This window comes from Curtobacterium sp. PhB190, assembly GCF_004365385.1.
Taxonomy (GTDB): domain Bacteria; phylum Actinomycetota; class Actinomycetes; order Actinomycetales; family Microbacteriaceae; genus Curtobacterium.
In genome coordinates this window covers 1-111,145 of the sequence record NZ_SODN01000002.1, presented here as the reverse complement: position 1 = coordinate 111,145, position 111,145 = coordinate 1, and the positions used below count along the sequence as shown (strand labels likewise).

Annotated in this window: 118 protein-coding genes, 5 tRNA genes and 1 riboswitch (1 of these 124 cut by a window edge); of the genes, 78 read left to right on the top strand and 45 right to left on the bottom strand. The window is 71.3% G+C overall.

Features of this window, described 5'->3' with window-relative positions:
* Nucleotides 1–114: the 5' end (the start) of a hypothetical protein gene (locus EDF47_RS03270; RefSeq protein ID WP_133937891.1), read on the bottom strand. 1,128 nt of this gene lie to the left of the window's left edge; 114 of the gene's 1,242 nt are visible here — the first part of the coding sequence; the start codon lies at nt 112–114; the stop codon falls past the left edge of the window.
* A gap of 226 nt (nt 115–340) precedes the next feature.
* Here EDF47_RS03270 and EDF47_RS20135 point away from each other — a divergent pair, with 226 nt between their 5' ends.
* Nucleotides 341–742, top strand: a complete 402-nt coding sequence (locus EDF47_RS20135; protein ID WP_235035960.1) for a Rid family hydrolase — start codon at nt 341–343, stop codon at nt 740–742.
* 101 nt (nt 743–843) lie between these two features.
* On the opposite strand, the gene EDF47_RS03260 is transcribed toward EDF47_RS20135, so the two are convergent.
* From EDF47_RS03260 to EDF47_RS03240, 5 genes are read right to left on the bottom strand one after another with little or no spacing between them, the layout of a single operon-like run.
* Nucleotides 844–2,517 carry an amidohydrolase family protein gene (locus EDF47_RS03260; protein WP_243833994.1) on the bottom strand — a complete coding sequence of 558 codons (1,674 nt, stop codon included), beginning with the start codon at nt 2,515–2,517 and terminating at the stop codon, nt 844–846.
* Nucleotides 2,514–3,173: a bifunctional 4-hydroxy-2-oxoglutarate aldolase/2-dehydro-3-deoxy-phosphogluconate aldolase gene (locus EDF47_RS03255; protein WP_133937889.1), complete on the bottom strand. Its 660-nt coding sequence runs from the start codon at nt 3,171–3,173 to the stop codon at nt 2,514–2,516. The genes EDF47_RS03260 and EDF47_RS03255 overlap by 4 nt, the downstream gene beginning before the upstream one ends.
* 55 nt (nt 3,174–3,228) lie before the next feature.
* Nucleotides 3,229–4,206, bottom strand: a complete 978-nt coding sequence (locus EDF47_RS03250) for a sugar kinase (RefSeq protein ID WP_131879382.1) — start codon at nt 4,204–4,206, stop codon at nt 3,229–3,231.
* A complete protein-coding gene (locus tag EDF47_RS03245) occupies nt 4,203–5,048 on the bottom strand; it encodes an IclR family transcriptional regulator (protein WP_131879380.1) in 846 nt (281 codons plus the stop codon). Before EDF47_RS03245 ends, EDF47_RS03250 begins: the two co-directional genes overlap by 4 nt.
* The gene (locus EDF47_RS03240) at nt 5,048–6,268 is read right to left on the bottom strand and encodes an alanine racemase (protein ID WP_166673178.1); all 1,221 of its coding nucleotides are present in this window, start codon (nt 6,266–6,268) and stop codon (nt 5,048–5,050) included. Before EDF47_RS03240 ends, EDF47_RS03245 begins: the two co-directional genes overlap by 1 nt.
* 171 nt (nt 6,269–6,439) lie before the next feature.
* Between EDF47_RS03240 and EDF47_RS03235 the strand changes: the two genes are divergently transcribed.
* Nucleotides 6,440–7,837: an MFS transporter gene (locus tag EDF47_RS03235; RefSeq protein ID WP_123938771.1), complete on the top strand. Its 1,398-nt coding sequence runs from the start codon at nt 6,440–6,442 to the stop codon at nt 7,835–7,837.
* A gap of 164 nt (nt 7,838–8,001) precedes the next feature.
* Nucleotides 8,002–8,778 (top strand): endonuclease/exonuclease/phosphatase family protein, encoded by a 777-nt coding sequence (locus EDF47_RS03230; protein WP_111084345.1) that lies wholly within the window; start codon nt 8,002–8,004, stop codon nt 8,776–8,778.
* A 326-nt stretch (nt 8,779–9,104) separates the two neighbouring features.
* Here the strand turns inward: EDF47_RS03230 and EDF47_RS03225 are convergent, their stop codons facing one another.
* Genes EDF47_RS03225 through EDF47_RS03215 form a run of 3 tightly spaced genes read right to left on the bottom strand, consistent with a single transcriptional unit; the run spans nt 9,105 to nt 11,808 of the window.
* Nucleotides 9,105–9,722 (bottom strand): ABC transporter permease subunit, encoded by a 618-nt coding sequence (locus EDF47_RS03225; RefSeq protein WP_111084480.1) that lies wholly within the window; start codon nt 9,720–9,722, stop codon nt 9,105–9,107.
* A 50-nt stretch (nt 9,723–9,772) separates the two neighbouring features.
* A complete protein-coding gene (locus EDF47_RS03220) occupies nt 9,773–10,855 on the bottom strand; it encodes a methionine ABC transporter ATP-binding protein (protein ID WP_133937885.1) in 1,083 nt (360 codons plus the stop codon).
* Complete coding sequence (locus EDF47_RS03215; protein WP_123672400.1) at nt 10,855–11,808, bottom strand: MetQ/NlpA family ABC transporter substrate-binding protein; 954 nt, start codon at nt 11,806–11,808, stop codon at nt 10,855–10,857. The genes EDF47_RS03220 and EDF47_RS03215 overlap by 1 nt, the downstream gene beginning before the upstream one ends.
* A gap of 146 nt (nt 11,809–11,954) precedes the next feature.
* Between EDF47_RS03215 and EDF47_RS03210 the strand changes: the two genes are divergently transcribed.
* Nucleotides 11,955–12,449, top strand: a complete 495-nt coding sequence (locus EDF47_RS03210; protein ID WP_133937883.1) for a 2'-5' RNA ligase family protein — start codon at nt 11,955–11,957, stop codon at nt 12,447–12,449.
* Between the two features lie 198 nt (nt 12,450–12,647).
* Here EDF47_RS03210 and EDF47_RS03205 read toward each other — a convergent pair whose 3' ends face one another.
* The 3 genes from EDF47_RS03205 to EDF47_RS03195 all read right to left on the bottom strand — a co-directional run bounded on the left by EDF47_RS03205 (nt 12,648) and on the right by EDF47_RS03195 (nt 15,832).
* A complete protein-coding gene (locus EDF47_RS03205) occupies nt 12,648–13,895 on the bottom strand; it encodes an FAD-binding protein (protein WP_131879369.1) in 1,248 nt (415 codons plus the stop codon).
* A 41-nt stretch (nt 13,896–13,936) separates the two neighbouring features.
* Nucleotides 13,937–15,418: an MDR family MFS transporter gene (locus EDF47_RS03200; RefSeq protein ID WP_131879367.1), complete on the bottom strand. Its 1,482-nt coding sequence runs from the start codon at nt 15,416–15,418 to the stop codon at nt 13,937–13,939.
* A gap of 132 nt (nt 15,419–15,550) precedes the next feature.
* Nucleotides 15,551–15,832, bottom strand: coding sequence for an acylphosphatase (locus EDF47_RS03195; RefSeq protein ID WP_228504877.1), 282 nt, complete (start codon nt 15,830–15,832; stop codon nt 15,551–15,553).
* Between the two features lie 166 nt (nt 15,833–15,998).
* Between EDF47_RS03195 and EDF47_RS03190 the strand changes: the two genes are divergently transcribed.
* The 7 genes from EDF47_RS03190 (at nt 15,999) to EDF47_RS19705 (ending at nt 22,494) form a co-directional block, all read left to right on the top strand.
* The gene (locus tag EDF47_RS03190; RefSeq protein ID WP_111084339.1) at nt 15,999–16,697 is read left to right on the top strand and encodes an NUDIX domain-containing protein; all 699 of its coding nucleotides are present in this window, start codon (nt 15,999–16,001) and stop codon (nt 16,695–16,697) included.
* Between the two features lie 8 nt (nt 16,698–16,705).
* A complete protein-coding gene (nadA, locus tag EDF47_RS03185) occupies nt 16,706–17,977 on the top strand; it encodes a quinolinate synthase NadA (RefSeq protein WP_131879365.1) in 1,272 nt (423 codons plus the stop codon).
* A gap of 68 nt (nt 17,978–18,045) precedes the next feature.
* Complete coding sequence (gene nadB / locus EDF47_RS03180) at nt 18,046–19,677, top strand: L-aspartate oxidase (RefSeq protein WP_133937881.1); 1,632 nt, start codon at nt 18,046–18,048, stop codon at nt 19,675–19,677.
* Nucleotides 19,674–20,552: a carboxylating nicotinate-nucleotide diphosphorylase gene (gene nadC, locus EDF47_RS03175; RefSeq protein WP_133937879.1), complete on the top strand. Its 879-nt coding sequence runs from the start codon at nt 19,674–19,676 to the stop codon at nt 20,550–20,552. Before nadB ends, nadC begins: the two co-directional genes overlap by 4 nt.
* Nucleotides 20,553–20,554: 2 nt before the next feature.
* Nucleotides 20,555–21,730, top strand: a complete 1,176-nt coding sequence (locus EDF47_RS03170; RefSeq protein ID WP_131879359.1) for a cysteine desulfurase family protein — start codon at nt 20,555–20,557, stop codon at nt 21,728–21,730.
* A 93-nt stretch (nt 21,731–21,823) separates the two neighbouring features.
* On the top strand, nt 21,824–22,090 hold the full coding sequence (locus EDF47_RS03165) for a hypothetical protein (RefSeq protein WP_123938580.1): 267 nt from the start codon (nt 21,824–21,826) through the stop codon (nt 22,088–22,090).
* Between the two features lie 322 nt (nt 22,091–22,412).
* A tRNA-Ser gene (locus tag EDF47_RS19705) sits at nt 22,413–22,494 on the top strand.
* Nucleotides 22,495–22,563: 69 nt separating this feature from the next.
* Here the strand turns inward: EDF47_RS19705 and EDF47_RS03155 are convergent.
* A complete protein-coding gene (locus EDF47_RS03155; RefSeq protein WP_133937877.1) occupies nt 22,564–23,076 on the bottom strand; it encodes an MSMEG_6728 family protein in 513 nt (170 codons plus the stop codon).
* Between the two features lie 91 nt (nt 23,077–23,167).
* Between EDF47_RS03155 and EDF47_RS03150 the strand changes: the two genes are divergently transcribed.
* On the top strand, nt 23,168–23,764 hold the full coding sequence (locus EDF47_RS03150; protein ID WP_165901113.1) for an NAD(P)H-dependent oxidoreductase: 597 nt from the start codon (nt 23,168–23,170) through the stop codon (nt 23,762–23,764).
* A 116-nt stretch (nt 23,765–23,880) separates the two neighbouring features.
* On the opposite strand, the gene EDF47_RS03145 is transcribed toward EDF47_RS03150, so the two are convergent.
* Both EDF47_RS03145 and aroQ read right to left on the bottom strand, forming a co-directional pair.
* On the bottom strand, nt 23,881–24,933 hold the full coding sequence (locus EDF47_RS03145) for a Gfo/Idh/MocA family oxidoreductase (RefSeq protein WP_133937875.1): 1,053 nt from the start codon (nt 24,931–24,933) through the stop codon (nt 23,881–23,883).
* Nucleotides 24,934–25,215: 282 nt separating this feature from the next.
* The gene (gene aroQ, locus EDF47_RS03140) at nt 25,216–25,659 is read right to left on the bottom strand and encodes a type II 3-dehydroquinate dehydratase (RefSeq protein WP_111084329.1); all 444 of its coding nucleotides are present in this window, start codon (nt 25,657–25,659) and stop codon (nt 25,216–25,218) included.
* 142 nt (nt 25,660–25,801) lie between these two features.
* On the opposite strand from aroQ, the gene EDF47_RS03135 reads away from it, so the two are divergent.
* From EDF47_RS03135 to EDF47_RS03110, 6 genes are all read left to right on the top strand, one after another.
* Nucleotides 25,802–27,472 (top strand): sodium:solute symporter family protein, encoded by a 1,671-nt coding sequence (locus EDF47_RS03135; RefSeq protein ID WP_123292052.1) that lies wholly within the window; start codon nt 25,802–25,804, stop codon nt 27,470–27,472.
* Nucleotides 27,473–27,494: 22 nt separating this feature from the next.
* Nucleotides 27,495–27,830 carry a hypothetical protein gene (locus EDF47_RS03130; RefSeq protein WP_111084327.1) on the top strand — a complete coding sequence of 112 codons (336 nt, stop codon included), beginning with the start codon at nt 27,495–27,497 and terminating at the stop codon, nt 27,828–27,830.
* 266 nt (nt 27,831–28,096) lie between these two features.
* Complete coding sequence (locus EDF47_RS03125) at nt 28,097–28,312, top strand: hypothetical protein (protein WP_131879353.1); 216 nt, start codon at nt 28,097–28,099, stop codon at nt 28,310–28,312.
* 140 nt (nt 28,313–28,452) lie between these two features.
* On the top strand, nt 28,453–28,869 hold the full coding sequence (locus EDF47_RS03120; RefSeq protein WP_131845730.1) for a VOC family protein: 417 nt from the start codon (nt 28,453–28,455) through the stop codon (nt 28,867–28,869).
* Nucleotides 28,870–28,918: 49 nt separating this feature from the next.
* On the top strand, nt 28,919–29,545 hold the full coding sequence (locus tag EDF47_RS03115; RefSeq protein WP_131879351.1) for a DNA-3-methyladenine glycosylase I: 627 nt from the start codon (nt 28,919–28,921) through the stop codon (nt 29,543–29,545).
* Between the two features lie 50 nt (nt 29,546–29,595).
* Nucleotides 29,596–30,408 carry a DJ-1/PfpI family protein gene (locus EDF47_RS03110; RefSeq protein WP_207906677.1) on the top strand — a complete coding sequence of 271 codons (813 nt, stop codon included), beginning with the start codon at nt 29,596–29,598 and terminating at the stop codon, nt 30,406–30,408.
* Nucleotides 30,409–30,471: 63 nt separating this feature from the next.
* On the opposite strand, the gene EDF47_RS03105 is transcribed toward EDF47_RS03110, so the two are convergent.
* The gene (locus tag EDF47_RS03105) at nt 30,472–30,942 is read right to left on the bottom strand and encodes a GNAT family N-acetyltransferase (protein WP_131879349.1); all 471 of its coding nucleotides are present in this window, start codon (nt 30,940–30,942) and stop codon (nt 30,472–30,474) included.
* Nucleotides 30,939–31,760: a LysR family transcriptional regulator substrate-binding protein gene (locus tag EDF47_RS03100; protein ID WP_159573285.1), complete on the bottom strand. Its 822-nt coding sequence runs from the start codon at nt 31,758–31,760 to the stop codon at nt 30,939–30,941. Before EDF47_RS03100 ends, EDF47_RS03105 begins: the two co-directional genes overlap by 4 nt.
* A gap of 33 nt (nt 31,761–31,793) precedes the next feature.
* On the opposite strand from EDF47_RS03100, the gene EDF47_RS03095 reads away from it, so the two are divergent.
* A complete protein-coding gene (locus tag EDF47_RS03095) occupies nt 31,794–32,183 on the top strand; it encodes a DUF5997 family protein (RefSeq protein WP_123292059.1) in 390 nt (129 codons plus the stop codon).
* A 38-nt stretch (nt 32,184–32,221) separates the two neighbouring features.
* Complete coding sequence (locus EDF47_RS03090; protein ID WP_123292060.1) at nt 32,222–32,728, top strand: hypothetical protein; 507 nt, start codon at nt 32,222–32,224, stop codon at nt 32,726–32,728.
* Nucleotides 32,729–32,748: 20 nt separating this feature from the next.
* Here the strand turns inward: EDF47_RS03090 and EDF47_RS03085 are convergent, their stop codons facing one another.
* A complete protein-coding gene (locus tag EDF47_RS03085) occupies nt 32,749–33,189 on the bottom strand; it encodes a phage holin family protein (RefSeq protein ID WP_131845725.1) in 441 nt (146 codons plus the stop codon).
* Between the two features lie 197 nt (nt 33,190–33,386).
* Nucleotides 33,387–34,862, bottom strand: a complete 1,476-nt coding sequence (locus EDF47_RS03080; protein WP_123292062.1) for an MFS transporter — start codon at nt 34,860–34,862, stop codon at nt 33,387–33,389.
* A 113-nt stretch (nt 34,863–34,975) separates the two neighbouring features.
* Between EDF47_RS03080 and EDF47_RS20295 the strand changes: the two genes are divergently transcribed.
* Both EDF47_RS20295 and EDF47_RS03070 read left to right on the top strand, forming a co-directional pair.
* Nucleotides 34,976–35,542 carry a TetR/AcrR family transcriptional regulator gene (locus EDF47_RS20295; protein ID WP_132100035.1) on the top strand — a complete coding sequence of 189 codons (567 nt, stop codon included), beginning with the start codon at nt 34,976–34,978 and terminating at the stop codon, nt 35,540–35,542.
* Nucleotides 35,543–35,551: 9 nt separating this feature from the next.
* Nucleotides 35,552–36,079 (top strand): Lrp/AsnC family transcriptional regulator, encoded by a 528-nt coding sequence (locus EDF47_RS03070; RefSeq protein WP_123292064.1) that lies wholly within the window; start codon nt 35,552–35,554, stop codon nt 36,077–36,079.
* Between the two features lie 40 nt (nt 36,080–36,119).
* Here EDF47_RS03070 and EDF47_RS03065 read toward each other — a convergent pair whose 3' ends face one another.
* The gene (locus tag EDF47_RS03065) at nt 36,120–36,551 is read right to left on the bottom strand and encodes a GNAT family N-acetyltransferase (protein WP_111084314.1); all 432 of its coding nucleotides are present in this window, start codon (nt 36,549–36,551) and stop codon (nt 36,120–36,122) included.
* A gap of 111 nt (nt 36,552–36,662) precedes the next feature.
* Here EDF47_RS03065 and EDF47_RS19700 point away from each other — a divergent pair, with 111 nt between their 5' ends.
* From EDF47_RS19700 to ribH, 6 genes are all read left to right on the top strand, one after another.
* A complete protein-coding gene (locus EDF47_RS19700; RefSeq protein ID WP_131879343.1) occupies nt 36,663–37,982 on the top strand; it encodes a hypothetical protein in 1,320 nt (439 codons plus the stop codon).
* Nucleotides 37,983–38,071: 89 nt separating this feature from the next.
* Nucleotides 38,072–39,793 (top strand): hypothetical protein, encoded by a 1,722-nt coding sequence (locus tag EDF47_RS03055; protein WP_133937873.1) that lies wholly within the window; start codon nt 38,072–38,074, stop codon nt 39,791–39,793.
* A 91-nt stretch (nt 39,794–39,884) separates the two neighbouring features.
* Nucleotides 39,885–42,278, top strand: a complete 2,394-nt coding sequence (locus tag EDF47_RS03050) for a DUF2156 domain-containing protein (RefSeq protein ID WP_123938591.1) — start codon at nt 39,885–39,887, stop codon at nt 42,276–42,278.
* A gap of 165 nt (nt 42,279–42,443) precedes the next feature.
* Nucleotides 42,444–42,578: riboswitch (FMN riboswitch) on the top strand.
* 90 nt (nt 42,579–42,668) lie between these two features.
* Nucleotides 42,669–43,394, top strand: coding sequence for a riboflavin synthase (locus tag EDF47_RS03045; RefSeq protein ID WP_243833993.1), 726 nt, complete (start codon nt 42,669–42,671; stop codon nt 43,392–43,394).
* Nucleotides 43,394–44,074 carry a 3,4-dihydroxy-2-butanone-4-phosphate synthase gene (gene ribB / locus EDF47_RS03040; protein ID WP_123292069.1) on the top strand — a complete coding sequence of 227 codons (681 nt, stop codon included), beginning with the start codon at nt 43,394–43,396 and terminating at the stop codon, nt 44,072–44,074. The genes EDF47_RS03045 and ribB overlap by 1 nt, the downstream gene beginning before the upstream one ends.
* The gene (gene ribH, locus EDF47_RS03035; RefSeq protein WP_123292070.1) at nt 44,071–44,550 is read left to right on the top strand and encodes a 6,7-dimethyl-8-ribityllumazine synthase; all 480 of its coding nucleotides are present in this window, start codon (nt 44,071–44,073) and stop codon (nt 44,548–44,550) included. The genes ribB and ribH overlap by 4 nt, the downstream gene beginning before the upstream one ends.
* Nucleotides 44,551–44,632: 82 nt before the next feature.
* Here ribH and EDF47_RS19695 read toward each other — a convergent pair whose 3' ends face one another.
* The 5 genes from EDF47_RS19695 to EDF47_RS03015 form a co-directional block, all read right to left on the bottom strand.
* A complete protein-coding gene (locus EDF47_RS19695; protein WP_159574085.1) occupies nt 44,633–44,803 on the bottom strand; it encodes a hypothetical protein in 171 nt (56 codons plus the stop codon).
* A gap of 66 nt (nt 44,804–44,869) precedes the next feature.
* Nucleotides 44,870–45,418: a TetR/AcrR family transcriptional regulator gene (locus tag EDF47_RS03030; protein ID WP_123292071.1), complete on the bottom strand. Its 549-nt coding sequence runs from the start codon at nt 45,416–45,418 to the stop codon at nt 44,870–44,872.
* Between the two features lie 95 nt (nt 45,419–45,513).
* Nucleotides 45,514–46,428 carry a carbohydrate ABC transporter permease gene (locus EDF47_RS03025; protein WP_123292072.1) on the bottom strand — a complete coding sequence of 305 codons (915 nt, stop codon included), beginning with the start codon at nt 46,426–46,428 and terminating at the stop codon, nt 45,514–45,516.
* A complete protein-coding gene (locus EDF47_RS03020; protein WP_132100037.1) occupies nt 46,425–47,459 on the bottom strand; it encodes a sugar ABC transporter permease in 1,035 nt (344 codons plus the stop codon). The genes EDF47_RS03025 and EDF47_RS03020 overlap by 4 nt, the downstream gene beginning before the upstream one ends.
* Nucleotides 47,456–48,766, bottom strand: a complete 1,311-nt coding sequence (locus EDF47_RS03015) for an ABC transporter substrate-binding protein (RefSeq protein WP_243833992.1) — start codon at nt 48,764–48,766, stop codon at nt 47,456–47,458. Before EDF47_RS03015 ends, EDF47_RS03020 begins: the two co-directional genes overlap by 4 nt.
* 202 nt (nt 48,767–48,968) lie before the next feature.
* On the opposite strand from EDF47_RS03015, the gene EDF47_RS03010 reads away from it, so the two are divergent.
* From EDF47_RS03010 to EDF47_RS02990, 5 genes are all read left to right on the top strand, one after another.
* The gene (locus EDF47_RS03010) at nt 48,969–51,005 is read left to right on the top strand and encodes an aldo/keto reductase (protein WP_123292074.1); all 2,037 of its coding nucleotides are present in this window, start codon (nt 48,969–48,971) and stop codon (nt 51,003–51,005) included.
* On the top strand, nt 50,984–52,015 hold the full coding sequence (locus tag EDF47_RS03005; protein WP_123672380.1) for a LacI family DNA-binding transcriptional regulator: 1,032 nt from the start codon (nt 50,984–50,986) through the stop codon (nt 52,013–52,015). The genes EDF47_RS03010 and EDF47_RS03005 overlap by 22 nt, the downstream gene beginning before the upstream one ends.
* Before the next feature lie 457 nt (nt 52,016–52,472).
* Entirely contained in the window at nt 52,473–53,996 is a 1,524-nt protein-coding gene (locus EDF47_RS03000; RefSeq protein ID WP_132100038.1) for an MFS transporter, read from the top strand.
* A gap of 224 nt (nt 53,997–54,220) precedes the next feature.
* Nucleotides 54,221–54,730 (top strand): flavin reductase family protein, encoded by a 510-nt coding sequence (locus EDF47_RS02995; RefSeq protein WP_111084301.1) that lies wholly within the window; start codon nt 54,221–54,223, stop codon nt 54,728–54,730.
* Between the two features lie 44 nt (nt 54,731–54,774).
* Entirely contained in the window at nt 54,775–55,389 is a 615-nt protein-coding gene (locus tag EDF47_RS02990; RefSeq protein WP_111084300.1) for a superoxide dismutase, read from the top strand.
* An 84-nt stretch (nt 55,390–55,473) separates the two neighbouring features.
* On the opposite strand, the gene EDF47_RS02985 is transcribed toward EDF47_RS02990, so the two are convergent.
* Nucleotides 55,474–56,049: a hypothetical protein gene (locus EDF47_RS02985; RefSeq protein WP_132100039.1), complete on the bottom strand. Its 576-nt coding sequence runs from the start codon at nt 56,047–56,049 to the stop codon at nt 55,474–55,476.
* A 154-nt stretch (nt 56,050–56,203) separates the two neighbouring features.
* Here EDF47_RS02985 and EDF47_RS02980 point away from each other — a divergent pair, with 154 nt between their 5' ends.
* Nucleotides 56,204–57,175 carry a PfkB family carbohydrate kinase gene (locus EDF47_RS02980; protein WP_165901360.1) on the top strand — a complete coding sequence of 324 codons (972 nt, stop codon included), beginning with the start codon at nt 56,204–56,206 and terminating at the stop codon, nt 57,173–57,175.
* A 63-nt stretch (nt 57,176–57,238) separates the two neighbouring features.
* Here the strand turns inward: EDF47_RS02980 and EDF47_RS02975 are convergent, their stop codons facing one another.
* The 5 genes from EDF47_RS02975 to upp all read right to left on the bottom strand — a co-directional run bounded on the left by EDF47_RS02975 (nt 57,239) and on the right by upp (nt 62,733).
* A complete protein-coding gene (locus tag EDF47_RS02975; RefSeq protein WP_132100041.1) occupies nt 57,239–58,696 on the bottom strand; it encodes a serine hydrolase domain-containing protein in 1,458 nt (485 codons plus the stop codon).
* A complete protein-coding gene (locus EDF47_RS02970) occupies nt 58,693–60,042 on the bottom strand; it encodes a deoxyribodipyrimidine photo-lyase (protein WP_131879322.1) in 1,350 nt (449 codons plus the stop codon). The genes EDF47_RS02975 and EDF47_RS02970 overlap by 4 nt, the downstream gene beginning before the upstream one ends.
* The gene (locus EDF47_RS02965) at nt 60,039–60,551 is read right to left on the bottom strand and encodes a MarR family winged helix-turn-helix transcriptional regulator (RefSeq protein ID WP_123338832.1); all 513 of its coding nucleotides are present in this window, start codon (nt 60,549–60,551) and stop codon (nt 60,039–60,041) included. The genes EDF47_RS02970 and EDF47_RS02965 overlap by 4 nt, the downstream gene beginning before the upstream one ends.
* 278 nt (nt 60,552–60,829) lie before the next feature.
* On the bottom strand, nt 60,830–61,600 hold the full coding sequence (locus EDF47_RS02960) for a winged helix-turn-helix domain-containing protein (protein ID WP_123292081.1): 771 nt from the start codon (nt 61,598–61,600) through the stop codon (nt 60,830–60,832).
* A gap of 497 nt (nt 61,601–62,097) precedes the next feature.
* Nucleotides 62,098–62,733 carry a uracil phosphoribosyltransferase gene (gene upp / locus EDF47_RS02955; protein WP_111084293.1) on the bottom strand — a complete coding sequence of 212 codons (636 nt, stop codon included), beginning with the start codon at nt 62,731–62,733 and terminating at the stop codon, nt 62,098–62,100.
* Nucleotides 62,734–62,809: 76 nt separating this feature from the next.
* Here upp and EDF47_RS02950 point away from each other — a divergent pair, with 76 nt between their 5' ends.
* Nucleotides 62,810–63,244 (top strand): nucleoside deaminase, encoded by a 435-nt coding sequence (locus EDF47_RS02950; RefSeq protein ID WP_123938773.1) that lies wholly within the window; start codon nt 62,810–62,812, stop codon nt 63,242–63,244.
* Here the strand turns inward: EDF47_RS02950 and EDF47_RS02945 are convergent.
* Nucleotides 63,225–64,181, bottom strand: coding sequence for a cation diffusion facilitator family transporter (locus EDF47_RS02945; RefSeq protein ID WP_123292082.1), 957 nt, complete (start codon nt 64,179–64,181; stop codon nt 63,225–63,227). The two genes, EDF47_RS02950 and EDF47_RS02945, sit on opposite strands and share 20 nt — an antisense overlap.
* Before the next feature lie 64 nt (nt 64,182–64,245).
* Between EDF47_RS02945 and proC the strand changes: the two genes are divergently transcribed.
* Entirely contained in the window at nt 64,246–65,076 is an 831-nt protein-coding gene (proC, locus tag EDF47_RS02940) for a pyrroline-5-carboxylate reductase (RefSeq protein WP_123292083.1), read from the top strand.
* Nucleotides 65,077–65,088: 12 nt separating this feature from the next.
* Here the strand turns inward: proC and EDF47_RS02935 are convergent, their stop codons facing one another.
* Nucleotides 65,089–65,754, bottom strand: a complete 666-nt coding sequence (locus tag EDF47_RS02935; RefSeq protein ID WP_111084290.1) for a TrkA family potassium uptake protein — start codon at nt 65,752–65,754, stop codon at nt 65,089–65,091.
* A 22-nt stretch (nt 65,755–65,776) separates the two neighbouring features.
* The gene (locus EDF47_RS02930; RefSeq protein WP_123938603.1) at nt 65,777–67,210 is read right to left on the bottom strand and encodes a potassium transporter TrkG; all 1,434 of its coding nucleotides are present in this window, start codon (nt 67,208–67,210) and stop codon (nt 65,777–65,779) included.
* 74 nt (nt 67,211–67,284) lie between these two features.
* On the opposite strand from EDF47_RS02930, the gene EDF47_RS02925 reads away from it, so the two are divergent.
* The 5 genes from EDF47_RS02925 (at nt 67,285) to EDF47_RS02905 (ending at nt 68,951) form a co-directional block, all read left to right on the top strand.
* Nucleotides 67,285–67,800 carry a metalloregulator ArsR/SmtB family transcription factor gene (locus EDF47_RS02925; RefSeq protein ID WP_123292085.1) on the top strand — a complete coding sequence of 172 codons (516 nt, stop codon included), beginning with the start codon at nt 67,285–67,287 and terminating at the stop codon, nt 67,798–67,800.
* Nucleotides 67,801–67,900: 100 nt separating this feature from the next.
* Entirely contained in the window at nt 67,901–68,095 is a 195-nt protein-coding gene (locus EDF47_RS02920) for a helix-turn-helix domain-containing protein (RefSeq protein WP_022902482.1), read from the top strand.
* Between the two features lie 128 nt (nt 68,096–68,223).
* The gene (locus EDF47_RS02915) at nt 68,224–68,322 is read left to right on the top strand and encodes an AURKAIP1/COX24 domain-containing protein (RefSeq protein WP_003792170.1); all 99 of its coding nucleotides are present in this window, start codon (nt 68,224–68,226) and stop codon (nt 68,320–68,322) included.
* An 84-nt stretch (nt 68,323–68,406) separates the two neighbouring features.
* Nucleotides 68,407–68,661: a glutaredoxin family protein gene (locus EDF47_RS02910; protein WP_123338836.1), complete on the top strand. Its 255-nt coding sequence runs from the start codon at nt 68,407–68,409 to the stop codon at nt 68,659–68,661.
* On the top strand, nt 68,658–68,951 hold the full coding sequence (locus tag EDF47_RS02905; protein ID WP_123292087.1) for a Dabb family protein: 294 nt from the start codon (nt 68,658–68,660) through the stop codon (nt 68,949–68,951). Before EDF47_RS02910 ends, EDF47_RS02905 begins: the two co-directional genes overlap by 4 nt.
* A 160-nt stretch (nt 68,952–69,111) precedes the next feature.
* Here EDF47_RS02905 and aspS read toward each other — a convergent pair whose 3' ends face one another.
* Entirely contained in the window at nt 69,112–70,452 is a 1,341-nt protein-coding gene (gene aspS, locus EDF47_RS02900; RefSeq protein ID WP_132100042.1) for an aspartate--tRNA(Asn) ligase, read from the bottom strand.
* A gap of 141 nt (nt 70,453–70,593) precedes the next feature.
* Here aspS and EDF47_RS02895 point away from each other — a divergent pair, with 141 nt between their 5' ends.
* Both EDF47_RS02895 and EDF47_RS02890 read left to right on the top strand, forming a co-directional pair.
* A complete protein-coding gene (locus tag EDF47_RS02895; protein ID WP_132100043.1) occupies nt 70,594–70,980 on the top strand; it encodes a hypothetical protein in 387 nt (128 codons plus the stop codon).
* The gene (locus EDF47_RS02890; protein ID WP_132100044.1) at nt 70,970–71,173 is read left to right on the top strand and encodes a hypothetical protein; all 204 of its coding nucleotides are present in this window, start codon (nt 70,970–70,972) and stop codon (nt 71,171–71,173) included. The genes EDF47_RS02895 and EDF47_RS02890 overlap by 11 nt, the downstream gene beginning before the upstream one ends.
* Here EDF47_RS02890 and EDF47_RS02885 read toward each other — a convergent pair.
* The gene (locus EDF47_RS02885) at nt 71,150–71,524 is read right to left on the bottom strand and encodes a MerR family transcriptional regulator (RefSeq protein WP_111084475.1); all 375 of its coding nucleotides are present in this window, start codon (nt 71,522–71,524) and stop codon (nt 71,150–71,152) included. The two genes, EDF47_RS02890 and EDF47_RS02885, sit on opposite strands and share 24 nt — an antisense overlap.
* 69 nt (nt 71,525–71,593) lie before the next feature.
* On the opposite strand from EDF47_RS02885, the gene EDF47_RS02880 reads away from it, so the two are divergent.
* From EDF47_RS02880 to ccsB, 6 genes are all read left to right on the top strand, one after another.
* A complete protein-coding gene (locus EDF47_RS02880) occupies nt 71,594–73,084 on the top strand; it encodes a SulP family inorganic anion transporter (protein WP_132100045.1) in 1,491 nt (496 codons plus the stop codon).
* 68 nt (nt 73,085–73,152) lie between these two features.
* A complete protein-coding gene (locus EDF47_RS02875) occupies nt 73,153–73,809 on the top strand; it encodes a histidine phosphatase family protein (protein WP_123292091.1) in 657 nt (218 codons plus the stop codon).
* A complete protein-coding gene (locus EDF47_RS02870) occupies nt 73,806–74,426 on the top strand; it encodes a TlpA disulfide reductase family protein (RefSeq protein ID WP_123339052.1) in 621 nt (206 codons plus the stop codon). Before EDF47_RS02875 ends, EDF47_RS02870 begins: the two co-directional genes overlap by 4 nt.
* A 45-nt stretch (nt 74,427–74,471) precedes the next feature.
* On the top strand, nt 74,472–75,170 hold the full coding sequence (locus tag EDF47_RS02865) for a cytochrome c biogenesis protein CcdA (protein ID WP_123292336.1): 699 nt from the start codon (nt 74,472–74,474) through the stop codon (nt 75,168–75,170).
* Nucleotides 75,154–76,863 (top strand): cytochrome c biogenesis protein ResB, encoded by a 1,710-nt coding sequence (locus EDF47_RS02860; protein ID WP_216834452.1) that lies wholly within the window; start codon nt 75,154–75,156, stop codon nt 76,861–76,863. Before EDF47_RS02865 ends, EDF47_RS02860 begins: the two co-directional genes overlap by 17 nt.
* 5 nt (nt 76,864–76,868) lie before the next feature.
* Nucleotides 76,869–77,897, top strand: a complete 1,029-nt coding sequence (gene ccsB / locus EDF47_RS02855) for a c-type cytochrome biogenesis protein CcsB (protein ID WP_123938775.1) — start codon at nt 76,869–76,871, stop codon at nt 77,895–77,897.
* Nucleotides 77,898–78,016: 119 nt separating this feature from the next.
* Here the strand turns inward: ccsB and EDF47_RS02850 are convergent, their stop codons facing one another.
* Complete coding sequence (locus EDF47_RS02850; protein ID WP_133937869.1) at nt 78,017–79,006, bottom strand: o-succinylbenzoate synthase; 990 nt, start codon at nt 79,004–79,006, stop codon at nt 78,017–78,019.
* Between the two features lie 133 nt (nt 79,007–79,139).
* Here EDF47_RS02850 and EDF47_RS02845 point away from each other — a divergent pair, with 133 nt between their 5' ends.
* From EDF47_RS02845 to EDF47_RS02830, 4 genes are read left to right on the top strand one after another with little or no spacing between them, the layout of a single operon-like run.
* Nucleotides 79,140–79,550, top strand: coding sequence for a hypothetical protein (locus EDF47_RS02845; protein ID WP_123292094.1), 411 nt, complete (start codon nt 79,140–79,142; stop codon nt 79,548–79,550).
* Nucleotides 79,551–79,571: 21 nt separating this feature from the next.
* Nucleotides 79,572–80,501: a 1,4-dihydroxy-2-naphthoyl-CoA synthase gene (locus EDF47_RS02840; protein WP_111084280.1), complete on the top strand. Its 930-nt coding sequence runs from the start codon at nt 79,572–79,574 to the stop codon at nt 80,499–80,501.
* Between the two features lie 16 nt (nt 80,502–80,517).
* Nucleotides 80,518–81,648 carry an AMP-binding protein gene (locus EDF47_RS02835; RefSeq protein WP_123938610.1) on the top strand — a complete coding sequence of 377 codons (1,131 nt, stop codon included), beginning with the start codon at nt 80,518–80,520 and terminating at the stop codon, nt 81,646–81,648.
* Between the two features lie 50 nt (nt 81,649–81,698).
* Entirely contained in the window at nt 81,699–82,700 is a 1,002-nt protein-coding gene (locus tag EDF47_RS02830) for a 1,4-dihydroxy-2-naphthoate polyprenyltransferase (protein WP_131879304.1), read from the top strand.
* 12 nt (nt 82,701–82,712) lie between these two features.
* Here the strand turns inward: EDF47_RS02830 and EDF47_RS02825 are convergent, their stop codons facing one another.
* A complete protein-coding gene (locus EDF47_RS02825) occupies nt 82,713–83,048 on the bottom strand; it encodes a DUF4229 domain-containing protein (RefSeq protein ID WP_123292098.1) in 336 nt (111 codons plus the stop codon).
* 64 nt (nt 83,049–83,112) lie between these two features.
* On the opposite strand from EDF47_RS02825, the gene EDF47_RS02820 reads away from it, so the two are divergent.
* Both EDF47_RS02820 and menD read left to right on the top strand, forming a co-directional pair.
* Entirely contained in the window at nt 83,113–83,469 is a 357-nt protein-coding gene (locus EDF47_RS02820; protein WP_131921755.1) for a PLD nuclease N-terminal domain-containing protein, read from the top strand.
* On the top strand, nt 83,462–85,267 hold the full coding sequence (menD, locus tag EDF47_RS02815; protein ID WP_133937996.1) for a 2-succinyl-5-enolpyruvyl-6-hydroxy-3-cyclohexene-1-carboxylic-acid synthase: 1,806 nt from the start codon (nt 83,462–83,464) through the stop codon (nt 85,265–85,267). The genes EDF47_RS02820 and menD overlap by 8 nt, the downstream gene beginning before the upstream one ends.
* 8 nt (nt 85,268–85,275) lie before the next feature.
* On the opposite strand, the gene EDF47_RS02810 is transcribed toward menD, so the two are convergent.
* Nucleotides 85,276–86,535 (bottom strand): isochorismate synthase, encoded by a 1,260-nt coding sequence (locus EDF47_RS02810; RefSeq protein ID WP_131879301.1) that lies wholly within the window; start codon nt 86,533–86,535, stop codon nt 85,276–85,278.
* 108 nt (nt 86,536–86,643) lie between these two features.
* Here EDF47_RS02810 and EDF47_RS02805 point away from each other — a divergent pair, with 108 nt between their 5' ends.
* The 4 genes from EDF47_RS02805 to EDF47_RS02790 all read left to right on the top strand — a co-directional run bounded on the left by EDF47_RS02805 (nt 86,644) and on the right by EDF47_RS02790 (nt 91,125).
* Nucleotides 86,644–87,435, top strand: coding sequence for a demethylmenaquinone methyltransferase (locus EDF47_RS02805; RefSeq protein ID WP_111084274.1), 792 nt, complete (start codon nt 86,644–86,646; stop codon nt 87,433–87,435).
* 32 nt (nt 87,436–87,467) lie between these two features.
* The gene (locus EDF47_RS02800) at nt 87,468–88,544 is read left to right on the top strand and encodes a polyprenyl synthetase family protein (protein WP_111084273.1); all 1,077 of its coding nucleotides are present in this window, start codon (nt 87,468–87,470) and stop codon (nt 88,542–88,544) included.
* Nucleotides 88,545–88,630: 86 nt separating this feature from the next.
* A complete protein-coding gene (locus EDF47_RS02795) occupies nt 88,631–90,004 on the top strand; it encodes an FAD-dependent oxidoreductase (RefSeq protein ID WP_133937867.1) in 1,374 nt (457 codons plus the stop codon).
* 5 nt (nt 90,005–90,009) lie between these two features.
* The gene (locus EDF47_RS02790; protein WP_133937865.1) at nt 90,010–91,125 is read left to right on the top strand and encodes a heparan-alpha-glucosaminide N-acetyltransferase domain-containing protein; all 1,116 of its coding nucleotides are present in this window, start codon (nt 90,010–90,012) and stop codon (nt 91,123–91,125) included.
* A 40-nt stretch (nt 91,126–91,165) separates the two neighbouring features.
* Here EDF47_RS02790 and cls read toward each other — a convergent pair whose 3' ends face one another.
* Both cls and EDF47_RS02780 read right to left on the bottom strand, forming a co-directional pair.
* Entirely contained in the window at nt 91,166–92,626 is a 1,461-nt protein-coding gene (cls, locus tag EDF47_RS02785; protein WP_123338849.1) for a cardiolipin synthase, read from the bottom strand.
* 5 nt (nt 92,627–92,631) lie between these two features.
* Nucleotides 92,632–93,120, bottom strand: coding sequence for a YajQ family cyclic di-GMP-binding protein (locus EDF47_RS02780; RefSeq protein WP_111084269.1), 489 nt, complete (start codon nt 93,118–93,120; stop codon nt 92,632–92,634).
* 136 nt (nt 93,121–93,256) lie between these two features.
* Here EDF47_RS02780 and EDF47_RS02775 point away from each other — a divergent pair.
* From EDF47_RS02775 to EDF47_RS02755, 5 genes are all read left to right on the top strand, one after another.
* Nucleotides 93,257–93,341, top strand: a tRNA-Tyr gene (locus EDF47_RS02775).
* 57 nt (nt 93,342–93,398) lie between these two features.
* A complete protein-coding gene (locus EDF47_RS02770; protein WP_131845701.1) occupies nt 93,399–94,220 on the top strand; it encodes an inositol monophosphatase family protein in 822 nt (273 codons plus the stop codon).
* Nucleotides 94,221–94,368: 148 nt separating this feature from the next.
* Nucleotides 94,369–95,592: a M23 family metallopeptidase gene (locus EDF47_RS02765; protein ID WP_133937863.1), complete on the top strand. Its 1,224-nt coding sequence runs from the start codon at nt 94,369–94,371 to the stop codon at nt 95,590–95,592.
* 93 nt (nt 95,593–95,685) lie between these two features.
* Nucleotides 95,686–95,757 (top strand) — tRNA-Thr (locus EDF47_RS02760).
* A gap of 32 nt (nt 95,758–95,789) precedes the next feature.
* Nucleotides 95,790–95,863 (top strand) — tRNA-Met (locus EDF47_RS02755).
* Nucleotides 95,864–96,049: 186 nt separating this feature from the next.
* Here the strand turns inward: EDF47_RS02755 and EDF47_RS02750 are convergent.
* Nucleotides 96,050–96,448 (bottom strand): hypothetical protein, encoded by a 399-nt coding sequence (locus tag EDF47_RS02750; RefSeq protein ID WP_131845699.1) that lies wholly within the window; start codon nt 96,446–96,448, stop codon nt 96,050–96,052.
* Nucleotides 96,449–96,577: 129 nt separating this feature from the next.
* Between EDF47_RS02750 and EDF47_RS02745 the strand changes: the two genes are divergently transcribed.
* The 3 genes from EDF47_RS02745 to EDF47_RS02735 are packed head-to-tail and all read left to right on the top strand — an operon-like array spanning nt 96,578 to nt 98,480.
* A complete protein-coding gene (locus EDF47_RS02745) occupies nt 96,578–97,027 on the top strand; it encodes a MaoC family dehydratase N-terminal domain-containing protein (RefSeq protein ID WP_123292106.1) in 450 nt (149 codons plus the stop codon).
* Nucleotides 97,024–97,449: a MaoC/PaaZ C-terminal domain-containing protein gene (locus EDF47_RS02740; RefSeq protein ID WP_131921749.1), complete on the top strand. Its 426-nt coding sequence runs from the start codon at nt 97,024–97,026 to the stop codon at nt 97,447–97,449. Before EDF47_RS02745 ends, EDF47_RS02740 begins: the two co-directional genes overlap by 4 nt.
* A gap of 14 nt (nt 97,450–97,463) precedes the next feature.
* Nucleotides 97,464–98,480, top strand: a complete 1,017-nt coding sequence (locus tag EDF47_RS02735) for a UDP-N-acetylmuramate dehydrogenase (RefSeq protein WP_243692435.1) — start codon at nt 97,464–97,466, stop codon at nt 98,478–98,480.
* A 109-nt stretch (nt 98,481–98,589) separates the two neighbouring features.
* Here EDF47_RS02735 and EDF47_RS02730 read toward each other — a convergent pair whose 3' ends face one another.
* A complete protein-coding gene (locus EDF47_RS02730; RefSeq protein ID WP_133937994.1) occupies nt 98,590–99,771 on the bottom strand; it encodes a pyridoxal phosphate-dependent aminotransferase in 1,182 nt (393 codons plus the stop codon).
* Between the two features lie 180 nt (nt 99,772–99,951).
* On the opposite strand from EDF47_RS02730, the gene EDF47_RS02725 reads away from it, so the two are divergent.
* The 6 genes from EDF47_RS02725 to EDF47_RS02700 all read left to right on the top strand — a co-directional run bounded on the left by EDF47_RS02725 (nt 99,952) and on the right by EDF47_RS02700 (nt 103,507).
* Nucleotides 99,952–100,024, top strand: a tRNA-Trp gene (locus tag EDF47_RS02725).
* A gap of 20 nt (nt 100,025–100,044) precedes the next feature.
* Nucleotides 100,045–100,323 (top strand): preprotein translocase subunit SecE, encoded by a 279-nt coding sequence (secE, locus tag EDF47_RS02720; protein WP_111084262.1) that lies wholly within the window; start codon nt 100,045–100,047, stop codon nt 100,321–100,323.
* Between the two features lie 119 nt (nt 100,324–100,442).
* Complete coding sequence (gene nusG, locus EDF47_RS02715) at nt 100,443–101,456, top strand: transcription termination/antitermination protein NusG (protein WP_111084261.1); 1,014 nt, start codon at nt 100,443–100,445, stop codon at nt 101,454–101,456.
* A 144-nt stretch (nt 101,457–101,600) separates the two neighbouring features.
* Nucleotides 101,601–102,032, top strand: a complete 432-nt coding sequence (rplK, locus tag EDF47_RS02710; RefSeq protein ID WP_022906459.1) for a 50S ribosomal protein L11 — start codon at nt 101,601–101,603, stop codon at nt 102,030–102,032.
* Nucleotides 102,033–102,122: 90 nt separating this feature from the next.
* Nucleotides 102,123–102,812, top strand: coding sequence for a 50S ribosomal protein L1 (gene rplA / locus EDF47_RS02705; protein WP_123292110.1), 690 nt, complete (start codon nt 102,123–102,125; stop codon nt 102,810–102,812).
* 86 nt (nt 102,813–102,898) lie between these two features.
* Complete coding sequence (locus EDF47_RS02700; RefSeq protein WP_123938622.1) at nt 102,899–103,507, top strand: Pr6Pr family membrane protein; 609 nt, start codon at nt 102,899–102,901, stop codon at nt 103,505–103,507.
* Between the two features lie 9 nt (nt 103,508–103,516).
* Here EDF47_RS02700 and EDF47_RS02695 read toward each other — a convergent pair whose 3' ends face one another.
* Entirely contained in the window at nt 103,517–104,200 is a 684-nt protein-coding gene (locus EDF47_RS02695; RefSeq protein WP_123938623.1) for a YqaJ viral recombinase family protein, read from the bottom strand.
* A gap of 67 nt (nt 104,201–104,267) precedes the next feature.
* Nucleotides 104,268–105,479, bottom strand: coding sequence for an ROK family protein (locus EDF47_RS02690; protein ID WP_185002799.1), 1,212 nt, complete (start codon nt 105,477–105,479; stop codon nt 104,268–104,270).
* Nucleotides 105,480–105,623: 144 nt separating this feature from the next.
* Between EDF47_RS02690 and EDF47_RS02685 the strand changes: the two genes are divergently transcribed.
* From EDF47_RS02685 to EDF47_RS02665, 5 genes are all read left to right on the top strand, one after another.
* Entirely contained in the window at nt 105,624–106,370 is a 747-nt protein-coding gene (locus EDF47_RS02685; RefSeq protein WP_123292112.1) for a sugar phosphate isomerase/epimerase, read from the top strand.
* Nucleotides 106,367–107,512, top strand: a complete 1,146-nt coding sequence (locus tag EDF47_RS02680) for a Gfo/Idh/MocA family oxidoreductase (RefSeq protein ID WP_133937861.1) — start codon at nt 106,367–106,369, stop codon at nt 107,510–107,512. Before EDF47_RS02685 ends, EDF47_RS02680 begins: the two co-directional genes overlap by 4 nt.
* Before the next feature lie 115 nt (nt 107,513–107,627).
* Complete coding sequence (locus EDF47_RS02675; RefSeq protein ID WP_123938625.1) at nt 107,628–108,929, top strand: sugar ABC transporter substrate-binding protein; 1,302 nt, start codon at nt 107,628–107,630, stop codon at nt 108,927–108,929.
* A gap of 225 nt (nt 108,930–109,154) precedes the next feature.
* A complete protein-coding gene (locus EDF47_RS02670; protein WP_111084254.1) occupies nt 109,155–110,150 on the top strand; it encodes a sugar ABC transporter permease in 996 nt (331 codons plus the stop codon).
* Complete coding sequence (locus EDF47_RS02665; RefSeq protein WP_111084253.1) at nt 110,143–110,982, top strand: carbohydrate ABC transporter permease; 840 nt, start codon at nt 110,143–110,145, stop codon at nt 110,980–110,982. The genes EDF47_RS02670 and EDF47_RS02665 overlap by 8 nt, the downstream gene beginning before the upstream one ends.
* Nucleotides 110,983–111,145: the final 163 nt, after the last annotated feature.

Below are 111,145 nucleotides of genomic sequence, written 5' to 3'. Positions count from 1 at the left end.
GCCGGTCCAGACGAGCAGCACGGCCGCCCACGCCGGCAGGGAGGTCACGGTGTCGAGTGCGCGGCGCCGTCCGGTCGCGGCGGTCCCGGTGACCGCGCCGTCGAGCCGGCTCATGCGCGTGCTCGGCGCGAGCCCGTGCGCGCTCGGCGGCGTTCGGGCAGGGAGGACGGCACCCGGCCAGGGTAGTCGCCCTCCACCTGGGTGGTCGGTGCGGCACCCCGGACGGGAGGCCCGCCCTGCGTTCTGCAATACGGAATCGGTCGGGTGCGTGGTCGGCTCTCGAGGCGGCCTTCCGCCTAGCCTGGAGTCCGCCCACGACCGACGAACCACAGGAGCAACCGTGCCGAACCCCACCGCGCCGAAGACCGCCATCGTGACCGACAACGCCCCGAAGCCCGCGGGGCCCTACAGCCAGGGCATCGTCGCCAACGGCTTCATCTACACCGCGGGGTTCGGCCCGCAGGACCCCGCCACGGGTGCGATCGCCGATGACGTGGCCGGACAGACCGCGCAGGTGCTGGCCAACGTCGCAGCGGTCCTGGCCGAGCACGGTGCCACCCTCGACGACGTCGTGAAGTCCACCGTGCACCTCGAGCACTCCGACCGCGACTTCCCGGCCTTCAACGAGGAGTACGCGAAGCACTTCTCGCAGCCGTACCCGGTCCGCACCACCGTGCAGTCGCACCTGGCGAACATCCTGGTCGAGATCGACGTCGTGGCGGTGCTGCCGAGCGCTTCGTGACGTCGGCGCAGGCTGTGTGAAGCCTCACCGAGCCGCGGCACCGTGCTGCGTCGCTGACCGTGCTGCGTCACCGGCGGTGCTGCGTCACCGGCCGTGCTGGGTCACCGACCCCCGGTGCCCGCTGCTCCCTGCCCGTGGTCGATCCGACCCGGGTGGCGACGCAGCCCGGCACCGGGGGTCGCGTGCGTCAGGGCGCCTTCGGCCAGCACGGGGACGCCGGCGACGAGGACGTCGTCGATGCCCTCGGCCAGGCGCATCGGTTCGTCGTAGGACGACCGCGCCGCGACCCGATCGGGATCCACGACCACCAGGTCGGCGACCGCCCCGACGGTGACTGCGCCCCGTCGACCGAGACCGAGTCGCTCGACCGCAGTGGCGGACAGGTGCCGCGAGGCCTCGAGCCACGTCAGGAGCCCCGTGCGGGCGAAGTCCTGCAGGTAGCGTGCGAACGTGCCGTACGCGCGTGGGTGCGGGTGGGTGCCCACGAAGATGCCGTCGGAACCGGCCGTGTGCCCGGGCAGTCGGAAGAGCGGCGTCAGGTCGTCGGCAGTCCGGGGACGGGGCACGCGCATCACGGCGGTGACCTGCAGTGCCGAGTCGACCAGGACGTCGATGGCCAGGTCCACCGGATCCGTCCCGGTCGCCTCGGCGGCGTCGGCGAGGGTGCGGCCCTGCAGCGCGTGGAACTCGGCGGCGGGCACGTGCGACAGCGTGATCTGCTCCGCCCAGCCAGTGCCGAGGTCGGCGCGGGACAGCACGCGGTCGAGCACGGCCGCCCGGGCCGCGGCACGACCCTCGTCGTCGGCGATCGCGTGGGCGAGGTCCTCGGTGCCGGGGCGGGCGAGGGCCGCGGGCAGCAGCAGCATCGACAGGATCGTGCAGCCGCGCGAGTACGGGTAGGCGTCGAACGACATCGGGGCGCCCTCGGCCTCGAGTTCGGCCAGTGCCGTCACCGCGAGGTCGACGGGCGCGTGCAGGTGGGAGACGTGTGCGCGGACGCCCGACGCGCGGACGATGTCGGCGATCTCCTCGAGGCCGGCGCGGGCGTTCCCCTCGTAACCACCGCGCATGTGTGACACGTAGAGGCCGTCGACGGCAGCGACCTCGGTGCAGAGCGCAGCGAGTTCTGCAGTGCCGGCGAACAGGCCGGGGACGTAGTCGAGCCCCGTCGCCAGGCCGACCGCACCGTCCGCGAGGCCGTCGCGCACGAGCTCCCGCATCGCGGCCAGCTGCGCGCTGTCCGCCGGCCCGGGGTCGTAGCCCATGACCTCGTGCCGGACCGTGCCGGCGGGCACGAGCGTCGCGACGTTGATCGGGGTCGTTCCGTCGTAAGTCGTCAGCAGGCCGTCGACCCCGCCACCGCGGTACGTCGGGTGCGGGCCGTCGATGGCGGCGAAGTACGTGTCGGCGTACGAACCGTCACCCGGTGCCGGCCCGACGCCGTCCTGTCCGGTCACGATCGTGGTCACACCTTGGCGCAGGAGCGCGAGCTGCACGCCCTCGTCGAACACGAGCGACCCGGCGTGCGAGTGCGCGTCCACGAAGCCCGGCAGCACCAGTCGTCCGTCGCAGTCGATCACGTGCGCGTCGGCGGGGGTGGCCAGGTCGGGACCGACGGCGCGGATGACAGCGTCGGTGACGAGGACGTCGGCGCGCACCGGGGCCCCGTCCGCGCCGAGGACCGACCCGCCGCGCAGCAGGACGACGCCGCCGGCGGACTGCTCGCCGGTGGGCTGCTCGGAGCCCGTCATGTGCTCGGGATCGCCGGTGGTCATCGGTCGAGCGCCGCGACGAGTCGGCCGGCCCGCTCCCGCAGGGCGTCGAGGTCGCCCGAGGTCAGGGCGTCGCCGACGAGCGGGGACCCGAGTCCGACGGCGACCGCACCGGCGGCCAGGTAGTCCGGGGCGTCGTCGACCCCGATGCCCCCGGTCGGGATGACGTCGACGAAGTCGAGCGGTGCCAGGACCTGCTTCAGGAACGCGGGGCCGCCGAGCTGCGCCGCCGGGAACACCTTCACCGCGCGGGCACCGAGCCGCCACGCGCGGACGATCTCGGTCGGGGTCGCAGCACCGGGGTACCAGCCGAGGCCACGCTCGTGCGCGCGCTCGCCGAGTTCGGCGTCGAGGTGGGGACTGACGGCGAACGAGGCGCCGGCCGCGGCGGCCTCGTCGAGCTGGCGGACGTCGAGCACCGTGCCGACGCCGATGGAGGCCGCGGAACCGTACCGCTCCACCGCCCACGCGATGCCCTCGCGCCAGCGTGGGGTGTTCGTGGTGATCTCGATCGCCGTCACGCCGGACTCGACCAGGGTGGCGATGACGTCCTCGACGTGGTCGCCGGTGCCGCCGCGGAGGATCGCGATCGCCGGTCCGGCCTGGTGGCGGTGCCGTGCGCCGGCGTGCTGCTCGGTGCTCGTGGTGTCGTTCGTCATGGTGCGCTTCCTCGAGTGGTGGTGTTCGGCGGACACGGTGTCGGCGGACGCGGTGTCAGCGGTCGACGTGGTCGTGCACGGTGTGGTCGGTGTCCGACGGGTCCGGGGCGTGGTGCAACGCGGCCGGGTCCGGTCGGCGCCAGTCGCTCTCGACGGTGCAGGCGAGGGCGCCGGCGTCGGCGGCCCGGTCGAGCGCCTCGGCGGCGTCCGCTCCGCCCATGCTCGCCGCGAGCCAGCCCGCGACGAACGCGTCACCGGCACCGACCGGGTCGACGACGCGCACCGGGGTCGCGGGCCGACGGACGAACACGCCGTCGATCGACGCCACGGCGCCGCGGGAGCCGAGCTTCACGACCGCGCGGCCCCGTGCCAGTGCGGCGAGGTCGTGCGCGAGTGACTCCTCGTCATCGTCCTGTTCGTCGCGGTCGAGCACGAGTCGGGCCTCGTCGTCGCCGGCGAACACCACGGCGGACCGTGCTGCGACGGCTCGGTACCGGTCTCGTGCAGCGTCGGCGCCGATGAGCTTCGGCCGGTGGTTGACGTCGAACGACACCGGCACACCGGCGGCGGCAGCCCGGTCGAGCGCTGCGGTCACGGTGTCGTGTGCGGACTCGGAGAGCGCGAGGGTGATCCCGGTGACGTGCACGAGCGCAGCGGTCTCGACGACGCTGCCGGGCAGGTCCGTCGCGGCCAACGCCGAGCCGGCCGAACCACGGCGGTGGTAGGTCACCCGGGTGCGGCCGTCGAGCAGCCGCTCCTTCATCATGATGCCGGTGGATCGCTCGGCGTCGGGGACCGCGAGGACGTCGACGCCCTCCCCACCGATGTCGGCGGCGACCCGGTCGCCGGCGGGGTCCGTGCCGACCCGACCGATCCACGTGGCCGGCACCCCGGCGCGGACCAGGCCGATCGCGACGTTGCTCTCCGCGCCGCCGGTGTCCACCCGCATGTGCTCCAGGTCCGGCACCGCGCCGACGTCGCGCCCGGTCAGGAGCAGCATCGTCTCGCCGAACGTCAGCACCGTGCCGGTCACCGGGCACCCCGCGCGAGGGCGAGCTGCGCCGACGAGGACCCGAGCGCGACGGAGATCTCGTGGGCGGTCCGAACGACGCCGTCGCCGAGTTCGCGGACCGCCGCTGCGGGGAACCGCGAGGCCAGCCCGGAGATGCTCATCGCGCCGACCACCTGGTTCGCGTGGTCGAACACCGGGGCGGCGACGCACCGGATGTCCGGCTCGTTCTCGCGGTCGTCGATGCCGTACCCCCGTCCGTGCGTGCGGTCGACCTCGTGCCGCCAGCGGTCGTCGTCGGTGATGGTGTGCTCCGTCATGACCTGGGCCGGCTCGGCGAGCACCCGGTCGAGCAGCTCCGGTTCACCGAACGCGACGATCGCCTTGCCGGACGCCGTGTTCCGCATCGGCAGGCGGTTCCCGATCCGGGAGCCCATGCGGACGGTGCCGCGGGTCTCGACCTTGTCGACGTAGACGATGTCGGTGCCGTCCGGCACGACGAGGTGGCACGTCAGCCCGGTCTGCTCCGCCGTCCGACGCAGGAACGGTGCGGCGGCGGAGCGCAGGTCGATCCCCTCGAGGTAGCTCTGCCCGAGCAGCAGGGCACCGAGGCCGAGCGTGAACCCGGCGTCCGCGGTGCGGCGCAGCAGGTCGTTCTCGAGCATCGGGGCCGTCAGGCGGAGCACCGTCGACTTCGAGGTGCCGAGCTCGGCGGCCAGCACGGACAGGCTGACGGACACCGCGCCGCTGCGGGTCCGGTCGGCGATGCAGTCGAGCAGGCGGAGCCCGCGACGCAGGGACAGTGCGGCGTTCCGGGCGGGCCCGTCGCCGTCCGTCGGCACCGGGGCCGCGGTGGTCGCGCGCATCAGAACCACGTCGCGATCGTCCGGAGCACGGTGTCGTCGTCGGCGAGGACGTGCACCTGCCGCCACTTGTCGAACACCGTGCAGGGGTGCGAGATGCCGAACACGACGACGTCGCCGGGCGTCAGCTCGGGGGCGCCGTCCGCCAGCGCGAGGTAGCAGTGCTGGTCGTCGAGGCGGGTGACGGTGACCGCCCCGGGCGGCGGGACGACCTGTGGGGCGCCCGCCGGGCCTCCTGGCAGGGTCGGCCGTACCGACCGCACCACCGGCAGCCCTTCGTCGAAGGAGATGTCGCGCTTGCCCACGGCGACGAACGCGAGTCCGGGCTCCGGGCAGGACGTCACGCGTCCCCAGACCTCGATCGCGGCGATGAGCGAGCCCTCGGCCGGGTGCCGGCCGAAGGGCGTGCGCTCGGCGTAGAAGCCGTCGTCGTGGGTCAGGTACGCACCCGACCGCAGCAGCACGTCGAGGTCGTCGGTGCGGTGCGCCACGGCGTCCACGACGGCGTCGAACCAGGCGCTGCCGCCCATGCTGAGGAGCCCGCGACCGTCGACGAGCCCGCGGACGTCCTCGGCGACGTCGAGCACGCCGGCGACGTACTCGCGGGCAGCGTCGACGCCGGGCAGCCCGCCCTCGTACCCGGAGACACCGCGGAGCACGAGCCCGGCGTCGTGGGCGAGCAGCGCGAGGGCACGCGCGTCGTCGGGGGAGCGGACCCCGGTGCGCCCGCCCGGGAACCCGAGCTCGACCAGGACGTGCAGCTCGCCGGCGACGGTGCCCTGCGCGGCGACGGCGGCGGTGACGCCCGCGGCGGAGTCGACGTAGCAGAGGACGTCGGCGTCCGGGTCGACCGTGCGCCGGGACGCGAGCCAGGCGAGGCCGGCGGGGTCGAGGACCTCGTTCGCGACCAGGATCCGGTGCACGCCGTGCTCCCACGCGACCATCGCCTGCTGGACCGACGCGACCGTGACTCCCCACGCCCCGGCGTCGATCTGCCGTGCGGCGAGGTCGGGTGCCATGTGCGTCTTCATGTGCGGCGCGAACAGCAGCCCGTGGCGGTCGACGTAGTCCTGCATGACGGCGGTGTTGTTCGCCAGGGCGGACTCGCGCAGCGTCATCACGGGCAGGTGGGCGTGGTCGAGGACGTGGTGCGGAGTGCCCGCTGCCGGGTCCCAGGCGCCCTTCGTGGTCACGGTCCGGGTCGTCGTGTCGGCGTCGGTCATCGGTGAGCCTCCTGTCGTCGCGCAGCCTCCACGCTCCCGCTCGGCGGACCCGCAGGGCAACGCACTGGTGCGCATCATTCTGCAATGCATAACACGATCGCGGAACCTCCTGACACGATCCCCCCGCGACCCGGCACCGGGCATAGCCTTTGACGCGACATGGCGACGACGATGACGACACCCAGACGGCGGACGGGCAGCACGGCGGTCGCCGTGCTCGTGGCGGGGACCTTCTTCATGGAGCTCCTCGACGGCACGATCCTGGCGACCGCAGCGCCCGCGATGGGACGCGACCTCGGCGTCGACTCGGCCGCGGTGGGCGTCGCGATCACCGCGTACCTGGTCACCCTGGCGGTGTTCATCCCCGTCTCGGGCTGGCTCACCGACCGGATCGGGTCCCGCACCGTCTTCGCTGGCGCGATCGCGCTCTTCACGATCGCATCGGCGCTCTGCGCGATGTCGACCGGCCTCGTCGACCTGACGCTCTGGCGCATCCTGCAAGGGCTCGGCGGTGCGCTGATGGTGCCCGTCGGCCGGCTCGTGGTGCTCCGGAGCGCCGGTCGCGAGCAGCTCGTCACGGCCATCGCGATCCTCACCTGGCCCGCCCTCGCCGCGCCGATCATCGCCCCGTTCATCGGCGGCGTGCTCGTCGACACCCTGACGTGGCACTGGATCTTCCTGATCAACATCCCGCTCGGCGTCATCGCGTTCGTCGCCGCGCTCGTGCTCGTCCCGCAGGAGCGCGCCGCGCAGCGTGTGCCGTTCGACTGGTTCGGGTCGCTGCTCGCGTGCTTCGGCCTCGGGTCGCTCGTCGTGATGGCGTCGCTGCTCGCCCTCGACGTCATCCCGGTCCTGGCCGTCGTGGTGTCCGGTGTCGTCGGCGCCGTCTGCTGCTGGTTCGCGATCCGGCACTTCCGCCGGGCACCGCACCCGATCATGGGGCTCGAGGCGTTCCGGCTCGAGACGTTCCGGGTGTCGCACGCCGGCGGCAGCCTGTTCCGCCTCGCGGTCTCCGCGGTGCCGTTCGTGCTCCCACTGCTGTTCCAGGACGCCTGGGGCTGGAGCGCCGTGCTCGCCGGGTCCGCCGTGCTGTGGGTCTTCGTCGGCAACCTCGGCATCAAGCCGATGACGACGCCGTTCCTGCGCTGGTTCGGCTACCGCCCGGTGATCATCGTGTCGAGTGCGATCGCGGCGCTGACCGTCGTCGCGATGGCGTTCATGACCGAGGACACCCCGTTCTGGCTGCTCGCGGTCCTGCTCGTCGTCAGCGGCGCCGCCCGCTCCGTCGGCTTCACGGCGTACAACACCATCGCCTTCGCCGACGTCGAGCAGGCCGACATGACCCCGGCCAACACGCTCTCGTCGACGCTGCAGCAGACCGCCGCCGGGTTCGGCGTCGCCGTCGCCGCGGTCGTGATCCGCGCGGCCGGCGGGCTCGGTGGCGACGGCCCGTACTCCGTCGCGTTCTGGGTCATCGCGGCGCTGCTCGCCGTCGCGTGCGTCGAGGGCATCCTGATGAGCCGCACAGCGGGGGACACCGTCCGACCCGCCCGCCGGGTCCGCGCCTGACCCGGGCGGTTCCACGCAGCCCTGCGCGCGGCCCGCGACTGTCCGTTTCCGTCACGGTCACACGCGCGAAACCCGACAGGCGTTACAGTCTCAGCATCCGTTTGCGAACGCCGAGTACGGTTGCCGCGGCAGGGTGACCCGGACCACCCGGACAGGAAGGCAGCATGGCCGCGCCAGAACAGCAGAGCACGATCGCCACCGACGCAGGCGTGCCGCCCACTGCCCTCCGGGTCGTCAGCTACAACCTCCGGGAGCACACCGCGAACGGTGAACTCGCCGCCCTGGCCGAGGCCTCCGACGCCGACGTCCTCTGCGTGCAGGAGTGCGACAGCAACGACCTGGCCCCGTCGATCGGTGGGCTCTCGCTCGCCGCGTCGACCCGCACGAACCGCCTCGGGCTCGCCATCTACAAGCGCGACGACCGCTTCGAGGTGCAGGACTTCAGCATCCACTCGCTGCAGAAGTCCCTGCACGACCGGGTCCTCGCACCCGCGCACGAACGGCTCATCGCGATGCACCTGCGCGACACCGAGGCCGACGCCGAGGTCGTCGTCGCCTCGTTCCACGCCTCACCGCTGACCGCGACGAACTCCCTGCGCCGCAAGCAGATCGAGGCGGCGCACCAGTTCCTCCGCGAGCTCGCGAAGGACGTCCCCGCGGTCATGGTCGGCGACTTCAACTACCCCTGGTTCCAGACGAACCTGCGTCGGAAGATCGAGCAGGGCGGGTTCGCACTGTCGCTGTCCGACCAGCCGACGTACCTGCGGTACCGCAAGTTCACGGGCCACTTCGACTTCGCGACGAGCGTCGGGCTGCACATCGCCGGCGTCGAGACCCTGCCGGCGGGCATCTCCGACCACCGTCCGATCCTGGTGCGCGCGCACTACGAGCACCCCGGCGCGACCGGCACGATCGAGACCGTGGAGTCCCCGGCCGCCTGACCCGCGGGCATGTCGTCGACTGGTCAGCAAGTGTCGGCCGGCGGTCCGGCAGACGACACGTCGTGACCACTCCGCGGGCGACGGCGGGAAGTCGTGACTGCTCGGCGGGCGACGTTGGGCGCGCCGGTGGAGCCGGCAACGCACTGGAGGCCCGGTGCCGGTCTCGTGTACCGGCACCGGGCCTCCAGGCGGTTGCGGCCACAGCACGTGGCGAGGCGGCGAAACGCGCCGCGCCCGCCGTCGCGTGGTCACGAACTGTCGGCCAGCGTTCCGCCGAGCGACACGTCGTGACCACTCGGCGGACGTGAGCGGGGAGTCGCGACCCGTCAGCGACGCAGGGTCGCGCGCGCCAGCCGGTTGCCGACGAACTGGCCGAGCTGCACGATGACGACGATCGCCGCGACCGACACGTAGACGATCCACCAGTCGTACCGCTGCGATCCGTAGGTGATCGCGTACTCACCGAGTCCACCGCCACCGATCAACGCTCCCTGCGCCGTCATGTCGACGATGCCGATGTAGATGAACGTGTAGCCGAGGATGAGCGGCCCGAGGCCCTCGGGGATCAGGACGGTCAGCAGGATCGAGATCGGGTGCGCACCCGATGCGCGAGCCGCCTCGACGACGCCGGGGTCGACCGCGAGCAGGTTCTGCTCGACGATGCGCGACACCGCGAAGGCCGCTGCCAACGAGATCGCGAAGGTCACCGCGGGCACGCCGATCGTGGTCTGCACCACGACGCGCGACAGCGGGGCGATCGCGGCGAGGAAGATCACGAACGGGATCGGCCGGACCAGGTTCACGACGACGTTGATGATCGTGTACGCGGTGCGGTTGCCGAGCAGGTTGCCCGGACGGGTCGCGTAGAGCAGCAGCCCGAGGGCGAGCCCGATGACGCCGGCGATCACGAGCGACACGAGCGACATGACGATGGTGTCGCGCATCGCGGCGAGGAAGACGTCGAACGTGTCGATCACGCTCTGGAACGAGTTGTTCACGCTGCTGCCTCCTCGTCGGTCGTGACGCCGTCGGCGCGCAGGGCGGCGACGGCGCGATCGATGGCGTCCGGTGCACCAGCACCAGCACCAGCACCAGCACCGGCGTCGGCGACCCCGCCGGCCGTCAGCTCGTACGTGAGCGAACCGATCCGGCGCTCGCGGATCTCGCCGACCCCGCCGTAGACGAGCTCGGCGGTGACCCCAGCGGAGCGGAACACCGCGTCGATCCGGTTCTGCAGCCCGGCCTCGTCGGTGATCTGCACGGTCAGCAGACGACCGGGGTGGCGTTCGCGCAGGCGAGCGAGCGTGTCGACCGAGGGGCGGTCGTGCAGCGCGGTGCGGACGAACCGCTGCGCAGCGCCCGTCTTCGGCGCGGAGAACACGTCGTAGACGTCCCCGACCTCGACGACGCGTCCCTGCTCCATCACGGCGACGCGGTCGGCGATCTGCCGGACGGCGTCCATCTCGTGCGTGATGACGATGATCGTCACGCCGAGCTCCTTGTTCACCCGGCGGAGCAGCCCGAGCACCTCGGACGTGGTCTCCGGGTCGAGGGCGCTGGTGGCCTCGTCGGCGAGCAGCAGGTCGGGCGACGCCGCGAGGGCCCGCGCGATGCCGACGCGCTGCTTCTGACCGCCGGACAGCTGCTCCGGGTAGGCGTGGGCGCGCTCGAGGAGCCCGACGAAGTCGAGCAGCTCGGCCACGCGACGGTCCCGCTCGTCCTTCGGCACACCGGCGACCTTGAGCGGGTACGCGACGTTGCCGGCGATGGTGCGGGACCGGAACAGGTTGAACTGCTGGAAGATCATCCCGATGTTGCGACGCGCCAGACGGCGATCCCGCTCGGGGATCGCCGTCAGTTCCTTGCCCGCCACGGTGACGGTCCCGGAGCTGGGGAGCTCGAGGGCGTTCACCAGACGGACCAGGGTGGACTTGCCCGCACCGGAGTACCCGATGACGCCGAGGACCTCTCCCTGGTGCACGTCCAGGGAGACGTCCTCGACGGCCACCACGGTCTCGCCGGTGTCGGCGCGGCGGTAGTGCTTCGAGACGCCGCGGAGTTCGACGAGGACCGGCACTACTCCGCTGCCGCCTTCGCGTCGGACTCGACCGTGGTGAGCTCCTTCTGCAGCGAGGCGGCGCTCTCGTCGCTCGGGACGGCGTCCGGGTAGTCCTTCGCGAAGACCTTCTGCACGGCGTCGTCCTGGAACAGCTTCGCCAGGTCGAGGTACGTCTTGTTGGTCTTGTCGGCGTCGCGGACGGCGAAGACGTTCACGTACGGGGCAGCCGAGGCGCTCTTCGGGTCGTCCTGGAAGATCGCGTCCTTGGTGTCGAGCCCGGCCGAGGTGGCGTAGTTCACGTTGACGATCGCGCCCTCGACGGAGCCCTGCTGCAGGGCGTTCGCGGTCTGCGAGGCGTCGAGCGTCTGCACGTCGACCTTGTGCGAGGTGATGTCGGCCGTGGTCGAGAAGGCGTTGCCGCCGTCCTTGAGCTCGAGCAGGTCAGCGGCCTGCAGGACCAGGAGCGCACGGGCCTCGTTGATGGCGTCGTTCGGGATCGCGACCTTCGCACCGTCCTCGAAGTCCGCGACGTCGGAGACCTTCGTCGAGTACAGCGGCAGCGGGTAGACGGCCGTCGCGCCGATCGGCTGCAGGTCGTCGTCCGAGGTGACGTTGTAGTTCGCCAGGTACTGGATGTGCTGGAACTGGTTGATGTCGATCTGCTTGTCCTTGAGCGCAGGGTTCGGCAGCGAGTAGTCCGAGAAGTTCTGGAGCTTCACGGTGACGTTGAGCTGCTCCTTGGCGGCCTTCACGTAGGTGTTCCAGTAGGGCAGCGACTTGTCCGAGACACCGATCGTGACGGTCTTCGGCGCAGCGTCACCGGCGGCAGCGCCACCGCTGTCGCCACCGGAGCGCACGACTCCGACGATGACGGCGACGACGATCGCCACGACGACGATGACGGCGGCGATGATCCAGCCGATCGGGCGCTTGCCCTTCGGCTTCTCGGGCAGTGCGGGGGCTGCGGACATGCTGGTGCTCCTCGTGGGCCGTGCTGTGCGGGGGAGCCGCGGTGGTCCGCGGCGTGGAGTCGAGTGTGACGGGAGCGGGTCCCCGGTGCGAGTTCCGTTCCGCCGTGTTACATCGCCGTCACGGGGTGCGTTGGTTCACTCGGTACGTGCGCAGCATCGAACTCGTCCTCGACGGCCCCTCGGACGCGGCGGTCCGGGCACTCTGGCAGACCCTCGTCGCCGCGGAGCTGCCGAGCCTCGGCCACTCGGGCACGAACGACCCGCACGTCACCCTCGTGGCCGGCGAGGCCGTTCCCGTCCCGCCGGACCTCGACGTCGCGGTGCCCGAGACCCTGCGCGTCGCCGGTGTCCTGCTCTTCCCCGCCGGCCCCGGTCGGCACGTGCTCGGCCTCGGCGTGGTCGTCGACGAGCCACTGGCCTGTTTCCACCGCGCGGTCGACGCCGCCGCTCCGGGCTCGGTCGATTCGTCGCTGCCCGGTCGGTGGGCACCGCACGTCACCCTCGCTCGGCGGATCCGCGACGTCGACCTGCCGGCCGCGCTCCGGGTCCTCGCTGCGGACGGGCCCCTGCCCGAGGTGCTCACCGTGGGCGGTCTCCGGCACTGGGACGGGGGTGCGAAGGTGGTCACCCGCCTGCGCTGACGCGCGCTGCGGACCGGCACCGGGCCTCCCGGACGCGAGGTCGGCACGGTCGGCAAGGTCGGCAAGGGCCCGCGGAACCAGGTTCCGGACACGGAACTGCGCGATCGCGTGGTGCTGTGTCCGGAACCTGGTTCCGGGGCGCAGGTGCGCGGATGCGCGGGTGCGCGGGGCGCGGGGGCGTCGGACTGGAGGCGCGGGTCAGGCCCGCAGCACCCGCTCGCCGAACGCGGATGCGAACGTCCGGTCCGGGTCGGCTCGTGCGATCAGCTCACGGACGTCCGCCACCCTCGGGTACAGCTCCGCGATCGCGTCGCCGTCGAGCGAGCTCATCTTGCCCCAGTGCGGTCGCCCGTCGAACGGAGCGAGCCGCGCCTCGAGGTCGGGCAGCAGCGCGGCGACCGCCTCCGGGTGCTTCTGCCAGGTGAACGCGATGCAGAGCACGTCCTCGCCCTGGGTCGGGCTCAGCCAGAGGTCGTCGGCCGCCATCGTCCGGAGCTCGCACACGTGCAGGTGCGGCTGGATGCGGTCGGCCAGCCCGCGCAGGGCGTCGAGCGCCGCCGCCGCGTGCCGGAGCGGGACGAAGTGCTCGCTCTGCACCTCGGACCCGTGGCTCGGCACGGACTCGATGGGGAAGTGCGGCAGCCGGTCCCACCAGGGGCCCACCGAGCCGTCGCGCGCCGTGTGGTGGCCGTCGCCGGGGGAGCCGGGCAGCCGGGGAGCGCCGAACAGGTCGTCCGGCACGGCGGTGTCGTCGGCGCCGTCGGGCAGCCGGGACTTCACGAGCGCCTCGCTGATCTCGTCGCCGAAGACCGTGTAGGCGCACACCGAGTACCCGGCTGCGTGGACTGCGGCGACGTGGTCGGTGAACGTGCTCCACGGGAACGGCCCGTACGAGTCCTGCCGCATCCGGTACGTGGGTTCGAGGTCGAGCGTGACCCGGGTCACGATGCCGAACAGCCCGAGGTGCAGGACCGTGCCGGGGAACGCCGGGTCGGTGCGGTCGACGGTCCGGAGCGAACCGTCGGGGCCGAGCAGTTCGAGGGACCGGACCGCGGTGGTCAGCGAGCCGAGGGCGGTGCCGGAGCCGTGGGTGCCGGTGGCGACCGCGCCGCCGACGGAGATGTGCGGGAGCGAGCCCATGTTGTGCAGCGCGAACCCGGCGCGGTCGAGGTCGGGAGCGACGACTCCGTAGCGGGTACCGGCTCCCAGGGTCGCCGTCCGCCGCTCGGGGTCGACGACCAGGTCGGTGGGGATCGCGGTCAGGTCGAGCAGGACCCCCGGGGCGTCGGCGGAGTCGTTGAACGAGTGCCGGGTGCCGAGCCCGTGCACCCGCGGGGAGCGTGCGACGACCTCGGCTGCTTCGTCGATCGAGCCCGGTCGGAGCACCTGCTCGGCCGTGTACGTGACCGTGCCGGACCAGTTCAGTTCGCTCGCCGTCGACCGCATGCCGCCCACGATGCCACGTGGACCCGTGGGCGGCACCGCGGTCAGTGCGCGGGCGGGGGCGTCGGCGCGCCCTCGGGCACCGCCGGACGGGTGACGAAGACCGATGCCAGGATGCCGAACAGCGAGATCACCGCGCCGACCATGAACGCGGTCTTCACACCGGAGGCGGTCGCAGCGGCCACGGCGTCCGCACCCGCGCCGGTCGCTGCCGTGGCGGCGCCGATCGTGAGCAGGGTGACGAACAGGGCGGTGCCGGCGGCTCCGGCGAGCTGCTGCGCCGTGCCGAGGACCGCGCTGCCGTGCGAGTAGAGCTTCGGCGGCAGGCCACCGAGCGCCGCCGTGAACAGCGGGGTGAACGTGAGTGCCAGGCCGATGCTCAGCACGACGTGCGCCCCGAGGACGAACCACACGCTGGTGTCCACGCCGACCGTGGAGAGCGCCCAGAGCACCGCGCTGACGATGATCGAGCCGGGGATGAGCAGCACGCGCGGTCCGCGACGGTCGTAGATGCGTCCGACGATGGGGGAGAGGAGCCCCATGAGCAGCCCGCCGGGGAGCAGCAGCAGTCCGACGTTCAGGACCTCGAGCCCGAGGACGCGCTCCAGGTAGATCGGCAGCAGGATGAGCGTGCCGAACATCGCCATGAAGCTCAGCGCCATCGCGACGATCGGGACGGTGAAGCCGCGGGTCTGGAAGGTGCGCAGGTCGAGCAGGGCGCTGTCGGTGCGCTGCAGTCGGGTCTGACGGAGGATGAAGACCGTCAGGGCGACGGCACCGACGACGAGCGCGGTGACCGGGACGAACAGGCCGGTCGTGCCGGCCTCGCCGATGCTGGACAGGCCGTAGACGATCCCACCGAACGCGAACGCGGACAGGATCACCGAGACGACGTCGAGCGGTGCCCGGCGGGGCGTCGAGACGTTGCGGACCTTCACCATGCCGAGGATGAGCGCGGCGATCGCGATCGGCAGGACGAAGCCGAACAGCCAGCGCCACGAGAACGCGTTGAGGATGAGCCCGGAGATCGTCGGGCCGATGGCCGGCGCGACCGAGATGACGATCGAGATGTTGCCCATGATGCGGCCGCGGTGGGCCGGGTCGACGAGGGTGAGCACCGTCGTCATCAGGAGCGGCATCATGATCGCGGTGCCGCTGGCCTGGACGATGCGGCCGACGAGCAGCAGCGTGAACCCGGGTGCGAGCAGGGCGATCAGGGTGCCGGCCGAGAACAGGCCCATCGCCCAGACGAAGACGGGGCGGGTGTTGAACCGCTGCAGCAGGAACCCGGTGATCGGGATGACGACCGCCATGGTGAGCAGGAAGCCCGTGGTCAGCCACTGCCCGGTCGCCGCACTGATGTCGAGGTCGTCCATGAGCCGCGGCAGCGCCACGCCCATGATCGTCTCGTTGAGGATGACGACGAACGCGGAGACGAGCAGCAGCCCGATCACGAGACGGGTCTCGGCAGCGGTCGGTTGCGAGACGCTTCCCGTGCGGGGGGCGGAATCGACGGCCTGGGTCATGCGGGAGCTCCTGGTGGATCACGACTGGTGGAACGAGGTGGCGCAGAACGCGCAGACAGGGCAACCGCCTGAGTGGATTCGATTATTCCGCTCCGCACCGACATCCGCACGTGAACGGTCGGTGCGACCGGGTCAGTGCAGGATCGCGAAGCCGTCGGCGTCGCCGTGCGGCACGACCGGCCGGAACTCGACGTCCGTCACGGTGGCGGACGGTGGCCCGCTCCGCAGGCACTCCATCAGCGTCTCGACCGCGACCGACGGCCCCTCGGCCTCGACCTCGACGGTGCCGTCCCAGAGGTTCCTGGCGTACCCGACGAGGTCGAGCCCGTCGGCCTTCCGTGCCGTCCAGTACCGGAACCCGACCCCCTGGACGGTCCCCGACACCACGGCATGCATCCTCGTCACCGTCGTCATGATCCTCACCGTATCCACGCGGGGCCTCCCGGAGTTTTCGGCCTCGTGACGATCTGTTTCCGGTTCGTGACGACCCGGAGCCGCCTGCGGGCGCAACACACCGCGAAGCGGTGATAGGGTCATCGCAACCCGAACACTTCGAGTCAGAATGACATTAAGGTCCACCATGGACGAAGCAGGCATCCGCGTCGCGGTCTCGACCGTGATCGTCGCGCTGCGCCCGCACCCCGACACCGGGGCGCCGGCGCTGTGGATGCCGCTGGTGCGCCGGGTGGCCGAACCGTTCGAGGGGTCGTGGGCACTGCCCGGCGGTTGGGTCGGCGTCGACGAGGGACTCGAGGACTCCGCCGCGGCGCGCCTGCGCGAGACGACGAACGTGCAGCCCCGCTACCTCGAACAGCTCTACGCGTTCGGCGACGTCGGCCGCTCACCGAGCCGGGTGGTGTCGATCGTGTACTGGGCGCTCGTGCACCCGGACGAGGCGAACGTCGTGCCGGACGACTGGAACGTCCGCTGGTTCCTCGCCGACGAGCACCCGCCGCTCGCCTTCGACCACGACCGGATCGTGGAGTACGCGCTCTGGCGGCTCCGCACCAAGATGTCGTACTCCCGCATCGCCCAGGCCTTCCTGGGGGACCGGTTCACCCTCGCCGAGCTGCGCGGGGTGTACGAGGCGGTGCTCGGGCGTGCGCTCGACCCCGCGAACTTCCGTCGGCAGGTCGAGAAGACCGACGCGATCCTGCCGACCGACGAGACCACGAGCGGGGGCAGGCACCGTCCGGCCCGGCTGTACCGCTCGAACCCCGACCTGGCCTACGCGGACAACGGCCCGCTGCAGCAGGGCACACGACCGCAGAACCGATAGGAACCACCGTGTCCATCGCGACGACCATCGACCTCATCTCGAACGGCAAGGCCGGCGGCAGCACCTGCACGCCCGACCTCGCCATGCCCACGTGGGACTTCGACTCCCGGCCCGGGTACGGCCCGGGCTCGTCGATGACCGACGTCATCCCGACGAGCGCACCGCGGCAGGGCGTGCTGCCGGACGAGTACAAGACCGCGCCGACCGACGAGCTGCACGCGCGCATCGAGCGGGCGAAGGCGACGCTCGGCGACCGGGTCGTCGTCCTCGGGCACTTCTACCAGCGCGACGAGGTCGTCCGGCACGCGGACTTCCTCGGTGACTCGTTCCAGCTCGCCAACGCGGCGCTGACGAAGCCCGACGCCGAGGCCATCGTGTTCTGCGGTGTGCACTTCATGGCCGAGACCGCCGACATCCTGGCCCGCGACGACCAGCGCGTCATCCTGCCGAACCTCGCGGCCGGCTGCTCGATGGCGGACATGGCCGACATCGACAGCGTCGAGGCCGCCTGGGCCGAGCTGACCGCCGTCTACGGCACCGAGCCCGACGCCGACGGCCGGGTGCCCGTCATCCCCGTCACCTACATGAACTCCGCCGCCGACCTCAAGGCGTTCTGCGGGCGCAACGGCGGCATCGTCTGCACCAGCTCGAACGCCGCGACGGTGCTCGAGTGGGCGTTCGAGCGCGGGCAGCGCGTGCTGTTCTTCCCCGACCAGCACCTCGGTCGCAACACCGCCAAGGCCATGGGGATCAGCACCGACCTGATGCCGATGTGGAACCCCCGGAAGCCCCTCGGCGGCAACGAGCAGAGCGACCTCGAAGCGGCGAAGGTCATCCTCTGGCACGGCTTCTGCTCGGTGCACCGCCGCTTCACGGTCGACCAGATCGACCAGGCCCGCCGCGAGCACCCCGGCGTCCAGGTCATCGTGCACCCCGAGTGCCCGATGGCCGTCGTCGACGCCGCCGACCACGCCGGCAGCACCGACCTGATCCGGAAGACCGTCGCCGCGGCCACCGAACCGACCACGTTCGCGATCGGCACCGAGATCAACATGGTGAACCGGCTCGCCGCGGAGTACCCGCAGCACACGATCTTCTGCCTCGACCCGGTCGTCTGCCCGTGCTCGACGATGTACCGGATCCACCCGGGCTACCTCGCCTGGGTGCTCGAGGCCCTCGTGCGCGGCGAGGTGCTCAACGAGATCGTCGTGCCCGCCGAGGTCCAGGCCGACGCCAAGGTCGCGCTCGAGCGCATGCTCGCGGCCAAGCCCCGCGGCTGAGCCCGAGCCCCGCGGCTGAACCCAAGCGCGAGCCAGAACCCGAACCCGAACGACCGAGGGAGACCACCGTGCACGTCGTCATCGTCGGCTCCGGCATCGCCGGACTGACCGCAGCGATCCGTGCCAGCGCCGTCCACGACGTCACGCTGGTGACGAAGGGCGCGCTCGCCGACAGCGCCACCGCGTACGCCCAGGGCGGGGTCGCGGTGGCGCTCGGTGCCGACGACTCGCCGGCACTGCACCAGGCCGACACCCACGTCGCGGCAGCCGGCAGCGCGGACGCGCGCGCCGTCGAGGTCCTCTGCACCGACGGTCCGGCGCGGGTCCGCGACCTGCTCGCCCTCGGTGTGCCGTTCGACCGCTCGACCGACCCGTCGGCACTCGACCGGTACGGCGACGACCTGGCCCGCGGGCGCGAAGCCGCGCACGGACGCTGGCGCGTGGTCCACGCCGACGGCGACGCGACCGGCGCGGCGATCAAGCGCACGCTCATCGACGCGCTGCACCGTCAGCACGTCACGATCCTCGAGCGCACCTGCCTCACCGACCTGGTCGTGCGCGACGGCACCGTCGTCGGCATCGACGTCCTCGACCTGCTCGGCGAACCACGACGGATCGACGCCGACGCCGTCGTGCTCGCCTCCGGGGGAGCGGGACACCTGTACCGCGAGACCACCAACCCGCTCGTGGCGACGGGGGACGGCGTGGCCGCCGCGTGGCGTGCCGGAGCGGTGGTCGCCGACCTGGAGTTCGTCCAGTTCCACCCGACCCGCCTCGCGGTGCCGGACGGCGGGCTCGTCTCCGAGGCCGTCCGCGGCGAGGGAGCCGTCCTCCGCGACGCGCGCGGACGCCGCTTCATGACGTCGGTGCACCCGGACGCCGAGCTCGCTCCGCGCGACGTCGTCGCCCGTGGCATCGCCGCCGCCGTCCGCGACCAGGGCGGCGCGCCGGTGCTCCTCGACGCCACCGGACTCGGCGCGGACTTCCTGACCGGACGCTTCCCCGGACTCACCCGGGCCACCCGTGCGGCCGGTTTCGACTGGACCCGACAGGGTGTGCCGGTGTCCCCGGCGGCCCACTACTCGATGGGCGGCATCGCCACCGACGCCGAGGGGCGCACCAGCCTGCCGGGGCTGCTGGCCATCGGCGAGGCCGCGTGCACCGGGGTCCACGGCGCGAACCGTCTGGCCTCGAACTCCCTGCTCGAGGGGCTCGTCTTCGCGGTCCGCGCAGCGGACGCGGTCGCCGGACCCCGGCCCGGCCTGCTCCGCCTGCGGGGGAACGCAGACCTGCGCGTGACCAGCGTTCCCCGAGCGGCGGACGTGATCCGCGCCTCCCGTCAGGCCCTGCCTGGAGGCGCGACCCACCTCGACGACGTCGGTGACGTCCGGCAGGCGGTCCAGGCCGTCATGACCGACCGCGTCGGGCTGCTGCGTGACGCGACCGGACTGGCGAGCGCCCGGCGCGACCTCGACGCGCTCACCGCGCCCGCCACCGGCGGCGTGCGCGAGCACGAGGACCGCGCACTGCTCGACCTGGCACGGCTGGTGGCGCTCGCCGCCGAGACCCGCACCGAGTCCCGCGGTGCCCACGCCCGCACCGACCACCCCGACACCGATCCAGCAGCCCCGGCCTCGTACGCCTGGGTCGCCGAGACGGTCACTCGACACATCGCCGTTCCGCAGGAGGTTCCCGCATGACCATCGACCCCGGCACCATCCCGCCGCACGCCCTCCGCCGCGTCATCGAGACCGCGCTGGAAGAGGACGCGCCCTGGGGCGACGTCACCAGCGAGACGCTCATCCCGGCCGACGCGACCGCGACGGCGACGCTCGCGGCCCGCGAGCCCGGGGTGCTGAGCGGCGGGACCGTCTTCGTGGCGGTCATGCACGCGGTCGACCCGTCGATCCGGGCGACCGTGCACGCCGACGAGGGGTCCGCGTTCACCGCCGGCGACACGCTCGCCACCGTCACGGGGTCGGCGCGTTCGGTGCTCCGCGCCGAGCGGGTCGCGCTGAACCTGGTGCAGCGCATGTCGGGGATCGCCACCGCCACCGCGGCCCACGTCGCGGCCGCAGCGGGCACCTCGGCGCGCATCGTCGACACCCGGAAGACCACGCCCGGCCTCCGTGCGCTCGAGCGGTACGCCGTGCGCTGCGGCGGCGGCCACAACCACCGCACGTCGCTGTCGGACGCCGTGCTGGCCAAGGACAACCACCTGGCCGTGCTGCTCGCCGGCGGCATCGGCATCGGTGAAGCGATCACCGCAGCGCGGCAGCGGCTCGGGCACACCGTGCACGTCGAGGTCGAGGTGGACCGCATCGACCAGATCGAGCCCGTCGTCGCGGCGGGCGTCGACACGATCATGCTCGACAACTTCACGCCGGCCGAGCTCCAGACGGGTGTCGGCATCGTCGCGGGTCGCGCGCTCGTCGAGGCGTCGGGCGGGGTTTCACTCGACACCGTCGCGGCCATCGCCGCGACCGGGGTCGACGTCATCTCGGTCGGGGCGCTCACCCACTCGGCCCGGGCGCTCGACCTCGGGCTCGACATCGCGGTGGCGGCCGGGGCCTGACCGTGTTCTACCTGGACCGGGCGGCCACGACCCCCGTCCGCCGCGAGGTCCTCGAGGCGATGTGGCCGTACCTGACCGGGGTGTTCGGCAACCCGTCGTCGACGCACGGTGTCGGGGACGAGGCCGCGCGCGGGCTCGCGGCCGCACGGGCCACGGTCGCCGGCGTGCTCGGCTGCCGACCGGCCGAGGTCGTCTTCACCACGGGTGGGACCGAGGGTGCGAACACCGCGGTCAAGGGGATCGCGCTCGCCGCCCCACGCGGACGCCACGTCGTCACCAGCGCGATCGAGCACGAGGCCGTGCTCGAGAGCTGCGCGTACCTGGCACGCTTCCACGGCTTCGACGTCACGGTGCTGCCGGTTGCGTCGGACGGCCTGGTCGACCCGTCGGTGCTGCGCGCGGCGCTCCGGCCGGACACGACCCTCGTGTCGATCGCGCACGCCGACAACGAGATCGGCACCGTGCAGGACGTCCCGGCGCTCGCCGCCGAGGCCCACGCGGTCGGCGCGCGCTTCCACACCGACGCCGTGCAGTCCGCGCCGTGGCTGCCGGTCGGGCTCGACGTCCTGGGCGTCGACGCACTGTCGCTCTCCGGGCACAAGCTCGGGGCGCCGAAGGGGACCGGTGTGCTCGCGGTCCGGTCGGGGGTGCCCGTCGAACCGTTGCTGCATGGCGGGGGACAGGAGCGGGGCCGACGCTCCGGCACCGAGGACGTCGCCGGCGCGGTGGCGGTCGCGACGGCGCTCGGGCTGGTGGCTGCCGGCGGTGCTGCTGCCTCCGGTGCTGCTGCCTCTGGTGGTGTTGCTGCCTCCGCCGCCGCCGCGACGACCGTCCGTGACGCCGTGCTCGACGGGGTGCTCGCCGCCGTCCCCGGTGCGTTCGTGACCGGGTCGCGCGCGCACCGACTGCCCGGGCACGCGTCGTTCTGCTTCCCCGGGGTCAACGGCGAGACCGTGCTGCTCGAGCTGGAACAGCGCGACGTCGTGTCCTCGTCGGGCAGCGCCTGCGCCGCCGGCAGCACCGAGGCGTCGCACGTGCTCACCGCGCTCGGGATCCCGGACGAGGTCGCCCGGACCGCGCTCCGACTCACCTTCGACGGTTCCCTCGCCGCGGAGGACGTACCGGTCGTCGTCGGAGCGGTCGCGGACGCCGTGGCCACCGTCCGCGCTCTGGGCTGAGACATCGCATCCAGGGTGTACTAGACGTTCTACTCCATGAGTGGGGTCGTGTCCCCCCTTATGCGGACACGGAATCTGCGCCAGAGTGTCCACATGGCAAACGTGATGTTGACCCGGACACGACGGGACGACCGCTTCCGAGCGGTGCAGCTCCTGCCTGCACCGGCGACCCTCGTCGCGCTCGCCCTGGCTGCGCAGCACGACCTCGGCACCGCCCCCCTCGGGCTGATCGCCGCCGTCGGAGCCCTCGCGACCGTCGGGAGCGCCCTGCTCCCCATGATCCGACCCGCCGCCGCTCGACGGTCGATGCCCGCACCGATCGAGACGGACCGGTACCGAGAGGACACCGAACACCCTTGAGGTCCGACACCGCCCGGCTCCTCCCGTGATCCGGCCGGTGCCCCAGACCGGATGCCGATACCCCTGATCGACATCCGGAGCGGGGCGCGACGTTCCCCCTGTCGTCGCGTCCCGCCACACACCGCGACCCGCCGTGGGCCGACGTCGACCCCCTGAACGACGTCAGTTCCCCTGCAGCCCACGGCGGGCTCCCGGTGTCTCCCGCTCCCGCTACCGTCGGGGCATGCCCTCGTACCGTGTGACCCTGGCGATCGGCGCGCTCGCCGCCGGCACCGCGCCCGACGCCGTCCTGCCCGCTGCGGCCCGGCTGGTCGCCGAGCACGCCGTGGTCGAGGCGCAGGACGTCCGCCTGCTGCGCGGTGTGCCGTGCGCGGTCGTCCGGTTCGAGTCCGACGACGACGCCACGGCAGCGGTCGTGCGCGACCGGGCCGTGCACGGCCTCCGCGACGTGGTCGAGATCCGCTCCGCCGTCGTCACGCGCCGCGACGGTGCGCGGTGGATCCCGGTGGCGTGACGACTGCGGCCGTGCCGTCCGGAGCGTGCGGCGTGCCCGGCCAGACGTAGTCGAGGTCGTCGGGCGCGTCCGGGAACAGTGCGCGGTAGTGCTCCGGCGCCTTCTGCACCAACTTCGAGCGGTGTGACGCGTGCAGGGCCTCGTCGTCGTTCCACGGCGGGATCGGGACGTCGCCGCGCTCGTACGCCGCCAGGTCCTCCGGGACCCGCCCGAGGTCCAGCAGCGTCTTCTCCAGGCAGGTGTCCACGTGCCCGCGGTCGAGCCAGACGCGGCACGTCGCCTCCTGGTACGCCATCAGCGCCGGACGGTAGCCGCGCCACATCGCGGTGACCGGGTGGTGCTGCCAGCCGTACCCCGGCAGCGTCAGCGCCCGCATCACCTGCAGGGTCTCCACGCGCTGCTTGCCGAGACGCCGGTCGTCGAGGACCTCGGCAGAGGCCCGGAAGTCGGCGTACGGCAAGAACGTCTGCATGCCGAGGGACGGTACCCGGGGGGGGCCTGGCACCCGACACATGTCGTCACACGCGGACCGCCTCGGTGGCAGGCGTGTGAGCATCGACCGCATGAGTGGAGAACTGGTCGTCGGCGTCAGCGGTAGCCCTTCGGACCCCTCGAGGACGTCCACCCTGGTCGCGGCCACGGTGGCGCGCCTCGGGCAGGAGATCGAGGGTGCCCGCACCGAGACCATCGAGATCGGCCCGCTCCTGGCCGACCTCGGTGCCGCGTCGTCGCGCGAGGCGATGTCCGAGCGCACCCGGGCGGCACTCGAGACCGTCGAGGCCGCCGACGTGCTCGTCGTCGGCAGCCCGGCGTTCCGCGCCGCCTACTCCGGCGCGTTCAAGCTGTTCTTCGACTGGATCGGGCAGTACGACCTCGTCGACACCCCGGTCCTGCTGACCGCGACGGGCGGCAGCGACCGTCACGCCCTGCTCGTCGAGCACCAGATGCGCCCGCTGTTCGGCTTCTTCCAGTCGACGACGCTGCCGATCGGGGTGTTCGGCAACGAGCGCGACTTCACCAAGCGCGAAGGTGGCTACGACATCGGCAACGTCGACCTGGAACTCCGCATCGACCAGGCCGTGCGCCGGGCGATCCCGATCATCCGCGGGGGCTTCGCCACCGCCGGCCTGGCCGACGTGCGGCGCCCCGCGGACTTCTGACCCGGCGCCGCCGCCCTTCCGCGCGTTCCTGGTCGATTCGGGCGTACCTGGTCTGGAGTTCTCACCAGGTACGCCCGATTCGACCTCGCATCGCAGATGTCGTGGGAAAGAACGCGCTACGGAGCGGGGACGGTGACCGTCTCGCCCGACGCCGCCGACCGGCGCGCCGCGTCGAGCACCTCGACCACGTGCACCGCGTCGTCGACGGGCACCGGCACCGGACCGAGCCCGCGGACGGCACGCGCGAACCGCTCGTAGTAGTCCGTGTAGGAGCTCTGCGCCGACGGGACGTCGATCGTGCCGGACTCCGTCGTGAGGGTCCCGGGCGAGGGCTCGACTCCCCAGGTCGACCGGTCGTCGGCAGGTGACGCACCCGCCACGGCTGCCTGTGCCTGCACGTCGGTGCTCGTGGCCTCGTACGTCCCGTCGACACCGTCGAGGCGGAGCTGCCGTGCACCCAGCCACCCGGCCTTGTTCGACGTCAGGACGGACTCGACGCCGGACACGTGCGTCGCTGCGAGCGTGAAGCCGGCGTCGATCTGGCCGTCCTGGTCGCGGCCGAGCGAGCGGGCATCGCGGACGTCGAGCGCGCAGGACACCCGGGCGATCGGTCCGAACAACGACACGGCCTGGTCGACCAGGTGCGATCCGATGTCGGAGAGCACACCGCCGCCGATCCCCGTCGCGATGCCGTGCCGCTCGACCATGTCGAAGCGGGACCAGAAGCGCAGCGGCGCCCCGACCCGTCCGGCGTCCAGCACGCTCCGGAGGGTGGTGAGGTCGGTGTCCCAGCGGCGGTTGTGGAAGGGCGTGATCACGACGCCGGCGTCGGCAGCGGCCTGCCGGATCTCGCGGGCGGTGGCCGGGTCCGGGGTGAACGGCTTGTCCGCGACGACGGCGATCCCGGCGGCGATCGCCTGCAGGACGAGTTCGCGCCGGGTGGACGGGGGAGTGGTGACGACGACGGCGTCGACGCCCGCGGCGATCAGGTCACCGAGGGAGTCGTGCACGGTGACGCCGGGCAGGTCGGTCGCGAGCTGCTCGCGCTTCGCGGCCGAGCGGGCGACGACGCCGACGAGGTCGATGCCTGCCGCGTCCAGCAGGAACGGGCGGTGGAATGCCCGCCCTCCGATGCCGTAGCCGACGAGTCCGATGCGCACTTTGTCCATACATATGAACCTAGCGCGTCCAGCCCGCGTTGGGAACGTTCCAACGAGGCGGACGGGAGGCCCGCGGCGGCCCCGCCACGGGCCTCCCGTCCGCCTTTTGCGCGCGTGTCGGGCGCGACGTGCGCGCGTGACGGGCGTGACGGGCGCGACGTGCGACCGCCAGGTTCCACGACTTGCCGTCCGCGTGACGCCGAGGTTCCACTCCGAGGCGGCAGCGGCGCCGAGGTTCCGAGATCTCGGAACCTCGGCGGGGCGAGAGACGCCCGTGCGGCGTGACGGGCGTCAGGCGATGAGGGACGCGACGTGCGCGACGGCCAGGCGGTAGCCGTCGGCGCCCGCGCCGGCGATGACCGCGGTCGCGGCGGTGGCGACGTGGTCGACGTGCCGGAAGGGCTCGCGCTTCCACGTGTTCGACAGGTGCACCTCGACGACGGGGACGGACAGCGCCTCGACCGCGTCGTGCAGCGCGACCGAGGTGTGTGCGTAGGCCGCGGGGTTGATCACGACCGCGGCGAAGTCGTCGAGGGCCTCGTGCAGCCACTCGACCAGTTCGCCCTCGCGGTTCGTCTGGCGGAAGTCCGCGTCCAGCCCGTGCACGGCTGACTCGGTGTGCACGATCGCCTCGAGCTCGGCGAGCGTCACGGTGCCGTACTGCTCCGGGTCGCGCCGCCCGAGGATGTCGAGGTTCGGTCCGTTGAGGACGAGGATGCGCGCCTGGTCGGTCATGGGGCGAGCCTAGCGATCGCGGGCCACGGGGTACCGCCGGCAGACACATGCCTCGGCTATGTGAACGGTCACAATTCGGTGTAACGTCTCCGTCCGGGTCGGCGGAGTTGTCGACTGCAACACACTGACGTGGAGATGTTGAATGGTTCTCGCTGCAGCGAACGAAGGGATCCGGCTCGACTTGGGCTGGGTCGACTACCTGATGGTCATCGTGTACTTCGCGGTCGTCATCGGGATCGGGTTCACCGCCCGCAAACAGGTCCGGACGAGCATGGACTTCTTCCTGTCCGGGCGCTCGATGCCGGCGTGGATCACGGGCCTGGCCTTCGTGTCCGCGAACCTCGGTGCGACCGAGATCCTCGGCATGGCCGCCAACGGTGCCCAGATCGGCATGGCGACCCTGCACTACTACCTGGTCGGCGCGGTGCCGGCCATGGTGTTCCTCGGGCTCGTGATGATGCCCTTCTACTACGGCTCGAAGGTCCGGTCGGTGCCGGAGTTCATGCTCCGCCGCTTCGGCAAGGCCCCGCACCTGGTGAACTCGATCGCGTTCGCGGTGTCGAACGTGCTCATCGCGGGCATCAACCTCTACGCCATGGCCATCGTCATCGAGGCGATGCTCGGCTGGCCGGAGTGGCTGGCCATCGTCGTGTCCGCCGGCTTCGTGCTCGTCTACATCACCCTCGGCGGGCTCTCCAGCGCGATCTACAACGAGGTCATGCAGTTCTTCGTGATCATCGCCGGGCTCATCCCGCTGACGATCGTCGGTCTGCACCGCGTCGGCGGCTGGGACGGACTGTCGTCTGCCATCGTGAAGACCCAAGGCGTGCAGCACCTGCAGGCGTGGGCCGGCACCGGCTTCGGTGATGTGACCAACCCGATCGGCGCCAACTGGCTCGCGATCGTGCTCGGCCTGGGCTTCGTCCTCGGCTTCGGCTACTGGACCACCAACTTCACCGAGGTGCAACGCGCGTTCTCGGCGAAGAACATGTCCGCGGCACGCCGGACCCCGCTCATCGCCGCGATCCCGAAGCTGTTCATCCCGGCCATCGTCGTGATCCCCGGTCTCATCGCCGCGGCGGTCGTCGGCAACCAGTTCGCCGACGGCTCGCTCACCTACAACGACGCGATCCCGAAGCTCATCCAGATGTACCTGCCGACCGGTGTCCTCGGCGTCGCGGTGACCGGCCTGCTCGCGTCGTTCATGGCCGGCATGGCGGCCAACGTCTCGTCGTTCAACACCGTCTTCACGTACGACATCTGGCAGCGCTACATCAAGCCGAACATGCCGGACATCCACTACCTGAAGACCGGTCGCTGGGTCACCGTCGTCGGCGTCCTGGTGGGCATCGCGACCGCGTTCATCGCGGCCCAGGCGTCGAACATCATGACGTACATGCAGACGCTGTTCTCGTTCTTCAACGCGCCGCTGTTCGCCGTCTTCATCCTCGGCCTGCTCTGGAAGCGGATGACCACGCAGGGTGCGCTCTGGGGCTACGTGCTCGGCATCGTCACGCCGACGATCACCTGGATCGCGTACCTCGTGAACCCGGACCTGTTCGCCACGGCGACCGCCGAGACCCTGTACGGCGCGATCATCTCGTTCGTGACCGTCCTGATCGTCGGGTTCATCGTCTCGATGTTCACCACGCCCAAGGACGAGAAGGAGCTCGGCGGTCTGGTCTACGGCATCGGCAAGATCGACCTGCACGGCGACTCCGTCGCGACCGACACCGCCTGGTACCGCTCGCCCGCACTGCTCGGCACCGTCGCACTGATCCTGTGCGTCGTCCTGTACCTGCCGTTCCTCTGATCCGCGAAGGAGATCACCGACCATGAGTGACACCACCACCCCCGGCGCGCTGACCGAGGAGCAGAAGGCCGCCCTCGTCCGCTCGACCCGTCGTCTCGACCTGCGCCGCATCCTCGGCGGCCTGTTCGTGCTCTACGGCGTCATCGTGACGATCGTCGGCATCGTCCACTGGGACACCGACCCCGAGAAGACCGGCGGCATCCACATCAACCTGTGGGTCGGACTGTCGATGCTCGTCGGCGGCCTGCTGTTCTTCCTCTGGGACCGCCTGAACCCGGTGCCGGCCGAGGACATCATCGGCCAGGCCGAGGCCGAGGCCGACCAGAAGGCCGCAGGCGAGGGCCGCGCGTCCGCCTGACCTCGGTCGCGCGCCACTGAGCCGACCCGGGGCGACGAAGCCGCTGTCGCACGACAGCGGCTTCGTCGTTCCGAGTCGGTGTCCTGGATCACTTGACGTGGCCCGCGCTGGACTCGTAAAATTGATATGTCGACCGCGTGCTGCTCGGTCGAAAGTGAGCCCCGGAGAATCCTGCAGCCAGCGCGGGACCGGGGTTTTGCGCTGTCCAGGGTCGTTCACCCCACGCGGACAAGGGTGCTGTCGAGCTCGTCGTCGAGGCCCGCCACGTGCGCACCGCAAGCAAGATCAGCCAGTGCGACCAGTGGTTCATCGACCCCGCGGACGTGCTCGTGTCGCACCGGAACGCCGACTCCTCGTCGTCGAAGGGCATCGAACATCGACCGGTCGCCGTCATCTCGTGCCCCGCCGCCCGCACGTCCACACGTGCCGCTTCGCAGGCGGACGCCGTGATGACCACGGCAGCCATGACGTACGTCGTGTGATCGCGCCCGCCGCCCGGCTCCGATTCATCGACGTACGCCCGCATCGGTCCAGAATATCGCGTATCAGTCCGTACCGCGACGGAACGGTTGCGCATCACCGCGCCACGGGCCAGGTTGAGCGTGACGAAAGGAACCTCCCTATGGACACGATGGTCTTCATCAACCTGCCCGTCACCGACCTCGACCGTTCGAAGGCGTTCTACGAAGCCCTCGGCTACTCGATCAACCCGATGTTCAGCGACGACACCGCTGCGTGCATCGTCATCAGCGACACGATCTACGTCATGGTGCTCACCCACGCGAAGTTCGCCGACTTCACCGACAAGACGATCGCCGACGCCGGCACCGTCGAGGTCATCAACTCGCTCACCGCCGGGTCGAAGGACGAGGTGCACCGCATCGTCGACGCCGCCGTCGCGGCCGGCGGGAGCGAGGACCGCGCGCCGATGGACCTCGGCTTCATGTTCCAGCGGAGCTTCACCGACCCGGACGGCCACCGGTGGGAGTACGTGTGGATGGACCCGCAGGCCGCCCAGGACGGCCCGCCGGCCGAGTGACCACACGGTCGGCAACGAGGGTATCGGCGGCGCACGCCAGGATGGTGCGATGAGCACCGAGCCCGCAGCCACCGAGCCCGCGCCCCACTCCGACCTGGTGATCGGCGACGACGGACTCGCCCGGCCGGTGTGGGCATCGACGGACGAGCTGCTCCGCGACTACTACGACACCGAATGGGGCATGCCCGTCCGGGACGAGCGCGGGGTGTTCGAGCGGCTGTCACTCGAGGCATTCCAGTCCGGCCTGTCCTGGCGCACGATCCTGGCGAAGCGTCCGGCGTTCCGTGCGGCGTTCGCGGACTTCGCCCCCGACACCGTCGCGGGCTTCGGCGAGGACGACGTCGCTCGGCTGATGGCCGACGCCGGCATCGTCCGGAACCGGGCGAAGATCCTCGCGACCATCACGAACGCGAACGCGACGGTCGCCCTGCGGCAGGACGGCGGGCTGTCCGACTTCGTCTGGTCGTTCCGTCCGGCGACGACGCCCGAACCGGAGTCGTACGCCCAGGTCCCGACGACCTCCGACGAGTCCGTCGCACTGTCGAAGGCACTGCGGAAGCGCGGCTTCGCGTTCGTCGGTCCGACCACGATGCACGCCCTGATGGAGGCGCTCGGCATCGTCGACACGCACCTGCTCGGCAGCCACCGGCGCGGGACCTCGGGCGTCTGGAACTGACCAGGACGCCGACCCCACCGCCGGCGAGGGCACCGGGCTAGGGTCGCGGCATGAGCACCGACCAGCCGAACCCGCGCGTGCGTCCTGTCCACCCGGTCGACGCCGACGTCGTCGACGTGCCCGTCGACGTGCCCGCCCCCGCGCCGGACACGGCCGGGGACGCGGCGACGGCGCCGGGTCACGACCCCGCCGAGGTTCGGATCGCCTTCCTGCTCTTCCCGGACCTGACGCAGCTCGACTTCACCGGCCCGGCGCAGGTGCTCTCCCGGGTGCCCGGCGCACGCGTCGAGTACGTGGCGGCGACGCTCAACCCGGTGCCGACCGACTGCGGGTTCGCGCTGGTCCCGACGACGACCATCGCCGACGCGGGTCCGGCGGACGTCCTCGTGGTCCCCGGCGGTGACGGTGCCTTCGACGCGATGCTCGACCCCGAGGTCATCGGGTTCGTCCGGCGCGAGGCCGAGCGCGCCACCTGGGTGACCTCGGTCTGCACGGGCGCGTTCGTCCTCGGTGCCGCGGGACTCCTCGCCGGCAAGCGTGCGACGACCCACTGGGCGTCGAAGCCGATGCTCGAGGCGTTCGGTGCGCAACCGGTCGACGAGCGGATCGTCGACGACGGTGCCGTCGTCACGGCGGCCGGCGTCAGTGCGGGCATCGACATGGCGCTGTGGCTGGCGGCCGAGCTCGCGGGGCAGGCAGCGGCCGAGGCGATCCAGCTGCAGATCGAGTACGACCCGCAGCCGCCGTTCGACGCGGGCTCCGCGGAGCGCGCCGACGCCGTCGTGGTCGCCCGTGCACGGGCTGCGGCCGAGGCAGCGCGCGGGGACCGGGTCACCCGCGCAGCGGCTGCCGTCCTGCCGTGACGACGCAGCTGCCCTGACGAAGCACCTGCCGCGACGACGCGGCTGAACCCAGCGGCAGAACCCTCAGGCCAGCGGCTTCTGCATCTGCGTCGCCGTGACCTCGTACCCGAGCGAGGCGTACAGGTCCTGCGCGCCGGTGTTGTAGCCGAACACGTTGAGCCCGATGCTCGTCGCGCCGTGCTCCGCTGCGGCCTGGTGGCCGAGCTCGAGCGCACGTCGGGCGTATCCGCGACGACGGTGCGGTTCGTCGATCTCGACGTCGAACACCCACCAGTCGGTCCCGCCCGGAGCCAACGGCCCGATCCAGAGGTACCCGACCGTGGTGTCGTCCTGGTCGAGGACGTCCCACACCAGGTGCCCGTCGGCCGGGGACCCGCCCGGGAACCACTGGTCGAGCGACTTCTGCTTGTTCGCCTCGGCCTGTTCGCGGGTCTCGCCCGCCTGCATCCGTGACGCCACGTACTCGGCCATGGTCCGGTCGAGCCAGGCCGGGAGGCGCGTGGCCGGCATCTCCTGCAGGCGCGTGTCCGTCATCGGTTGCCCTTCGAACCCCGGCTCGGCTTGCCGCGCATCTTCCCGCGGCCGGGGGTTGGGCCCTTGCCGGTGTTCGACTTCTTGCCGCTGCCGGACTTGCCGCTGCCGGGCGACTTGGCCTTCGCCTTGCCGCCGGCGCCTCCGGCACCCGCTCCGCCCTTGGCCGACCCGCCCTTGCCTGCTGCGCCCTTGCCCGACCCGTCGGAGCCGCCACCGGCCTTGGAACCGCCGCCTGCCGCACGCAGGGCCTCTTCGACGTCGCGATCGGTGCCGGTCGGCTGGTTCCGCGAACTGTTGGCGGTGCGTCCGCGCACCACGCCGATGAACTCCTCGGTGGTCTCGGTGGCGTCCTCGTCACGCCAGACCAGCGCGATCTGCGTGCCGGGGGCGCCGAAGAGCGGGCGCGCGACGAGGTCCTTGCGGCTCGCCGCGCGGAAGAGCGACTGGGGGAGCACGACCACGCCGACGTTCGCCTCGACCAGGTCGAGCGCGGCGGCGATGTCGGCCGGCACCGGACCGGCGTCGACGACGTGCACCTCGGCGTCGGCGAGGTCCACCTCGGCCAGGTCGGCGAGGGGGGAGTCCTTCGGCATCGCGACCACGGCGGTCTCAGTCCAGAGCGGGATGGCGTTGTGCTGGTCGGAGACGGGCATGCGTGCGAAGACCATGTCGACCTCGCCGGCGAGCGTGTCGTCGACGTCGTCGGACCCGATCGGCCGCAGTCGCAGCTCGATCGAGGGGTGTCGATCCCGCCAGACACGGGCCCACTTGGCCGGGGAGACCCCGGGCACGAATGCGATGGTGAGTGCCGCGGTCATGCAGACGAGCATAGGGGCCGTACTCTAGGGGGCATGGCGCAGGAACAGACCATGAAGCCCGAAACGGCTGCGAAGAAGCTCGGCATCTTGCTGGCGGCCGCTCCGGAGTCCTTCCAGGGCGCTCCCGTCACACGGACCGCCTTCGACGAGCTCCGGACCGAACCCCCGACGTGGCTCGAGGACCTCCGACGCGACGGCCCGCACCCGCGACCCGTCGTGGCGCAGAAGCTCGGCATCTCGATCTCGGGGCTGACCCGTGCGGGGATCGACGACGCGCTCACCACGGCGGAGATCAAGACGCTGCTCGAGCAGAAGCCCGAGTGGCTCGTCCGTGAGCGCGAGACGCAGGCCGCCGTGCACGTCGAGAACGCCCGTGTGAAGCAGGAGCGCGCCGCCAAGGCCGCTGCCCGCGCCGAGGACTGACCCGCCCGGCACCGCGCCGCCGCAGCTGAGGACCCGCCGTGCACGAGACCGTCGCCGACGCCATGCTCGTCGTGCCGCAGTTCGCGTCGGTGTGCTGCATCGTCGGTGACCGCTACCGACCGCGCCCCGGCGTGATCGTGCCGGCTGCGGTGATGCTCGTCGCGATGCTCATGCCCGTGGTGCACGCGGGTGCGGTGTGGACGCTCTTCGCGGCGACGCTCCTGCTGTTGCTCGCACCGCTGCCGGTGATGCGCCGACGCCGTGCCGACGGCCGCCGCGCCGAGCCGATGGACGTGCACCGCGCGCTGTCGGCGGTCGTGATGGCCGGCATGCTCCTGATGGGCCACGCGACCGGCGTCGCCGACGGGCACGCGGGACACGGCATCGCGTTGTCCGCGGTGCTCGGTGCCGGCGTGATCGGCTACTGCGCGTTCAGCGGGTGGCTCCTGCGGTACGAGTGGGCGCAGGAGGACCGCCGGGCCGTGCGCAGCGGCGAGGTCTTCGCGATGACGGTCGCCGTCGTCGGCATGACCCTCGCGATGTAGCGCTCGAGCGCTGTCGGGGCTCAGTCGGTCGTGGGCGACGCGTCGCCCGTGTGCGTGACACGGTCCTTCGCTGCGCGGAGGGTGTCCTTCGGCACCGGCGGCACGCCCCGTCGGATGCCTCGGAGTCCGACGACGAACAGGATCGCGGTTACGACGGCGAACACGATGAACGTGATCCCCGTCGCGGCCCAGATCGGCAGTGCCAGGGCCAGGAGCGCCACCACGAGGCCGGCAAGCAGCACGAGTGTGGTCAGTGCGAAGGCCACCGCGGCGCCGGTGAGCACCAGCCCGGTCTTCGCGCCGTTCGCCCGTTCGCTGATCTCCCGCCGAGCCGAGGCCACCTCGTCACGGACGGCGCGCAGCACGGGTTCCAGCGCCTTCTGCACCAGGCCGGCGGTGACCGTGTCGCGGAAGGACGGCTTGCTGCTGGTCGTGGTGTCGTCGTGGTCCGTGGTGCTCATGGGTCTCCTGTCCGGGGCGCGGTGATCGCGTCCACCTGCTGTGACGCGTCCGGTCCGATGATCGTCACGTCGGCGGCGGCGTGCTCGGTCGCTTCCCAGCTTGCGGAGCCGCCGGTGGCGGTGGGCGCGACCGCCGGGAGGCCCGCCCCGCGTCGACGACGCAGGACGGGCCTCCCGGGGTGGTCGGGCCGAGAGCCCTACTCGGCGATCTCCTCGAGGTCGTCGATGCCACGGGCCGCCGCCGCTGCGCGGCGCGCGCGCATCGACGGGGCCGCGAGCGCGGCGAGCACGGCGAGGACCGCCACGCCGGTGCACGCCCAGAACCCGATGGTGAAGGCGTCGTCCGTCGGCAGACCCTGCGGGGTGCTGTGCGAGGTGATGAGCGCCGCGATGACCGCGGTGCCGACGCTCGAGCCGATCGTACGGACGACGGTGTTGGCGCTGATGGCCTCGCCGGTCTGGTTCGCGGGGACGCTCTCGATGATGGCGTTCGAGCACGCGGCGAGGGCCAGGCCGATGCCGATGCCGGTCAGGACGCCGGAGACGACGACCTGCCAGAGCTCACCGTGCGCGATCGCGGGCAGCAGGAACGCCGCGACGATGGCGATCCCGCCGAGCAGCATGGGCGGCTTCGGACCGACCTTGCGGACGAGGATGCCGGCGATCGGCCCGGCGACGATCATCATCAGGACGGTCGGCAGCAGGAAGAGACCGGCCTGGGTGACGTCCTTGCCGAAGCCGTAGCCGAGTGCGCTCGGCAGCTGCAGCAGGGTCGGCACGAGCACGAAGGTGCCGAACATCGCGAAGCCGAAGACGAGCGCGACGACGTGGGCCGTCCAGACGCCGCGGACGGCGAACAGGCGGACGTCGATGAGCGGTTCGGCGACGCGGAGCTCGACCAGGACGAACGCGACCAGTGCCACGGCGCCGAGGACCAGCAGGCCGATGGTCTTGCCGTCACCCCAGCCCCAGGTCTCGCCCTCGCTGACGGCCAGCAGGATCGACACGAGCGAGACGGCGAGGACGAACGTGCCGACCATGTCGAGGCGGCCGGGCTTGCGGACCGGCGACTCCGGCATGCCGAAGATCGCGCCGAGCAGGGCGATGACGACGAGCACGGCGGGCAGCCAGAACAGCCAGTGCCACGACAGATGCTCGACGATCGGGCCGGCGGCGACGATGCCGACGCCAGCGCCGATGCCGAAGATCGCGGAGAGCAGACCGATCGTGACGCTGACCTTCTCCTTCGGCAGCTCGTCGCGGACGATGCCGATCGACAGCGGCATCACCGCGCCGGCGGCGCCCTGCAGCGCACGGCCGACGATGAGGACGCCGAGGTTCGGTGCCAGCGCGGCCAGCACGGCGCCGACGAGCAGGATCGACAGCACGACGATCAGGACCTTGCGCTTGCCGATCATGTCGCCGAGGCGACCGAGGATCGGCGTGAGCACCGACGCGGAGAGCAGGTAGGCGGTGAGCACCCAGCTCGTCGCGCTCGTCGAGGCGCCGAGGTCCTGTCCGATGGTCGACAGCGCCGGGGCGACGAGCGACTGCAGGACCGCGAACGACAGACCGCCGAGGGACAGGTAGACGATGATCGCCGTGCTGTTCGGCCGGTGTCCGGCGGTGGTGGGGTGCGAGCCCGTGCGGGGGCTCTGCATGGTGTCGGTCATCGTGCTCCGTGTCTCGGGTGATGTAAACAATTGCTGACTCGACGAGGGTACGCAGTTCTCACGCGATGTCAACACTTGCTTACATCCCGGTTCTGGCCGGTACGCTTCGACCCATGAGCAAGGACGCCGCCGCCACCCGACTGCTGCTCGTGCGTGCGGCGCGGCACCGGTTCGCGTTCGACGGGTACAAGGCGACGACGGTGCGGGACATCGCCGCCGACGCCGGGGTCAACGTCGCGCTGATCAACCGCTACTTCGGGTCGAAGGAGGGGCTGTTCCGCGCCTGCCTCGACCGGGTGGTGCAGGACCTCGGGGCCGAGCAGCCCGTCGAGCGCGGCCTCGAGCGCGCGCTGGCCGGCCTGGTCTCGCACGTGGTCCGCGCGCCGACCGACGACGACTCCCTCCAGCTCATGCTGCTGCTCCGGTCCTCCGGCGACGACGGTGCCGACGCCATCCGCCGCGAGACCCTCCGCCGGTACGCGGAACGGCTCGCCACGGCCGTCGGCGGCGAGGTCACCGAGGAACTGCTCGTCCGGGCCGAGATCGCGCTGTCGGTGGTGCTCGGGATGACGATGCTCCGGCGGTCCACCGCGGTGGAGCCGCTCGCGTCGGCCGACGACGACGTCGTGGCCGGGGCACTCGACGACGCGCTCCGCGCCCTGCTCGCACCGTCGCGGTAGCGTCGAGCCGTGTCCGACCGACCAGCCCGCCGTCCCGACCCCGCCCCGCGCCTCGACGAGGTCGACGAGCGCATCCTCTGGACCCTGGCCGGCGACGCCCGGATCCCGAACAACCGGCTCGCCGCCGCGGTGGGCATCGCGCCGTCGACGTGCCTGACCCGGGTCCGGGCCCTCGAGGACGCCGGGGTGATCCGCGGCTACCGGGCCGAGGTCGACATCGCGCGCCTCGGCTTCTCGATCGAGGCGATGGTCTCCGTCCGGGTCCACGCTGCGGCCCGCCACGAACTCCGGGACTTCGCGAAGCGACTGCTCCGGGTGCCCGTCGTGCAGGACGTCTCGTTCCTGGCCGGCGACAAGGACTTCCTCGTGCACATCGCGTGCGAGTCGACCGAGCAGCTGCGGGACTTCGTCGCCGACGAGCTCAGCGGCGACCCGTCGGTGGCGACGACCCAGACGAACATCGTGTTCGAGCGGCTCGTCGCCGACCGGTCCACGCAGGGCCGCTCGTTCGACGAGCTCCGCCGCTGGCGCGCCTGACGAGCCCGCCCACGCGGACGCGCCTGACGCGCCGGTCCGGTCAGCGCTGCCGGGTCATCGGGACGTGCGGGATCCGGTCCTCGAGGTACTCGTCCCCGGAGCGCACGAACCCGAAGCGGGCGTACCACTGCTCGAGGTGCGACTGGGCGCCGAGGGCGATGCTCGCGGAGCGGGACTCGGCGATCGCGGCCTCGATCAGCTGCCCCGACAGACCCTGCCCGCGGGCGTGCGCCGCCGTGACGACCCGGCCGATGCGCTCGGTGCCGTCGGGTTCGCGCAGGAGCCGGAGCGTGGCGTCCACCGAGCCCTGACCCGCCCAGAACTGCACGGTGCCGGGCTCGAGGTCACGCCCGTCGATGTCGCCGTACGCGGCCCCCTGCTCGACGACGAAGACGTCCTGTCGCAGGCGGAGGATCTCGTGCAGCGTGACGATGTCCAGGTTGCGGGTCGGGGCGGAGAAGATCGAGACCACGGACGGCCTTTCCTGAGAATTTCTTCCAGAACGGGGTGCGTTCCGGAGCGGACCGGCGTACATTGCCGGTCAACCACTCTACGTGCGCAGCCGAGTTCAGGAGGTGAGCGCATGGACACGACGTCGCGCGCCCCCTGGCTCGCGGTGCTCCGGATCGCCCTGCTGGGCGTCGGGACCCTCGCTGCCCTCGTGCTGCTGTCCCTGGCGTTCGGGGCCCGTCCGGCCTCGGCTGCCGAGGCCGCGTCCACTCCGCCCGCCCAGACGCAGCAGCGCGGGATCGTCAGCGGTGTGGTCGACGGGCTCGGCGAGACCGTGCACGACGTGTCCGGCGGTGTCGGACAGGTCGTCGGCGGCGTCGTGGACCCCGTCCGCGCAGCGGTTGCGCCAGCTCCGAAGCAGGCACCAGCACCAGCACCGGCACCGGCACCGGCACCCCCGAAGCCGGCCCCGGCACCCCCGGCAGCGCCCGCGCCCGCGCCGGCTCCCGTCGCCCCCGCCCCAGCAGCTCCGGCTCCCGCAGCTCCGGCCCCCGCCGCTCCGGCGACCGCGCCCGCGGTGCCGGCCACGACCGCCCCTGCGGCCGAGCCGGCCACGCACCTGGTGCAGGGCGTCGTCGAGCACGTGGGCACCGCCTCCCGGCCCGTCACCGACACCGTCGCGACGGCACTGCGCCCCGTCACCGGGACCGTGCAGACGATCGCCGACGCGCGACCCGTGACCACGGTCGTCGACACTGTCGACCACGTGGTCGGCAGCGTCCCGGTGGTCGGCCCCGTCGTCGGCGGCGACACCCTCGGCACGGTCACCGCTCCGGTCACCGGCCTGGTCGACGACACCCTCGGCGGTGTCGGCACGATCGTCGGACAGGTCCCCGACGTCGTCGCGGGCGTGGTCCCGTCGGTCGGTGGCGTCCTGCCAGGAGGCACGGATCCCGTCATCGACGTCCCCGCACCTCCGGTCGTCGTCGGCACCACCCCGTCCGGCGTGCCCGGCTCAGCTGTCCCGTCCGCGCGACCGCCGCTGGCGGCCGCCCCGGCGAGGACCCCGTCCGTGCCCACGGTCGCGTCGACGGGCGCGGACGGAGCGTCCGTTCCTGACGCCGGACGCCGGTCGGGCGTGACCACGCCGTCCACCTTCGTGACCGGACCGCTCGCCGGCCCCGTCGCTGGTGCCGTGCAGGACGCGACGCTGGGCGGCACCGCCCTGCTCGTCCCCGAGCCGGGCGACGGCCACGGAGCGCCGTCCGACCGCCAGGGCGGCGCGGGCGTCCTCGGGGGCAGTGCCACCTCGACTCCCGGCGGCGTCGCAGCCGTCGGCATCGTCGGCTCGACCGACGACATCGTCTCCCTCGCCGCGGGGTCTCGCGGCACGCTCTCCGACGACGCGGTCCCCGCATCGGTCGTCGGCGAGCACGACGTCGCCCCTGACTGAGATCGGTGCGCCTGTCCGGCACGGCAGGCACGCACACACACCGACCCGCGACCGCGGTCGGCCAACGATCTCGATCAGGGAGTACGACCATGAACAAGTACGTCTCGAGAGGGCTCTGGTTCGCCCTCTTCGTCGGCGGCCTCACGCTCGGAGGGGCGGCAGCGGCGAACGCTGCCACGACCTCCGGAGCGGACGGCGCCGTGTCCGGAACCCAGGTGGTTCCGTCGGTGGACGCTCCGGTGTCCCTCACCGGCAACGCCCTCGGGGTGCTCGGCGACGCGGTGTCGTCGGTGACCTCGCCCGCCGCGGCGCCCGCGGCTCCTGCAGCTCCAGCCGCCGCTCCTGCACCGGCCCCAGCTCCCGCGCCGACGACCTCGGGCGCCGACGGCACGGCCTCCGGCACCCAGGTGGCGCCGGCGGTGACCGCCCCGGTCTCCGTCGGTGGCAACGCCGTCGCCGTCGGTGGCGACGCGGTGTCGGCCCCGGCTGCTGCTCCGGCTGCGCCTGCTCCGGCTGCTCCGGTTCCGGCTGCCGCCGCTGCTCCGACCACGTCCGGTTCGGACGGCACCGGCTCGGGGACCCAGATCGCCGGCGCCGTGACCGTCCCCGTCACGGTCGGTGGCAACGCGGTCGCCGTCGGCGGTGACGCGGCGTCGACCACGACGCCGCCCACCCCGGCGGCCTCCACCCCGGCAGCACCGGCCGAGCCCGCTGCTCCGGCACCGGTCACCTCGGGTGAGGACGGCACAGCCTCGGGGACCCAGGTCGCCCCGGTCGTGTCGGTCCCGGTGACGGTGTCCGGCAACGGCATCGGGGTGCTCGGGGACGGCACCGCTGCGGGGTCCGGCCCGGCGGCGACGCCGGCACCGGCCGCTCCGGCCACGACCACGCCGAGCACGTCCGGCGACGACGGGCTGCTCTCCGGCACGCAGGTCGGCGGACTGGTCGACGTCCCGGTCACGATCGGCGGCAACGGCATCGGGCTACTCGGTGACGGCACCTCGGCGGGCACGACGCCCGCCGCGGGCACCGGCACGGCTGCCGGTCCGGCTCCGGCTGCCGGTGGCACGACGGACGGGGCGGACGGCACCGCCTCGGGCACCCAGGTGGCCCCGGTGGTCGCGGTCCCGATCACCATCGGCGGGAACGGCATCGGCGTGGTCGGCGACGGCACCAGCACCGGCGGGGCGACCCCGGCGGGCACCACCCCGAGCAGCACGACCCCGTCCGCCGGGGGTGCGACCTCCGGTGACGGTGGCCTGCTCTCCGGCACCCAGGTGGTCCCGGTGATCAGCCTGCCGATCACCATCGGTGGGAACGGCATCGGCGTCGTCGGCGACGGTACCGCCACCACGCCGGGCACCGGCACGACGCCCGGCGACGGCACAGACCCGGGTACGGACCCGGGCACGACCCCGGGCGACGGCACGGACCCCGGTACGGACCCGGGCACCGACCCCGGTACGGACCCGGGCACGACCCCCGGTGACGGGACGGACGCCGGCGACGGCACCGTGCCCGGAACCGTGACCACCCCGGCCGGTGCCACCGGCGCGGACGGGCCGACCCGGGCCTCCACGGAGGGTGTGGTGACCACCACGGCCGCCGCGACCAGCGGGATCTCGGCCGTCGCTCGGACGGTGGCCGACACGGTGAGTGCCGCCGGTGACGGCGCGACCGCGCTCGCCTACACGGGAGCGACCTCGCCGGTCGTCCCCGTCGGGTTCGCGCTCCTGCTGCTGCTCGCCGGGGCGGGCACGCTCGTGCTCCGTCGCCGGCACTCGGCGGTCGACACCGACGGGACGCGCTGACAGCAGGTGACCGAGGGGCGTCGCACCGCCGGCGCCCCTCGTCACCGTGCCCGGAGTTGTCCGAACGGCCGGCCGGCACCACCATGAGGGGGTGCGCTCCGCCCTCGTCCGGCATCCGGTGACGGCCGCCATCACGTTCCTCGTGGTCGCGACCGCGGTCTTCGGCATCGTCGTCCGGGTGCTGCACGGTGCCGACCCGGCCTCGTACGGGCCCTTCCGGATCTTCGCGGCGTCCACCGGCGCGGTCGCGTTGCTCACCACGATCGCCGGCGTCGTCGTCCTCGTCGGTGCCGCCGAGCGGCTGATGGGGTCGTGGCGGACCGCCCTGGCGTTCGTCGTCACCACGGTCGTCGGCACCGCGGCCGGCGCGCTCACCGCGTTCGTCGACACGGACGGCCGCGACCTCACCGGCCTGCTGCTCGGGCGGGCGACGGCCTTCGACCCCTGGACCGCGATCGTCGGGACGATCGTCACCGCGAGCGCGTTCGCCGGACCGCTCTGGCGACGACGCATCCGGGTGAACGCGCTCGCCGTCGTGGCCGCGCTCCTGCTCTACGCCGGACACGCCTCCGACCTGTACGCGGTGCTCGCCGCCGCCGCGGGGTGGGTGCTCGGTGAGCTGCTCCGCCGCACCCCGGAGCGCGGCGGATGGGTGCGCAGCTCGCACCGCGAGACCCGGGTCCTGCTCGGGACGGTCGTGCTGGTGTCGGCGATCGGCCCCGTGGTGGCGCTCGTCTCCCGCGCACGGATCGGATTGCTCGCGCCGATCGCCGCGGTGCTCGGCACCGGGCCGGTCACCCCCGTGAGCGGCTGCGGCACCGACGGGGCCGCTGGGCAGTGCCTCCGCGCGCTGCTCGCGTACCGGGCGACGGACCCGTGGACGCTGCTGCTCGCCATCGCGCCGCTGCTCGTCCTCGTGGTGGGCGGCCTCGGGCTCTTCCGGGGCAGCCGGTTCGCCGTCTGGCTCGTGGTGGCGGTCGACGTGGTGACGGCGGTCGCGGCCGCGGTGACCTACGGGGTGCTGCCGGCGCGGGCCGGTGGGCTGCAGGGCACCGCCGACGAGTTCGTCACGGCGCTGTCGGTCGGTGCGTCGATCGTGGTGCCCCTCGCGACCGCGGCCGTCCTCGTGCTCCGGCGCCGGTCGTTCACCGTGCTGCCCTCACGGCGGCGTGTGGTCGCCTTCGCGGTGACCGTCGTCGCGGCGGTCGCCGTCGTGGTCGGCACCGTCGCGGTGTTCGCGGCGTCGGCCCCGGAGCACGTCGAGGACCCGCTCCGGCTCGCCGTCGCCGCCCTCGGCCCCCTCTCGCCGCTGACCTTCTGGGAGCAACTGCCCTCACTCGGCACGGCGCTGCGCATCGTGATCGGACTCGCCGGCCCCGTGCTCTGGTTCGTCGTCGCGCTCGCCGCGGTCCGGCCCACCGGCGCAGTGGAACCCGACACCGACGCGGACGGCTCCCGGTCCGACCGCGAACGGGCCCGGGCGCTGGTGCTCGCGGGCGGCGGCGACACCTTCGGGTGGATGACGACCTGGCGCGGCAACGCCTACTGGTTCGCGGCCGACGGGCGCGCCGGGGTGGCGTTCCGGCGCAACGGTGGGGTGGCCGTCACCGTGGGTGGCCCGTTCGGCTACCCGGATGCCCGCGCCGCCGCGATGACGGACTTCGCCCGGTACTGCGACGACAACGGGTGGACGACGGTCTTCTACGGCATCGACGCCGGGACGGCCGAGCTGCTCACGACGCAGGGGTGGTCGACGTTGCCGGTCGCCGAGGACGCCGACCTCGACCCCCGCACGTGGACGACGACGGGCAAGCGCAAGCAGGACGTCCGCACCGCCGTGAACCGGGCCCGCCGCGAGGGCATCACCGCCACCTGGTCGTCCTGGCAGGACCTGCCGCCGTCGACGGCACGGCAGATCGAGGCGATCTCGGAGGAGTGGGTCTCCGAGCGCGAGCTCCCCGAGATGGGCTTCACGCTCGGCGGGGTGGACGAGATGCGCGACCCCGCCGTCCGGACGCTCGTCGCGCAGGACGCCACCGGGCGGGTGCTCGCCGTGACGAGCTGGTTGCCGAGCCACCGCGAGGGGCGGGTCGTCGGCTGGACCCTCGACGTCATGCGCCGGACCGAGGCCGCGCCGAACGGCGTGATGGAGTTCCTCGTCGCGAGCGCCGCCGAACGGATGCGCGACGACGGCGTCGAACGACTCAGCCTGTCGGCGGCACCGCTCGCGCAGGCGGGCGAGAACGCTGCACCGAGCGACGGCGTGCAGAGCCTGCTCGAGCTCGTCGGGGGAGTCCTCGAACCGGTCTACGGCTTCCGGTCGCTGCTCCGGTTCAAGCAGAAGTTCGGCCCCGACTTGCACCCGCTCGTCCTCGCCTACCCCGACCCGGTCGCGCTGCCGTCGATCGGCCTCGCGGTCGTCCGGGCGTACCTGCCGGACCTGTCCTTGCGGCAGGCGGTCGCGCTCGCGCGCGGACGCGGCTGAGGCGGCACGGTCGACGGGCCGGTGCGGTGGACGCGACCGGGCGGCGGACGGGAGGCGCGGTGCGGGCCCGCCCCGGGCTCCCGGTCGTGCGCCGCGTCGCCCCGTTACGTGCCCCGCTCCGGCCCGACGCGTCGGTCACCGGTCTGGGGTATCGTTCCGACTACGCAAGCGCTCCGGGGTCGGTGCAATTCCGAACCGGTGGTGACAGTCCACGAACTGATGACGGGTGCGAACCCGGCAGAGGTTGACTCGGTGAAACTCCGGGACCGACGGTGAGAGTCCGGATGGGAGGCGCGCTGGCGGACGAGACGACCCATCCTGCGTGGGACGACCCGTCCGTCGATGCCGACGATCGTCGAACACCCCCGGAGTCCCGTTGAGAGGACACCAGTGTTCACCGGCATCATCGAGGAACTCGGCACCGTCACCGCCGTCGAGCAGCACGGCGACTCCGTCGCGCTCACCGTCCGCGGGCCGATCGTGGTCGCGGACGCCAGCCACGGCGACTCCATCGCCACCAGCGGCGTCTGCCTCACCGTGGTCGAGCAGACCCCCGACTCCTTCACCGCGTTCGTCATGAAGCAGACGCTCGACATGAGCGCGCACGGAGCGTTGCGGGTGGGCGACCGCCTGAACCTCGAGCGCGCGGCGTCGGTCGGCGACCGGCTCGGCGGCCACATCGTGCAGGGCCACATCGACGGCACCGCCACCGTGCTCGAGACCGCGGACGGCGACGGCTGGCGGCGGGTGCGGTTCTCGCTCGCGCCGGCGCTCAGCCCGCTCGTCGTCGACAAGGGGTCGATCGCGCTCGACGGCGTCTCGCTCACCGTCAGCGCCGTCTCGCCCGAGGACACCGCGCCGGACGCCGCCTGGTTCGAGGTCAGCCTGATCCCGGAGACGCTCGAGGCCACGACCCTCGGCCTGCGCGTGCCGGGGGACCGGGTGAACGTGGAGACCGATGTGCTCGCGCGGCACGTGCGCCGGATGCTGCGGCTCGACGCCGCGGTCGGTTCGCTCGAGCCCGCGGGCTCGCTCGAGCCCGCGGGCTCGTCCGAGCCCGTCGGCTCGTCCGAGCCCGTCGGCTCGTTCGAGCCCGTCGGATCGGAGGCCCGGTGATGGTCGCCTCGGTCCCGCAGACGCTCGGCTCGTCGAGCATCGAACTCGCGATCGCGTCGGTCGCGGCCGGCCGCCCGGTGATCGTCGTCGACGACGAGGACCGCGAGAACGAGGGCGACGTCATCCTGTCCGCCGAGCTCGCGACGCCGGAGTGGATCGCCTGGACCGTGGCGCACTCGTCGGGGTTCATCTGCGCGCCCGTCAGCGTCGAGATCGCCGACGCCCTCGACCTGCCGCCGATGGTCCAGCACAACGAGGACGTCCGCGGCACCGCGTACACCGTCACCGTCGACGCAGCCGTCGGGGTCACCACGGGCATCAGCGCCCACGACCGAGCGCGCACGCTGCGGGTCCTCGCCGACCCGACCTCCGTGCGCGACGACCTGCACCGCCCCGGCCACGTCGTCCCCCTGCGGGCACGACCGGGCGGGGTCCGCGAACGTGCGGGACACACCGAAGCCGCGATCGAGCTCGTCACCGCAGCCGGGCTCCGGCCTGCCGCGGCGATCTGCGAGATCGTCGACGAGGACGGCAGCATGATGCGGCTGCCGGCGCTCGTCGCACTCGGGGCGCGCGAGGGCGTACCCGTCATCACCATCGCCGCGCTCGTCGAGTGGCTGGACGCGGCAGACCGGACAACGGCAGCAGCTGCCCTGTCCACGGAAGGAACAGCACGATGAGCGGAGCAGGCGCGGCGGACCGCGACCACGTCGACGGCACCGGGATCCGGGTGGCCATCGTCGCCGGGCAGTGGCACGACACGATCGCGGCGGGCCTCCTCGCCGGGGCGCAGCGCGAGGTCGAACGGCTCGGCGCCACCGCGTCGGTGTTCCCGGTCCCGGGGAGCTTCGAGCTGCCCGTCGTCGCGAAGACCGCCCTCGAGGCCGGGTTCGACGCCGCGGTCGCGCTCGGCGTGATCATCCGGGGCGGCACCCCGCACTTCGAGTACGTGTCCGACGCCGCCACGAGTGGGCTCACCCGCGTGGCGATCGACACCGGCAAGCCCGTCGGGTTCGGCGTGCTGACCCTGGACGACGAGCAGCAGGGCATCGACCGGGCCGGGCTGCCCGGCTCGAAGGAGGACAAGGGCGCCGAGGCCGTGCACGCCGCCGTCGCGACCGCGGTGACGCTGCGCTCGCTGCGCGTGCTCGCCTAGCGCGGCTGGTTCACACGGCGCCCGCACTCGGAACGGCCCCGCACCTCGAGAGGTGCGGGGCCGTTCTGCGTCGGCGGAGTGGTTACCGCTTGCCGAACACGTGGATCGGCAGGAAGAAGGAGAGGGTCATCAGGATGAGGCCACCCATGAAGATGAACGCCTGGCCTGAGTCGACCTGGAACGCGAACCCGAACAGGTACATCGACACCAGCAGCAGCAGGATCGAGAAAACAGCGGCGATGACGCGGCCCACGGGATACCTCCGGGTGTCGACGAGTGGAACGTCGCCAAGTCTATCCCCAGGAACGGGGATGGTCGTTCACGCGCCGGGCTTCGTCGCGATCAGACGGTCCACGACGGCGAGGAGCGCCTCCATGTCGACGGTGCTGCGCTTCGGTCGACCGTCGCTCGCGGCACCGAGGGAGGCCTGGTGGTACAGGCCGTCGCCGAGGAGCTTGACCGCCTGGGCGGTGGGCTCGTCGTGGAGGGCGTCGACGAGGGTCACGAGCCACGCGTTCTCGGTGTCGTCGAGGGTCCGGCCCGCTTCTTCGTAGCCGGCCTGCTGCAGGCGGCTCGCGGCGAGGAGCGCGAGGTCGAGCTCGCTGCCGACGAACAGGCAGTTTCGGACGAAGTAGCGGGCGGCACCGTCCTCGGCCTCGGCCATGCGCTCGACGTCGATCGCGGACAGGTCGGAGAGACGCTCGCACAGCCCCTCGACCAGGGCCGCCTTGGAGCCGAAGTGGTACAGCAGCCCGCCCTTGGAGACACCGGCGCGGGCGGCGACGGCGTCGAGCGTCGCGGGACGTTCGCCGTCTTCGCACACGATGGCGACGAAGCTGTCGAGGACGCGGTCGCGGGCACTGGCCATGGGCACGAGTCTAGGAGGAGTTGTGCACGAGCAGGTGCAGGCGTCGCGGGCCGTCCCGCGACGCCTGCACCCTGCCGGTCGGGGCACTCGGCCCGTCAGCCCTTCAGCGCTCCGGCGGCGATGTTGGCGATGAAGTGGCGCGAGCCGATGATGAACACGCCGATGAGCGGGAACACGCTGATCACGGCGCCGGCCATCACCGCCCCGAGGTCGGTCGCGTTCACCGAGCTCAGTCCGGCCAGGGCCACCTGCAGGGTCTGTCCCTTCGGGTCGATGAGGACGATGAGCGGCCAGACGTAGTCGTTCCAGGCGGTGATGAAGGTGAAGATGCCGAGGAACGCGAGCCCGCCGCGGAGCATCGGGACCGCCACCGACCACCAGGTGCGGAAGAAACCCGCTCCGTCCACCCGGGCCGAGTCGATGACCTCGTTCGGGATCGACGAGGTGGCGAACTGCCGGAGCAGGAAGATGCCGAACGCGTTCGCCGCCCCCGGGATGATGAGCGCCTGCAGACCACCGATCCACCCGAGGTTCGCCATGAGCACGAAGCTCGGCACCAGCGACAGGCTGCCGGGCACCAGGAACGTGGCGAGCATGACGGTGAAGAGCGTGCGCTTGAACGGGAACTCGTACTTCGCGAACGCGAACGCAGCGAGCGAGTCGAACAGCATGACCAGGACGGCGGTGCTGCCGGCCACGAGCACGGTGTTCAGGAGTGCCCGCAGCATGTCCACGTTGCTGAAGACGGACGCCACGTTCGCGAGGGCGTTGTCCCCGAACCAGAGCGACGGCGGGTAGCCGAAGATCTCGGCGTTCGTCGACGTCGACATCACGAGGAGCCACCAGAACGGGAAGATCGACAGCAGCACCCCGATGATCAGGCAGAGGTGCGTGACGGCGGTCCCGAGCCAGCCGCGGCGGAACCCGCGGCCGCGGTCGTTCCCTGCGGCCCCCGGTCGGCCGAGTGCCGCGGCGGTGTTGGTCGTCGTCGTGGTCGGTGTCGCGGTCATGCGTCGACCCCCTTCGTGCTGGTGCGGACCGTGCGGGCCACGCGGAGTCGTCGTGGGGTCTTCAGGCCGTCGCGTTCACTGAGCAGACGCCAGTTGATGATCGCGAACACCACGGAGAACAGGAACAGCACCCAGGCGATCGCCGAGCCGTACCCGAAGTCGAACTGGTTGAACGCCTGCTCGTACTGGTAGAGCACGATCGTCATGCCGGCCTCGTCGGGGCCGCCCACCGCTTGTCCGTTGAACAGGATCTGCGGCTCCGTGAAGAGCCCGAGCCCACCGATCGTCGACGTGATGAGGGTGAACAGGATCACCGGGCGCAGCAGCGGCACGGTGATGCGCGAGAAGATCTGCCACGCGTTCGCGCCGTCCACCTTGGCGGCGTCGTACAACTCGGTCGAGATGGACTGCAGTCCGGCCAGGTAGATGATCGCGTTGTAGCCCGTCCAGCGCCAGATCACCATCACCGAGATGGTGACCTTGATGCCCCAGTACGACGACAGCCACCCGACCGGGTCCGCGCCGAGTGCGCGCAGTGCCGCGTTCACCAGGCCGAAGCCGTCGGAGAACACCGAGCCGAACACGATCGCCATCGCGACCATGCTCGTGACGTTCGGCACGAAGAACGCGACGCGGTAGAAGCCCTTCGCCCGGATGTTGCCGTGCAGCAGGAACGCGAGCACGAGCGCGAGGAACAGCATCGGGATCGTCGACATGACCCAGATGAGGAACGTGTTGCCGACGGCGTTCCAGAACCGCGGGTCGCCGAGCAGGTACTGGTACTGGGCCAGACCGACGAACGCGGGGGAGCCGACCCCGTCCCAGTCGGTGAACGACAGCACGATCGAGAACACGATCGGGAACAGCCCGAACACCAGGAAGAGCACGTAGAACGGCGCGATCGCGACGTACTGCGGCCAGAACCGGCGGAACCCGTACCGTTTGCCGGTCGCTGCGGTGGTGATGGAGGACGTCGGGGTCCCGACGACCGCGGGGATGCTCGTGGTCGGTGGTGCCTGCTTGGTGCTCATGCGCGGACCCCCCGCTTGTCGAGGACCCGGTTGGTCTGGTCGACGGCGTCCTGCCAGGCGCGGTCCGGGTCCTTGCCCCCGGCTTCGACGTTCGTGATCTCGGTCGCGAACGCACCGATGAACCGTTCGGAGTTGGAGATGTACGTCACCGGGACGTCCATCGCCGAGGCGTTGAAGAACGCCAGCGGGTCCCGGTCGCCGAAGTAGTCGCCGGGCTTCCGCATGATCCCGTTATCGAACGACGCCGGGGTGGAGGGGAACAGCTGGATGTCGTTGTACGTGTGCGACTGCACCTCGGGCGAGGTGATCCACTGCGCGAACGCGGCGGCCGCGGCCGGGTCCTTCGAGGTCTTCGGGACGGCGAGGAACGACCCGCAGCTGTTGCCCGGGCGATCCGGTTGCCGGGCGACCCGCCACGTACCGGCGGCGTCGGGAGCAGTGTCGTGGATGACCTGCGTCCACCACGCTCCCTCGATCTGTCCTGCGACCCGGCCGGACACCCACCCGGCGTTCTGGTCAGTGCCGGACTGCAGGTTGCCGGTGAGGCCGGAACGGACGCAGGCGACGGCGTTCTCCCACGCCTGCCGCACCGAGCTGTCGTCCTGCTCGAAGACCGGCTGGTCGTCGCGGTCGAAGTACCGCGTGGGGCTGGCGTAGATGTACTGGTTGAAGAGCTGGTTTGCGGTGATGACCGTCGCGGCGTCCGCACCCTTCCGGATCTTCGCGCCGAAGGAGCGGAACCCGTCCCACGTCGCGATCGCGTCGGAGACCTCGTCCGGGTCGGTCGGCAGCCCGGCCTTCGCCAGGACGTCCTGCCGGTAGAAGAGGCCGGTCGGTCCGGTGTCGACGGGCCAGAAGCACTGCCGGCCGCTCGGCGTCCGGCCGAGCGCGCTCTTCCAGTCGTAGTACTCGTCCCGCTTCGCCGCGCCGCCGTGGTCGTCGAAGTCGGTGAACAGGTCTTCGTCGGGGAAGTACAGCCAGCAGTTCGAGTTGACCATGAGGACGTCGGGGATGAACGCGTTCCCGGCGAGTGCCGTCCGGAACTTGGTGTCGTACGAGGCGCCGCCGATCAGGTCGGGGCGGAGCCGCTTGGACCCCTGCCCGGCGATCCCCCCGGCGGCCTGCCGCAGGAACTTCGGGTCGAGCGACCGGTTCCAGTACCAGAGGACGAGTTCGTCAGGGTCCTTGGAGATGGCGGTGCTCGTGGAGCACCCGGCCAACAAGGCGGTGGTGGCGAGGGCTCCGAGGGCACCTGCGCCGGCGAGGAACCCCCGCCTGCTGAGACTGATCGATGGAGATGACGTCACGAAACTACCTGCTCTCGTCGTTGAGATCGGGTTGGAAACAGCGATACCGGGTCCCCGGAGCGTTCGACCGTGAACGCTCACGAAGTGGTCCAGAGCATCCTCTGTGAGACACGCCGTGTCAAGCACTTCCGCATTGATCCGCCGGGCGTGTGGCACTAGCGTCGTCGTGACCGTGAAGGTTCACGAGACGACAAGGATCCGCATGTCAGCGCAGACCGCGAACACCGCCAGCACCCCGACTCCGACGGTCGCCGACCGCCCCGGCTGGGCCGTCCTCGGCCCCGGGGGCATCGCCCGCCGCTTCCTCTCCCAGCTGCCCGCGAGCGGTGGTGCCCTGGTGGCCGCCGGCAGCTCGTCCACCGAGCGGGCGCAGACCTTCGCCGACGAAGCCGCGCAGCTCGGGTTCGCCGACGTCTCCGCTGCGACCTACGACGAGGTCCTCGCCGACCCGCGCGTCGACGCCGTCTACGTCTCGACCGTGCACACCGGGCACGCGCGGCTCGTCCTCGCCGCGCTCGAGGCCGGCAAGGCCGTCCTGTGCGAGAAGCCCCTCGCCCCGAACCACGGCACCGCCATGGCGCTCGCCGACGCCGCACGGCAGGCCGGTCTGCCGCTGGTCGAGGCGTTCATGTACCGCTTCCACCCGCAGACCGCCGCACTGCTCGACCTCGTGCGGGACGGCGTGATCGGCGAGGTCACGCACATCGACGCCTCGTTCGCGTTCCGGACCGGTGAGCGGACCGGCCGACTGTTCGACGTCGACACGGCCGGCGGCGGGATCCTCGACGTCGGCGGGTACCCGGTGACGATGGCTGCCGCGATCGTGCAGGCCGCGACCGGGGTCGCCGTCGCCGAGCCGACGGAGCTCACCGCCACCGGCACCCTCGGGCCGACCGGTGTCGACGAGTGGACCGTCGCGCAGCTGACCTACCGCGGCGGCATCACGGCGTCCGTCCGCACCGGGGTTTTCGTGCAGGACGACAACGCGGTCGCGGTGTACGGCACGCGCGGTCGCCTCCTGCTCGCCGACCCGTGGACCCTCGGCGCCGACCCGACGATCGAGGTGCACACCGTCGACGAGGATCCGCGCACGCTGTCCTTCGCCGGCGAGCACCCCTACGCACGTGAGGCCGACGCCACCACCGACGCCCTGCGTGCCGGTGCGGTCGAGGCAGCACAGATGACGATCGACGAGTCGCTCGCGACCGCCCGCACCCTCGACAAGTGGCGCGCCGCGATCGGCCTGCGCTACCCGTTCGAGGCTGAGTCCGCCGACATCCCCACCGTGAGCGGTCGGCCGCTCCGGGTGCAGGACGGCAACCCCATGCAGTACGGCGAGATCCCGGGTGTCGGCAAGCGGCTGTCGCGCCTGGTGATGGGCGTCGACAACCAGCCCGACCTCGCCCACGCCAGCGCGATCTTCGACCTGTTCGTCGAGCAGGGCGGCAACGTCTTCGACACCGGCTACATCTACGGCGGCGGTGTGCTCGAGGGTCGGCTCGGCAAGTGGATCCAGAACCGCGGCATCCGCGAGGACGTTGTCGTCATCACGAAGGGTGCGCACACGCCGTTCTGCGACCCGGAGTCCCTGACGAAGCAGCTGCTCGAGAGCCTCGAGCGCCAGGGCACCGACTACGCGGACATCTACATGATGCACCGCGACAACCCGGACATCCCGGTGGGGGAGTTCGTCGACGTCCTCGACGAGCACCGCCGCGCTGGCCGCATCCGCGTGTACGGCGGGTCGAACTGGACGCCGGCACGCTTCGACGAGGCCAACGCCTACGCACGGGCGAACGGGAAGCACGAGTTCGAGGTCCTCAGCAACCACTTCGGCCTGGCCGAGGCCTACGACGTGCCGTGGGACGGCTGCGAGCACGCGACCGACGCCGCGTCGAAGGCGTGGCTCGAGGAGCGTCAGGTCCCGCTGCTGCCGTGGTCGTCGCAGGCCCGCGGCTTCTTCACCGGCCGTGCGACGCCGGAGGACACCAGCGATGCCGAGCTCGTCCGCTGCTACTACAGCGACGAGAACTTCGAGCGGCTCCGTCGCGCGCGGGAGCTCGGCGACCGGTTCGGCGTCCCCGCCACGGCGATCGCCCTGGCGTACGTGCTCAACCAGCCGTTCCCGACGTTCCCGCTCTTCGGACCGCGTACGATCGCGGAAGCCCGATCGTCCATGACGGGCCTCTCCGTCGACCTCACCCCGGAACAGGTGGCATGGCTGGACCTCCGCGACTGACCCAGTCGCCACCGGACGGCCCGCACTCCGGCGGCCGCGCGACGATCATCGACGTCGCCGCGGCCGCCGGGGTGTCCCGGCAGACCGTCACCCGCGCGATGAACGGCATGTCCGGCATCAGCGCGACCACGAAGGAACGGGTGCTCGCCGTCGCAGCGTCGCTCGACTACCGGCCGTCGCGGTTCGGCCGCGGGCTGGTGACCGGCGGCGACCACCAGCTCGGGCTCGTCGTGAACGACCTGCGGAACCCGTACACGCCCCAGCTCGCGTCCGCCGTGTTCCGGCTCGCCGCCGAGCAGGGGTGGAACGTCATGCTCGCCGACGTCGACCTGGCGAGCGACGCCGACCGGATGGTCCAGGCGCTCGGTGCGCAGACCGACGTGGTCATCGGTTACCTCGGCTCGCGCCGGCACCGGTGGAGCGAGCTCCTCGGCAACGTGCCGATGGTCGAGCTCGACCCGTCCTCCGACCCGCCCACGGCAGCGGTGTGGATCGACCCCGCCGACGCGATCGAGGCCCTTGCCGACCACCTGGTGGCGACCGGGGTGCGGCACCCCGTCGTGCTCGACAACTCGTCGCCGGACCACACGAGCGCGCGCGGCCTGCTCATGCTGGACGCGCTGCGCCGCCGCGGCTACCTGCCGGAGCTCGTGCACGCGCCGCACGGCACCGCCGAGTGCGGTGCCGACGAGACGGTGCGGATCCTGGCTCGGAAGCGCCGACTCGACGCGATCCTGGCCTTCAACGACGTGATGGCGCTCGGCGTGCTGCAGGCCTGCCGCCGCGCGGGCGTCGACGTCCCCGGTGAGGTCCGGGTCGTCGGCGTCGACGGCCTGCCGCTCGGCGCTCTGGTGTCGCCGATGCTGACGACCCTGGCGGTCGACCTCGACGCCGTCGCGCGCGAGGCCCTCACGCTCGCGCTCGGCATGCTCGCCGGTGAGCTGCCACGGCACGGCGCCGCAGTGCAGCGCACCGTGCGCCACAGCCTGCTGGTCCGCGACTCCGCCTGACGACGGCCGGCCCGCACGCCCCGCCCGCCCGCCCAGCCCCGCCCCGCCGGCCCAGCCTGCCCCCGAGGTTCCGAAATCTCGGCATGTCGGCGCTCAGGCCGCCCGACATCGGAACCCGGGCGGAGACCACGCGGCGTGTTGTGGAACCCCGGCACCGGAACCCCGGCACCGGAACCCCGGCACCGGAACCCCGGCACCGGAACCCCGGCACCGGACGCAGGTCGTGCCGTCGCCCCAGCCTCCCGCCCTGGGCGGGACCAGCCGTCGGACGGGAGGCCCGTGGCGCGCCCGCCACGGGCCTCCCGTCCGCTTGATGGTTGCATTTGCAACCATCACCGTCCAGACGGTACACTGACGGAGTCCTGACGGGGCGCGTGTCCATCCCGCGTCCCGTCTCGTCTGCCCCACGCACCGCCCGCCGTCGACCAGGTCCGGCTCGAAGTCCCAGGAGTCCGCCGTGTCCGCACTGCTCACCAGCCCCATCGCCACCCGCGTCACCGGCAGCCGCGCCCGACGGTTCCTCGCGCTCGCCGTGCTGATGCTGCCGGTCCTGCTCATCTCGGTGGACAACACCGTGCTGAGCTTCGCGCTGCCGTCGATCAGTCGTGCGCTCAACCCGGACGCCACCACGCAGCTCTGGATCGTCGACGCGTACCCGCTCGTCCTGGCCGGGCTGCTCGTCGTGATGGGCAGCATCGGTGACCGCATCGGCCGCCGTCGGATCCTGGTGATCGGGGCCACCGGCTTCGCGCTGTTCTCCGTCGCCGCGGCCTTCGCGACCGACGCCTGGATGCTCGTCGCCGCACGGATCGCGATGGGGGTGTTCGGGGCGATGCTCATGCCCGCGACGCTCTCGATCATCCGCAACGTCTTCGTCGACGCGGGGGAGCGGCGGATGGCGCTGGCCGTCTGGTCGACCATGTTCGCGGCCGGCAACGCCCTCGGTCCGCTCGTCGGTGGCACGCTGCTCGCGCACTTCCACTGGGGCAGCGTCTTCCTGGTCGCGGTGCCGATCCTCGTGCTCATGCTCGTCGGCGTCCCGTTCTGCGTGCCGGAGTCGCGCGACCCGATGCCCGGGCCGGTCGACGTGCCGAGCATGTTCCTGTCCCTCGGTGCGCTGGCGCCGATCGCCTGGGCGATCAAGTCGTTCGTGCACCCGGAGGAGCGCGGGTTCGCCGTCGCGATGCTCGCCGTCGGCGTCGTGTGCGGTATCGCGTTCGTCCGCCGACAGCTGCGGTCCCGTACGCCGATGCTCGACCTGCGCCTGTTCCGCAGCACGGCGTTCACCGGCAGCGTGCTCATGAACCTGATGGCGATGTTCTCGCTGACCGGCTTCCTGTTCTTCATCGCGCAGCACCTGCAGCTCGTGGCGGGGCTCGACCCGTTCGCCTCCGGCGTCGTGCTGATCCCCGGATCGGTGCTCACGATCGTCGCCGGCCTCGCGGTGGTGCCGGTCGTCGCACGGGTCGCACCGCGCTGGGTCGTGTCGGTGTCCCTGCTGTTCTCGGCCGCGGCGTACGCCCTCGTGGCGGTCCTCGGACACCACGCGTCGATCGCGGCACTGGCGTTCGCGTTCGTGCTGCTCGGCATCGGGATCGGCGCGTCCGAGACCGTCACGAACGACCTCATCATCTCGACCGCTCCGGCGGACAAGGCCGGTGCGGCGTCCGCGATGTCCGAGACGGCGTACGAGATCGGTGCGGTCCTCGGCACGGCCGTCCTCGGCACGATCCTGGCGAGCACCTACCGGGCGCACGTCGTGGTGCCGGGCGGCCTGAGCTCGACGGCGCACACCGCTGCCCAGGAGACGCTCGGCGGTGCGGTGTCCGCCGCGTCGTCCCTCGGCGGCGGCGCCGGCCAGGCGCTCCTCGAGTCGGCGCGGGCGGCGTTCGACTCCGGCGTGACGATCACGGCCGGCGTCGCCGCGGTGCTCATGGTGATCGCTGCCGCGGGTGCCGTCGTCATGCTCAAGCGTCGCTGACGCGCGCCGCTTCGTGAGCCGCTGACGCGCGCCGCTTCGTGAGCGGAAATGGTCGGGTTGCGCCACGCGACCCGACCATTTCTGCTCACGAAGTCATCGCCACGGCGCGCCCGGGAGCCGTCGAACCTGTGAATCGTTGACCTCAACCATGGTTCAGGTCATACGTTGGGACATGCCCGCCCAGTGACGGCACACCCCCGCGCGAAGGAACGACGACGAACACCATGCCCGACGAAGCCCCGGCGAACATCGCCGAAGCGTACAAGTCCGCGTTCCGCGGGCACCCGGCCGGCGTCGCCGTCATCACCGCCGAGGGGCCGGACGGTCCGACCGGACTCACCGCCTCGAGCGTCGCGAGCGTGGCTGTGGACCCGCCGGTCCTCGTCTTCTCGCTGTCCACGAACTCCGGGTCCGCCGGGGTCGTGCTCGGCGCTCCGGTCTTCGTCGTGCACCTGGTCGACTCGCTCAGCGTGGCGCTCGCCCGGCGGTTCGCCTCGACCGGCAGCCCGACCGCTGACGACCCGATCTGGGGCACCCTGCCCTCGGGTGACCGCTACCTGCCCAGTGCCGCGAGCGCGCTGCGGTGCCGCCCGCTCTCCACGACCCCGATCGGCAGCTCGACCGTCGTCGTCGCCGAGGTCCTCGACATCGTCGTCGGCCTCGAGCACGGCGAGCCGCTGGTCTACCACAACCGGGAATTCCACTCCCTCACCGATCGTTCCCGGCTCTCGTGAGCCGCGGAATCCCATCCGCAACCCACTGATCGAAAGGACCTCACATGGCTGAGTACACCCTGCCGGAGCTGCCGTACGACTACGCCGCACTCGAGCCGCACATCAGCGGCAAGATCATGCAGCTGCACCACGACAAGCACCACCAGGCCTACGTGACCGGAGCGAACACCGCGCTGCAGCAGCTCGGTGAAGCGCGCGAGTCGGGCAACTTCGGTGCGATCAACAAGCTCGAGAAGGACCTGGCGTTCCACCTCGGTGGCCACGTCAACCACTCGATCTTCTGGACCAACCTCGGCCCGGACACGAAGGTCCCCGAGGGTGAGCTCGCCGCGGCGATCGACGAGTTCTTCGGCTCGTTCGACACCTTCAAGGCGCAGTTCGCCGCCGTCGCGAACGGCATCCAGGGCTCCGGCTGGGCCGTCCTGGCCTGGGACACCGTCGGCCAGAAGCTGACCACGTTCCAGCTGTTCGACCAGCAGGCCAACGTGCCGTTCGGCCTCGTGCCGATCTTCCTGCTCGACATGTGGGAGCACGCCTTCTACCTCGACTACCTCAACGTCAAGGCGGACTACGTGAAGGCCGTCTGGAACATCGTCGACTGGGAGAACGTCGCGGCGCGCTTCGCCAACGCGAAGTCGCAGTCGTTCGTGACGCTCTGATCCACCGATCGCGGGTCGCGTGACGCGACCGACGGACGAACGGGAGGCACGGTGCCAGCTGGCACCGTGCCTCCCGTTCGTGCATCACGCCGCGGTGACTGCCGCGCCGGCGGCGAGCCGGTCGGCGATCGCCCGGAGCGCGGCGTCGGTGTCGGCGCGCTCGCGGTCGACGATCGCGGTCCACTGGGCACCGCGGGCAGTCGTCACGGCGTCGCGTGCGACGCGCTCGGCGGCCTCGGCGTCGTAGCCGTGTGCGAGGCACCACGCGGCGACCGCTGCCACGTGGTCCCGGTGCAGACCGCGTTGCTGGACCCGGCCGTCCATCGCCTCGACGGACCCGAGCTCGAAGGTGAGCCGGGCCGCGAGTGCTCGGTGCGGGTCGTCGAGGCGACCGAAGCTGGTCACCAAGTAGTCAGCGAGGGCGGAGCGGTCTGCAGCGGGATCGAGCGCAGCGTGGCAGACCGTGTCCGCCAGGTGCACGACGACCGAGTCGATGAGGGCGTCGCGGGAGCCGAAGTGGTAGACGATCGGGTACGCACTGGTGCCCAGGATGCGCCCGAGGCTGCGGACCGAGACGTCCTCGAGCTTGGTGTCCAGCAGGTGCAGGGTGACCTTCTCGAGGATCGCCGGCTTGAGCGTCGGGTCGGGCTTCCGGGGCATGGCATCTCCGTCGGATCGTCGGCGGCGGGCACAGGACCCGCCACATGGTGGCATTGCGTATGTTACCGGTCGGGCAGTGCGATTGGCCACCACGACGAGGGTCCGTGCGGTCCCGAAAACGGAGCTTTACTCGGTTCCCCGTACACTGGGGCAGATGTCCATGCCGCAAGAGGCCTCCGTGCCCGTGTCGCAGCCCGAGGGGACCCGTGCCGGACGGGTGGTCGCGGGCCGCCGTCGTGGCGCCGGAAAACGGTTCCTGGTCATCGGCGACGTCCTGGACGGGGTGCTCGTGCAGACGACCGCGCACACCATCGGGGTGCACGACCCCGCCGCCGTGATCCGCCACCGACCGACGGGTGCCGCCGGCAACACCGCCGCCTGGCTCGGCTGGCTCGGTGCCGAGGTGGACCTCGTCGCGCGGGTCGGCGTCGACGACGTCTACCGGCACGAGCGCTCGTTGGAGGACGCCGGTGTCCGCCCGCACCTGCGCTACGACGCGATGACCTCCACCGGGGTCGTGGTGTCCGTGCGCAACGACAGCGGCCGCACGGCGATGTCCGACCCGGCCGCGAGCGGGAAGCTCACGGCTGCCGACGTCCCCGAGGCCGTGGCCCGACGCGCGGACATCGTGCACCTGACCGGGCACGCGATGCTCGGTGGTGGCGCCGACCGCATCGCGTCCCTGGTCGCCCGCGCCCGGACGGGATCTGCCCGGGTGTCGCTCGACCCGTCCTCGGCAGCGATCGTCCGGTCGGTCGGTGCCCCCGCCTTCCTCGAGGCCCTCGTCGGCGTCGACGTCCTCTTCCCCGGCCGGCAGGAGGCCCTCGAACTGACCGGGACGACCGACCTCGACGACGCGGTGCGGCGACTCACCGAGCACGTGCCGCTCGTGGTGGTCACGGTGGGCGCCGACGGCGTGCTGGTGGGGCGACGCGGACGGAGCGTGCACCGCGTCCCCGCGACGCCGGCCACGGTCGTCGACACGGTCGGCGCCGGTGACGCGTTCGCCGCGGGCTTCGTGCGTGCCTGGGCGACCGATCCCGTGCGCGTCGGAGCGGCTGCACGTGAGGGCACCCGCGTCGCGGCCCGAGCACTCGGGTTCGTGGGTGGTCGTCCACCGGTGTGACGGGCAGTCGCCAGACCGGCACCGACACGGACTTGGCCGGCCCGTCGCGTGGGGTCCGGTGTGTCAGTGCTCGGCGGGCTCCGCCACGACGGTGAGGGTCTGGACCCGTCCTGCCGCGCCAGGGGCGAGCCGGATCTCGACGCGCAACCGCCCGCAGGTGCCGGGCAGCCACCACCGCAGGTGCGACGGCGTCGACGACTGCTCCGCGACGGGAGCGGCGGTCAGGTCGGCACCCACCTCGGCCACCGCCGCCGCGATCGCCCGCCGGCGTCGGTCGTAGGGGACGTCCATCGCCACGTTCGGCGTGCAGACCACGTCCGCTCCGTCGTCCTGCCAGTCGGCCAGGAGGCCCGTCACGGCAACCTGCGCGGCTCGCGTCGCCCGGATGGTCGGCTCGGCGCCGGGGCGGCGCACCGGTCCGGTCGTCGTGTCGCCGTGCCCGTCGGACGCCGCCGGACGCGTTGCGTCCAGGAGCAGGTCGTGTGCCTGCTGGGCAGCGGTGGAGACCTTCGCCTGCGTGGCGTTCTCGAACGCGACGACACCGAGACCCGTCTGCGCGGACCAGCGCATGTGTGCCGAGAACCCCGGGTAGCCGCCGGAGTGCGAGACGAGTTCGCCGAACCGGTCGTCCTGTTCGACGAACAGTCCGAAGCCGTAGGCCGTGGCGCGTGACGAGCCGGGGACGACGGACGACGGCACGACCCGCATCGCCTGCTGCATGAGCCGGCGGTCGGCGGGGGAGACCGGGCCGGGTTCCGGAGCATCGGAGGACGCCGACCCGAGGTGCGTGGCCCACCGTGCGAGGTCGCGGACGGTGGAGAACAGTCCGCCGATCGACGAGAACGCACCCGGGCCGGTCATCGGCAGGGGCTCCCAGTCGCCGTCGTGCGGGCGGAACCCGGTGACGACCGGTCCCTGCGCCTCGGCCGCGCTGAACACCGTGTGGTCGAGACCGAGCGGTCGGAGCACGGTGTCATGTGCTGCCTGGGTGAACGGACGGCCGGTGACGACGGCGACGACCCGACCGAGCAGCGCGTAGCCGAGGTTCGAGTACGCGAACCGGGTGCCGGGCACGGAGTCGAACAGCAGACCGCCGCGCAGGACGTCGTCGAGCTCGGCGTCGCTGATCGACTCCTGCCGGTCCGCCCAGGGGTCGTCGGTGGGGAAGCCGGCCGACATGGTCAGCAGCATCCGCACGGTCGGCACGGGGGAGTCCGGTGTGGGCAGGGGCACCGCGCCGAACGCCGGGACGAACGCGGTGATCGGCGCGTCGAGGTCCAGTCGGCCGTCGGACACCAGCGTCAGCAGCGTCGCCGCGGTGACGCTCTTCGTGCACGATGCGATCCGGTAGACGGTGTCGGCGTCCGGCCGCTGCCCGTCGCCGCGGTCGCCGTGGCCCCCGGAAGTGACGAGACCCGTCCGGTCGAACACACCCCACGCACTGCTCGGCGCGACGCCACGGTCGACACGGTCACAGAAGAGCGCGTCGACCTGCGCGACGGCGGTGTCCCACGGGCTCATGACCGACGCATCTCGGCGTACGCGTCGAGCGCGCGCTGCCGGGTCGCCTTGAGGTCGACCATCGGCTCGGGCCGGAGCTCCTCCGACGGCACCCACCGGTGCACGTACTCGCGGTGCGGGTCGAAGCGCTCGAGCTGCCGGTCGGGGTTGAACACCCGGAAGTACGGCGCCGCGTCGAAGCCCGACCCGGCGACCCACTGCCAGTTCGCGGCGTTGTTGGCGGAGTCGGCGTCGACGAGGGTGTCCCAGAACCACTGCTCGCCCACCCGCCAGTCGACGAGCAGGTTCTTGACGAGGAAGCTCGCGGTCGCCAACCGGACACGGTTGTGCATGGCGCCGGAGTGCCACAGCTCGCGCATACCGGCGTCGACGAGGTCGAACCCGGTCGTCCCGGTGCGCCACCGGTCGACCTCGGCATCGGGGGCGTCCCGCCACGGGAACGCGTCGAACTCACGACGCACGTTCACCGTCGTGATGTCCTCGCAGTGGAAGTACTCGTTCCAGTTGAACTCGCGCCAGGCCAGCTGTCGCAGGAAGGCGGAGGCGTTCTGGCGCTGCTCGGGCTCGAGCGCTCCGTGCAGCCGGTGCCACACCTGGTACGGGCTGACCTCGCCCCAGCGCAGGTGCGGGGACAGGTCGCTCGTGGCGGCCATGGCGGGTTCGTCGCGCTGGTCGTAGTCCTCGAGCGCATGGGTGACGAAGTGCTCGAGCCGCTGGTGTGCGCCGTGCTCGCCGGGCTCCCAGGCATCGCGGAGTCCGCCGGCCCAGTCGGGGCGGGTCGGCAGGAGGTCCCACTGGCTCAGGTCGTCGCTCGCGACGCGGGCAGGGGCGGGCAGGTCGCGGGGCTTCGGGAGCGGGTGCCGTGGTTCCGGCATCGCCTGGGCAGCGCGCCAGAACGGGGTGAACACCTTGTACGGCTCGCCCTGTCCGGTGCGGACGGTCCACGGTTCCCAGAGCAGGCTCGCCGCGAAGCTGTGCGCCTCGATGCCGCGGTCGTGCAGGGCGCTCTTGATGCCGGCGTCGACCTCGCGCTCGGCCGGACCGTACCGACGGTTCCAGAACACGGCGTCGGCACCGGTGTCGGCGACGAGGGTGTCGATCACCGCGGCGGCCGCACCCCGTCGCAGCACCAGCCGCGAGTCACGGTCACGCAGTTCGCCGTCCAGCGCGGTGAGCGAGTGGTGGAGCCACCAACGGCTCGCCGCGCCCGCGGGACGGATGCCGGGGGATTCGTCGTCGAGGACGTAGACCACCGTGACGTCGCCGCCGTGGTCGATCGCGGCACGAAGTGCGGGGTTGTCGGCCAGCCGCAGGTCGTCGCGGAGCCAGACCAGTGCGCCGGTCACACCGCTGCCGGGTCCGACTCGGAGACCGACCGCGCGACGGCCCGTCGGCCCGGGGCGGTGCCGACCGCGAGGCGCAGCTTCGTGCAGAGCTCGGTGAGCGTGCGGAGTTCGGCGTCGGACAGTCCGGCGCCGACCTGCTGCGCGATGCTCGCCGCGTGCTGCACGGCCACCTGGCGGTAGACGTCGAACCCGTGCGGGGTGAGGGCCACGATGACGCCGCGGGCATCGGACGGATCCGGCTGCTTCTCGACGATCCCGCGGGCGAGCAGGCGATCGACCAGACGGCTCACGCTCGGCTGGGTGAGGAGCAGGTGGCCGGTGAGGTCACGCATGCGGCAGCGTCGACCGGGCTGCGTCGACAGGTTGAAGCAGACGTCGTACTCGTTGAAGGAGATCTCGCCGCCGGGGAAGTCCGCGTTGAGGCTCCGCATCACGGTGACCTGGGCGCGGAACAGTGATTCCCAGGCAGCGACGGCGGTCGCCTTCTCGCTGCGGCGTGACTCGCTCACGATGGCGCTCCCCTCTGGTCGGACGGTCCGTCCACACTACCGACGGCCCCCGACAGGCGCGGGTTCGACATGCATGCGCTCCGACATGCACGAGGGCCGGCCGCTCTTCCGAGCGACCGGCCCTCTCCCTTGCACCAAGAGTTTCCTGCAATCACATTCCGCAGGCGGTGCCACAGCAAACACCGTCTGCACCACCGACTGTATAACGAAGCGGTAACGGCGCGCTAGCCTCCCCGTGCGTCGTTCGCTGCGAGTTCACCAAGAGCGACCGATCAGGATCAGAAGAGGTCGGGCGACGGCGTCGAGGCGTAGCGCACGGCCACGTCGGCGTGCCGGTCGAACCGGTAGCCCACGCCGCGGACGGTGCGGACGATCTCCTCGAACGCGCCGAGCTTGGAGCGGAGACGACGCACGTGCACGTCGATGGTGCGCTCGTTCGGGGTCTCGTCCTCGCCGTCCGACCACAGGCCGTCGATGATGGCCGAGCGGTCCACCGTCTGGCCCTCGCGCAGCACCAGGAACTGCAGGAGTTCGAACTCCTTGTAGGTCAGGGGTGCTGCGTCGCCGTCGAGCGTGACGCGCTTGCGGGAGATGTCGATGACGACCCCGGTCTCCTCCGGCTCGGGCTTCTCGGCCTGCTTGCGGGCGGCGACCGCGGACCGGTCCTGCAGGGCCAGTCGGACGACGTCGACGTCACGGCCACCGGACTGCTCCGCGGCGACGGCGACGGCCGCGTAGGTCTCCGAGTTCGGCACCAGCTGCGCGGTCAGTGCCTTCAGCTGCTCGACGACGGCTGCGAGCGTCGTGCCGGCCGCTGCCGCCTTCGCCTCGTCGATCCCGACGTAGAGCGCGAAGCCACGGGCCTCGGTGCCCTCGGGCAGGGAGCGGTTGCGCTGCGGTGCGACGACCGGGCTGGTCGGCACGCTCGTCTGTCCGGTCGTGGCCGGTGTCGCGGGACGCGGACGGATCGGGGTGACCGTCCCGAGGTCGGTCGGCGCCGGAGCGGCGGTGCGGAGCGCGGTGCGGGGCTGGGCGATGGTGAGCGACATGGTGGTTCTCCGGGCGATGTGGCCGGTGCGCGTGTGGCGCTGGCGGCGGTGTCGAATGCGTCGACCCGGGTACGGCTGGATGCCGATGTGCCCTGCGGTCCTGCTGCGGACCGGGGCGGACCCGGGGGAACGGGAGACAGACCTCGTGACGTGGTGCGCGTCGCCGACGGTGTCCGTCACCCGGGGATCACACGCTCGCGACCGGGGTGGTGTCGCGGGGGATCCGGCTGGAACGGGTGCCGATCAGGCACACATTCGACAACGCATGACGGCGACCGGCATCATCATGCCGGCAGTCCCCTGGACCTCGGAGAGGACGCGGGTGGACACGGTTGCAGTCATGGGACGAGTATCGGCGGTATACCAAGGTGGTGTCAACCGTCCGAGCAGACGGTGCGTTCCGCGCACCGGTGGCGGTGGACCGGGCTGACGGACGACGGGAGGCCCGTGGCGGTGTCGCCACGGGCCTCCCGTCGATCGTCGGTGACGTCGACTGCCTACTCGGCCAGACCGTAGAGGCGGTCGCCGGCGTCGCCGAGACCGGGGACGATGTACCCGTTCTCGTCGAGCTTCTCGTCGAGGGCACCGAGGACGATCGAGACGTTGCGGTCGCCGACGGCCTCTTCGACCATGGCGAGCCCCTCCGGCGCACCGAGGATGCACACGCAGGTGATCTCCTCGGCACCGCGTGCGAACAGGAAGTCGATGGCAGCGGCGAGGGTCCCGCCGGTGGCCAGCATCGGGTCGAGCACGAAGCACTGACGGCCGGACAGGTCGTCGGGCAGGCGCTCGGCGTAGGTCTGCGGCTCGAGCGTCTCCTCGTTGCGGGCCATGCCGAGGAACCCGACCTCGGCCGTCGGCACGAGCTTGACCATGCCCTCGAGCATGCCGAGGCCGGCACGCAGGATCGGGACGACGAGCGGACGCGGCTTGGCGATCGAGACGCCCATGGTGTGCGCCACGGGGGTGTCGATCGGCGTCGCGGTGACTCGGACGTTCCGCGTGGCCTCGTACGCGAGGAGCGTGACGAGCTCTTCGGTCAGGGCGCGGAACGTGGGGGAGGGTGTGGTCCGGTCGCGGAGCACCGAGAGCTTGTGGGTGATGAGCGGGTGGTCGGCGACGTGGACTCGCATAGGGTCGAGCCTACCGTGCTGCCGACCACCTGGAGGTCCCGTGGAAGCGCCCGCTGCCCGTCCGTTCGTCCCGGCGATGGAGCGCGCGCTCGACGAGGCCCGGGCCTGCCTGGCGACCGGCGACGTGCCCGTGGGCGCGGTGGTGCTCGACCGCGACGGCGTCGTCGTCGCCGTCGGCCGGAACGAGCGCGAGGCGCTGCAGGACCCGACCGCCCACGCCGAGGTGCTCGCGCTCCGCGCGGCCGCCGCGGTCACGGGGGACTGGCACCTCGACGAGCACACGCTCGTCGTGACCCTCGAGCCGTGCCCGATGTGCGCCGGGGCGATCCTGGCCGCGCGTGTGCCGCGCGTCGTGTTCGGCGCCTGGGACCCGAAGGCGGGCGCGACCGGCAGCGTCTACGACATCGCCAGGGACCGTCGGCTGCCGCATCGTTCCGAGGTCGTCGGCGGCGTGCTCGAACGCGAGTGCGCCGCGCTGCTCGACGCGTTCTTCAGTCAGCGGCGAGGATGACGATCGCCTCGGTCGGCGGGCGCGGACCGGTGCGGAGCACGTCGGGCTCGACGTAGATGACCCGGGCGATCGGCACCGCGGAGCGCACCCGCTGCTCGACCGTGTCGATGCCCGCGGCGACGTCCCCCAGGCGGCGGTCGCCGTCGACGGCGACCTTCACGCCGACCATCAGCTCGTCCGGGCCCAGGTACAGGGTCTTGATGTGGATGATCGAGTCGACCTCCGGGCCGTCGAGCACCGCGTGCTTGATCCGCTCGACGTCGGCGGCGGTCGCGCCTTCCCCGACGAGGAGGCTCTTCGTCTCGATGCCCAGGACGACCGCGACGGCGATGAGCAGGGCGGCGATGAAGATCGTGCCGATCGCGTCGAAGACGCCGTTGCCGGTGATCGCGGTCAGCCCGACGCCGAAGAGTGCGAACACCAGGCCGAGCAGTGCCGCGGTGTCCTCGAGCATGACGACGGGCAGCTCCGGGGCCTTGGCGCGGCGGACGAACTGGACCCAGCTGAGCGTGCCCTTCTGCGGCCGGGCCTCCTTCAGCGCGGTGCGGAGCGAGAAGCCCTCGAGCCCGATCGCGATGACGAGCACGACGAGCGGCAGCCACCAGTTCTCGAGCGGGTGCGGGTGGGCGAGCTTCTCGATGCCCTCGTAGAGCGAGAAGACGCCGCCGACGGAGAACAGGATGATCGAGACGACGAAGGCGTAGACGTAGCGCTCGCGGCCGTAGCCGAACGGGTGCTCCTCGTCGGCGGCGCGGCGCGCCCGGCGACCACCGAGCAGCAGGAGGAGCTGGTTCGCGGAGTCGGCCAGGGAGTGCACGCCCTCGGCCAGCATCGACGCGGACCCGCTGATCGCCGCCGCGACGAACTTCACGATCGCGATGCCGACGTTCGCACCGAGTGCGGCGAGGATCGCCTTCGTGCCTCCTGAAGCGCTCACAGCTGTCCCCTTCTCCCGATCTGGAAGACGATCCTAGGCGAGGCCGGTCGGTAGGGTCGGGAGCATGACGATCGACCTGCCCCGTACCGCCCTGCTCGGCGTCGGCTCCATGTCCGGCTCGGTCCTCGACGGCCTGCTCGCCGCCGGACTCGACCCGGCGACCGTGACCCTCACGACGAAGTCCGAGGCGTCGGCGGCCGCCCACCGGGAGCGCGGGCTCGACGCCACCGCGAGCGACACCGACCCCGACGCGAACCGCTCGGCCGTCCGTGGCGCGGCACTCGTCGTCGTCGGTGTGAAGCCGTACGTGATCGCGGACCTGCTCGACGAGGTCGCCGCCGACCTGGAGCCCGGTGCGGTGCTGGTCAGCGTGGCGGTCGGCACCACCACCGCGAGCATGGAGGCGCGGGTGCCGGCCGGGGTCCGCGTCGTCCGAGCGCTGCCGAACACGCCGATCGGCGTCGGCCACGGCGTCACCGGGATCAGCGCCGGGGCATCGGCGGACGCCGAGGCCGTCGCGCTCGCGTCGTCGGTGTTCACGGCGTCAGGACGGGTGCTCGAGGTGCCCGAGGCGCAGCTCGACGCCCTGTCGGCGGTGTCCGGCTCGGGCCCGGCCTACGTCTTCCTGCTCGTCGAGGAGTGGCAGCGTGCCGCGGAGGCGCTGGGCTTCGCCCCCGAGCAGGCGGCCGCGATGGTGCAGGGCACGCTCCGGGGTGCCGTCGAGCTGCTCGACCGGTCGGATCGCGGACCCGCAGACCTGCGGCGTGCCGTCACGAGCCCGAAGGGCACCACCGAGCGGGCCGTCGCGGTGCTGCAGGACGCCGACCTGGCCGACACGTTCCTGCGCGCGTCGCGCGCGGCGATCGCTCGCGCGGAGGAGATCGCGGCGTCGTAGCCGCGGTCGGGACTACTCGTAGGCGGCGAAGCGCTCCAGGTCCGTCTCGGACCCCGAGACGATGATCACGTCGTTCTCGCCGATGATGCTCTCCGGCGTCGCAGGCACGAACGGGCTGCCCGGCGGCTTGATGCCGAGCACCGTCAGGCCGAACCGCGTGCGGATCACCGTGGTCGCGAGGTCCTTGCCGCGCACCGCCCGCGGCGGGAACATCTTCACCACCGCGAAGTCGTCGTCGAACTCGATGAAGTCGAGCATGCGCCCGGACACCAGGTGCGCCGTGCGCTCGCCGGCCTCGCGCTCCGGGTAGACGACGTGGTTCGCGCCGATGCGGGACAGGATCGTGCCGTGCGACCGGCTGATGGCCTTCGCCCAGATCTGTGGGATACCGAGGTCGACCAGGTTCGCGGTGATCAGCACGCTCGACTCCAGGTCGCTGCCCGTGCCGACGACCGCGATCGCGAAGTCCTGCGCACCGATCTGGCGCAGGGCGTCGATGTCCGTCGCATCGGCCTGCACGGCGTGCGTGACCCGGTCCGACCACTTCTGCACCAGGCCCGGGTCGGTGTCGACGACCAGCACCTCGCGGTCCTGCCGTTCGAGCTGACCGGCGGTGGCGGCGCCGAACCGGCCGAGGCCGATGACGAGCACGGGTGCGTCGTGACTGATCGCACCCATCGGGTGCGGGGGACGGGTTCGGTCAGCCAACGATCGGCCTCTCCTCGGGACGGCGGAACAGTTGCCGGCTCTGACTCGCGGCCAGGGCTGCGGCGATGGTCACTGTACCGACCCGGCCGAGGAACATGGTGGCGGCCAGGACGTACTTGCCGGACTCGGGCAGGTTCGCGGAGACACCCGAGGACAGCCCACTGGTGGAGAACGCCGAGATCACCTCGAACAGGACACGGTCGAGCGAATCGTCCGTGATCTGCAGGAGCACCACGGTCGCGACGGCCACGATCGTCGCCCCCCAGAGCACGATGGCGACCGCGACCCGCAGCACGTCGCTCGGGATGCGGCGGCCGAACGCCTCCATGCTCTGCCGCCCCCGGGCCTCGGCGACCGCGGCGAGGAACAGCACGGCGAGCGTCGTGACCTTGATGCCGCCGGCGGTCGAGGCCGACCCGCCGCCGATGAACATGAGCATGTCGGTGACGAGCAGGCTCGAGCCGTTCAGCTGGTCGAAGTCGACGAGCGAGAAGCCACCGGACCGCGTCATCGTCGACAGGAAGAGGGCCTGGAACGCGGTCCGGCCGGCCCCTTCCTCGCCGAAGGTCGTCGGGTTCGACGCCTCGAGCGCGGTGTAGACGATCGCACCGCCGATGAGCAGGACGGCGCTCGTGGCCAGCGTGAGCTTGACGTGGATGGGCCAGCGGCGCGGCGTGCGGAGCTGCTTCGTCAGGGTGCGGATGACCGGGAAGCCGATCGACCCCGCGACGACACCGATCATCAGGAGCGTCAGGAACCAGTAGTCGTGGGCGAACGGGTCGAGGCCGTCCGCGTTCGGTGAGAAGCCGGTGTTCGTGAACGCCATGGCGGCGTAGTAGAAGGAGTCACCGACCGCGGTCCAGAACGGGATGCCGGCGATCAGCACGGACGGCAGCAGCAGCAAGCCGAGGACGATCTCGATCGACAGGGTGCTCACCGCGACCGTGGCGAGCAGGGTGCCGACCTCGCCGAGGCGGACGGCCTGCCCCTCGGGGACCGCCCCGTGGTGGGTGCGGAGCGGGTTCGAGTCGCCGGCGGCCATCAGCTTCGCGCGGAGCCCGAGCTTGCGGGTCACGAAGAGCCCGAGGATCGACGCGAAGGTCAGGACGCCCACCGCACCGATCTGCGTCCCGATCACCACGAGGACCTTGCCGAACACCGACCAGTGCGTGGCCATGTCGACGGTCGCGAGGCCCGTGACGCAGACCACCGACGCCGCCGTGAACAGCGCGTCGGAGAAGTGCGTGCCGGTCCCGTCGGCTGCCGCCCACGGGGTCATGAACAGCGATGTGAACACGAAGATGAGGGCGACGAACACCAGGATCGCCAGACGTGACGGCGACGAGCGCAGGACCGTCGCGATCCGTCCGCCGCGTCGTCGGGTGACGGTCACGTGCCGCGGGAGCGGCTCGGTACGGTCGAGCATCGTATGCCTCCGAGGACATGGGCCGGGACGGTTCGTCATGGTACATCCGTGGTGCCCCGGCTAGCCTTGCCCGCATGGCCGACATCTTCTCCGTCGTGGCGGACCCCACGAGGCGCGAGCTGCTCGGGACCCTCCTCGCCGCGTACGGATCGGACGTCACCGGCGGGGAACTCAGCGTCGGGCAACTGGTCGAACGACTGGGCGTCAGCCAGCCGACGGTGTCGAAGCACCTCCGGGTCCTGCGCGACATCGGACTCGTCACCAGCCGTGAAGAAGGGCAGCACCGCTTCTACCGGCTCGACCCGGAACCGCTCGTGTCGCTGGAGGACTGGGTCTTGCCGTTCACCGGCGCGGTCGACGCCGACGGCATGCCCGCGACCACGGCCTGGACCCCCGACGGTCAGCCCGTGTCCGTCCGCCGGAACGGTGCTGCCGGCAAGACCACCGTCGAGGTCGGGACCGAGCTCGGGCGTGTCATGGCCGAGGCGTCCTACCGGGCCACCGCGGCGATCTCCGGTGCGCAGCAGGGCTGGGAGCGTGTCGTCGACCGCAGCCGCAAGCGCTTCACTCGCCGCGGCGACGAAGACTGAGCCTGGACACTGGGTCGCACGCGCCTCTACAGTTGCCAGTGACCACACAGGTCACACCAAACCCGTGCGCGGATCGCGTGCGAGCCACCGAAGGCGGATCATGACCGGCAGTTTCGACGACGTGCGCTTCCTCACCGTCGCTGAGGTCGCCGAGATGATGCGTGTCTCGAAGATGACCGTGTACCGCATGGTCCACGCCGGTGAGCTCCCCGCCATCCGTTTCGGCCGGTCCTTCCGTGTCCCCGAGTCAGCCGTCGCCGACGTGCTGCGCGGCGGCATCGCAGACGTCGGCTGAGCGCACACCCGTCCGTTCCGGGCGCGTTCGACATCGCGTCAGCCCTCCGGTAGACTCGGCCGGGTTGATTTTCCGCGGTCTCGACGGCCCGGTGTCCGATACATCAGCACAGTCCGAGCGAGGTCCACATGGGTTCTGTCATCAAGAAGCGTCGCAAGCGCATGGCGAAGAAGAAGCACCGCAAGCTGCTTCGCAAGACGCGCCACCAGCGTCGCAACAAGAAGTAGGCCCCGAGCCTGCAGCGTCAAGCCCCGGTTCGCCGGGGCTTTCGCATTCCCCAGGGGACGCGGACCGCGGGCTACGCTGGAGCCATGCCCGCAGTGACGTTCCTGACGAAGCCCGGATGCCACCTCTGCGACGACGCACGGCCCGTGGTCGAACGCGTCGTCGCCGAACACCCCGGCGTGACCCTGCAGGAACGCTCGATCCTCGACGACGACGCCCTTCGCCAGGAGTACGCGGAGGACATCCCCGTCGTGCTGGTCGACGGGCGCGTCCACAGCAACTGGCACGTCGACGCCGACCGGCTCGCACGTGCCCTCGAGAAGGCCGGTTCCCCCGCATGATCTCCCACGTCGTCGCCTGGACCCTGCGCGAAGACCTCGACCGCGCCGCGACCATCGCCCGGATCCGCGAACTCCTGACCGGCCTGACCGGCACCATCGGGTCGATCCGTTCGCTCGAGGTCGTCGAGAACGTCGCTTACCCGGAGAAGAACAGCGACGTCGCCGTCGTCGCGTCGTTCGACGACCTCGCCGGACTCGACGAGTACCAGGTGCACCCGGACCACCAGGCTGCCGCAGCCGAGATCCGTGGACTGGTCACGGGGCGGGCTGCCATCGACTGGCAGAGCTGAGCCGGGCCTCCCGTCCCGCCCCCGGCGCTGCGTGCGCTGCGGCGCTTCGTGAGCAGAAATGGTCGCCTCCCGCATCGGGAGGCGACCATTCCTGTTCACCATGTGCGCTCGCGCGGGGCGCCGCGCGACGTGCGCTCGCGCGGGGCGCCGCGCGACGTGACTACGGCGTCAGGCGCGTCGGTCCACGGAAGAGGTACGTGACCTCACGGATGGACGGCTCACCCAACATGAGCATGAGCACGCGCGCAAGGCCCATGCCGAACCCACCGTGCGGCGGCACGCCGTAGCGGAAGAAGTCGAGGTACCAGCCGAGCTCCTCGGGGTCGAGGCCCTTCTCGACGGCCTGCGCCTCGAGCACGTCGACGCGGTGCTCGCGCTGTGCGCCCGTGGAGATCTCCGCGCCGTTGAAGATGAGGTCGTAGCTGTTCGTGAGCGAGGGGTCGCCCGGCTTGCGCATGTGGTAGTACGGCCGGATCGAGGCGTCGTACTCGGTGACGAACACGAACTCCGAACCGTGGTGCTCCTTCGCCCAGGCGGCGACGCGGCGCTCACCCTCGGGGTCCAGGTCGCCGTCGGCGCGGACGACGTCGTGGCCGCTGTCGGCCACGATCTTCCGGGCCTCGGCCAGGGTCACGCGGGGGAACGGCGTCGCGGGGACCTGCAGCTCGAAGCCGAAGACCTCCTCGATGTCCTTGCCGTGCTTCTCCTTGACCGCGGTGATGCCGGCGACCAGGACTTCTTCGTGCATCGCCATGACGTCTTCGTGGGACTCGATCCACGAGAACTCGGCGTCGACGCTCGTGAACTCGGTCGCGTGGCGGCTCGTGAAGGAGGGGTCCGCGCGGAACGCGTCGGCGATCTCGAACACGGCGCCGAAGCCGGCCGGCTGGGCCATCTGCTTGAAGTTCTGCGGCGACTGCGCCAGGTAGGCGGTCGTCTCGAAGTACTCGAGCTGGAAGAGCTCGGCGCGCGACTCGGACGCCGACGCCATCAGCTTCGGGGTGTGGATCTCGATGTAGTCGCGGTCCACCCAGTAGGTGCGGAACGCGTGCTCCAGGGTCGTCTGGATGCGGAAGATGAGGTTCTGCTTGCGGTTGCGCAGATCGAGGAAGCGCCAGTCGAGCCGCTTGTCGAGCGACGAGTCGTCGGCGATCGGGGTCTCCGGGATCGCGGCGCTCACCACCTCGAGCGTGCCGACCTTGACCTCGAGCCCGCCGAGCTTGACGCGCTCGTCGTGCTTCAGGGTGCCGGTGGCGTGGATGAAGGTGCCGTGGGCGAGGGCCGAGATCTCGGTGGTGGTGGCGAGCGCGGCCTGGGCGGCGTCGTCACCGTCCTCGGCCTCGCGCGTGGCGGGGTTCACGAGCTGGACGGCGCCGGATTCGTCGCGGAGGACGACGAACTGCACCTTCTTCTGGTCTCGGACGGTCTCGACCCATCCGGCCACGGAGACGGGGCCGTCGGGGAGGGCAGCGAGGTCGGCGATGCGGGTGCGTTCGATCACGGTGGTCGAGTCTAACCGTCTGCGTCCGGCGGCGTCGGTCCGCAGGGTGTTCCCCTCCACAGGGCGGCTCGCTTCCGGCGTCGTCCACAGGTCTGACCGGGAGGCCCGTGGGGCGTCGCGTGGGTCCGTAGCGTTCTCGACGTGGCCGGGTCGCGAGACGAGAGGGGGGACCGGGTGGGGACGGGGACGGGGGAGCTCGCGACCTGGCCGCCTGCGGCGATCGCGACGATCGTCGCGTCGTTGTTGGCGCTCGGAGGCACCACGACGGCAACGGTCTGGTCGTTCATGCGGTGGCGGCGAGAGCACCGTGCGATCGAGCGAGCGTACGTCTGGCAACAGGTTGTCTGGGCAGCGGAGATGGTGTCGTCCGACGACGTCGGCAAGGCCGAGATCGGACGGATGGTCGCGGGCGCGATGTACGACATGCAGATTCATGGACGGGTCGACGATCCAGGTGTGAGTGTCCTGGTACGAACACTCGGAGAAGAGGAACGCGATGCAACGCATGTTCATGCACATGACCGGTGAGGAACGCCGGCGTGCGCAGGTCCGGCTCAACCAGGTCATCCTCGACGCGTACCCGAAGCGGAAGGCGCGGAAGATGATCGCCATGTTCGAGCGGGTGGAGGCACGTCTGGAGTACTCCCCGGAAGAAGCAGCCGAGGCTGAGCGGCGATGGCTCGCGCGGTACGAGCGCTCAGGGAAGCGAAGCGCGGAGTGACCCCAGGGTGCCGATGAACTCCTCGGCCATGCCGGCGCGCTCGACGAGCTTGGCGTGCCGGGCCCGGGCATCGTCGAGGTACTCGTCGAGGCGTGCAGCCAGCGCGGGCTCGTCGTCGGGGTCCTTCGCCGCCAGCGCATCGACGACCCGCAGCAGGTCCGCCATCTCGTCGAGCGTGAACCCGAGTGGCTTCATGCGGCGGATCACGAGCAGCCGGTCCAGGTCCTGCGCGGTGTAGACCCGGAACCCGCCCGTGGTGCGGCCGCTCGGCACGAGCAGCCCGACCTCGTCGTAGTGGCGGATCGTCCGCAGGGACATGCCGGCACGGTCCGCCAGCTCGCCGATGTGCATCGTGTCCGGGGTGTCGGTGGTGCTCACGGTGCACAACTCTACCCTCACGTGAGGGTAGAGTTCCGATCGATGTCCGTGATCACACACGCGCCGGCGGCCCCGAGCGTCCTCACCGCCCTCCGCTCACCCCGCATGCTCACCCGCGAGGTCCTCGCCGGTGTCGTCACCGCGCTCGCGCTCATCCCCGAGGCGATCTCGTTCTCCGTCGTCGCCGGGGTCGACCCCGCGGTGGGCCTGTTCTCGAGCGTCATCATCGCGGTCGTCATCTCGATCGTCGGCGGCCGTCCGGCGATGGTGTCCGCCGCGGCCGGTTCGGTGGCCCTGGTCATCGCGCCGCTCGTCCGCGAACACGGCATCGAGTACCTCGTGCCCGCGATCGTCCTCGGCGGCGTGTTCCAGCTCGTGCTCGGGTTCCTCGGGGTCGCGCGCCTGATGCGCTTCATCCCGCGCAGCGTCAACGTGGCGTTCGTCAACGCGTTGGCCATCCTCATCTTCACCGCGCAGCTGCCCAACCTGCTCGGCCCCGACGTCCCGTTCGTCGTCTGGCCGCTCACCGCCCTCGGCATCGCGATCATCGTCGGCTTCCCGTTCCTGACCAAGGCGGTGCCCGCGCCGCTCATCGCGGTCGTCGTGATCACCGGCATCACGATGCTCTTCAGCGTCGTCGTCCCCACGGTCGGCGACGAGGGCGAACTGCCCACCGCACTACCCGGGTTCAACGGCATCGTCACCCCGTTCTCCTTCGAGACGCTGCAGATCATCGCGCCGTACGCGTTCGGCGTCGCGATCGTCGGCCTCATCGAGACCCTGTTGACCGCGCAGCTCGTCGACTCCATCACCGAGACCGGCTCGAGCAAGTGGCGGGAGTCCTGGGGGCAGGGCGTCGCCAACATCGCGTCGGCGTTCTTCGGCGGGACGGGTGGTTGCGCGATGATCGGCCAGACGGTCATCAACGTGAAGACCGCGGGCGCACGGACCCGGATCTCGACCTTCGTCGCCGGTGCTTCCGTACTCGTCCTGACGATCGTGCTGCACGACCTCGTGGCCGAGATCCCGATGGCCGCGCTGACCGCCGTGATGCTCATGGTGTGCGTGGCGACCTTCGACTGGCACAGCATCCGTCCGCGCACCCTGCGGCGGATGCCCCTCGGGGAGACCGCCGTCATGCTCATCACCGTCGTGGTGGTCGTCGTGACCGAGAACCTCGCGACCGGCGTGCTCGTCGGGGTCGTCGTCGCAGCACTGGTCTTCGCTCGCCGGGCGGCCCACGTCGTCACCGTCGTCCGCGAGCCGGTCGACGAGCACACCGTGCGGTACCGGGTGCGCGGCGCCCTGTTCTTCGCGTCGTCGAACGACGTCGTCACGCGGTTCTCCTACGCCGAGGACCCGGAGCACGTGGTCATCGACCTGTCCGACGCGCACGTCTTCGACGCCTCGACGGTCGCGGCACTGGACGGCGTCGAGCAGCGGTTCGCCAAGCACGGGTCCACGGTCGAGGTCGTGGGCCTCAACACCGGGTCGGTGGCCATCCACGGGCGGTTGTCGGGCGAGCTCGGCTGAGCGCTTCCGCATCCGGTGAATCGGCTGTGGGGCCGGTGAGCACCGGTGGGCGACCTACACTGGAACCCATGCCCGCCACCCGACTCCACCTCGTCCGGCACGGTGAGGTGCACAACCCCGACCGCGTCCTGTACGGGCGGCTCCCGGGCTTCGGACTGAGCGACCTCGGCAAGCAGATGGCCCTCGCCTCGGCGACCGCGTGGAAGGACGCCGGTGTCGACGTGCGCCGGATCGTCGCCTCGCCGCTGCAGCGCACGCAGGAGTCCGCGGCGCCGTGGTCGGCTGCGTACGGGCTCGACGTCACGCTGGACGAGCGCCTGATCGAGCCGACGAACCGGTACGAGGGGCAGCCCCCGGGCTTCACGAAGCGTTCGCTCGGCCGTCCGGCGGAGTGGCCCTGGATCGCGAACCCGTTCCGGCCGAGCTGGGGCGAGGCGTACGAGTCGATCGCGAACCGCATGCTCGCCGCGATGACCACGGCGTGGGAGAGCGTGGACGGCGGCGACGTCGTCCTGGTCAGCCACCAGCTGCCGATCTGGACGGTCCACCGGAAGCTCGCGGGGGAGTCGCTCTGGCACGACCCACGCAAGCGCCGCTGCGACCTGTCGAGCATCACGACCGTCGAACGGGTGCCCGCCACGTCGACCGGTCGGTTCACCGAGGTCGGGTACACGGATCCCGCGCAGGAGCTGCGCGCGACCGCCATCGACGAAGGAGCAGTGTGAGCGTCATCAGCAAGCGGTTCGCGGTCCTCGCAGCGACGGCGGTCGCCGCGGCGCTCGTCCTGTCCGGGTGCTCGTCGGACAACGGTGGCCTCGCCAAGCAGTACGGCAACGGCACCACCCAGAACTACATCTCCGGCGACGGCGCGGTGACCGAGGTCACCGCCGACAAGCGGTCCGACGCGGTCGACTTCGAGGCGAAGGACTCCGACGGCGACACCGTCTCGTCGAAGGACCTCAAGGGCAAGGTCGTCGTCCTGAACTTCTGGTACGCGAGCTGCCCGCCGTGCCGCGCCGAGGCGAAGTACCTCAACGAGGTGCACGAGTCCTACGCCGGTGCCGACGACGTCGCGTTCATCGGCGTCAACGTCCGCGACGAGGCAGCGACCGCAGCCGCCTTCGAGCGCACCTTCGGCGTCGACTACCCGACGGTCCTCGACCAGAAGACCGGCACGATGCAGCTCGCCCTGTCCGGTCAGATCGCCCCGAACGCCGTGCCGGCCACGATCGTCCTCGACACCAAGGGCCGCGTGGCTGCCCGGGTGCTCGGCGCCGTCGACGGCACGAGCATCCTGAAGACCCTGATCAGCGACGAAGTCGACGCCGGCAAGGCCTCCTGACCCGTGGCCTCCAACCCCTTCGCCGAGGCGATCCTCAGCGGCCAGATGGCCGTCGCGCTGCCCGTGGCGGCGCTCGCGGGGCTCGTCTCGTTCCTGTCGCCCTGTGTGCTCCCGCTCGTGCCCGGCTACCTCGGGTACGTCGGTGGGATCGCCGAGGGCGGGCAGCGCCGAGGGCGGGTCGTGCTCGGCGTGCTCCTGTTCATCCTCGGCTTCACGGCGGTCTTCGTCGCGTACACGACGGTGTTCGGCGCGCTCGGGTTCTGGCTCGTGCGGTGGCGCGACCTCATCACGCAGATCCTGGGCGTCGTCGTCATCGCGATGGGGCTGGTGTTCGTCGGCCGGTTCACGTTCATGCAGCGCACCATCAAGCCGAGCTGGACACCCGCGACCGGACTCGTCGGCGCCCCGCTGCTCGGCATCGTGTTCGGCCTCGGCTGGACCCCGTGCCTCGGCCCGACCCTCGCCGCCATCAACCTGCTCAGTGTGCAGTCGGGCAGTGCCTGGCAGGGCATGTGGCTCGGCGTCGCGTACTGCCTGGGCCTCGGCATCCCGTTCGTCCTCGTCGCCCTCGGGGCCGGCTGGGCGACCGGTGCGATCCGCGCCGTGAAGCGGCACATGCGCACCGTCAACATCATCGGAGGAGCGATCCTGATCGTCATCGGTCTGCTCATGGTCACCGGAATCTGGTCGGCCGTCATGTCGAGCGTCGGGGCGGTGATCCAGAGCTTTGTCCCCGCGGTCTGATCCCGAAACCGAAGCGACGGGCGCCGACACCGCGTCGGACCCGCAGCGACCGTCCGACCACGTCGACGGCTCCGGCCCCGGCGACGCCGGCATCAACCAGCCGAAGCTCGGCTTCGTCGGCACCCTCCGGTTCTTCTGGCGACAGCTCACGAGCATGCGCACCGCGCTGTTCCTGCTCATGCTGCTCGCCCTCGCGGCGATCCCGGGCTCGCTCGTGCCGCAGCGCACCGCCGACCCGAACGGTGTCGTCCAGTACAAGGCCGACCACGCCACGCTCTACCCGATCCTCGACAAGCTGCAGGTCTTCGACACCTACACCTCGGTGTGGTTCTCGGCGATCTACCTCCTGCTGTTCGTCTCCCTGATCGGCTGCATCGTGCCGCGCACGAAGCACCACTGGCAGGCGCTCCGCACCCGTCCGCCCCGGACCCCCGTCCGCCTGACGCGACTGGCGGGCTTCCGCACCGTGGCGGTGCAGCCCGACGCGATGATCGACGGCACCACCGGGATCGACGTGACCACGGGCCTCCCGTCCAGCGAGCACGCGGTCACGCGCGCGATGACGATCCTGAAGCGCTCCGGGTACCGCGTCGAGCGCTTCGGCGACTCGGTGAGCGCGGAGCGCGGCTACCTGCGCGAGACCGGCAACCTGGTGTTCCACGCGGCGCTCGTCGGTGTCCTGCTGGCCGTCGGTGTCGGCGGCGGGTTCGGGTTCACCGGCCAGCGGCTGCTGGTCGAGGGGCAGACGTTCTCGAACGTCCTCGGCTCCTACGACTCGTTCAACCCGGGTCGCTGGTTCCAGCAGACCGACCTCAAGGGCTACAACCTGACGCTCGACAAGTTCGTCACGAAGTACGAGGAGCGCAACCTCGACGCCCTCGGCCAGGCGCTCGACTACTCGGCGACCGTGACGAGCAAGGAGAAGGGCGGCGAGTCGACGACCAGCCGCCTGGGCGTGAACGACCCGCTGCACGTGGGCGGCACCAACGTCTACCTGCTCGGCAACGGCTACGCGATGAACGTCACGGTGCGCGACGGCGAGGGCAACGTGGCGTTCCAGGACGTCGTGCCGTTCCTGCCCGAGGACGCCAACTACACTTCCACCGGCGTCATCAAGGTGCCGGACGCGCTGCCGGACCAGCTCGGCATGGTCGGGTTCTTCTACCCGACGGCGTCGAAGCTCGCCTCGGGTGCGTACACGAGCGCCTACCCGGACACGCAGAACCCGCTGCTGACGCTGCAGGTCTACACCGGCGACCTCGGCCTCGACAGCGGCGTGCCGCAGAGCGTCTACACGCTCGACACCAAGGGCCTCACGCAGATCGCCGGCCGTCAGTCCGACACGGCGAGCATCGCGCTCGAGCCCGGGCAGACCAAGAAGCTGCCGAACGGTGCCGGGTCGATCACCTTCGACGGCGTCAAGCGCTACGTGTCGCTCGACGTGCACCACGACCCATCGCAGGCGTGGGTCGCCGCCTTCGCGCTGCTCTCGACGCTCGGGCTGCTCACGTCGCTCTTCGTCCCGCGCCGACGCGTGTGGGTGAAGGTCGTCCCCCGCAAGGGCGCAGAGCACGGCGAGTACGACTTGGAGTACGCGGGCCTCGCCCGCGGTGAGGACCCCAACCTCGAACGGGCCGTCGCGGACATCGCACAGCGCCACACGTCGGACCTCGGAGTTAGGATGCCCCAGTGAACGACATGACCACGAACCTCGCGACCTACTCGGTCGTGCTGACGTACTCCGCGATGGCGGTCTACGTCATCGCGTTCATCTCGTTCGCGCTGGACATGGCGAAACGCTCCGGCGAGGTGACGGCAGCGGCGAAGAACGCTGGTGCGGACTCGGACGACGCTGCAGCGACCGCCTCGGTGGGCGCGGCCCGCTCGGCGAAGACCGTCGCCACCGTCCGGGGCGGCACCGTCGTGCTCGAACCGGTCGCGGCACCCCCGGCGAACGCCGGCGGCTCGGCCGCGCGCGGCACGAAGTTCGAGCGCGTCGGCATGGCCATGACGATCCTCGCGCTGGTGCTGCACGTCGCATCGGTGGTCCTGCGCGGCATCGCGGCCGACCGTGTGCCGTGGGGCAACATGTTCGAGTTCTCGCTCACCGGCACGGCGCTCATCACGCTCATCTTCCTGCTCGTGCAGTTCTGGCAGAACCTGAAGTTCCTCGGCGTCTTCATCACCGGGCTGACGATCATCCTGCTCGGCATCGCGACGGTGAACTACTGGGTGCCCGTCGTGCCGCTGCAGCCGGCGCTGCAGTCGTACTGGCTCGTCATCCACGTCTTCGTGGCGATCGCCGGCACCGGGTTCTTCGCGCTCGGTGCGGGGCTCGCGGTGGCGCAGCTCGTGCAGACGTACCGCCAGGGCCGGACCGCCTCGGGCAAGCTCCGCTTCATGGCGACCCTGCCGGACGCCGACCGCCTCGAGGTCCTGACCTACCGCGTCCTGCTCGTCGGCTTCGTCCTCTGGACCTTCACCCTGATCGCCGGTGCGGTCTGGGCGGAGCGTGCCTGGGGCCGGTACTGGGGCTGGGACACCAAGGAGGTCTGGACCTTCATCATCTGGGTCGTCTACGCCGGGTACATCCACGCCCGTGCGACCCGCGGCTGGCGCGGTGCGCGGTCGTCGTGGCTGGCGCTCATCGGCTTCGCCGCCGTGATGTTCAACTTCTCGGTCGTGAACGTCTTCTTCAAGGGCCTGCACAGCTACTCGGGCCTGTGAGCGACGCGCGTCACTGACGCGGCTCTGGTCGCGACCAGGACCGGACGGGAGGCACGGTGCCAGCTGGCACCGTGCCTCCCGCCCGTCGTCCGGTCGCGTGCAGGGCCGGGAAGACGGGTCTACGCGGCGGCCAGTACGGCGTGCACCCGCGCCACCCGCGCGAGCCACCACGCCGTGCGCTCCGGCGACGCGGCGTTCCGGTCGAGCAGGTCCGCCGACACCGCGACCCGTCGCACCGGCACGCGGCCCCCGACCGGCAGGAGCGGGTCCGCGGTGACGTCGGACGCGAACATCGCGGCGGTCCCGAGCCCGGCTGCGTACCCCGGGGACATCGCAGCCGCGGCGAGGAACGCGCCCATGCCGAGCCCCACCGAGGTGTCGAGCGCGCTGGAGACCACGCACGGCAACCCGGCCTGGGCGATGACCGTACGCGCCGCGGTGATGCCCCCGAGCGGTTGCGCCTTGACGACCAGGACGTCAGCCGCTCCGGCTCGTGCGACGGCGAGGGGGTCAGCGGCCTTGCGAACGCTCTCGTCCGCGGCGATCCGCACCCCGAGGCCGTCGATCCGTGCCCGCAGCGCGGCGAGCTCCGGCACGGTCCGACAGGGCTGCTCGGCGTACTGCAGGTCGAAGGGAGCGAGGCGTTCGAGCGCCTCGGTGGCCTGGTCGACGCTCCACAGTCCGTTGGCGTCCACCCGGACGGCGGCCCCGGGGCCCATCACCCGTCGGACCTCGGCGACCCGGGCGACGTCGTCGTCGACGGTGGTACCGGGTTCGGCGACCTTGACCTTGGCGGTGGTGCACCCGGGGTAGCGCGCGAGCAGTGCGGCGACCTGGTCCGGGGCGATCGCCGGCACCGTGGCGTTCACCGGCACCGAGTCGGCGGCGGCCTCGTGCTCGGTCCAGCCGAAGTCGATCGCGCCCCGGAGCCACGCGGCGGCCTCGGCGTCGTCGTACTCGACGAAGGGTGAGAACTCGGTCCAGCCCGAGGGGCCGCGGAGGACGAGCGCCTCGCGCGTGGTGATGCCGCGGAACCGCACCCGCATGGGCAGGGCGACCACGTGCGCGTCGGCGGTGAGTTCGGCGAGGTCGGGGAGCACGTCGGCCATCCTCCCACCGCACCCAGGGCACCTGCCGGTTCCTCGGAGGGGACCGCCAGGGCAGGGCATTAGCATGCATCGGTCGGCCTCGGTCGGCACTGGTCACGACCCGGATCGAACCGTCCGGAACGAGGGAGGCGCGGTGGCGCGGGAACCGCAGCAGCGTGCGCAGCGCCCCGGTCGCGACACCGACGAGTTCGCGCGGCTCATGCAGCAGAACACCGTCGACGTCCGCCAGACGGCGGGTCGGAAGCGCCGCAGCCCGATCGTCGGCAAGATCGCCCTCGGCCTCGCGGTGGTGTCCGCTGCGGTGGACGCCAGCGCCTTCGCGGTCTTCATGGGCGGTGACACCGAGTTCGCGTTCGGGATCTGCTTCGTCGTGGTGTTCCTGACCCTCATCGCGGCGGTGCTCGGCTTCGTCGCGGCCGTCGGTGGCCTCGGCCGGTGGTACGGGGCGATCGGTGTCGTGGTGGCCTTCTTCGCCAACCCGGTGATCCTCATCGTGATCCTGGTGTTCGTCGCGCCCGAGGTCCTGACCGGCATGGGCGCCTGACGGCGGCGGTACGTTGGGGGCATGGCTGCTCCCGTCTCCGACCTGTTCGACCCCGACGTCTGGACCGCGGCTCCGATCGCGGAGCAGTTCACGGACATCACGTACCACAAGCACGTCTCGAAGGGGATCGTCCGGGTCGCGTTCGACCGGCCCGAGGTGCGGAACGCCTTCCGTCCGCGCACCGTCGACGAGCTCTACCGGGCGCTCGACGACGCCCGCCAGGACCCCCGCGTCGGCGTCGTCCTGCTGACCGGCAACGGTCCGAGCCCGAAGGACGGCGGCTGGGCGTTCTGCTCCGGCGGCGACCAGCGCATCCGGGGGCGCAGCGGCTACCAGTACGTCGGCGACGAGGGTGCGCCGCCCGAAGGAGTCGACCCCGCCGCCGCGCAGGCGTCGATGGGACGACTGCACATCCTCGAGGTGCAGCGCCTGATCCGCATGATGCCCAAGGTCGTCATCGCCGTGGTCCCCGGCTGGGCAGCCGGCGGCGGGCACTCGCTGCACGCGATCTGCGACCTGACCATCGCGAGCGCCGAGCACGGCAGGTTCAAGCAGACCGACGCCGACGTCGGGTCGTTCGACGGCGGGTACGGCAGCGCCTACTACGCCAAGCAGATCGGCCAGAAGTTCGCGCGCGAGGTCTTCTTCCTCGCGCAGGAGTACTCGGCGCAACGTGCGTACGAGATGGGTGCGGTGAACGCGGTCGTCCCGCACGAGGACCTCGAGCGCGAGGCGATCCGCTGGGGCGAGATCGTCCTCGGCAAGTCCCCGACGGCGATCCGGATGCTCAAGTACGCGTTCAACGCCGTCGACGACGGCATGGTCGGGCAGCAGGTCTTCGCGGGCGAGGCGACGCGGCTCGCCTACGGCACCGACGAGGCCGTCGAGGGCCGCGACTCGTTCCTCGAGAAGCGCGCCCCCGAGTGGACGTCGTTCCCGTGGCACTACTGAGCCCGGCGGTGCCGGCATGAGCCGTCCGCTGGTCGCGCTGGGCACGTCGGATCCGCTGGCGGTGCTCCGCGGCCTGGAGGCAGCGCTCGCCGGCGGCCCCGCGCTGCTCCCCGTCGCCGAGGGAGCACCGGCGCTGCCGACCCTGCCACCGGCCGAGGTCCGGCAGCGGGTCGCCCTGGTGGTCGAGACGAGCGGGTCCACCGGCACCGGCAAGCGCGTGGCCCTCTCGTCCGAGGCGCTCCTCGCCGGTGCCGCAGCGGCGGACGCAGCGCTCGGCGGACCGGGCAGCTGGGTGCTGGCGCTGCCCACGCACTACATCGCGGGCCTCAACGTCCTGACCCGCTCGATCGCCGCGGGGACGACGCCGGTCGTCGTGGCACCGGGGCACTTCGACGCCACGGCGTTCGCGGACGCCGCGGACCAGCTCGTCACCGGCCCTGCGGCGCCCCGTCGCTACACGTCGCTCGTCCCCGTGCAGCTCGCCCGCGTGCTCGACGACGACCGCGCGACGGCTGCGTTGGGCAGGTTCGACGCGGTCCTCGTCGGCGGGCAGGCGACCCCGGCGGCGCTCCGCGAGCGAGCGGTCGCCGCAGGCGTGCGCATCGTGACGACCTACGGCGCCAGCGAGACGAGCGGCGGCTGCGTGTACGACGGCGTGCCGTTCGGGACCGTCCGCACCGCGGTGGTGGACGACGAGCTCCAGTTGGCGGGTCCGATGCTCGCCGAGGGGTACCTCGGCGACGAGGACCGCACGGCCGCGACGTTCGGCGAGCGCGACGGCCTGCGCTGGTACCGCACGGGGGACGCCGCCACGGTGTCGGACGGGGTGGTCCGGGTGCTCGGACGCCTCGACGACGTGGTGATCTCCGGCGGCGAGAAGGTCCGGCTCGGCGCGGTGGAGCGGCTCGTGCGCGACCTGCCCGACCAGCACGGCGCAGTCGTCACCCGACGGGCCTCGGGGGAGTGGGGCGAGGTGCCGGTCGTGGTCACCGAGCGACCGCTCGACCTCGACACCGTCCGGTCCCACGTGGGCGACGCCCTCGGCCGAGCCGCACGTCCGGCCGCGGTGGTGGTGGTCGACCGGCTGCCGATGCTCGCGTCCGGCAAACCCGACCGGCGGGCGATCCAGGACCTGGCGTCCTCGTAGGCCCGCGCGTCGGCACCGCGGTGCAGTGCGACGCGGCGCGGATAGGATCGGTGGTCGTGGCACGAACGAAGAACACGACGCACAAGCAGGGCCGCTCGGGCAACCCGGCGAAGGCTGCGACCCCGGTCCGCTCGAAGCGCCGGGCGACCGCGCGGGACTGGATCGGCGGGGCACGACTCCGCACGCTGACGCTCGGCGTCGTCCCCGTGGTGCTCGGCACCACCGTGGGCTTCGTCGACAGCGGCACCACGGGCGACTTCGGTGCGTTCCTGGCGCAGGACGGGCACCTCGCCATCGCGCTGCTCGCCCTCGCGGTGGCACTGTTCCTGCAGATCGGCGTGAACTACAGCAACGACTACTCCGACGGGGTCCGCGGCACCGACGAGTACCGCGTCGGCCCCGCTCGACTGACGGGGGCCGGCCTCGCGAAGCCCGGCACGGTGCTGACCGTCGCGCTGACGTTCTTCGGGCTGGCTGCCGTCGCCGGGATCGTCATCGTGGTGCTCACCCAGCTGTGGTGGCTGCTGCTCGTCGGCGCCGCGGCCATCGTCGCCGCGTGGTTCTACACCGGCGGCAAGAAGCCCTACGGGTACAACGCGCTCGGCGAGGTCTTCGTCTTCGTGTTCTTCGGACTCGTCGCCGTGCTCGGCACCCAGTACGTGCTCATCGGCCAGGCCACCACGAGCGGGTGGGCCGCCGCGGTCGCCGCCGGGTTCTTCGCCTGCGCGGTCCTGATGGTGAACAACATCCGCGACATCGACGAGGACCGTCTCGCCGGCAAGCGCACCCTGGCCGTCGTCGTCGGACGACCGGTGGCACGGGTGCTGTACGGCCTGTTCCTGCTGCTGCCGTACGTCGTGCTGCTCTGGTTCGTCCTGCTCTACTTCCGCACGGGCTTCACGTACTTCTCGCTGCTGCTGGCCCTGCCGGCGCTCGCGATCGGGGTGTCGTCCCGCAAGCCCCGTGAACTCATCACGGCACTGCAGCTGTCGTCGTTCGCCTCGCTGGTCTTCGGCGTCGTGCTCGGCATCACGCTCGCCGTCCAGCCGTAGGACTCCGCCGGACTACTCCGCGTCGGTGTCCCGGCGCGCGGCGTGCCGGTCGGCGTCCGACACCGGGCGCACGGTCGGCGTGTCCGCGGCGTCGGTGTCCGCCGCGTCGACGAAGTCGTCCTCGAAGTCGGTGTCCGCATCGCGCTCCGGGCCACCGCGGCGGTTCGCCAGGCTCAGGGCGACCTTGGTGCGGAGTCCGGCGAGCGCGATGTAGGACACCAGCAGCCCGACGAGGGCGGCGATGATCGTCGCCCAGTACCAGGGCATCGGGGTCAGGAGCCGGAGGAGCACGAGCGCCGCCGCGAAGATGCCGAGCCGGGCCAGGGTGTACAGGAGCCACGCTTTCACCCTGCGAGTCTACGGACGGCCGACCGGCAGGGTCGTCACAGGCTCGCGACCTAGACTCCTGGGCATGGTCCGCTTGTGGTTGATCGTCGTCGTCGCCGCTGTCGCCTTCACGGTGTACGCGGCCATCGACTGCGCGACGATGCCCCGCGAACGTGTCCGATCCCTCAGGCGGGGTGTCTGGATCCTCCTCGTGATCGTCCTCCCCGTCCTCGGTGGGGTGCTCTGGTTCCTGCTCGGCCGCTCGCCGGCGTCCCCGGGCACGACAGCCCGGTACCGTGGACCCGAAGACGACCCGGACTTCCTCGGCACCACGCCCGTTCCGGGGGACACCCTCACGGACAAGGACCAGGACGACGCGACCCTCCGAGACCTCGAAGACCAGTTCCACGACCGAGACGACGACGGCCGCACCGATCGCTGACGGTCCCGCCGGATCGGGCAGTCCGGCGACGGACGCTGCCCTGACGCTGCTGCAGGAACTCGTCCGCGCCGGCGTCACCGATGTCGTCGTCAGTCCGGGCTCGCGATCCCAGGCCCTGGCGCTCGCGGCCGTCGCCCTCGAGCGAGCCGGCGGCCTGACCGTCCACGTCCGGCTCGACGAGCGCACCGCCGGGTTCTTCGCCCTCGGGCTCGCGGTGGAGTCCGGTCGACCGGCCGCCGTCGTGACGACCTCGGGCACCGCCGTCGCCAACCTGCACCCTGCCGTCCTCGAAGCGCACCACTCCGGTGTGCCGATGATCGTGCTGAGCGCCGACCGGCCGGACGAGCTCCGCGGCATCGGCAGCAACCAGACCACCGTCCAGCCGGGGATGTTCGGCGACGCGGTCGCCTTCGTCCGCGACGTCGAGGCGCCCTCTGCGCACGGAGCCGACGCCTCGGTGCGTGCAGCGCTCCGCGACCTCGCCCGCCAGGCAGTCGCCGCGGCCGCCGGACACACCGGACAACCGGGGCCAGCGCAGCTCAACGTCGCGTTCCGTGAACCCCTGTCCGCCGGCCTCGACGCCGAGCGCGTGCAGGGCGTCTCCGACGACGAGGTCGACACCGCGTTCGCCACCCGTCGTGCGCACGGCGGACTCCCGGTGGCCGAGCTGTCGCCGGACGATGAGCCGGGCACGGTCGTCATCGCCGGGCACGACGCCGGCGAGGACGCCGAGCGCATCGCGTGGGAGCTCGGGGCGCCCCTGCTCGCCGAGGTCTCCAGCGGCGCACGGTTCGGCCGGAACCTCGTCGTCACCTACCGCGAACTCCTGCGCGACCAGGACTTCGGCGGAGCGGTCCGTCGTGCCGTCGTGCTCGGTCACCCCACCCTGAGCCGCGAGGTCCCGGCGCTCCTGCAGCGGCAGGGGGTCGAGACGATCGTCGTCCGCGGACACGCGGCCGACCCCTTCGACCCGGCCCGCGCCTCTCCCCACCGGCACGGCCCGGACGCCGCTGGCGCGTCGCCCGGGAACCGGCGGCGTGGGCCCAGCGAATCGTTGACCACCTTCGTGTCCGACGTCCGCGTGACGGGCCGGACCCGGCCGGAGCACCGTGCGTGGGTCGGCCGCTGGGTCGGCGCGAGCCGTCAGCTGTTGGGCGATGGTGACGCCGGACCCGACCTCGGCGCCAAGCGGTCCCCGGACCGTGCCGAGCGCAACAAGTTCCTGCGCGACGAGGTCGCCCTCCGCCGCCGACCCGTCGACCGCGCGATGCTCGCCGACGCCGTGTGGGGCGTGACGTGGCCGCACGACCGGCTCGTGTTCGGCGCCTCGCAGATCATCCGCGTCGCCGACGGGCGCGTGCTCGGCAAGAAGATCCGGGTGCACGCGAACCGTGGGCTCGCCGGCATCGACGGCACCGTGTCGACGGCGCTCGGGATCGCCGCGGCCCTCGAACAGTCGTCGGCGTCGGTCGGCACCACGCGCGTGCTGCTCGGCGACCTGACCCTGCTGCACGACCTCGGGGCGTTCGTCACCGGGACAGAGGAGCGCACGCACCGGGTCCAGGTCGTCGTCGGCAACGACCACGGCGGCGCGATCTTCCGCGGGCTCGAGGTGGCACGCACCACTCCACCAGAGGACATGCGCCGGATGATGTCGACCCCGCAGCACGTCGACGTCGAACGGGTCGTGACCGGCCTCGGTTGGGAGTACCGCCGCGCGGAGACGTGGGGCGACCTCGAGCGGGTGCTCACCGACCCGGCCGAGCGGGTCGTGATCGAGGTCCCGCTGGCCGACTGACGCGGCGCTCAGGCCAGCGCGTCGGTGACCGGTCGGAACTTCAGGGCGGTCTCGGCGACCTCGCGCGCCGGTTCCGACCCCGCGACGACGCCCGCACCCGCCCAGGCCCGGACGGTGCCGTCGTCGTCGATCCGGGCGCTGCGGAGCGCCAGCATCCACTCACCGTCGCCGGTGGCGCTCATCCAGCCCACCGGGCCGGCGTAGCGACCGCGGTCGACGCCCTCGAGCTCGGCGACGAGCCGGACGGCCACGTCGGTGGGGGTGCCCGCGACGGCGGCCGTCGGGTGCAGGGCGTCGGCGACGTCGAGCGAGGTGGTGTCCGGCGGCAGGGTCGCCTGCACGTCGGTCGCCAGGTGCCACAGGTTCGGCAGCTGCAGCCGGAACGGCTCGGGGTCGGCGCGCAACTCGGTCACGAGCGGGCGGAGCGAAGCGAGCAGGCTGTCGATCGCGAACGCGTGCTCCTCGACGTCCTTCGCGCTGGCGGCAAGGGCTTCGGCAGCGGCACGGTCCGACACCTCGTCTTCGCCGCGTGCGGCGCTGCCGGCCAGCACCCGCGCCGTCAACCGGGTGCCGTCGGTGCGGGCGAGCGTCTCGGGGGTCGCACCGACCAGGCCGTCGACCGCGAAGGTGACGCACTGCGGGTAGGCGGCGGCGAGGTCGAGCAGCAGGGCGCGGTGGTCGGCGTCCGCTGGCATCTCGCCGACGAGGTCGCGGGCGAGGACGACCTTCTGCGCGCTCCCGGCGGCGATGCGTCGCACGGCCTCGGCGACGTTCGCGGCGTAGGCGGCCTCGTCGATCCGGCCGGGGTGCAGCGCGACGGAGACGTGTGGTCCGACGTGGGGGACCGGCACCGAGGTCCGCGTGAACGTGAGCGGCTCGGCGCCGACGGTCGTGTCGATCGCCGTGAGCCAGGCCTTGCCGCGCCGACGGCCGATGACCACGCGCGGGACGATCAGGACGCTCTCGTCGGCGGAGTCGTCGGCGAAGGCGAAGGAGCCGAACGCGACCAGGCCGGAGCCGCGCAGCTGCACCGGGTCGTCGACGACGGCCGACTCCACGACGGTGCGCCAGACCGCGGCGGCGTCGCGCATCCGGTCGGGGCCGGTGAACGTGAACCGCAGCGCCTCCCCGATGCCGACGATGCCGTCACCGTTCCGGACGAAGGCCAGGGGACGGTCGCGCAGGGTGTGGCGGAGGACGGTGCCCGGGTCGTCGAGGATCCGGGTGGAGACCGTCAGCGGGGGCGCCGCCGTGGTGGTTCGGGTCACGGCTCCGATGCTACGCGCGGTCGGTGGACCACCTGGCCGCGCGCTCGACGAGTGGGCCGTTGCTGCGAGTCCGGTGAACGTGCGGTCGGGACCTCTAGGATTGGTCGGGTGAGCAGAGCGGACCTGAACAAGCGGCCGGACGAGGTGGCGGCGATGTTCGACGACGTCGCGGCCAAGTACGACCTCACGAACGACATCCTGTCGGCGGGCAACGCACCGCTGTGGCGTGTCGCCACGGTGCGGGCGGTCGACCCCCAGCCCGGCGAGAAGGTCCTCGACATCGCCGCGGGCACCGGGACGAGTGCCGCGGCCTTCGCGAAGAAGGGGGCAGAGGTCAGCGCGCTCGACCTCTCCGCCGGCATGATCGCGGTCGGTCGCGAGCGGCACCCCGAGATCACCTTCGTCGAGGGCGATGCCGAGCACCTGCCCTTCGACGACGACACGTTCGACGCCGTCACGATCTCGTTCGGGCTGCGCAACGTGAACGACCCGAAGCAGGCGCTCGCCGAGATGCTGCGGGTCCTCAAGCCCGGCGGCCGAGTGGTCATCTGCGAGTTCTCGACCCCGCCGCGTGCGCTGCTGCGCCTCGGCTACGGCACCTACCTGAAGCGCGTGCTCCCGGGCATCGCGAAGCTCTCGAGCAGCAACCCCGCCGCCTACCGCTACCTCGCCGAGTCGATCGACGCCTGGCCGGACCAGCAGGTCCTCACCCAGTGGCTGCGCGGCGTCGGCTTCTCCGTGGTCGCCTACCGGAACCTCACGGCCGGTATCGTCGCACTGCACCGTGGCCGGAAGCCCGTCGCCGACACGGTGCGCGAGTCCGCGGCCCGTCGTGCGAAGGCACGCCGCGACCACCAGACCACCGGCGAGCAGCCGCGCGTCGACCCGGCCGACGACTGACCGGTCACCATCCCCCGAAGACGGAGCAGCACTTGAATCCGAGCGTCCCGGTCGCACGTCGCGCGCCGAGCCTCCGCGCCTCGCTGGGCATCGGCGAGCGGTTGTTCGCCACGCCCGCCGACCGCCGCTTCATCGCCGCCGTCGACGACGGTCTCGAGCTCGTCGAGCAGGGGCTCGAGGACGCCATGCGTTCCACGGACACCCTCGCCGACACCACGAGCCGCTACCTGCTGTCCGCGGGCGGCAAGCGGATCCGTCCGACGCTGACGCTGCTCATCGCGCAGCTCGGCGACGGGGTGACCGACGCCGTGGTCAAGGCCGCCGTCAGCATCGAGACGACCCACCTGGCGTCGCTCTACCACGACGACGTCATGGACGAAGCGCCCGTCCGCCGCGGGGTCCCCGCAGCGCAGATCACGTACGGCAACAACGTCGCGATCCTGACCGGCGACCTGCTCTTCGCCCGCGCCAGCCTCATCACCGCCGACCTGGGTACCGAGGGCATCCGGATGCAGGCCGAGACCTTCCAGCGCCTCTGCATGGGGCAGCTGCACGAGACCACCGGCCCGCAGCCCGACGACGACCCGGTCGAGCACTACATCCAGGTGCTCAGCGACAAGACCGGTTCGCTCATCGCGACCGCCGCCCGCGCCGGTGTCATGTTCTCCGGCGCCGACCGTGCCTACCTCGACGCCGTCGGGACCTTCGGCGAGAAGGTGGGCGTCGCCTTCCAGCTCGTCGACGACGTCATCGACCTGGCACCGGCGACGGACAAGACCGGCAAGATCGCCGGCAACGACCTCCGTGCCGGCGTCGACACGTTGCCGATGCTGCACCTGCGTCGGCACGCGGCGACCGACCCGGCGGCGCAGGACCTCGTCCTGCGCATCGAGCGCGACGTGAACGGCGCCCCGGACGACGCGGTCGGCTCCGTGCCGTACCAGTCGGCCGTCGCCGCACTGCGTGACCACGAAGCGACCGCGTCGACGCGCACGGTCGCGGTCCGCTGGGCCCGCGAAGCCGTGGACGCCCTCGCCCCGCTGCCCGACGGCACCGTCAAGCGGGCACTCACCCGCTTCGCCGACTCCGTCGTCGACCGCAGCCGCTGAACACCACCCGCGACCGGACGACCCCACGGTCGCCGCGCGGGACGCACCACCGGGAGCACCCCACCCGAACGAACTGGAGACGATCAGTGCCCACCCTCCGAATCGCCATCGTCGGCGCCGGACCCGCCGGCATCTACGCCGCGGACATCCTGCTGCGCGAGGCCCACGGACACGACGTGTCGATCGACCTGTTCGAGCAGCTCCCCGCGCCGTACGGACTCGTTCGCTACGGCGTCGCACCCGACCACCCGCGGATCAAGGGCATCGTCAACGCCCTGCGCGACGTACTCGACCGCGGTGTCGTCCGGCTGTTCGGCAACGTCCGCTTCGGCGAGGACATCACCCTCGAAGACCTCAAGAAGCACTACAACGCGGTCGTCTTCTCGACGGGCGCGATCAAGGACGCCGACCTCGACGTCCCCGGCGTCGACCTCCGGGGCTCCTACGGTGCCGCCGACTTCGTCAGCTGGTTCGACGGCCACCCCGACGTCCCGCGCACCTGGCCGCTGACCGCGGAGAGCGTCGCGGTGATCGGGGTCGGCAACGTCGCGCTCGACGTCTCCCGCATCCTCGCGAAGCACGCCGACGACCTGCTGCCGACCGAGATCCCGGCGAACGTGTACGAGGGCCTCAAGGCGTCGCCCGTCACGGACGTCCACGTCTTCGGCCGCCGTGGTCCCGCCCAGGTCAAGTTCACGCCGCTCGAGCTCCGCGAGCTCGGCGAGGTCCGTGACGTCGACATGGTCGTCTACGACGAGGACTTCGACCACGACGAGGCGTCGAAGACCGCGATCGCCACGAACAAGCAGGTCATGGTCATCAACCGGGTGCTCGAGCAGTGGCGCACCCGCGAGACCGGCCAGGCGAGCCGGCGGCTGCACCTGCACTTCTACGCGAAGCCGACCGAGTTCGTCGGCGACGAGCAGGGCAACCTCACCGCGATCCGGTACGAGCGCACCCGGCCGAACGGCGAGGGCGGTGTCGAGGGCACGGGCGAGATCCGTGAGATCCCGATCCAGGCGGCCTACCGCGCCGTCGGCTACTTCGGTTCCCCGCTGCCCGGGCTGCCGTTCGACGAGCGCCACGGCGTCATCCCGAACCACGAGGGCCAGGTCCTCGACGACGACAACCAGCAGATCCCGGGCGTCTACGCCACCGGGTGGATCAAGCGCGGTCCGGTCGGGCTCATCGGGCACACGAAGTCCGACGCCATGGAGACCGTGCAGCACATCGTCAACGACCAGGCGAGCTGGTGGACGCCGGAGGACCCCTCCGAGGGTGCGATCCCGGCCCTGTTCCGCGAGCGTGGCGTCGAGTACACCGACCTCGAGGGCTGGCACCACCTGGACACCCACGAGCTCGCGCTCGGTGCTGCCGAGGGCCGTGAGCGCATCAAGGTCGTGCCCCGCGACGAGATGATCGACGTGTCCCTCGGTCGCGTCGACGTGCCCACGAACTGACACCGATGACCGACACGCGCCCCGTCCCGCCCACCGCGGTGCGGGGCGCGTCCGTGTCCGGCGTGCGACTGCAGGGCGTCGACGTCGCGCGGGCCGTCGCGTTGCTCGGCATGATGGCCGCGCACATCGGCGGCATCGCGGACCAGCTCGACTGGTCCGATCCGTCGACGTGGTCCGCCGTGGCGCACGGGCGCCCGTCCACGCTGTTCGCCGTCCTCGCGGGGGTGTCGATCGGGCTGACGAGCGGTCGCACGACTCCGCCAGGACCCCCGACGATCGGGCGGGTCCGGGCGCGCCTGGCGGTCCGCGCCGCGGCCGTCGTCGGCATCGGGTTCGTGCTCATCGCGTTGGACACCCCGGTCTACGTCATCCTGCCGACGTACGGAGTGCTGTTCCTGCTGGTGATCCCGGTGCTCCGGGTCCGCCCGGCGTGGCTCCTCGCCATCGCGGGCGCCTGCGCCGTGTTGTCGCCGATCGTCGCCGTCTCGACCGCACCGGCCTACGCCGATGCGGGCATGGTCGGACAGCAGCTCGGCCTGGTCTACCCCGTGGTCACCTTCCTGGCGTACGTCCTGGTCGGTCTCGCCGTCGCCCGGGCCGGGCTGGAGATGCGGGGCACGCAGGTCGTGCTCCTCGCGTCCGGCGCACTGGTCGCCGCCACCGCGTACGTCGTCGGCACGGTGCTGGCGCCGCTGCCGGCCGGGGCCGCGTTCGCGTTCCCGGGCGTCCCGTACGCCGCCGAGGGCAGCACGCCGGCCGAGGCCCTCGCCCAGCTCTTCCTGTCACCGCGCGACCACTCGTCGACGACGGTCGACGTGATCGGCACCGCGGGGGTGGCGGTGGCGGTCATCGCCCTCTGCACCCTGGTGTTCGACGGGCGCGGGCGGGTCGCCGAGCGGATCGCGTTCCCGCTCGCCGCCGTCGGGTCGATGCCCCTGACGATCTACTCGGGACACCTCCTGGTGATCGCGATGCTTCCCGAGTACCCGGAGTCGGCCGAGGCGTGGGGCTGGTTCGCGCTGGGCTCGGTCGTGTTCGCGATGGTCTGGCGCCGGTTCCTCGGCCGCGGCCCGCTCGAGCGGGCCGTCGCGGCCCTGGCGTCCACCGTCCCGATGCGCTGAGCGCCCCTGCCGGGGCCGAGCCGCGCCTCCCGGTCGTCCGCTACTGCAGCGCTGCCGTGAGCCGCGCGACGTTGTCGAGCACCTTGGACCGGCGCGGACGGTCGACCCACTCATCGAGCGTCAGCTCGAAGCTGTGCTCCTTGTAGGCGTCCTGCACCTCGCGCAGGGCGTCGACGAAGCGGTGGCCCCGGACCATCACGGAGACCTCGAGGTTCAGGCTGAACGAGCGCATGTCCATGTTGCTCGACCCGATCACCGACACCTCGTCGTCGATGGTGAAGTGCTTGGCGTGCAGGATCGTCGGTGCCCGGTAGAGCCAGATCCGCACGCCGGCGCGGAGCAGTCCCTCGTAGTACGAGCGCTGCGCGTGCCACGTCATGGCGTGGTCGCCCATCTCGCCGACGAAGAGCTCGACCTCGACGCCACGCTGGGCGGTCGTCGTGATGGCGTAGAGCATCGAGTCGTCCGGCACGAAGTACGGCGAGGTGATCGACACCTTCTTCTGCGCCGAGTAGAGCAGTGCGTTGAACAGGCGCAGGTTGTTCTCGCCGTCGAACCCGGGCCCGGACGGCACGACCTGGCAGTCGAGGGCGTCGCCGCGGTCGGCCCGCTGGACGGGGTCGCTCTCACGGAGCAGCAGTTCGTCCGTCTCGCTGTACCAGTCGGTGACGAACAGGGCGTTCAACCCCGCGACGACCGGTCCCTCGAACCGGGCGAACAGGTCCTTGTAGACCATGCCCTTCTCGATGTGCGACTTGATGTCGTACGAGGGGTCGATCAGGTTCTGCGAGCCGGTGAACGCGACCGAGCCGTCGATGACCATGATCTTCCGGTGGTTGCGGAGGTCGGGTCGCTGGAACTTCCCCTGCAGCGGCAGCAGCGGGAGCATGAGGTGCCACTCGATGCCGGCGCGGTCCATGAACGCCAGCGTGTCCTTGTACCCGGGGTAGCCGCGGCTGGCCCAGTGGTCGAGCAGGAACCGGACGGTGACGCCGCGGGCCTGTGCACGGGCGAGCGCGTCGAAGAACGGTCGCGTGGTGTCGTCGAGCGTGGCGATGTAGAACTCGACGTGCACGAACCGGCGCGACTGGTCGATCGCCCGGGTCATCTCCGCGATCGACTCCTCGGAGTCGGGGTAGAGCTCCGCCGAGTTGCCGCCGACCAGCGGCATCGCGCCGAGTTCACGGTTCAGTGTGGTGATGCTCTCGAGCCACAGCGGCCACGGGTGGTCACGGCGCACGCGTTCGATGCCCTCGGTCTGCTCGAGGATGTACGCGTTGATCTCGGTCTGCTTCTCACGCCGGGCACGCGGCAGCTTCGTCGACCCGATGACCAGGAAGACGATGAAGCCGATGTAGGGGATGAGGAAGATCGCGAGCAACCAGGCGGTCGCCGTCTGCGGCTTCCGGTTGATCGGGACGTAGATGATCGAGAAGACGCGGATCGCCAGGTCCAGCAGGACGGCCAGGACCGTGATCGCGACGGTGAGCCAGTGCTCCACGGACGTCAGCGGAAGTTGATGTACTGCAACGGGACGTCGAACTCTTCACCCTTGAGGAGCTGGATCGTGTTCTGGAGGTCGTCGCGGCTCTTCGAGGAGACCCGCAGTTCGTCGCCCTGGATCTGGCTCTTCACGGTCTTCGGGGCGTTGGCCCGCAGGAACGCTCCGATCTTCTTCGCGACGTCCTGCTCGATGCCGTTCTTGAACTTCACCTCGATGCGGTACTCCTTGCCCGAGGGGTAGGGGTCGCCGGCGTCGAGGCTCTTCAGGCTGATGTTGCGCTTGATCGCCTTGCTCTGCAGGACGTCGAGGACGGCCTTCGCGCGCTCTTCCGAGTTCGCCTTGATGAGGACGTCCTCGCCGCTGAAGGCGACCGACGCGTCCGCGCCCTTGAAGTCGTACCGCTGCTCGATCTCCTTGGCCGCCTGGTTGAGGGCGTTCTCCGCCTCCATCTTGTCGACCTTGCTGACCACGTCGAAGGAACTGTCTGCCATGCCGGACAGCCTAACGGCGGACGGGAGGCCCGGTTCGGCTCCGGCGGTCGGCTCGCGGTGGTCACGACCACCGTTCCGGATCCGCTATGCTTTTGTGCGCGCCTTCGGTTGGTGATCACACCGGCTGGGTGCGCATGGCAAGTTACCCAAGCGGCCAAAGGGATCTGACTGTAAATCAGCCGGCGTAGCCTTCGGGGGTTCGAATCCCTCACTTGCCACCATCGCGAAGCCCCGTCCGATCCGGACGGGGCTTTCGTCGTCCCTGGCAGGATCGGTGCATGGCATCCGACCTCGCACCGTCCCAGTTCGCCGACCTCGCCGAGACGATCGCGCGCGAAGCGGCCACGCTCGCCGCACGACGACGGGCCGAGGGCGTCGAGGTCGCCGACCGGAAGTCGAGCATCGTCGACGTGGTCACGGCGGCGGACCGCGAGGTCGAGGCGCTCATCCGCGCCCGGATCGCCGAGGCCCGGCCGGACGACGCGTTCCACGGCGAGGAGTCCGGCTCGGCGTCGGGGGAGTCGGGCATCACCTGGGTCGTCGACCCGATCGACGGCACGGTGAACTACCTGTACGGCAGCGCCGAGTACGGCGTGAGCATCGGCGTCGTGCGGGGTTCCGCCGACCCGACGACGTGGGAGCCGATCGCCGGCGTCGTGGTGGCCCCCGCGACCGGGGTGGTGTTCCGTGCCGCCGCCGGACAGGGCGCCACCCGCGACGGCGTCCCCCTGTCCGTCAGCGCTCCGGCCTCGCTCGCCGAGACGCTCGTGGCGACGGGCTTCGGGTACACGGCCGACCGGCGCCGCGAGCAGGTGTCCGTGCTCGCCGGGCTGATCGGCGAGGTGCGGGACATCCGGCGCGGGGGAGCGGCGTCGCTCGACTGCTGCGCGGTCGGGACCGGGGTCGTCGACGCCTACTACGAGCGCGGGATCAACCCGTGGGACATGGCTGGCGGCTCCGTCGTCGCGCGTGAGGCCGGAGCGTCGGTCCGCATCTGGGAGGCCGGCGGCACGCGTTCCTTCCTGTTCGCGAGCCCCGCGGTGGCCGACGACCTCGAGGCGCTGCTGCGCGGGCTGGAAGCCGAGGCGCTCGGCGTCTGAGGTCCGTCGGTCCCTCGGTCTGGGGGTGCCCGGTGGACACGACCACGACTGGCGACGTGCGACGACGTTTGCTACCGTGCTCAGGTCCCGTTATCTGCTCGTTACCAACGAGCGCGCCCCTTCCCCGATCAGGATCGCCACCGCACGCATGCCCCACTCCCCACTGACGTCCGTCCCCACCGGTCCCGTCGACGCCGCCACCCCGGTCGTCCACCTGACCCGACGAGCACGGATCGAGGCGGAGCGAGCGGCTGCGAAGGGTGCTCCCGTCACGCAGGACCACGCGCAGGACGTCACCCCCGACCGTGCCGCGGGTCCGTCGTTCGACGAGGTCGTCGGGCTGACCACACCGTCGTCGGCCGCGGCTCCCGTGTCGCCGATCGACCTCGCACCGGTGTCGCCCACGCTGCCCGAGTCGGCGGTCCGCCCGGCCTCGCGCATCACGACGCCGCCGGCTCCCACGTCGCCGGACGTCCGCGCCACGGCGCCGCGCACCGCGACGGCTGCAGCGGAGTCCGTCGCACCGCAGCCCCGCCGTGTCATCGGCCAGGTCCCGGCGTCCCGTCGGCGGACCGGCCGTGCCGCACCGGCCGTGCAGGTCGACCGCGCCACCCGGCACATCGCGGCCAGCCGCACCGCCGCCGTGCCCGCCCCGGCTCCTGCTGCCCGGAAGCAGGGTACCTCGTTCCGCCGTGCGGCCTCGCGCGTGACGGCCGTCGGTGCGCTCCTCTTCGTCGCCGGTCTCGTCGTCTCGACGTCGCTGCCCGCCCAGGCGCTCTACGTGCCGGAGACCGGCTCGACCGCGGCCCGGTCGACGGCGAGCGGTGCGACCCAGTCGATGAGCGTCAGTGCCGCAGCCGACGGGTCGACGACCCGCGACCAGTACACGGTGTCGGACGCCACGCAGTACAAGAACGTCGACGCCTCGAGCTTCACCAACGACCCGACCGGCACGATCCAGTGGCCGTTCCTCACCGGCGTCCCGATCACCTCCGGCTTCGGCGGTCGTCAGGTCGCGGGCTGCTCGTTCTGCTCGACGAACCACATGGGCGTCGACTTCGCTCCCGGCGAGGGCACCCCGATCCGGGTCATCGCCGCCGGCACCGTCATCAAGGTCCAGGCGAACGACGGCGGCTTCGGCAACGACGTCTGGGTGGAGCACGACGTCGACGGCAAGCAGTTCGTCAGCGTGTACGGCCACATGGAGGACAACTCCTTCAAGGTGGTCACCGGTCAGCAGATCGAGGTCGGCGACGAGCTCGGTCTCGTGGGCAGCACGGGCAACTCCACGGGCCCGCACCTGCACCTCGAAGTGCACGTCGACGGGGTCCCCGTGGACCCGTTGGCGTGGCTCCAGACCAACGCGAACTAGCGGTCGCCGACGCGGCACGCCCGGGCGTCTCGCCCGGTTCCAGAGCAGCGTCGGAGGTCTGCTATCCTCGTGTGGTGCCGTTCGCGGCACATCGCCCCGATAGCTCAGTGGTAGAGCACCTCCATGGTAAGGAGGGGGTCGTCAGTTCAATCCTGACTCGGGGCTCCGACCCGGTGCGCGTGTCGCTCCGGATCTCTGGCGGGGTAGCTCAGTTGGTTAGAGCACACGACTCATAATCGTGGGGTCGCGGGTTCAAGTCCCGCCCTCGCTACAGCAAGCCCGGCGATCTGTTCGCCGGGCTTTCGTCGTTCCCGGGCTGCGTCGTTCCCGGGCTGCGTCGTTCCCGGGCTGCGTGCACAGCGGTGCGGACGCACTTCGGCTGTGCACTGGACCAGGTGCGTGCCAGGAGGCGCGTGGCAGACGCGCACCGGGCCTCCCGTCCGCCCTGGGGCCGGCCCTACAGCGCGGAGTGCGACCCGGTGTCGGTCCGCGTCTGCAGCACGCCGGCCGCGCGCAGCGCGCGCTCGATCGCCGCGTTCACCTCGTGCCAGGCAGCTCGTCGCCGGCTCGCGCCGATGCTGCCGCCGGAGACGGCCGTGCCGTGTCCGCGGTGCCGCAGCGTGATCGTGGTGGAGGCCCCGGTGACGGTCGTCGACAACTCGTAGCGGCGGAACTCGCGGGAGGGGTGCACGAGCGCGCCGAGCAGGATCGTCAGCAGCCGGTTGCCGGTCGTCGCGGTGAGGGTCCCACCGGTCGACTCGACGTGGTGTCCCGCCGTGCGGAGTGCCGCGCCGGCGACCTCCATCGCGGTGCAGCGGTCGCCCGTGTGCACGGCGAACTCTGTCCTGGTGTCCATCGTTGCTTCCCCGTCCCCTGATCCGGTGTCGCGACCGGACCACCGATTCCCCCGAACCGGCGGTGCAAGCCTAGCCGATGCATCCTCAGCATCGACAGGCCCCAGGACGGGCGTCGGTAGACTGCCGACGTGTCAGTGAACCCCGAGCTCGTCGGCAGGACGTTCCCGCCGGCCCAGCCCTACCTGGTCGGTCGCGAGAAGGTGCGCGAGTTCTCGCGCGCGGTGTTCGCGACCAACCCCGTCCACCACGAACCCGACGCGGCCCGCGCCGCCGGGTACGCCGACGTCGTCGCCCCGCCGACCTTCGCGGTCGTCGTGCAGGAAGCCACGCTCGCGCAGCTCCTGGCCGAGCCGGACGCCGGCATCGACTTCTCCCGTGTCGTCCACGGCGAGCAGTCCTTCACCTACGACCGGCCCATCGTGGCCGGTGACGAACTCACCGCGACCCTGACCGTCACGAGCGTCAAGACGCTCGGCGGCAACGCGATGGTCACGGCCCAGAGCACCATGAACGACGCCTCGGGGGAGCACGTCGTCACGGCGACGTCCACCCTCGTGGTCCGAGGAGACGACGCATGACCGCCGCACCCGCCACCGCGATCGAGGTCGGCACGGTCGTCGCCGAGCGCGAGGTGCACGTCACCCGCGACTCGCTCGTCCGCTACGCCGGCGCTTCCGGTGACTTCAACCCGATCCACTACCGCGACGACGTCGCCACCTCGGTCGGCCTGCCCGGCGTCCTCGCGCACGGCATGCTCACGATGGGCATCGCCGTGCAGCCGGTCTCCGAGTGGCTCGGCGACAGCGGCTGGGTCGCGGGCTACGGCGTCCGCTTCACCCGCCCCGTCGTCGTGGACCCGGAGCAGGGCGCGACCATCGGCATCGTCGCCAAGGTCGGCACCGTCGACGACGACGGCCGACCGAAGCGCATCGACCTCACCGTGACCGCCGGCGGGCAGACCGTGCTCGGCAAGGCGCAGGTCACGGTGGCGTTCCGCTGACCGTGCACGAGCCGGTGCTCGCCGACCTCACGACGCTCGGCGTCGGTGGGGCGGCCGCGCGGCTGCTCACGGCCACGACGACCGACGAGCTCGTCGCCCACACGCGCACCGCATGGGACGACCACGAGTGGCTGGTCCTCGGCGGCGGTAGCAACGTGCTGGTCGCCGACTCCGGATTCGACGGCACCGTCGTCCTGGTCCGCACCACGGGGGTGGACGCCGACACGGACGCCGACGGCGTCACCGTCCGCGTCGCGGCCGGCGAACCCTGGGACGCGTTCGTCGCCACCACCGTCGCGAACGGCTGGACCGGCCTGGAGGCCCTCAGCGGCATCCCGGGCACCGTCGGCGCCGCCCCCGTGCAGAACATCGGCGCCTACGGGGTCGAGCTCTCCGACGTGCTCACCCGGGTCGAGTTCCTCGATGCGGCCACGGGGGAGCGCACGTGGGTGCCCGCGGCCGAGCTGGCGCTCGGCTACCGCACGTCGACCCTCAAACACGGACGCCGCGGTGTCGTGCTGACGGTCGAGTTCCGGCTCGGCACGGCGGGGGAGCACGGCGTGCCGGTGCGGTACGCCCAGCTCGCCGGTTCGCTCGGGGTCGACCTCGGTGCCCTCGTGGAACCCACGACGGTCCGCGACGAGGTCCTGCGCCTCCGCGCCTCGAAGGGCATGGTGCTCGACGCCGACGACCGGGACACCTGGAGCGCCGGGTCGTTCTTCACGAACCCGATCGTGTCCGCGGCCTTCGCCGAGACCCTCCCCGCCGACGCGCCACGGTGGCCGGCCGGCGACGACGTCAAGCTCAGCGCCGCCTGGCTCATCGAGCACGCGGGGGTGCACCGTGGCTACGCCGTGCCGGGGTCGCGCGCGGCGATCTCGTCGAAGCACACCCTGGCCCTGACCAACCGTGGCGGCGCGACGGCGGCCCAGGTGGCCGAGCTCGCGCGGTACGTGCAGGTCACGGTCCTGAACCGCTTCGGGGTGTCGCTCGTGCCGGAACCCGTGGTGGTCGGCGACCTGCTCGATTGAGCGCACGAGCACGAGCACGAGCACGAGCACGGGCGCGACCCGGCCACGGTCCTCCCGGAACGCAGAACGGGCCACCTCGACGAGGCGGCCCGTTCTGTGATCGGGGAGACTACGCGAAGAACTCCGCCAAGCGGGCCACACCCTCGGCGATGTCGTCGTCGCCGAGCGCGTACGACAGGCGCAGGTAGCCGGACGGACCGAAGGCCTCGCCCGGGACGACCGCGACCTCGGCGTGCTCGAGGATCAGGTCGGCCAGCTCGAGGGTCGTCGTCGGGGTCGAGCCCGCCCACTCGCGACCGAGCAGTGCGGTGACGTCGGGGTAGACGTAGAAGGCGCCCTGCGGGGTCGGCGTGACGAAGCCCGGGATCGCGTTGAGCCCGGCGACGATGGCCTGGCGACGGCGGTCGAAGGCCTCGCGCATGGCCGCCACCGGCTCCTGCGGCCCGATGAGGGCGGCGATCGCGGCGCGCTGGGACACGTTCGACACGTTCGACGACAGGTGCGACTGCAGGTTCGACGCGGCCTTGACCGCGTCGGCGGGACCGATGAACCAGCCGACGCGCCAGCCGGTCATCGCGTAGGTCTTCGCGACGCCGTTGACCAGGATCGTGGTGTCGGCGAGGGCCGGCACGGCGTCGAGGATGCCGGTGAAGCGGAGTCCGTCGTACACGAGGTCCTGGTAGATCTCGTCGCTGATCACCCAGATGCCGTGCTCGAGTGCCCACTCGCCGATGGCCGTGGTCTGCTCGGCGGTGTACACCGCGCCGGTCGGGTTCGACGGCGAGCAGAACAGCAGCGCCTTCGTCTTCGGGGTGCGCGCGGCCTCGAGCTGCTCGACGGTGACGAGGTAGCCCTGGTCGCTGCCGGCGAAGACCTCGACCGGCTCGCCACCGGCCAGGCGGATGGCCTCGGGGTAGGTGGTCCAGTACGGGGCGGGGAGCAGGACCTCGTCGCCGGCGTCGACGATCGTCTGGAACGCCTGGTAGACGGCCTGCTTGCCGCCGTTGGTGACGATCACCCGCGACGGGTCGACGGTGATGCCGGACTCGCGTGCGGTCTTCTCGGCGATGGCCTGCTTCAGCTCCGGAAGACCGGTCGCCGGCGTGTACCGGTGGTTCTTCGGGTCCTGTGCGGCCTCGACCGCGGCGGCGACCACGTGCTCGGGCGTGGCGAAGTCGGGCTCGCCGGCGGCGAAGGAGATGACGGGTCGGCCCGCGGCCTTCAGGGCCTTGGCCTTCGCGTCGACCTTGAGCGTCGCGGACTCGGCGATCGCCGCGATGCGGGACGCGATGCGCGGCCGATCGGTCGGCGCGGCGGCGGGGGTTGCGGTGGACTCGGGGCCGGGGGCTGCGGTGCTCACGGGTGCCAGCCTATCGGCGCGGCACGCCGTGGAGGGGGCCAAGTGGACACCGTGTGACGGACTCCCGTACACTCGACCACCGGAACACGATCGGTGACGGACGTGCTCTGAAGGGCGGTGGCTCAATTGGTAGAGCAGCGGTCTCCAAAACCGCAGGTTGCAGGTTCGAGTCCTGTCCGCCCTGCAACTCTGGAAGGGTAGAAGTTGGCGAGCAAAGACATGGAGACGACGGCGGACGACGTCGTCGCCAAGGCGAAGCAGGACCGGGCCGAGCGCCGGGGTCCGATCGCTGCCATCGTGCTCTTCATCCGTCAGGTGATCGGCGAACTGCGCAAGGTCGTGACGCCGACCCGCAAGGAGCTCTTCAGCTACACGCTGGTCGTGCTCGTCTTCGTCGTCGTGATGATGATCCTGGTGTCGATCCTCGACTTCGTGTTCGGTCTCGGCGTCGGGTACGTCTTCGGCAACGGGCCCACGGCCTGACCCGGACGTCGACTGCCGAGTGCGGCAGTCCACTGGAGTACGGTCGCCCGAGACGGTGCCGATCGTGACCAGGACCGTCCGCCATCCCGACCCGCACCACCGAACGGAAAGAATCGACTGTGTCTGACTACTCCCGCGACGACATCGACCTCGCGACGGCTGCCGAGCAGTCCTCCGAGGTCGAGGAGAACCAGGAAGGCGACGTCGAGACCGGCGAGGAGCGCTCCGCCGAGTCCGCCGAGGAGCGCGCGATCTCCGTCGAGTCCGAGGACGACGAGTCCCTCGGCATCGACGAGGAGCTGACGGCACTGCAGGAGTCCAAGGACCCCGAGGCCGACGCCGTCGTCGAGGACGCCCTCGAGATCGACTCCGCTGACGAGGCCGAGGCCGCCGTCGAGGCGGTCGAGGACGAGGAAGAGATCGAACTCGAGTCCGAGACCGCCGAAGAGGCGAACGAGACCCTCGCCGCCGACGAAGCCATCGACGCCGAGGACGACGACGCCGAAGAGGCCGAGGTCGACCCGTACGAGGCCTTCAAGGTCGAGCTGCGGATGAAGCCGGGCAAGTGGTACGTCATCCACTCCTACGCGGGCTTCGAGCGCCGCGTGAAGTCGAACATCGAGAACCGCATGGTGTCGATGTCGATGGAGGAGTCGATCTACCAGGTCGAGGTCCCGATGGAGGACGTCGTCGAGATCAAGAACGGGCAGCGCAAGCTGGTCACCCGCGTCCGGATCCCCTCGTACGTGCTCGTCCGCATGGACCTCAACGAGGACTCGTGGTCCGTCGTCCGGCACACCCCCGGTGTCACCGGCTTCGTCGGCAACGCCCACAACCCGACGCCGCTCCGTTTCGACGAGGCGTTCGGCATGCTCAAGTCCCTCGTGCAGGTCGCCGAGGCCGCCCCGACCAAGGGTGGCTCGAAGTCCGGCGGTTCCCTGCAGGCGCAGCCCGCTGCCGAGGTCGACTTCGAGGTCGGCGAGACGATCACCATCAAGGAAGGCTCGTTCGCGGGCCTGCCGGGTTCGATCTCCGAGATCAAGCCGGAGAGCGGCAAGCTCACCGTCCTCGTCTCGCTGTTCGAGCGCGAGACCCCGGTCGAGCTCAGCTTCGACCAGGTCACGAAGCTCTAGTCCAGGTCTCCCCGTTCGGGTAGACTCATCGAGTTTGGGCCCGCACGCCTCGTGCGTGTGGGCCTTCACCGCGGTCCGGAACGGCCGGACCAGCGGGAGAGTGCACGGATCCCCGTGCGTTCGATTCCAGGAGGAAGACAAGTCATGGCACCGAAGAAGAAGGTCACGGGCCTGATCAAGCTGCAGATCAACGCGGGAGCCGCCAACCCGGCCCCGCCGATCGGTCCGGCACTCGGTCAGCACGGCGTCAACATCATGGAGTTCTGCAAGGCGTACAACGCGGCGACCGAGTCGCAGCGTGGCAACGTCGTGCCGGTCGAGATCACCGTCTACGAGGACCGTTCGTTCACGTTCGTCCTCAAGACCCCGCCGGCTGCTGAGCTCATCAAGAAGGCTGCTGGTGTGCAGAAGGGGTCCGCGACCCCGCACACGGTCAAGGTCGCGAAGATCTCGATGGACCAGGTCCGTCAGATCGCCGAGACCAAGCAGGCCGACCTGAACGCCAACGACATCGAGCAGGCCGCGAAGATCATCGCCGGCACCGCACGCTCGATGGGCATCACGGTCGAGGCCTAAGCACCGATCGGGCTCCGGCCCACACCCAGACACCTTTCCGTGGGAGAGCCGCGCCGGCTCGTCAACCACGTATCTCGCAAGGAGACCACCATGGCGAAGAAGTCCAAGGCCTACGAAGCCGCGGCCGCGAAGATCGAGGCCGACAAGTTCTACACCCCGACCGAGGCAGTCGCCCTGGCCAAGGAGACCGGTTCTGCGAAGACCGACTCCACGGTCGAGGTCGCACTGAAGCTCGGCGTCGACCCGCGCAAGGCGGACCAGATGGTCCGCGGCACGGTCATCCTGCCGCACGGCACGGGCAAGACCGCCCGCGTCATCGTGTTCGCGACGGGCGCAGCGGCCGAGGCCGCCATCGCAGCCGGCGCCGACGAGGTCGGTGGCGACGAGCTCATCGCGAAGGTCGCCGAGGGCTACACGTCCTTCGACTCCGCCGTCGCGACGCCCGAGCTCATGGGCAAGGTCGGTCGTCTCGGCAAGGTGCTCGGCCCGCGTGGCCTCATGCCGAACCCGAAGACCGGCACCGTGACGCCGAACGTGGCGCAGGCCGTCAACGACATCAAGGGCGGCAAGATCGAGTTCCGCGTCGACAAGCACGCCAACGTGCACTTCGTCGTCGGCAAGGCCTCGTTCACGCCGGAGCAGCTCGACGAGAACATCTCGACCGCGCTCGAGGAGATCAACCGCCTCAAGCCGAGCTCCTCGAAGGGCCGTTACGTCATGAAGGGCGCCGTCTCGACGACCTTCGGCCCCGGCATCCCGCTGGACGTCAACAGCATCTGAGTCCACTGACTCGCAGAAGGGCCCGCACCGGCAACGGTGCGGACCCTTTTCGCGTGCAGGGGCACGCGTCCCGGTAGCGTGGTCTCGTGCGCACCCTCGTGAACTCGCTCCGGTTGATCGCCGTCATCGCCGTCGTCGTCGCGATCGTCGCCCAGTGGCTCGTCAGCTCCAAGACGGACGTCTACAACCCGTGGAACTTCTTCGGCTACTTCACGATCCAGTCGAACGTCATCATCGCGGTGGCCCTGGCGGTGACCCTCGTCGCCTCGGCCCGCCGCAAGCGTGGGGACCTGCGGGTGAGCCTGCTCCGGGGCGCCGGCACGGTCTACATCGCCACGACCGGGATCGTCTACAACACCCTGCTGACGAACGTCGACGTGTCGGCGAGCGTCCAGTGGTCGAACGACGTGCTGCACAAGGTCATCCCCGCGTACGCGGTCCTCGACTGGCTGCTGTTCTCCGACCGGTCGAAGCTGCTCCTCCGCCACGTCTGGTGGTTCCTGATCTACCCGGCGGTGTGGACGATCGTCATCCTGATCCGGGGCGCGACCGACGGCTGGGTGCCGTACCCGTTCCTCGACCCGGCGCAGGGGTACGGCGTCGTGGCGATCTACTGCGTCGGCGTGGGCGTCTCGATCGGGTTGCTCGGCGTCCTGGTCGTGGGGATGAGCCGACTGAGACTCGTCAAGGTCTGAGCTGACGGGCTACGAGCGGAAGTCGCGCAGCTTGTCGAGCACCAGGTCGGCGAGCTGCACGAGCCCGCGGATCTGGTCGTCGTCACGGTCGACCCAGCGGCACTCGGGCTCGTCGGCGACGGGGACGAAGCCGTCGTGGCGCTCCCAGACGAACAGGGTGCGATCGGCGCCGAGCACGTACTGCTGCCACCAGATCTGCCGCAGGTAGTGCCGGGGGATGCTCCGCCAGCCCTTCGCGGTGGTCTTGATCTCGGCGAGCACCACCCGCGAGCCCTGGACACCGACGCCGTCGGGGGTCGCGAGGTGCGCCCGGTTCGCGGCGGCGTGGAACAGGTGCGCCGAGGGCTGGATGCCGTGCGTGGCCGCGACCCAGGCGGCGATGTGGGGCTCGCGGTCCTTGCCGTGCTCGGTGAACGCGTTGCCGGAGAACCGTGAGCCGTAGCGCTTCTCGGTGACGACGGCCTCGACCGCGTGCAGCGAGGCGAGCCGAGCGACGTCGGTCGCGGTGATGCCCGCGGCGCGGGCGCGGAGCCAGGCGAAGCGGTCCGAGGAGTGCGCGACGATCCGCTCGGTGTGGCCGCGCAGGGCGGTGAACGCGTCGCGCCCCGGGACCGCAGCCGGCGTGGCGGAGGCAGACAGCTCCTCCAGTCCGGGGTCCAGGTCGCCCCACAGGGTGGGCTGCACGATCGTCACCCGTCGATTCTCCCCCCGACCACCGGCAAGACCGAATCCGACGCGCTCACGAGGCGCAGCGCACACGTCAGGAGACCAGCTCACGCCCCTCGGCGTAGGCGACCAGCTCGTCGACCCCGGCGGGGGAGAGCGCGTAGCCGATCGCGAGCGCCGCTGCGCCCTGCAGCGCGGCGAGCGACCCCGCACGCGACTGGGCGATGACGAGGTGCTCGGTGGCGAGCGGCATGGACCGCGAGTAGACGACCTCGCGGACGCCGGCGAGCAGATGCTCACCGGCCTGCGTGATCGAGCCGCCCAGGACGATCACCGACGGGTTCATGAGCGAGACGCACGTGGCGAGCACCTCGCCGATGTCGCGGCCCGCCTGTCGGACGGCGTAGATGGCGTCGAGGTCGGAGCGGTTCACCAGGTCCAGCACGTCGGCGCCGGTGTGGGCGTCGTGCCCCTTCGCACGCAGGGCACGGGCGATCGCCGGACCGGACGCGACCGCCTCGAGGCACCCGGTGTTGCCGCAGTGGCAGGGGACGTCGCCGGCGCGGGACACCCGCACGTGGCCGATGTCACCGGCGGTGCCCTGGGCGCCGCGCTGCAGTTCGCCGTCCGACACGATGCCGGACCCGATGCCGGTGGCGACCTTGACGAACAACAGGTGGTCGACGTCGGGCCAGCCGTGCTCCCGCTCGCCGAGGGCCGCGATGTTCACGTCGTTGTCGAGCAGGACGTGCGCCGCGATGTGCTGGCGGAGCCACGACGGCACGTCGAAGCCGTCCCACCCGGGCATGATCGGCGGGTTCGCCGGGCGTCCGGTCGAGAACTCCACCGGACCGGGCACGCCGATGCCGATGGCGATGACGTCCTGTCGGGCGCGGCCGACCTCGTCGAGCAGCTCGTCGATGGTGGCGACCAGCCACGACAGGGTCTCCACCGGGCCGGCGGCGATGTCGATGCGCGCTTCGCGGGTGGCGAGCGGGGCAGCGACCAGGTCCGTGACGGCGACACGGCCGTGCGAGGCGCCGAGGTCGGCGGCGATCACGAGCCGGGCGCGGGGCTTCAGCGCCACCTGGGCCGGCGGCCGTCCTCCGGTGGAGACGGCGGTGTCGACGGGGCCGACGAGACCGACCTCGATGAGGGAGTCCAGGCGCACGCCGATGGTGGAGCGTGCGAGTCCTGTCAGTGCGGCGAGCTCGGCCCGGGTCCGCGGCACGCCGTCGCGGAGGATCTGGAAGAGCTCGCTCGTCCCGACCGGAGGCGACGCTGCCGTCCGAGTCAAGTCGACCATGGGGGGAGTGAAGCACACATCGAACGCGCCACGCAACGAAGTTCGTCGACCTTCCACGAACTTCTGCTTGACCGCCGACAGAAGTGGTCATAGTGTGACGCTCGGTCAGTGACGACCGCACCATCTCGACGAGGAGAACCCCTGGTGACCCAACCGATCTCGGTTCAGCTCTACACCGTCCGCGACGCCCTCTCGGCCGACCTGCCCGGCACGCTCCAGCGCATCGCCGACATCGGCTACACGAACGTCGAGGCCTTCGGCTTCGTCGACAACGCCGACGAACTCGCCGCCGCGCTCCGCGACGCCGGACTCGCCGCCCCGAGCGGACACGCACGACTGCTGGACGCCGGCGAGCAGGACCTCGAGCGGATCTTCCACGCGAGCGTCACCGTCGGACTCGGCACCCTCATCGACCCGCACATCGACGAGGCCCGCTGGACCACCCGCGAGGACGTCGAGGCCATCGCCCGCGAACTCAGCGCCCTCGCCCCCCGCGCGGCCGACCACGGCCTGGTGCTCGGCTACCACAACCACGCGTTCGAGTTCTCGAACCGCATCGACGGCGTCAGCGCCTACGAGGTCTTCGCCGACGCGCTGTCCGACGACGTCGTGCTCGAGCTCGACACCTACTGGGTCACGGTCGGCGGTGACGACCCGGTGGCGATCATCGGCAAGTACGGCGACAAGATCGAGTTCCTGCACGTCAAGGACGGCGACGGCTCGCACGACGACGACAAGCAGGTCGCCGTCGGCAACGGCATCATGCCGATCCGCGAGATCCTCGCCGCTGCACCCGACGCACTCCACGTCGTCGAGCTCGACGGCCACGAGGGCGACGTCTTCCAGGCGGTCGCCGACTCCTACACGTTCCTCGAGGGGGCCCGCGCATGACCGACACCACGGCGTCCACCGCCCTCGACAGCAGCACCCGGACCGGCCGCGTCGGCGTCGGCGTCATCGGCGCCGGGGTCATCTCCGACCAGTACCTGTCGAACCTCACCGTCTTCCCCGACGTCGAGGTCCGCTTCATCGCCGACATCGACCTGCCGCGCGCAGCCGCCCAGGCCGAGAAGTGGGGCGTCGCCGGGTCGGGCACCGTCGAGGAGCTCCTGGCCGACGACGACATCGAGATCGTCGTCAACCTCACGATCCCGGCCGCCCACGTCGAGGTCGCCCTGCAGGTCCTCGCCGCCGGCAAGCACGTGTGGGGCGAGAAGCCCTACGCCCTCGACCGCGAGAGCGCGACCGAACTCCGTGACGCCGCACGCACCGCGGGCAAGACCGTCAGCGTCGCACCCGACACCTTCCTCGGTGCCGGCCTGCAGACCGCGCTCCGCACCATCCGCGACGGCCGCATCGGCAAGCCGCTCAACGGCCTGACGCTCTTCCAGAGCCCCGGCCCGGAGTCCTGGCACCCGAGCCCCGAGTTCCTCTTCGCGTACGGTGCGGGCCCGCTGTTCGACATCGGCCCGTACTACATCACCACCCTGGTGCAGACGTTCGGTCCGGTGAAGAAGGTCACGGCGACGGCGTCGAAGTCCCGCGCCACGCGCACGATCGGCTCCGGCCCGAAGGCGGGCACCGAGTTCCCCGTCGACGTCCCGACGAACCACTCCGCACTGATCGAGTTCGAGGACGGCGGGAGCGCGCAGAGCGTCTTCTCGTTCGAGTCGGACCGCGGTCGCACGGGCGTCGTCGAGATCGCGGGCGAGACCGGCACCGTCGTGTTCCCGGACCCGAACAACTTCGACGGCGACACCGAGCTGTACGCGCTCGGCGCCGAGGAGCCCGAGACGATCCCCGCGGTCGGCTCCACCTACTCGCGCGGCACCGGCGTGGTCGACCTCGCCCGCTCGCTCCGCGCAGGCGACGAGAACCGGGTCCCCGGTGCCCTCGCCTTCCACGTCCTCGACGTGATGGTCTCCATCGCCGAGGCGGCAGAACGTGGCGAGGCGGTGCTCGTCGAGAGCACCGTGTCGCCCTCCCAGACCCTCCCAGAGGGTTGGGACCCCGCGGAGCAGACCCTGGCCTGACCGGCCCGGATCCGCCCCGCACACCACAGCAGCACCCGAAGATCCATCCCGCACCACCCCTGCACCATCCCTGCACCATCCCTGCACCATCTCAACGACGAGAAAGTAGAGAGTCATGCGCACTGCCATCCGCGCACTGGCCATCACCGCGGCCGCCGCACTCACCGTGACCGGCCTCGCAGCCTGCTCCTCCGGATCGTCCGGTTCCTCCGGCGACTCCAAGACGCTCACCTACTGGGCGTCGAACCAGGGCACGTCGCTCCAGAACGACAAGGAGGTGCTGACCCCCGTCCTCAAGAAGTTCACGAAGGAGACCGGGATCAAGGTCGACCTCCAGGTCATCGGCTGGAACGACCTGCAGACGAAGATCCAGACCGCCGTCACCTCGGGCCAGGGCCCGGACGTCGTCAACATCGGCAACACCTGGGCCACCTCGCTCCAGGCGACCGGTGCGTTCCAGGAGTACGGCGACTCCGAGATGAAGGCGATCGGCGGTGCCGACAAGTTCGGCAAGGTCGCGCTCTCCACCGGTGGCGCCCCCGGCAAGACCGTCACGAGCGTCCCGCTCTACGGCCTCGCGTACGGCCTGTACTACAACAAGTCCATGTTCAAGGACGCCGGCCTCGAGGCACCGACCACGTGGGAAGACCTCACGGCGGACGCCAAGAAGCTCACGACCGGCGGCAAGTACGGCTTCACCATCGCCGGTGGTTCGTACACCGAGAACTCGCACTTCGCGTTCATCACCTCGGCGCAGAACGGTGGCGAGTGGTTCGACAAGGACGGCAAGCCGACCTTCACCGACAAGGCGAACGTCGACGGCATCAAGCGCTACCTCGACCTGATGCAGTCCGACAAGGTCGTCAACACCTCGAACGCGCAGTACGACAACGGCACGCAGGCCGTCTCGGACTTCGCGAACGGCAAGGCCGCGATGATGCTGACGCAGAACAACGCGAACGCGACGATCACCTCGCAGGGCATGAAGACGGACGAGTTCGGCGTCGTGCCGTTCCCGACCACCGCTGACGGCGCGGACATCGCGTCGTTCCCGGCCGGCATCAACCTGTCGATCTTCAAGAACACGAAGAACAAGGACGGCGCGCTCAAGTTCGTCAAGTACATGACGAGCGCGGACACGCAGACCACGCTCGACAAGCCGTACTCGGCCCTCCCGGTGCTCGCCGCCGCGGCTGACTCGGTCACCGACGAGCAGACGAAGACGTTCCTCGACATCTACAACAACAAGGCCAAGCCCCTCCCGCTGGTCCCCGCCGAGGACCAGTTCGAGTCCACCGTCGGCAAGGCGATGAACGACATGTTCGCCAAGATCGCCACCGGCGGCTCCGTGTCCGACAGCGACATCAAGACCGCGCTGCAGACCGCCCAGGACCAGGTGTCCCAGGCGAACGGCTGATCCAGCCAGGAGGCCCGGGGCGCGTCCGCAAGGACGCCCCCGGGCCTCCACCCCTCGCGTCCACAGCAGGACGCGCCGGGGCAGGTCGTCACCGGCCCCGCAGCCCCAGAGCCGGCCATCCGCCGGCAGTGAGCGTCCCGTCTCACGCACGCCGTGCCTCCCGTCCGCTGCCACGGACCGGAGTGCGAAGCACCCGAACCTCCTCCTGCCGAAAGGCCCCCGCCCATGTCCACGACGGTCCTGCCCGATGCGGAGCGCATCGACCTGACGCACACGAAGGGCTCGACGCTGTCGGGCCGTCCGCCAGGTCGCAAGCGCAAGACCAACTGGCTGCCCTACGCGCTCGTCGCGCCGGCCATCCTGTTCGAGCTGCTCATCCACATCGTCCCGATGCTCACCGGCATCTGGATCTCGTTCATCCAGCTCACCAAGTACTTCATCGCGAACTGGGGCGCTGCACCCTTCGCGGGACTGCACAACTACTCGGTCGTCGTCGACTTCGACCAGGCGATCGGCAAGGGCGTCCTGCACTCCTTCCTGATCACCTGCGGCTTCACGGTGCTCGTCGTCGGCCTCTCCTGGACCTTCGGTATGGCCGCCGCGGTCGCACTGCAGAAGCCGTTCCGGGGCCGCGGGCTGTTCCGCACCCTGTTCCTGGTGCCCTACGCGCTGCCGATGTACGCCGGCATCATCACCTGGAAGTTCATGTTCCAGCGTGACTCCGGCGCCGTGAACCACGTCCTGGTCGACCAGTTGCACCTGTTCAACGGCACCGGCCCGTTCTGGCTGATCGGCTCGAACGCCTTCGTCTCCGTCGTCGTCGTGGCGATCTGGAAGACCTGGCCCTTCGCCTTCCTGATGCTGATGGCCGGCCTGCAGTCCGTGCCGAACGACGTGTACGAGGCCGCCTCGGTCGACGGTGCGAAGCCGTTCCGGCAGTGGCGCTCGATCACGCTGCCGATGGTCCGCCCGGTCAACGTGACGCTCGTGCTCGTGATGTTCCTCTGGACCTTCAACGACTTCAACACGCCGTTCGTGCTGTTCGGCTCGACCGCGCAGCCCCCGGCCGCGGACCTGCTGAGCTTCCACATCTACAACGCGTCCTTCATCACCTGGAACTTCGGCTCCGGTGCCGCGATGAGCGTCCTGCTCCTCATCTTCCTGCTCATCGTCACCGGCATCTACCTCGCCGTGACCAACCGGAGGTCCGTCCGTGCGTGAGACATTCGGCGCCAAGTCCTTCAAGGTCGTGACCCTGGTCATCCTGACCCTGTTCACGGTCGTGCCCCTCTACGTGATGATCACCACGGCCATCAAGCCGCTCGGTGACGTGCAGAACGACTTCACGTGGATCCCGACCAACATCACCATCCAGCCGTTCATCGACATGTGGTCGACGGTGCCGCTCGGCAAGTACTTCGTGAACTCGCTCGTGGTCTGCACGGTCGCCACGGTGTTCTCGCTGATCATCGCGACGTTCGCCGCCTACGGTGTCTCGCGCTGGAACTTCAAGGGCAAGAGCACCTTCACCACCGCGGTGCTCTCCACCCAGATGTTCCCCGGCGTGCTGTTCCTGCTCCCGCTGTTCCTCATCTTCACGAACCTCGGGAACTCGCTCGGCATCCAGCTCGTCGGCAGCTGGACCGGCCTGATCATCACGTACCTGACGTTCACGCTCCCGTTCTCGATCTGGATGCTCGCGGGCTACTTCGAGACCATCCCGCGTGAGCTCGACGAGGCCGCGATGGTCGACGGTTCCGGCCCGATGGGTGCCCTGTTCCGGGTCATCCTGCCCTCGGCCCGCCCGGGTCTGGTGGCGGTCGGCATCTACTCGTTCATGACGGCCTGGGGCGAGGTGCTCTTCGCCTCGGTCATGACCAACGGCGACGGGCAGACCCTGGCGGTCGGTCTGCAGCAGTACTCCACGCAGACGAACGTGTACTGGAACCAGATCATGGCCGCGTCCCTGGTCGTGTCCATCCCCGTGGTGATCGCGTTCCTCATCGTGCAGCGCCAGTTCGTGGCCGGCTTGACCGCCGGTGCGGTGAAGTAGGCAGCTGGCTCGACCCCAGCTCCAGCTCCAGCTCCGCGAAAGCGACAGATTCCCGGCGAACATCGCCGGGTGGATTCAAGTGGTCGGTGCAACACCGCCTGTCAGTGACGCCGAGAGTAGCTCGTCGAGAGCTTCTCTCGGCGTCATGGCGTCGAGGCGTTTG

Coding starts and splice junctions, on each gene's coding strand:
- EDF47_RS03260 (WP_243833994.1), bottom strand. CDS start 2,517: ATGACCACCGGCGATCCCGAGCACATGACGGGCTCCGAGCAGCCCACC.
- EDF47_RS03255 (WP_133937889.1), bottom strand. CDS start 3,173: ATGACGAACGACACCACGAGCACCGAGCAGCACGCCGGCGCACGGCAC.
- EDF47_RS03245 (WP_131879380.1), bottom strand. CDS start 5,048: ATGCGCGCGACCACCGCGGCCCCGGTGCCGACGGACGGCGACGGGCCC.
- EDF47_RS03240 (WP_166673178.1), bottom strand. CDS start 6,268: ATGACCGACGCCGACACGACGACCCGGACCGTGACCACGAAGGGCGCC.
- EDF47_RS03235 (WP_123938771.1), top strand. CDS start 6,440: ATGACGACACCCAGACGGCGGACGGGCAGCACGGCGGTCGCCGTGCTC.
- EDF47_RS03230 (WP_111084345.1), top strand. CDS start 8,002: ATGGCCGCGCCAGAACAGCAGAGCACGATCGCCACCGACGCAGGCGTG.
- EDF47_RS03225 (WP_111084480.1), bottom strand. CDS start 9,722: ATGCGCGACACCATCGTCATGTCGCTCGTGTCGCTCGTGATCGCCGGC.
- EDF47_RS03215 (WP_123672400.1), bottom strand. CDS start 11,808: ATGTCCGCAGCCCCCGCACTGCCCGAGAAGCCGAAGGGCAAGCGCCCG.
- EDF47_RS03205 (WP_131879369.1), bottom strand. CDS start 13,895: ATGCGGTCGACGGCGAGCGAACTGAACTGGTCCGGCACGGTCACGTAC.
- EDF47_RS03200 (WP_131879367.1), bottom strand. CDS start 15,418: ATGACCCAGGCCGTCGATTCCGCCCCCCGCACGGGAAGCGTCTCGCAA.
- EDF47_RS03195 (WP_228504877.1), bottom strand. CDS start 15,832: ATGACGACGGTGACGAGGATGCATGCCGTGGTGTCGGGGACCGTCCAG.
- EDF47_RS03190 (WP_111084339.1), top strand. CDS start 15,999: ATGGACGAAGCAGGCATCCGCGTCGCGGTCTCGACCGTGATCGTCGCG.
- nadC (WP_133937879.1), top strand. CDS start 19,674: ATGACCATCGACCCCGGCACCATCCCGCCGCACGCCCTCCGCCGCGTC.
- EDF47_RS03165 (WP_123938580.1), top strand. CDS start 21,824: ATGGCAAACGTGATGTTGACCCGGACACGACGGGACGACCGCTTCCGA.
- EDF47_RS03155 (WP_133937877.1), bottom strand. CDS start 23,076: ATGCAGACGTTCTTGCCGTACGCCGACTTCCGGGCCTCTGCCGAGGTC.
- EDF47_RS03150 (WP_165901113.1), top strand. CDS start 23,168: ATGAGTGGAGAACTGGTCGTCGGCGTCAGCGGTAGCCCTTCGGACCCC.
- EDF47_RS03145 (WP_133937875.1), bottom strand. CDS start 24,933: ATGGACAAAGTGCGCATCGGACTCGTCGGCTACGGCATCGGAGGGCGG.
- aroQ (WP_111084329.1), bottom strand. CDS start 25,659: ATGACCGACCAGGCGCGCATCCTCGTCCTCAACGGACCGAACCTCGAC.
- EDF47_RS03135 (WP_123292052.1), top strand. CDS start 25,802: ATGGTTCTCGCTGCAGCGAACGAAGGGATCCGGCTCGACTTGGGCTGG.
- EDF47_RS03130 (WP_111084327.1), top strand. CDS start 27,495: ATGAGTGACACCACCACCCCCGGCGCGCTGACCGAGGAGCAGAAGGCC.
- EDF47_RS03120 (WP_131845730.1), top strand. CDS start 28,453: ATGGACACGATGGTCTTCATCAACCTGCCCGTCACCGACCTCGACCGT.
- EDF47_RS03115 (WP_131879351.1), top strand. CDS start 28,919: ATGAGCACCGAGCCCGCAGCCACCGAGCCCGCGCCCCACTCCGACCTG.
- EDF47_RS03110 (WP_207906677.1), top strand. CDS start 29,596: ATGAGCACCGACCAGCCGAACCCGCGCGTGCGTCCTGTCCACCCGGTC.
- EDF47_RS03105 (WP_131879349.1), bottom strand. CDS start 30,942: ATGACGGACACGCGCCTGCAGGAGATGCCGGCCACGCGCCTCCCGGCC.
- EDF47_RS03100 (WP_159573285.1), bottom strand. CDS start 31,760: ATGACCGCGGCACTCACCATCGCATTCGTGCCCGGGGTCTCCCCGGCC.
- EDF47_RS03095 (WP_123292059.1), top strand. CDS start 31,794: ATGGCGCAGGAACAGACCATGAAGCCCGAAACGGCTGCGAAGAAGCTC.
- EDF47_RS03085 (WP_131845725.1), bottom strand. CDS start 33,189: ATGAGCACCACGGACCACGACGACACCACGACCAGCAGCAAGCCGTCC.
- EDF47_RS03080 (WP_123292062.1), bottom strand. CDS start 34,862: ATGACCGACACCATGCAGAGCCCCCGCACGGGCTCGCACCCCACCACC.
- EDF47_RS20295 (WP_132100035.1), top strand. CDS start 34,976: ATGAGCAAGGACGCCGCCGCCACCCGACTGCTGCTCGTGCGTGCGGCG.
- EDF47_RS19700 (WP_131879343.1), top strand. CDS start 36,663: ATGGACACGACGTCGCGCGCCCCCTGGCTCGCGGTGCTCCGGATCGCC.
- EDF47_RS03055 (WP_133937873.1), top strand. CDS start 38,072: ATGAACAAGTACGTCTCGAGAGGGCTCTGGTTCGCCCTCTTCGTCGGC.
- ribB (WP_123292069.1), top strand. CDS start 43,394: ATGGTCGCCTCGGTCCCGCAGACGCTCGGCTCGTCGAGCATCGAACTC.
- ribH (WP_123292070.1), top strand. CDS start 44,071: ATGAGCGGAGCAGGCGCGGCGGACCGCGACCACGTCGACGGCACCGGG.
- EDF47_RS03030 (WP_123292071.1), bottom strand. CDS start 45,418: ATGGCCAGTGCCCGCGACCGCGTCCTCGACAGCTTCGTCGCCATCGTG.
- EDF47_RS03025 (WP_123292072.1), bottom strand. CDS start 46,428: ATGACCGCGACACCGACCACGACGACGACCAACACCGCCGCGGCACTC.
- EDF47_RS03020 (WP_132100037.1), bottom strand. CDS start 47,459: ATGAGCACCAAGCAGGCACCACCGACCACGAGCATCCCCGCGGTCGTC.
- EDF47_RS03010 (WP_123292074.1), top strand. CDS start 48,969: ATGTCAGCGCAGACCGCGAACACCGCCAGCACCCCGACTCCGACGGTC.
- EDF47_RS03005 (WP_123672380.1), top strand. CDS start 50,984: ATGGCTGGACCTCCGCGACTGACCCAGTCGCCACCGGACGGCCCGCAC.
- EDF47_RS02995 (WP_111084301.1), top strand. CDS start 54,221: ATGCCCGACGAAGCCCCGGCGAACATCGCCGAAGCGTACAAGTCCGCG.
- EDF47_RS02990 (WP_111084300.1), top strand. CDS start 54,775: ATGGCTGAGTACACCCTGCCGGAGCTGCCGTACGACTACGCCGCACTC.
- EDF47_RS02985 (WP_132100039.1), bottom strand. CDS start 56,049: ATGCCCCGGAAGCCCGACCCGACGCTCAAGCCGGCGATCCTCGAGAAG.
- EDF47_RS02980 (WP_165901360.1), top strand. CDS start 56,204: ATGTCCATGCCGCAAGAGGCCTCCGTGCCCGTGTCGCAGCCCGAGGGG.
- EDF47_RS02975 (WP_132100041.1), bottom strand. CDS start 58,696: ATGAGCCCGTGGGACACCGCCGTCGCGCAGGTCGACGCGCTCTTCTGT.
- EDF47_RS02960 (WP_123292081.1), bottom strand. CDS start 61,600: ATGTCGCTCACCATCGCCCAGCCCCGCACCGCGCTCCGCACCGCCGCT.
- upp (WP_111084293.1), bottom strand. CDS start 62,733: ATGCGAGTCCACGTCGCCGACCACCCGCTCATCACCCACAAGCTCTCG.
- EDF47_RS02950 (WP_123938773.1), top strand. CDS start 62,810: ATGGAGCGCGCGCTCGACGAGGCCCGGGCCTGCCTGGCGACCGGCGAC.
- proC (WP_123292083.1), top strand. CDS start 64,246: ATGACGATCGACCTGCCCCGTACCGCCCTGCTCGGCGTCGGCTCCATG.
- EDF47_RS02935 (WP_111084290.1), bottom strand. CDS start 65,754: ATGGGTGCGATCAGTCACGACGCACCCGTGCTCGTCATCGGCCTCGGC.
- EDF47_RS02930 (WP_123938603.1), bottom strand. CDS start 67,210: ATGCTCGACCGTACCGAGCCGCTCCCGCGGCACGTGACCGTCACCCGA.
- EDF47_RS02925 (WP_123292085.1), top strand. CDS start 67,285: ATGGCCGACATCTTCTCCGTCGTGGCGGACCCCACGAGGCGCGAGCTG.
- EDF47_RS02920 (WP_022902482.1), top strand. CDS start 67,901: ATGACCGGCAGTTTCGACGACGTGCGCTTCCTCACCGTCGCTGAGGTC.
- EDF47_RS02915 (WP_003792170.1), top strand. CDS start 68,224: ATGGGTTCTGTCATCAAGAAGCGTCGCAAGCGCATGGCGAAGAAGAAG.
- EDF47_RS02910 (WP_123338836.1), top strand. CDS start 68,407: ATGCCCGCAGTGACGTTCCTGACGAAGCCCGGATGCCACCTCTGCGAC.
- EDF47_RS02905 (WP_123292087.1), top strand. CDS start 68,658: ATGATCTCCCACGTCGTCGCCTGGACCCTGCGCGAAGACCTCGACCGC.
- EDF47_RS02890 (WP_132100044.1), top strand. CDS start 70,970: ATGACCGGTGAGGAACGCCGGCGTGCGCAGGTCCGGCTCAACCAGGTC.
- EDF47_RS02885 (WP_111084475.1), bottom strand. CDS start 71,524: ATGCACATCGGCGAGCTGGCGGACCGTGCCGGCATGTCCCTGCGGACG.
- EDF47_RS02880 (WP_132100045.1), top strand. CDS start 71,594: ATGTCCGTGATCACACACGCGCCGGCGGCCCCGAGCGTCCTCACCGCC.
- EDF47_RS02875 (WP_123292091.1), top strand. CDS start 73,153: ATGCCCGCCACCCGACTCCACCTCGTCCGGCACGGTGAGGTGCACAAC.
- EDF47_RS02865 (WP_123292336.1), top strand. CDS start 74,472: ATGGCCGTCGCGCTGCCCGTGGCGGCGCTCGCGGGGCTCGTCTCGTTC.
- ccsB (WP_123938775.1), top strand. CDS start 76,869: ATGACCACGAACCTCGCGACCTACTCGGTCGTGCTGACGTACTCCGCG.
- EDF47_RS02850 (WP_133937869.1), bottom strand. CDS start 79,006: ATGGCCGACGTGCTCCCCGACCTCGCCGAACTCACCGCCGACGCGCAC.
- EDF47_RS02840 (WP_111084280.1), top strand. CDS start 79,572: ATGGCTGCTCCCGTCTCCGACCTGTTCGACCCCGACGTCTGGACCGCG.
- EDF47_RS02835 (WP_123938610.1), top strand. CDS start 80,518: ATGAGCCGTCCGCTGGTCGCGCTGGGCACGTCGGATCCGCTGGCGGTG.
- EDF47_RS02820 (WP_131921755.1), top strand. CDS start 83,113: ATGGTCCGCTTGTGGTTGATCGTCGTCGTCGCCGCTGTCGCCTTCACG.
- EDF47_RS02790 (WP_133937865.1), top strand. CDS start 90,010: ATGACCGACACGCGCCCCGTCCCGCCCACCGCGGTGCGGGGCGCGTCC.
- EDF47_RS02780 (WP_111084269.1), bottom strand. CDS start 93,120: ATGGCAGACAGTTCCTTCGACGTGGTCAGCAAGGTCGACAAGATGGAG.
- EDF47_RS02770 (WP_131845701.1), top strand. CDS start 93,399: ATGGCATCCGACCTCGCACCGTCCCAGTTCGCCGACCTCGCCGAGACG.
- EDF47_RS02765 (WP_133937863.1), top strand. CDS start 94,369: ATGCCCCACTCCCCACTGACGTCCGTCCCCACCGGTCCCGTCGACGCC.
- EDF47_RS02750 (WP_131845699.1), bottom strand. CDS start 96,448: ATGGACACCAGGACAGAGTTCGCCGTGCACACGGGCGACCGCTGCACC.
- EDF47_RS02740 (WP_131921749.1), top strand. CDS start 97,024: ATGACCGCCGCACCCGCCACCGCGATCGAGGTCGGCACGGTCGTCGCC.
- rplK (WP_022906459.1), top strand. CDS start 101,601: ATGGCACCGAAGAAGAAGGTCACGGGCCTGATCAAGCTGCAGATCAAC.
- rplA (WP_123292110.1), top strand. CDS start 102,123: ATGGCGAAGAAGTCCAAGGCCTACGAAGCCGCGGCCGCGAAGATCGAG.
- EDF47_RS02690 (WP_185002799.1), bottom strand. CDS start 105,479: ATGGTCGACTTGACTCGGACGGCAGCGTCGCCTCCGGTCGGGACGAGC.
- EDF47_RS02680 (WP_133937861.1), top strand. CDS start 106,367: ATGACCGACACCACGGCGTCCACCGCCCTCGACAGCAGCACCCGGACC.
- EDF47_RS02675 (WP_123938625.1), top strand. CDS start 107,628: ATGCGCACTGCCATCCGCGCACTGGCCATCACCGCGGCCGCCGCACTC.
- EDF47_RS02670 (WP_111084254.1), top strand. CDS start 109,155: ATGTCCACGACGGTCCTGCCCGATGCGGAGCGCATCGACCTGACGCAC.